This window comes from Pseudomonas sp. GW822-FHT02D10 (assembly GCF_058802345.1).
The window spans coordinates 1-113,985 of record NZ_JBXAOB010000014.1 but is presented as its reverse complement, the minus strand read 5'-3'; the positions used below and the strand labels follow the sequence as shown (position 1 = coordinate 113,985).

General features: G+C 57.8%; 108 protein-coding genes and 4 pseudogenes (1 of these 112 only partly in view). 56 read left to right on the top strand and 56 right to left on the bottom strand.

The genetic code is table 11. From position 1 onward, the window contains the following. Together AC1RPZ_RS21005 and AC1RPZ_RS21000 are read left to right on the top strand one after the other, a co-directional pair. Positions 1–533 (top strand): annotated as a pseudogene (locus AC1RPZ_RS21005) (tyrosine-type recombinase/integrase); it begins 88 nt to the left of the window's first position. A gap of 126 nt (positions 534–659) precedes the next feature. Beyond that, positions 660–1,283 (top strand): glutathione S-transferase family protein, encoded by a 624-nt coding sequence (locus AC1RPZ_RS21000; protein ID WP_493139057.1) that lies wholly within the window; start codon positions 660–662, stop codon positions 1,281–1,283. Positions 1,284–1,382: 99 nt separating this feature from the next. Here AC1RPZ_RS21000 and AC1RPZ_RS20995 read toward each other — a convergent pair whose 3' ends face one another. Beyond that, a complete protein-coding gene (locus tag AC1RPZ_RS20995; RefSeq protein WP_493139055.1) occupies positions 1,383–1,865 on the bottom strand; it encodes a DUF2867 domain-containing protein in 483 nt (160 codons plus the stop codon). 482 nt (positions 1,866–2,347) lie between these two features. Between AC1RPZ_RS20995 and AC1RPZ_RS20990 the strand changes: the two genes are divergently transcribed. Beyond that, on the top strand, positions 2,348–2,839 hold the full coding sequence (locus AC1RPZ_RS20990; protein ID WP_493139053.1) for a GNAT family N-acetyltransferase: 492 nt from the start codon (positions 2,348–2,350) through the stop codon (positions 2,837–2,839). Between the two features lie 9 nt (positions 2,840–2,848). Here the strand turns inward: AC1RPZ_RS20990 and AC1RPZ_RS20985 are convergent, their stop codons facing one another. Further along, positions 2,849–3,139: a hypothetical protein gene (locus AC1RPZ_RS20985; RefSeq protein WP_493139051.1), complete on the bottom strand. Its 291-nt coding sequence runs from the start codon at positions 3,137–3,139 to the stop codon at positions 2,849–2,851. 195 nt (positions 3,140–3,334) lie between these two features. On the opposite strand from AC1RPZ_RS20985, the gene AC1RPZ_RS20980 reads away from it, so the two are divergent. The 5 genes from AC1RPZ_RS20980 to AC1RPZ_RS20960 all read left to right on the top strand — a co-directional run bounded on the left by AC1RPZ_RS20980 (position 3,335) and on the right by AC1RPZ_RS20960 (position 8,052). Beyond that, positions 3,335–4,624, top strand: a complete 1,290-nt coding sequence (locus AC1RPZ_RS20980) for a hypothetical protein (protein WP_493139049.1) — start codon at positions 3,335–3,337, stop codon at positions 4,622–4,624. A gap of 220 nt (positions 4,625–4,844) precedes the next feature. After that, a complete protein-coding gene (locus AC1RPZ_RS20975; protein ID WP_493139047.1) occupies positions 4,845–5,270 on the top strand; it encodes a DUF1810 domain-containing protein in 426 nt (141 codons plus the stop codon). Between the two features lie 192 nt (positions 5,271–5,462). Next, positions 5,463–6,467 (top strand): ArsJ-associated glyceraldehyde-3-phosphate dehydrogenase, encoded by a 1,005-nt coding sequence (locus AC1RPZ_RS20970; protein ID WP_493139046.1) that lies wholly within the window; start codon positions 5,463–5,465, stop codon positions 6,465–6,467. Between the two features lie 11 nt (positions 6,468–6,478). Beyond that, positions 6,479–7,708 (top strand): organoarsenical effux MFS transporter ArsJ, encoded by a 1,230-nt coding sequence (gene arsJ, locus AC1RPZ_RS20965; protein WP_493139044.1) that lies wholly within the window; start codon positions 6,479–6,481, stop codon positions 7,706–7,708. 56 nt (positions 7,709–7,764) lie between these two features. Further along, on the top strand, positions 7,765–8,052 hold the full coding sequence (locus AC1RPZ_RS20960) for a hypothetical protein (RefSeq protein WP_493139042.1): 288 nt from the start codon (positions 7,765–7,767) through the stop codon (positions 8,050–8,052). A 164-nt stretch (positions 8,053–8,216) separates the two neighbouring features. On the opposite strand, the gene AC1RPZ_RS20955 is transcribed toward AC1RPZ_RS20960, so the two are convergent. From AC1RPZ_RS20955 to AC1RPZ_RS20940, 4 genes are read right to left on the bottom strand one after another with little or no spacing between them, the layout of a single operon-like run. Further along, on the bottom strand, positions 8,217–9,341 hold the full coding sequence (locus AC1RPZ_RS20955) for an agmatine deiminase family protein (protein WP_493139040.1): 1,125 nt from the start codon (positions 9,339–9,341) through the stop codon (positions 8,217–8,219). Between the two features lie 14 nt (positions 9,342–9,355). After that, complete coding sequence (locus AC1RPZ_RS20950; RefSeq protein ID WP_493139038.1) at positions 9,356–10,459, bottom strand: extracellular solute-binding protein; 1,104 nt, start codon at positions 10,457–10,459, stop codon at positions 9,356–9,358. A gap of 1 nt (position 10,460) precedes the next feature. Next, positions 10,461–11,369, bottom strand: a complete 909-nt coding sequence (aguB, locus tag AC1RPZ_RS20945; protein WP_493139037.1) for an N-carbamoylputrescine amidase — start codon at positions 11,367–11,369, stop codon at positions 10,461–10,463. Between the two features lie 4 nt (positions 11,370–11,373). Beyond that, on the bottom strand, positions 11,374–12,426 hold the full coding sequence (locus tag AC1RPZ_RS20940) for an agmatine deiminase family protein (RefSeq protein ID WP_493139035.1): 1,053 nt from the start codon (positions 12,424–12,426) through the stop codon (positions 11,374–11,376). 134 nt (positions 12,427–12,560) lie between these two features. On the opposite strand from AC1RPZ_RS20940, the gene AC1RPZ_RS20935 reads away from it, so the two are divergent. Together AC1RPZ_RS20935 and AC1RPZ_RS20930 are read left to right on the top strand one after the other, a co-directional pair. Continuing rightward, a complete protein-coding gene (locus tag AC1RPZ_RS20935) occupies positions 12,561–13,433 on the top strand; it encodes a LysR substrate-binding domain-containing protein (protein ID WP_493139033.1) in 873 nt (290 codons plus the stop codon). A 241-nt stretch (positions 13,434–13,674) separates the two neighbouring features. Further along, positions 13,675–14,052 carry a c-type cytochrome gene (locus AC1RPZ_RS20930; RefSeq protein WP_493139129.1) on the top strand — a complete coding sequence of 126 codons (378 nt, stop codon included), beginning with the start codon at positions 13,675–13,677 and terminating at the stop codon, positions 14,050–14,052. 172 nt (positions 14,053–14,224) lie between these two features. Here AC1RPZ_RS20930 and blaOXA read toward each other — a convergent pair whose 3' ends face one another. Further along, the gene (blaOXA, locus tag AC1RPZ_RS20925; RefSeq protein ID WP_493139031.1) at positions 14,225–15,043 is read right to left on the bottom strand and encodes a class D beta-lactamase; all 819 of its coding nucleotides are present in this window, start codon (positions 15,041–15,043) and stop codon (positions 14,225–14,227) included. A 476-nt stretch (positions 15,044–15,519) separates the two neighbouring features. Here blaOXA and AC1RPZ_RS20920 point away from each other — a divergent pair, with 476 nt between their 5' ends. The 8 genes from AC1RPZ_RS20920 (at position 15,520) to AC1RPZ_RS20885 (ending at position 25,003) form a co-directional block, all read left to right on the top strand. After that, positions 15,520–16,542, top strand: coding sequence for a hypothetical protein (locus tag AC1RPZ_RS20920; RefSeq protein WP_493139029.1), 1,023 nt, complete (start codon positions 15,520–15,522; stop codon positions 16,540–16,542). A gap of 195 nt (positions 16,543–16,737) precedes the next feature. Then, on the top strand, positions 16,738–17,961 hold the full coding sequence (locus AC1RPZ_RS20915) for a hypothetical protein (protein ID WP_493139027.1): 1,224 nt from the start codon (positions 16,738–16,740) through the stop codon (positions 17,959–17,961). Positions 17,962–18,003: 42 nt separating this feature from the next. Further along, a complete protein-coding gene (locus tag AC1RPZ_RS20910; RefSeq protein ID WP_493139025.1) occupies positions 18,004–19,092 on the top strand; it encodes a hypothetical protein in 1,089 nt (362 codons plus the stop codon). A gap of 61 nt (positions 19,093–19,153) precedes the next feature. Next, positions 19,154–19,858, top strand: coding sequence for a hypothetical protein (locus AC1RPZ_RS20905; RefSeq protein WP_493139023.1), 705 nt, complete (start codon positions 19,154–19,156; stop codon positions 19,856–19,858). Between the two features lie 56 nt (positions 19,859–19,914). Then, entirely contained in the window at positions 19,915–21,141 is a 1,227-nt protein-coding gene (locus AC1RPZ_RS20900) for a hypothetical protein (RefSeq protein ID WP_493139021.1), read from the top strand. Between the two features lie 34 nt (positions 21,142–21,175). Then, a complete protein-coding gene (locus tag AC1RPZ_RS20895) occupies positions 21,176–22,510 on the top strand; it encodes a hypothetical protein (RefSeq protein WP_493139019.1) in 1,335 nt (444 codons plus the stop codon). Beyond that, on the top strand, positions 22,500–23,339 hold the full coding sequence (locus AC1RPZ_RS20890) for a hypothetical protein (RefSeq protein ID WP_493139017.1): 840 nt from the start codon (positions 22,500–22,502) through the stop codon (positions 23,337–23,339). The genes AC1RPZ_RS20895 and AC1RPZ_RS20890 overlap by 11 nt, the downstream gene beginning before the upstream one ends. Before the next feature lie 290 nt (positions 23,340–23,629). After that, positions 23,630–25,003: a transposase gene (locus AC1RPZ_RS20885; RefSeq protein WP_493139015.1), complete on the top strand. Its 1,374-nt coding sequence runs from the start codon at positions 23,630–23,632 to the stop codon at positions 25,001–25,003. Between the two features lie 373 nt (positions 25,004–25,376). Here AC1RPZ_RS20885 and AC1RPZ_RS20880 read toward each other — a convergent pair whose 3' ends face one another. Next, positions 25,377–25,649 (bottom strand): hypothetical protein, encoded by a 273-nt coding sequence (locus tag AC1RPZ_RS20880; RefSeq protein WP_493139013.1) that lies wholly within the window; start codon positions 25,647–25,649, stop codon positions 25,377–25,379. Positions 25,650–26,185: 536 nt separating this feature from the next. On the opposite strand from AC1RPZ_RS20880, the gene kdpF reads away from it, so the two are divergent. Genes kdpF through kdpE form a run of 6 tightly spaced genes read left to right on the top strand, consistent with a single transcriptional unit; the run spans position 26,186 to position 34,129 of the window. After that, on the top strand, positions 26,186–26,278 hold the full coding sequence (gene kdpF / locus AC1RPZ_RS20875) for a K(+)-transporting ATPase subunit F (RefSeq protein WP_019689681.1): 93 nt from the start codon (positions 26,186–26,188) through the stop codon (positions 26,276–26,278). Continuing rightward, entirely contained in the window at positions 26,275–28,047 is a 1,773-nt protein-coding gene (gene kdpA / locus AC1RPZ_RS20870) for a potassium-transporting ATPase subunit KdpA (protein ID WP_493139011.1), read from the top strand. Before kdpF ends, kdpA begins: the two co-directional genes overlap by 4 nt. A gap of 10 nt (positions 28,048–28,057) precedes the next feature. Further along, positions 28,058–30,136 (top strand): potassium-transporting ATPase subunit KdpB, encoded by a 2,079-nt coding sequence (gene kdpB, locus AC1RPZ_RS20865; protein WP_493139009.1) that lies wholly within the window; start codon positions 28,058–28,060, stop codon positions 30,134–30,136. Positions 30,137–30,148: 12 nt separating this feature from the next. Then, positions 30,149–30,721 (top strand): potassium-transporting ATPase subunit KdpC, encoded by a 573-nt coding sequence (gene kdpC / locus AC1RPZ_RS20860; protein WP_493139008.1) that lies wholly within the window; start codon positions 30,149–30,151, stop codon positions 30,719–30,721. 22 nt (positions 30,722–30,743) lie between these two features. Beyond that, positions 30,744–33,443, top strand: coding sequence for a two-component system sensor histidine kinase KdpD (gene kdpD / locus AC1RPZ_RS20855; protein ID WP_493139006.1), 2,700 nt, complete (start codon positions 30,744–30,746; stop codon positions 33,441–33,443). After that, positions 33,440–34,129 (top strand): two-component system response regulator KdpE, encoded by a 690-nt coding sequence (gene kdpE / locus AC1RPZ_RS20850; protein WP_493139004.1) that lies wholly within the window; start codon positions 33,440–33,442, stop codon positions 34,127–34,129. The genes kdpD and kdpE overlap by 4 nt, the downstream gene beginning before the upstream one ends. A 40-nt stretch (positions 34,130–34,169) precedes the next feature. On the opposite strand, the gene AC1RPZ_RS20845 is transcribed toward kdpE, so the two are convergent. The 8 genes from AC1RPZ_RS20845 to AC1RPZ_RS20810 all read right to left on the bottom strand — a co-directional run bounded on the left by AC1RPZ_RS20845 (position 34,170) and on the right by AC1RPZ_RS20810 (position 41,363). Next, the gene (locus AC1RPZ_RS20845) at positions 34,170–35,045 is read right to left on the bottom strand and encodes a DNA/RNA non-specific endonuclease (protein ID WP_493139002.1); all 876 of its coding nucleotides are present in this window, start codon (positions 35,043–35,045) and stop codon (positions 34,170–34,172) included. Between the two features lie 126 nt (positions 35,046–35,171). After that, positions 35,172–35,501 carry a hypothetical protein gene (locus AC1RPZ_RS20840; RefSeq protein WP_493139000.1) on the bottom strand — a complete coding sequence of 110 codons (330 nt, stop codon included), beginning with the start codon at positions 35,499–35,501 and terminating at the stop codon, positions 35,172–35,174. Between the two features lie 162 nt (positions 35,502–35,663). Further along, positions 35,664–36,752, bottom strand: coding sequence for a sugar phosphate isomerase/epimerase family protein (locus tag AC1RPZ_RS20835; protein WP_493138998.1), 1,089 nt, complete (start codon positions 36,750–36,752; stop codon positions 35,664–35,666). After that, the gene (locus tag AC1RPZ_RS20830) at positions 36,743–37,450 is read right to left on the bottom strand and encodes an HAD family hydrolase (protein ID WP_493138996.1); all 708 of its coding nucleotides are present in this window, start codon (positions 37,448–37,450) and stop codon (positions 36,743–36,745) included. Before AC1RPZ_RS20830 ends, AC1RPZ_RS20835 begins: the two co-directional genes overlap by 10 nt. Next, the gene (locus tag AC1RPZ_RS20825) at positions 37,447–38,475 is read right to left on the bottom strand and encodes an ABC transporter ATP-binding protein (protein ID WP_493138994.1); all 1,029 of its coding nucleotides are present in this window, start codon (positions 38,473–38,475) and stop codon (positions 37,447–37,449) included. The genes AC1RPZ_RS20830 and AC1RPZ_RS20825 overlap by 4 nt, the downstream gene beginning before the upstream one ends. A 9-nt stretch (positions 38,476–38,484) precedes the next feature. Next, positions 38,485–39,255: an ABC transporter permease gene (locus AC1RPZ_RS20820; RefSeq protein WP_493138993.1), complete on the bottom strand. Its 771-nt coding sequence runs from the start codon at positions 39,253–39,255 to the stop codon at positions 38,485–38,487. Then, positions 39,245–40,105, bottom strand: a complete 861-nt coding sequence (locus tag AC1RPZ_RS20815) for an ABC transporter permease (RefSeq protein ID WP_493139127.1) — start codon at positions 40,103–40,105, stop codon at positions 39,245–39,247. The genes AC1RPZ_RS20820 and AC1RPZ_RS20815 overlap by 11 nt, the downstream gene beginning before the upstream one ends. A gap of 202 nt (positions 40,106–40,307) precedes the next feature. Then, positions 40,308–41,363 carry an ABC transporter substrate-binding protein gene (locus AC1RPZ_RS20810; RefSeq protein ID WP_493138991.1) on the bottom strand — a complete coding sequence of 352 codons (1,056 nt, stop codon included), beginning with the start codon at positions 41,361–41,363 and terminating at the stop codon, positions 40,308–40,310. Positions 41,364–41,679: 316 nt separating this feature from the next. Here AC1RPZ_RS20810 and AC1RPZ_RS20805 point away from each other — a divergent pair, with 316 nt between their 5' ends. Beyond that, positions 41,680–42,417 (top strand): UTRA domain-containing protein, encoded by a 738-nt coding sequence (locus AC1RPZ_RS20805; RefSeq protein WP_493138989.1) that lies wholly within the window; start codon positions 41,680–41,682, stop codon positions 42,415–42,417. Positions 42,418–42,636: 219 nt separating this feature from the next. Here AC1RPZ_RS20805 and AC1RPZ_RS20800 read toward each other — a convergent pair whose 3' ends face one another. The 8 genes from AC1RPZ_RS20800 to AC1RPZ_RS20765 form a co-directional block, all read right to left on the bottom strand. Further along, positions 42,637–43,137 carry a GNAT family N-acetyltransferase gene (locus AC1RPZ_RS20800; protein WP_493138987.1) on the bottom strand — a complete coding sequence of 167 codons (501 nt, stop codon included), beginning with the start codon at positions 43,135–43,137 and terminating at the stop codon, positions 42,637–42,639. Between the two features lie 240 nt (positions 43,138–43,377). Continuing rightward, positions 43,378–44,073: a tRNA (adenine(22)-N(1))-methyltransferase gene (locus tag AC1RPZ_RS20795; RefSeq protein WP_493139125.1), complete on the bottom strand. Its 696-nt coding sequence runs from the start codon at positions 44,071–44,073 to the stop codon at positions 43,378–43,380. 48 nt (positions 44,074–44,121) lie between these two features. Continuing rightward, positions 44,122–44,304: a DUF1289 domain-containing protein gene (locus tag AC1RPZ_RS20790; RefSeq protein ID WP_493138985.1), complete on the bottom strand. Its 183-nt coding sequence runs from the start codon at positions 44,302–44,304 to the stop codon at positions 44,122–44,124. Positions 44,305–44,307: 3 nt separating this feature from the next. After that, a complete protein-coding gene (locus AC1RPZ_RS20785) occupies positions 44,308–44,679 on the bottom strand; it encodes a hypothetical protein (protein WP_493138983.1) in 372 nt (123 codons plus the stop codon). 82 nt (positions 44,680–44,761) lie between these two features. Further along, positions 44,762–46,147 carry an ATP-binding protein gene (locus AC1RPZ_RS20780; protein ID WP_493138981.1) on the bottom strand — a complete coding sequence of 462 codons (1,386 nt, stop codon included), beginning with the start codon at positions 46,145–46,147 and terminating at the stop codon, positions 44,762–44,764. Continuing rightward, entirely contained in the window at positions 46,123–46,788 is a 666-nt protein-coding gene (locus tag AC1RPZ_RS20775) for a response regulator transcription factor (protein WP_493138980.1), read from the bottom strand. The genes AC1RPZ_RS20780 and AC1RPZ_RS20775 overlap by 25 nt, the downstream gene beginning before the upstream one ends. A gap of 124 nt (positions 46,789–46,912) precedes the next feature. Continuing rightward, positions 46,913–47,350, bottom strand: coding sequence for a hypothetical protein (locus tag AC1RPZ_RS20770; protein WP_493138978.1), 438 nt, complete (start codon positions 47,348–47,350; stop codon positions 46,913–46,915). Between the two features lie 29 nt (positions 47,351–47,379). Further along, positions 47,380–48,147, bottom strand: coding sequence for a COG4705 family protein (locus AC1RPZ_RS20765; protein WP_493138976.1), 768 nt, complete (start codon positions 48,145–48,147; stop codon positions 47,380–47,382). 341 nt (positions 48,148–48,488) lie between these two features. Here AC1RPZ_RS20765 and AC1RPZ_RS20760 point away from each other — a divergent pair, with 341 nt between their 5' ends. Next, positions 48,489–49,361 carry an undecaprenyl-diphosphate phosphatase gene (locus tag AC1RPZ_RS20760; protein WP_493138975.1) on the top strand — a complete coding sequence of 291 codons (873 nt, stop codon included), beginning with the start codon at positions 48,489–48,491 and terminating at the stop codon, positions 49,359–49,361. 249 nt (positions 49,362–49,610) lie between these two features. Further along, entirely contained in the window at positions 49,611–50,984 is a 1,374-nt protein-coding gene (gene ppnN / locus AC1RPZ_RS20755) for a nucleotide 5'-monophosphate nucleosidase PpnN (RefSeq protein WP_493138973.1), read from the top strand. A 62-nt stretch (positions 50,985–51,046) separates the two neighbouring features. Here the strand turns inward: ppnN and AC1RPZ_RS20750 are convergent, their stop codons facing one another. Both AC1RPZ_RS20750 and AC1RPZ_RS20745 read right to left on the bottom strand, forming a co-directional pair. Then, positions 51,047–51,958, bottom strand: coding sequence for a pyridoxal-phosphate dependent enzyme (locus AC1RPZ_RS20750; protein WP_493138972.1), 912 nt, complete (start codon positions 51,956–51,958; stop codon positions 51,047–51,049). Positions 51,959–52,123: 165 nt separating this feature from the next. Further along, entirely contained in the window at positions 52,124–52,465 is a 342-nt protein-coding gene (locus AC1RPZ_RS20745) for a DUF190 domain-containing protein (protein ID WP_493138970.1), read from the bottom strand. Positions 52,466–52,704: 239 nt separating this feature from the next. Here AC1RPZ_RS20745 and AC1RPZ_RS20740 point away from each other — a divergent pair, with 239 nt between their 5' ends. Next, positions 52,705–52,983, top strand: coding sequence for a DUF3303 domain-containing protein (locus tag AC1RPZ_RS20740; RefSeq protein ID WP_123425555.1), 279 nt, complete (start codon positions 52,705–52,707; stop codon positions 52,981–52,983). A 175-nt stretch (positions 52,984–53,158) separates the two neighbouring features. Here the strand turns inward: AC1RPZ_RS20740 and AC1RPZ_RS20735 are convergent, their stop codons facing one another. Beyond that, positions 53,159–53,947: an ABC transporter substrate-binding protein gene (locus AC1RPZ_RS20735; RefSeq protein ID WP_493138969.1), complete on the bottom strand. Its 789-nt coding sequence runs from the start codon at positions 53,945–53,947 to the stop codon at positions 53,159–53,161. Between the two features lie 96 nt (positions 53,948–54,043). Continuing rightward, the gene (locus AC1RPZ_RS20730; protein WP_493138967.1) at positions 54,044–55,213 is read right to left on the bottom strand and encodes a M20 aminoacylase family protein; all 1,170 of its coding nucleotides are present in this window, start codon (positions 55,211–55,213) and stop codon (positions 54,044–54,046) included. Positions 55,214–55,318: 105 nt separating this feature from the next. Between AC1RPZ_RS20730 and AC1RPZ_RS20725 the strand changes: the two genes are divergently transcribed. Then, positions 55,319–56,308 (top strand): LysR family transcriptional regulator, encoded by a 990-nt coding sequence (locus tag AC1RPZ_RS20725; RefSeq protein ID WP_493138965.1) that lies wholly within the window; start codon positions 55,319–55,321, stop codon positions 56,306–56,308. Positions 56,309–56,342: 34 nt separating this feature from the next. Here AC1RPZ_RS20725 and AC1RPZ_RS20720 read toward each other — a convergent pair whose 3' ends face one another. Then, positions 56,343–57,053: a FadR/GntR family transcriptional regulator gene (locus AC1RPZ_RS20720; RefSeq protein WP_493138963.1), complete on the bottom strand. Its 711-nt coding sequence runs from the start codon at positions 57,051–57,053 to the stop codon at positions 56,343–56,345. 402 nt (positions 57,054–57,455) lie between these two features. Here AC1RPZ_RS20720 and AC1RPZ_RS20715 point away from each other — a divergent pair, with 402 nt between their 5' ends. From AC1RPZ_RS20715 to AC1RPZ_RS20705, 3 genes and pseudogenes are all read left to right on the top strand, one after another. Further along, the gene (locus AC1RPZ_RS20715; protein ID WP_493138961.1) at positions 57,456–58,814 is read left to right on the top strand and encodes an MFS transporter; all 1,359 of its coding nucleotides are present in this window, start codon (positions 57,456–57,458) and stop codon (positions 58,812–58,814) included. A gap of 39 nt (positions 58,815–58,853) precedes the next feature. Further along, the gene (gudD, locus tag AC1RPZ_RS20710; RefSeq protein WP_493138959.1) at positions 58,854–60,203 is read left to right on the top strand and encodes a glucarate dehydratase; all 1,350 of its coding nucleotides are present in this window, start codon (positions 58,854–58,856) and stop codon (positions 60,201–60,203) included. A gap of 233 nt (positions 60,204–60,436) precedes the next feature. Continuing rightward, a pseudogene (locus AC1RPZ_RS20705) lies at positions 60,437–61,235 on the top strand (glycosyltransferase family protein). On the opposite strand, the gene thpR reads toward AC1RPZ_RS20705, so the two are convergent. Next, positions 61,224–61,787 (bottom strand): RNA 2',3'-cyclic phosphodiesterase, encoded by a 564-nt coding sequence (gene thpR, locus AC1RPZ_RS20700; RefSeq protein WP_493138957.1) that lies wholly within the window; start codon positions 61,785–61,787, stop codon positions 61,224–61,226. The pseudogene AC1RPZ_RS20705 and the gene thpR overlap by 12 nt on opposite strands. Positions 61,788–61,801: 14 nt before the next feature. Continuing rightward, complete coding sequence (locus AC1RPZ_RS20695; RefSeq protein ID WP_493138955.1) at positions 61,802–63,373, bottom strand: L,D-transpeptidase family protein; 1,572 nt, start codon at positions 63,371–63,373, stop codon at positions 61,802–61,804. A 144-nt stretch (positions 63,374–63,517) separates the two neighbouring features. On the opposite strand from AC1RPZ_RS20695, the gene AC1RPZ_RS20690 reads away from it, so the two are divergent. Together AC1RPZ_RS20690 and AC1RPZ_RS20685 are read left to right on the top strand one after the other, a co-directional pair. Beyond that, on the top strand, positions 63,518–64,216 hold the full coding sequence (locus tag AC1RPZ_RS20690) for a murein L,D-transpeptidase catalytic domain family protein (RefSeq protein ID WP_493138953.1): 699 nt from the start codon (positions 63,518–63,520) through the stop codon (positions 64,214–64,216). A gap of 53 nt (positions 64,217–64,269) precedes the next feature. After that, on the top strand, positions 64,270–65,184 hold the full coding sequence (locus AC1RPZ_RS20685; RefSeq protein ID WP_493138951.1) for a LysR family transcriptional regulator: 915 nt from the start codon (positions 64,270–64,272) through the stop codon (positions 65,182–65,184). Between the two features lie 140 nt (positions 65,185–65,324). On the opposite strand, the gene madM is transcribed toward AC1RPZ_RS20685, so the two are convergent. The 10 genes from madM to AC1RPZ_RS20635 all read right to left on the bottom strand — a co-directional run bounded on the left by madM (position 65,325) and on the right by AC1RPZ_RS20635 (position 74,205). After that, positions 65,325–66,089: a malonate transporter subunit MadM gene (madM, locus tag AC1RPZ_RS20680; RefSeq protein WP_493138949.1), complete on the bottom strand. Its 765-nt coding sequence runs from the start codon at positions 66,087–66,089 to the stop codon at positions 65,325–65,327. Between the two features lies 1 nt (position 66,090). Continuing rightward, positions 66,091–66,507, bottom strand: coding sequence for a malonate transporter subunit MadL (madL, locus tag AC1RPZ_RS20675; RefSeq protein WP_493138948.1), 417 nt, complete (start codon positions 66,505–66,507; stop codon positions 66,091–66,093). 64 nt (positions 66,508–66,571) lie between these two features. Continuing rightward, on the bottom strand, positions 66,572–67,492 hold the full coding sequence (mdcH, locus tag AC1RPZ_RS20670) for a malonate decarboxylase subunit epsilon (RefSeq protein WP_493138946.1): 921 nt from the start codon (positions 67,490–67,492) through the stop codon (positions 66,572–66,574). Then, positions 67,489–68,109, bottom strand: a complete 621-nt coding sequence (locus AC1RPZ_RS20665) for a malonate decarboxylase holo-ACP synthase (protein ID WP_493138944.1) — start codon at positions 68,107–68,109, stop codon at positions 67,489–67,491. The genes mdcH and AC1RPZ_RS20665 overlap by 4 nt, the downstream gene beginning before the upstream one ends. Continuing rightward, positions 68,103–68,906, bottom strand: coding sequence for a biotin-independent malonate decarboxylase subunit gamma (gene mdcE, locus AC1RPZ_RS20660; RefSeq protein ID WP_493138942.1), 804 nt, complete (start codon positions 68,904–68,906; stop codon positions 68,103–68,105). Before mdcE ends, AC1RPZ_RS20665 begins: the two co-directional genes overlap by 7 nt. Further along, positions 68,903–69,754, bottom strand: coding sequence for a biotin-independent malonate decarboxylase subunit beta (locus AC1RPZ_RS20655; protein WP_493138940.1), 852 nt, complete (start codon positions 69,752–69,754; stop codon positions 68,903–68,905). Before AC1RPZ_RS20655 ends, mdcE begins: the two co-directional genes overlap by 4 nt. Continuing rightward, positions 69,747–70,046, bottom strand: coding sequence for a malonate decarboxylase subunit delta (locus AC1RPZ_RS20650; RefSeq protein WP_493138938.1), 300 nt, complete (start codon positions 70,044–70,046; stop codon positions 69,747–69,749). Before AC1RPZ_RS20650 ends, AC1RPZ_RS20655 begins: the two co-directional genes overlap by 8 nt. Then, positions 70,046–70,939 carry a triphosphoribosyl-dephospho-CoA synthase gene (locus tag AC1RPZ_RS20645; protein WP_493138936.1) on the bottom strand — a complete coding sequence of 298 codons (894 nt, stop codon included), beginning with the start codon at positions 70,937–70,939 and terminating at the stop codon, positions 70,046–70,048. Before AC1RPZ_RS20645 ends, AC1RPZ_RS20650 begins: the two co-directional genes overlap by 1 nt. After that, positions 70,939–72,609, bottom strand: coding sequence for a malonate decarboxylase subunit alpha (mdcA, locus tag AC1RPZ_RS20640; RefSeq protein ID WP_493138934.1), 1,671 nt, complete (start codon positions 72,607–72,609; stop codon positions 70,939–70,941). Before mdcA ends, AC1RPZ_RS20645 begins: the two co-directional genes overlap by 1 nt. A 264-nt stretch (positions 72,610–72,873) precedes the next feature. Beyond that, positions 72,874–74,205, bottom strand: coding sequence for an aminotransferase-like domain-containing protein (locus tag AC1RPZ_RS20635; protein ID WP_493138933.1), 1,332 nt, complete (start codon positions 74,203–74,205; stop codon positions 72,874–72,876). Between the two features lie 89 nt (positions 74,206–74,294). On the opposite strand from AC1RPZ_RS20635, the gene AC1RPZ_RS20630 reads away from it, so the two are divergent. Continuing rightward, complete coding sequence (locus AC1RPZ_RS20630) at positions 74,295–75,191, top strand: DMT family transporter (RefSeq protein ID WP_493138931.1); 897 nt, start codon at positions 74,295–74,297, stop codon at positions 75,189–75,191. Positions 75,192–75,218: 27 nt separating this feature from the next. Here the strand turns inward: AC1RPZ_RS20630 and AC1RPZ_RS20625 are convergent, their stop codons facing one another. Both AC1RPZ_RS20625 and AC1RPZ_RS20620 read right to left on the bottom strand, forming a co-directional pair. Beyond that, entirely contained in the window at positions 75,219–75,791 is a 573-nt protein-coding gene (locus AC1RPZ_RS20625; protein ID WP_493138929.1) for a YceI family protein, read from the bottom strand. A 17-nt stretch (positions 75,792–75,808) separates the two neighbouring features. Next, a complete protein-coding gene (locus AC1RPZ_RS20620; protein ID WP_493138927.1) occupies positions 75,809–76,342 on the bottom strand; it encodes a cytochrome b in 534 nt (177 codons plus the stop codon). A 269-nt stretch (positions 76,343–76,611) separates the two neighbouring features. Here AC1RPZ_RS20620 and AC1RPZ_RS20615 point away from each other — a divergent pair, with 269 nt between their 5' ends. The 7 genes and pseudogenes from AC1RPZ_RS20615 (at position 76,612) to AC1RPZ_RS20585 (ending at position 84,700) form a co-directional block, all read left to right on the top strand. Next, positions 76,612–77,550 (top strand): LysR family transcriptional regulator, encoded by a 939-nt coding sequence (locus tag AC1RPZ_RS20615; protein ID WP_493138925.1) that lies wholly within the window; start codon positions 76,612–76,614, stop codon positions 77,548–77,550. Positions 77,551–77,853: 303 nt separating this feature from the next. After that, positions 77,854–79,164, top strand: a complete 1,311-nt coding sequence (locus AC1RPZ_RS20610; RefSeq protein ID WP_493138924.1) for an MFS transporter — start codon at positions 77,854–77,856, stop codon at positions 79,162–79,164. Positions 79,165–79,261: 97 nt separating this feature from the next. Beyond that, positions 79,262–80,278 (top strand): M14 family metallopeptidase, encoded by a 1,017-nt coding sequence (locus AC1RPZ_RS20605; protein ID WP_493138922.1) that lies wholly within the window; start codon positions 79,262–79,264, stop codon positions 80,276–80,278. A 36-nt stretch (positions 80,279–80,314) separates the two neighbouring features. After that, complete coding sequence (locus AC1RPZ_RS20600; protein ID WP_493138920.1) at positions 80,315–81,661, top strand: OprD family porin; 1,347 nt, start codon at positions 80,315–80,317, stop codon at positions 81,659–81,661. Positions 81,662–81,760: 99 nt separating this feature from the next. Then, positions 81,761–82,780, top strand: a pseudogene (locus AC1RPZ_RS20595) (HAMP domain-containing protein); the annotation flags it as partial. Between the two features lie 102 nt (positions 82,781–82,882). Beyond that, positions 82,883–83,647 (top strand): methyl-accepting chemotaxis protein, encoded by a 765-nt coding sequence (locus AC1RPZ_RS20590; protein WP_493139123.1) that lies wholly within the window; start codon positions 82,883–82,885, stop codon positions 83,645–83,647. A gap of 111 nt (positions 83,648–83,758) precedes the next feature. Continuing rightward, on the top strand, positions 83,759–84,700 hold the full coding sequence (locus AC1RPZ_RS20585) for a class I SAM-dependent methyltransferase (protein WP_493138918.1): 942 nt from the start codon (positions 83,759–83,761) through the stop codon (positions 84,698–84,700). Positions 84,701–84,786: 86 nt separating this feature from the next. Here AC1RPZ_RS20585 and AC1RPZ_RS20580 read toward each other — a convergent pair whose 3' ends face one another. After that, complete coding sequence (locus tag AC1RPZ_RS20580; RefSeq protein ID WP_493138916.1) at positions 84,787–85,467, bottom strand: GNAT family N-acetyltransferase; 681 nt, start codon at positions 85,465–85,467, stop codon at positions 84,787–84,789. 5 nt (positions 85,468–85,472) lie between these two features. Continuing rightward, positions 85,473–86,000, bottom strand: a complete 528-nt coding sequence (locus tag AC1RPZ_RS20575) for a DUF3087 family protein (RefSeq protein ID WP_493138914.1) — start codon at positions 85,998–86,000, stop codon at positions 85,473–85,475. A gap of 99 nt (positions 86,001–86,099) precedes the next feature. Between AC1RPZ_RS20575 and AC1RPZ_RS20570 the strand changes: the two genes are divergently transcribed. Both AC1RPZ_RS20570 and AC1RPZ_RS20565 read left to right on the top strand, forming a co-directional pair. Continuing rightward, positions 86,100–86,444, top strand: coding sequence for a hypothetical protein (locus AC1RPZ_RS20570; RefSeq protein ID WP_493138913.1), 345 nt, complete (start codon positions 86,100–86,102; stop codon positions 86,442–86,444). Positions 86,445–86,629: 185 nt separating this feature from the next. Continuing rightward, positions 86,630–87,013 carry a hypothetical protein gene (locus AC1RPZ_RS20565; RefSeq protein ID WP_493138911.1) on the top strand — a complete coding sequence of 128 codons (384 nt, stop codon included), beginning with the start codon at positions 86,630–86,632 and terminating at the stop codon, positions 87,011–87,013. Positions 87,014–87,207: 194 nt separating this feature from the next. Here AC1RPZ_RS20565 and AC1RPZ_RS20560 read toward each other — a convergent pair whose 3' ends face one another. Next, positions 87,208–87,429, bottom strand: coding sequence for a LysR substrate-binding domain-containing protein (locus AC1RPZ_RS20560; protein ID WP_493138909.1), 222 nt, complete (start codon positions 87,427–87,429; stop codon positions 87,208–87,210). A gap of 281 nt (positions 87,430–87,710) precedes the next feature. On the opposite strand from AC1RPZ_RS20560, the gene AC1RPZ_RS20555 reads away from it, so the two are divergent. From AC1RPZ_RS20555 to AC1RPZ_RS20545, 3 genes are all read left to right on the top strand, one after another. Further along, entirely contained in the window at positions 87,711–88,238 is a 528-nt protein-coding gene (locus AC1RPZ_RS20555) for a zinc-binding dehydrogenase (RefSeq protein ID WP_493138907.1), read from the top strand. A gap of 195 nt (positions 88,239–88,433) precedes the next feature. Further along, positions 88,434–89,342 (top strand): alpha/beta fold hydrolase, encoded by a 909-nt coding sequence (locus AC1RPZ_RS20550; protein ID WP_493138905.1) that lies wholly within the window; start codon positions 88,434–88,436, stop codon positions 89,340–89,342. Positions 89,343–89,930: 588 nt separating this feature from the next. After that, on the top strand, positions 89,931–90,221 hold the full coding sequence (locus tag AC1RPZ_RS20545) for a fructose-bisphosphate aldolase (protein ID WP_493138904.1): 291 nt from the start codon (positions 89,931–89,933) through the stop codon (positions 90,219–90,221). A 173-nt stretch (positions 90,222–90,394) separates the two neighbouring features. Here AC1RPZ_RS20545 and AC1RPZ_RS20540 read toward each other — a convergent pair whose 3' ends face one another. From AC1RPZ_RS20540 to AC1RPZ_RS20510, 7 genes are all read right to left on the bottom strand, one after another. Further along, the gene (locus tag AC1RPZ_RS20540) at positions 90,395–90,631 is read right to left on the bottom strand and encodes a DUF7336 domain-containing protein (RefSeq protein WP_493138902.1); all 237 of its coding nucleotides are present in this window, start codon (positions 90,629–90,631) and stop codon (positions 90,395–90,397) included. A 24-nt stretch (positions 90,632–90,655) separates the two neighbouring features. After that, on the bottom strand, positions 90,656–93,373 hold the full coding sequence (locus tag AC1RPZ_RS20535; RefSeq protein ID WP_493138900.1) for an RHS repeat-associated core domain-containing protein: 2,718 nt from the start codon (positions 93,371–93,373) through the stop codon (positions 90,656–90,658). A gap of 17 nt (positions 93,374–93,390) precedes the next feature. After that, the gene (locus AC1RPZ_RS20530; protein WP_493138898.1) at positions 93,391–94,878 is read right to left on the bottom strand and encodes an RHS repeat domain-containing protein; all 1,488 of its coding nucleotides are present in this window, start codon (positions 94,876–94,878) and stop codon (positions 93,391–93,393) included. A 172-nt stretch (positions 94,879–95,050) separates the two neighbouring features. Further along, positions 95,051–95,599 (bottom strand): cupin domain-containing protein, encoded by a 549-nt coding sequence (locus AC1RPZ_RS20525; RefSeq protein WP_054598121.1) that lies wholly within the window; start codon positions 95,597–95,599, stop codon positions 95,051–95,053. A 340-nt stretch (positions 95,600–95,939) separates the two neighbouring features. Next, the gene (locus tag AC1RPZ_RS20520; RefSeq protein ID WP_493138896.1) at positions 95,940–97,238 is read right to left on the bottom strand and encodes an NAD(P)/FAD-dependent oxidoreductase; all 1,299 of its coding nucleotides are present in this window, start codon (positions 97,236–97,238) and stop codon (positions 95,940–95,942) included. Positions 97,239–97,290: 52 nt separating this feature from the next. Beyond that, a complete protein-coding gene (locus tag AC1RPZ_RS20515; protein WP_493138895.1) occupies positions 97,291–98,781 on the bottom strand; it encodes an aldehyde dehydrogenase in 1,491 nt (496 codons plus the stop codon). Positions 98,782–99,041: 260 nt separating this feature from the next. Continuing rightward, on the bottom strand, positions 99,042–100,418 hold the full coding sequence (locus AC1RPZ_RS20510) for a glutamine synthetase family protein (RefSeq protein ID WP_262116820.1): 1,377 nt from the start codon (positions 100,416–100,418) through the stop codon (positions 99,042–99,044). Positions 100,419–100,698: 280 nt separating this feature from the next. Between AC1RPZ_RS20510 and AC1RPZ_RS20505 the strand changes: the two genes are divergently transcribed. The 5 genes and pseudogenes from AC1RPZ_RS20505 (at position 100,699) to ltrA (ending at position 106,721) form a co-directional block, all read left to right on the top strand. After that, a complete protein-coding gene (locus AC1RPZ_RS20505; protein ID WP_493138892.1) occupies positions 100,699–101,475 on the top strand; it encodes a gamma-glutamyl-gamma-aminobutyrate hydrolase family protein in 777 nt (258 codons plus the stop codon). A gap of 224 nt (positions 101,476–101,699) precedes the next feature. Then, positions 101,700–102,842 carry a polyamine ABC transporter ATP-binding protein gene (gene potA / locus AC1RPZ_RS20500; RefSeq protein ID WP_493138890.1) on the top strand — a complete coding sequence of 381 codons (1,143 nt, stop codon included), beginning with the start codon at positions 101,700–101,702 and terminating at the stop codon, positions 102,840–102,842. A 29-nt stretch (positions 102,843–102,871) separates the two neighbouring features. Next, positions 102,872–103,753: an ABC transporter permease subunit gene (locus AC1RPZ_RS20495; protein WP_493139121.1), complete on the top strand. Its 882-nt coding sequence runs from the start codon at positions 102,872–102,874 to the stop codon at positions 103,751–103,753. Next, the gene (locus AC1RPZ_RS20490) at positions 103,750–104,649 is read left to right on the top strand and encodes an ABC transporter permease subunit (protein WP_493138889.1); all 900 of its coding nucleotides are present in this window, start codon (positions 103,750–103,752) and stop codon (positions 104,647–104,649) included. Before AC1RPZ_RS20495 ends, AC1RPZ_RS20490 begins: the two co-directional genes overlap by 4 nt. A gap of 613 nt (positions 104,650–105,262) precedes the next feature. After that, positions 105,263–106,721: pseudogene (gene ltrA / locus AC1RPZ_RS20485) on the top strand (group II intron reverse transcriptase/maturase). A 92-nt stretch (positions 106,722–106,813) separates the two neighbouring features. On the opposite strand, the gene AC1RPZ_RS20480 reads toward ltrA, so the two are convergent. Then, on the bottom strand, positions 106,814–107,029 hold the full coding sequence (locus AC1RPZ_RS20480) for a TOBE domain-containing protein (protein WP_054598130.1): 216 nt from the start codon (positions 107,027–107,029) through the stop codon (positions 106,814–106,816). Between the two features lie 206 nt (positions 107,030–107,235). Here AC1RPZ_RS20480 and AC1RPZ_RS20475 point away from each other — a divergent pair, with 206 nt between their 5' ends. Then, positions 107,236–108,057: an aldo/keto reductase gene (locus tag AC1RPZ_RS20475; RefSeq protein ID WP_493138887.1), complete on the top strand. Its 822-nt coding sequence runs from the start codon at positions 107,236–107,238 to the stop codon at positions 108,055–108,057. Positions 108,058–108,060: 3 nt separating this feature from the next. Here the strand turns inward: AC1RPZ_RS20475 and AC1RPZ_RS20470 are convergent, their stop codons facing one another. Beyond that, positions 108,061–110,424, bottom strand: coding sequence for a DNA polymerase II (locus AC1RPZ_RS20470; RefSeq protein WP_493138886.1), 2,364 nt, complete (start codon positions 110,422–110,424; stop codon positions 108,061–108,063). A 602-nt stretch (positions 110,425–111,026) separates the two neighbouring features. Between AC1RPZ_RS20470 and AC1RPZ_RS20465 the strand changes: the two genes are divergently transcribed. Further along, positions 111,027–111,356 carry a hypothetical protein gene (locus AC1RPZ_RS20465; protein WP_493138884.1) on the top strand — a complete coding sequence of 110 codons (330 nt, stop codon included), beginning with the start codon at positions 111,027–111,029 and terminating at the stop codon, positions 111,354–111,356. 213 nt (positions 111,357–111,569) lie between these two features. Next, the gene (locus AC1RPZ_RS20460; RefSeq protein WP_493138882.1) at positions 111,570–112,010 is read left to right on the top strand and encodes a CBS domain-containing protein; all 441 of its coding nucleotides are present in this window, start codon (positions 111,570–111,572) and stop codon (positions 112,008–112,010) included. 228 nt (positions 112,011–112,238) lie between these two features. Here the strand turns inward: AC1RPZ_RS20460 and AC1RPZ_RS20455 are convergent, their stop codons facing one another. Beyond that, complete coding sequence (locus tag AC1RPZ_RS20455) at positions 112,239–113,288, bottom strand: hypothetical protein (protein WP_493138880.1); 1,050 nt, start codon at positions 113,286–113,288, stop codon at positions 112,239–112,241. A 217-nt stretch (positions 113,289–113,505) separates the two neighbouring features. Between AC1RPZ_RS20455 and AC1RPZ_RS20450 the strand changes: the two genes are divergently transcribed. Further along, positions 113,506–113,880 (top strand): DUF2784 domain-containing protein, encoded by a 375-nt coding sequence (locus tag AC1RPZ_RS20450; RefSeq protein WP_493138878.1) that lies wholly within the window; start codon positions 113,506–113,508, stop codon positions 113,878–113,880. Positions 113,881–113,985: the final 105 nt, after the last annotated feature.

Sequence of the window (113,985 nt, the reverse complement as noted above, 5' to 3'; positions counted from 1 at the left end):
GGGGCATCAGGATCAGACTAGAGCTTGCCCACAATGTGAGAGATCTAGCGCTTTTCGATTTAGCAATCGACAGCAAACTTCGCGCATGTGATCTGACGAAATTACGTGTTCGTGATGTAGCCCATGGAAATCACGTATCAGCGCGGGCCATCGTAATGCAGCAAAAGACTCAACGCCCCGTACAATTTTAGATCACCGCACAGACCCGGACCGCCGTGGAGGTATGGGTGCAACATGCTCGACTCAAAAATGAGGACTTTCTCTTTCCAAGTCGGATACGAACATCAGATCATCCGTCCACACGGCAATATTCACGCATCGTTAAAGCGTGGGTAAGCGCCATTGGCCTTGATCCTGTGCCGTATGGCACCCACACGATGCGCCGCACCAAGGCCTCACTGATTTATCGAAGAACGAAAAACATCAGAGCAGTACAGATACTGCTCGGCCACACCAAACTCGAAAGTACCGTTAGATACCTTGGCATCGAAGTGGACGATGCGATTGAGATGGCTGAACAAACAGAGGTTTAAGTCGGGCTCAGCGACGGGGTGGGTCACACCGTCGCTTTCGGCCAACAGCAGACTCTGGACAACCCGCTCCACAAGACGATAGTGTCAGTAGATCAGACCAACCACCCCGAACGATAAGGACATGGAGTGTTGCGCATATTGGGTAAAGCATCGTCGATCAATGTACGAAAGGTACTCTGGGCCTGCATCGAGATTGAAATCCCCTTTGAGCGGGAGGATTGGGGGTCTGGTTTCAGGACGACGCACGCACCTGAATTCCTGGCGCTGAATCCCAATGCCATGGTGCCGGTCATCCAGGACGATGACTTCATTCTTTGGGAGTCAAACTCGATCATTCGCTACCTGGCGTCTCGCTACAACGGCGCTCACCTTTATCCGATTGAAGCGAGAGCCAAAGCGCGGGTGGATCAATGGATCGATTGGCAAGCGTCGGATCTCAACAAGTCGTGGAGTTATGCCTTCATGTCGCTGGTCAGGCATTCGCCTGAGCATCAGGACAGCCACGCGTTGGCAGCCGCGTGCAGCAACTGGTCGAGGCACATGGAGATCCTCGATCGACAGCTCGATTCAACAGGGGCCTATGTCAGTGGCGATGAGTTTTCTCTCGCAGACATACCGATCGGCCTGTCAGTTAATCGGTGGTTTCAAACACAGCTTGCTCATCCGAACTTTCCTGCCGTGAGCGACTATTACGAGCGCTTGAGTCGTCGACCAGGCTACCGACTGTACGGAAGAAACGGTACGCCATGACGTAGTCTCAGGGGAGCCGCATTCTGTCGATTTCGGTCAGTCGTAACAGGCAGAGAACGGCCAGGAGCGGTCGCTGGGATAAAGCTGAAACAACCAAATCTACTTCCCTTCAAGCTTTCGTTTCAGTCGCCTGAGATCACTATTGACGATCAGCTTATGGGCTAGACCTACCGGCAACATGTAGATGCGCCCAAAGACGTTATGCGTTACGACAGATGATGTGATCGTGAACACACGATCTGTTATCGAAAGGCAAATCATGACATCCAGATGCCGGTCACGTTCGGTCAGAACCAGCATGTCGGGGGCACTATGCTCCACCAGAAAGAAATCCAGCTGTTCGCCAGCGTGTACTGTCTCCCGCCTAGCGCCGGAGAACCCGCCGATCCGCTTCACGCCGAATAACGAGGAAATCGCATCCCTCGTTCGGAAAGCTAGCCGCATGAGCAGTCCCGGTTCGGCCGTCATGATGTTCCAAGCGTCAAGAGTGGTGATTTCAACAGGGAGCGGAACCGACCTGCTGTCATAGTAATCAAGATCGGACAGTACACGCAGAGTGTGAGCAGGTGATGTGGTAGCCAAACATTATCCCTTTCAGTGGCCCGACTGCCATTCCCGATAAAATCGGAAGCTGATCATCATGTAGCCATGCTACGTCATAATTACCGCCAAATATCCCTTAGCTGTTCGCTGGGTGAATATCTGCCGGCTAACCATGCAGCAAGTTCTCAGTACCGAGCGCCTGCCTTGGATCTGCCAATTTTGGTCACCTGCCAACGACAACTTGGGTCGATTCCGGCCGGGTGTGACTGGTAAAAATCGCACGCGACCGGCCAAAAGCGGTCAAAAACAATCATCCAACAATGTCGTCCCGGTCAACAGCCTCGGAGTGGTTAGCTGCGCTCTAGGGCGTATATGCCATGACCCGCGTTGAAGTCGTAGCGCATCCGTTGAAGAGCAGATGCGTGCGCCGCGGTCGCTGTATGGCGCGCTTTTATTCAATCTGTGTCTAACATTCTCCGATTGACCGCCCTAGCATCGGCCACTCCATCCAGGTGCATACGATGCAAGAGATTCCCGGCAACATCAACTTTTCAGGCTTGACGCCCCGTCGGCTAGAGCCAAATGACCGTGAGATCATTTGTGTGCACCGCGAAACGATGTTCCTTGAGGCGGGAGGAGACCCATCGGAGTTGCGGGTGATGACTGAGCACTTCCGGCCCTGGTTGCACCAGCGCCTATCCGATGGCCGCTACTACGGTTTTGCGCTGCTGGACACAGGGCAGCCTGTGGCGGCGATAGGTCTGATGAATATTGACTGGCCACCTCATCCGTCCCATCCGACCTTAGACCTGCGCGGCTATGTGCTAAACGTTTTCGTCGAACCCGCTTACCGGCGCCGGGGCCTGGCTTCAGCCCTGATGAAGTTGGCTGAAGCCGAGTTTGCCCAACGCGGAATGAGTTTTGCCGTGCTACACGCGACCAAGGCCGGCAAGCCGGTGTATGAAGGACTGGGCTGGGCGGCCACCTCTGAGATGGCGAAAACCGTTTCGTGATTTGACGGTCTATCTCAGGAGCCCGGTCGCCGTTTCCAGCCGTTGATGAAAGGCTGCTGCGGGTCGATTTTGGTCAGTCGTGACAGGCAGATAACGGCCGATTCTGTTGAAAAAGTCGCGCTGCCCAAACTGCCTGATCATTGACTGGTGAAAACGTCGTTTTTGCACGCTGCTACGTGAAATCCGAGTCTGGAAGACTCTGCCAAAAGTAAAGATTTCAATCTCGGACGCGTACTTTTCTGATGCGCAAACCATGGCCGACTTTTTCAACAGAATCGGCCAATAGCCGTCATTCGGCATGCCGACATCGTAGGGGCAATTCAATCGCTATGTCGCAATTCAAAATCACGGCAGTTGTTGACAGCCGGGAGATAGGCAGAGCTAACGGAAAGTACCATTTAATCAGTCCATGATTGGCTGGTTCATAGGGCTGATCGACGGCGATGGATCAAGCTTTAGTAGCCCGGCTCCCCCCGGCAAATCCGCGAGCTGCATATGCAAACCGGATTTGTCAGCAGGCCGCTAAACTCAAGGTGCCTTCATCGTGGCATTTCACTATCATGCAGCGTCTGGGCCAGTCTCACAGCGCGTCCCAGGCAAACCACATTTGATAATGACCAGGGACAGGCAATGCCGCCATTCAAAACACTGCTCGCCGCCAGCCTGCTGCTGATTTCGTTTATGCCTGGCGCCGCCAGTGCCGGGCTCTACAGTTCTGATAAAAATAATTTCGGCACCCTGAAAACCAACCTGACCGACTTCAGCAAGTACCGCTACGCGGCGCTTGTGTCTGCCGATATTGGTGGCGACAACTTTGAAACGCTCCACCGCCTTGCACGCATCTACGCCGATATCCTGGAAAAGGACATGGGCGTACACGTCAACCTGTACGAAACCGATGCCCTGCAGCTTAAAAATATCGAAAACTTCCGGACCTCGGCCATCGAGCAGATACAACGGAAAAACTTTGCCGCCACGGGTGATACCTGCGCGGTTGCCAGCACCTTCCTGTACCCGTCCACGGTCTCGAACTTGTTGCGCATCATGGCCCCCGACTTGCTCATCGCCCGTAACGACCCGGCCCTGCATGCCGAAGTCGTCGATGTCTCCAAGCACTTTTTGGCGCAAGACCTGGGTGTGCTGATGAAGATGTGCGATGCCTCGGCCTCGCGAAAGCAGACCGCCGCGTTCAAGGAGTTTTTGGAGGCACTGCAAAAAGAGCAGCCTTATATCGCTAGCAACGCACGCCTCAGCCAGAATCGTGCGCAGGCTATCGCGGCATCGACCGCCGAAGACGCTGCGCGGGAAGATATCTCGAAGAAGGCGCTGGCGCGCAAGGCCGAGCGCGACAAGGCCTATCAGGATGCCGAGGACGCGCGCGATGCGAAGATCCTCGCTGACCGTGCCGCCGCCCGTGAAGAAAAGATACGCCTGGCTCAACGCCAGGAAGAAGCCCGCCAACAAGCCCTGGCCGCGCGTACGCCCGAGCAGGTACAACGGGATGAACAGCGCGACGAAGACGTGCAGCAATGCTACAAATTCGCGGCCATGAACAAATTGGCCACCGACGCCAACAATCAGGGGTTTTCCATCGAGAAAGCCGAGCAGTATCTGGTCGACGCCAAGGGACTCAAAGGTGACGACGCCCGGATCATGAGGGATACGATCCGGGTCGTGCGTTATACCCACGCCAACGACACGCCGATGCAGGCGTTTACGTACGAATATGACCACTGCCTGGCGTACCTAGCCAAGAAACGCGCGTCGTCGGCTTCGGCGAACTGATCGAGGCACACCACGCGCCAGCTTCGGCTGGCGCAGTGCAGTACAACCGTGAGGGGGTAACCGGCTGCTTTCGATGAAACGGCTGCCTTCACCGATGTGTCATACCATTGCAGGCTGAATCATTCGGCGTGACCTACCGCGGCGTTGCGTTTCTGCGTCCTGGTTCAAACGGCCCGTGCCGCCAGGCTTTGCAGTATCCGTCAACTCAGGGAGCACAAGCATGCACGACCCCTTCAATCTTCGCCGTTTCGTCGAGGCCCAGCGTCCGGTTTTTACCCGAGCTATGGAAGAGTTGCGTGCCGGGCACAAGACCAGTCACTGGATGTGGTTCATCTTCCCGCAATTGCATGGCCTCGGGCACAGTGAGATAGCCAAACGCTTTTCCATTTCCAGTGCTGCCGAAGCCAGGGCCTATCTGCTGCATGATGTGCTGGGTCCACGGCTGGAGGAAAGCGTAAGTACCCTCCTGCAACACAGCGGTAAGAGTGCACTGGAAATCCTTGGACACCCTGATGACCTGAAGTTGCGCTCCTGCCTCACACTGTTCGCCAGCATTAAGCCCGAACACCCCCTGTTCCAGCTGGCCCTCGATCAGTTTTTCGCCGGCGAGCCAGACGCCAAGACCCTGTTCCTACTTGGAGAATAAGGTCAACGCGAGCTATGTCGCCCGCACCACGTCGAACCTCTTCGACGCCGTGATCGGCCGGCTTGGGTGAGTGCAACTGACCATTCGCGGGGGGGGGGGGGACTTTCTCAATTCAATAATATCTATACATTTGAATATTCGATCAGGCCAGCCCTGCCCCTCCGAAGACAGCATACGAAAGAGAACAACGCCATGAGCATCAAAGTAGGTATCAACGGTTTCGGTCGAATCGGTCGTCTTGCCTTGCGCGCGGCCTGGCACTGGCCCGAGTTTGAATTCGTGCAAATCAATGACCCTGCTGGCGACGCTATCACCCATGCGCACCTGATCAATTTCGACTCAGTGCACGGCCGTTGGCACAACGAAGCCAGCGCCGATGGCGATTGCGTGGTCATTGACGGCCGACGCATTCGGGTGACAGCCAACAAATCCATCGCCGACACTGACTGGTCCGGCTGCGATCTGGTCATCGAAGCCAGTGGAAAAATGAAGACCGTTGACGTGCTTCAGGCGTATCTGGAACAAGGTGTGAAACGCGTGGTGGTCTGTGCACCGGTGAAAGAACAAGGGGCGCTGAACATCGTCATGGGCGTCAATCAGCACCTGTTCGATCCGGCTCAGCACCGTATTGTGACCGCCGCCTCCTGCACCACCAATTGTCTGGCTCCAGTGGTCAAAGTGATTCACGAAAACCTGGGTATCCGCCATGGCTCGATCACCACGATCCACGACCTGACCAATACCCAAAGCATTCTCGATCAGCCGCACAAGGACCTGCGTCGTGCCCGTGCTTCGGGCATGAGTCTGATCCCAACCAGTACGGGGTCGGCGACAGCGATTGCGGAAATTTTTCCAGAGTTGCGTGGCCGCCTGAACGGCCATGCCGTGCGCGTACCGCTGGCCAATGCGTCGCTTACCGACTGCGTGTTCGAGGTGGAGCGTGAGACCTCGGTGGATGAGGTCAATGCCCTGCTCAAAGCGGCGGCCGCTGGCCCGCTGAAAAATATCCTCGGCTATGAGGAGCGTCCGCTGGTTTCGATCGACTACCGCACCGATCCGCGCTCCTCGATCATCGATGCGCTCTCGACCATGGTGGTGAACGGTACCCAAGTGAAAATCTACGCCTGGTACGACAACGAGTGGGGTTACGCCAACCGTGTTGTCGAACTGGCCAAGCTGGCCGGCTTGGCCGGTTAACAGGAGCGAGCATGAAGGCGTTGTCAGCCCTTTCCCCGAAAGTTCGGCAGTATCTGCTGGTCACCGGTAACTACTGGGCCTTCACCCTCACCGATGGCGCGCTGCGCATGCTGGTGGTGCTGCATTTCCACAGATTGGGCTACTCGCCGCTGCAAATTGCCGCGCTGTTCCTGTTCTACGAGATCTTCGGCGTCATCACAAATCTGGTGGGCGGCTACCTGGGCGCTCGCCTGGGCTTGAATCGCACGATGAACATCGGCCTGGGCCTCCAGGTGGCCGCCTTGCTGATGCTCACAGTGCCAGCCGCCTGGCTGACCATCCCCTGGGTGATGGGCGCTCAAGCGTTGTCCGGTATCGCCAAAGACCTCAACAAGATGAGCGCCAAGAGTTCGATCAAGCTCCTGGTGCCCGACCAGCAGCAAGGCACGCTTTATCGGTGGATAGCCATTCTGACCGGCTCAAAAAACGCCCTCAAGGGTGTGGGCTTCTTCCTGGGCGGCGCCTTGCTGACAGGGCTGGCGTTCAGAGGAGCGGTGCTACTGATGGCAGCGGTATTGGCGCTGATCTGGGTCGCGAGCCTGTGCTTGCTGAAAAAGGATCTGGGCAAAGCCAAGGCCAAGCCGAAGTTCCGCGAGATTCTGTCCAAGAGCCGAGCGATCAACCTCCTCTCGGCCGCGCGACTGTTTCTCTTTGGTGCTCGCGATGTGTGGTTTGTCGTCGCCCTGCCGGTGTACCTGAGTGAGGTATTTGGCTGGGACTTTTGGTGGGTGGGTGGGTTTCTGGCGGCCTGGGTCATCGGTTACGGCATCGTCCAGTCTCTTGCCCCGAACATCACAGGGAAGACCCGTGACCATGTCCCGGATGGGCGAACGGCCTTCGTTTGGGCGGCGTTGCTGGCCGGCCTGCCGGCAGCCATCGCCCTCGGCCTCTCGACGGGCTGGTCGCCCCAGCCTGTGCTGCTCGGTGGGTTGATGATCTTCGGTGCGCTGTTTGCGGTGAACTCATCCTTGCACAGCTACCTGATCGTCTCCTACGCTCAAGAGGACGGCGTATCGCTGGACGTGGGTTTCTACTACATGTCCAACGCACTGGGGCGGCTGCTCGGCACCGTGCTGTCCGGCTGGATTTACCAGGCCTATGGACTGGAGGCTTGCCTGTGGGTTTCCACCGCCTTTGTAATGTGGGCCGCTCTGATTTCTATCGCCTTGCCCAGGCATGCCGAAGCGATACCGTCGACATGACAAGGTGAGATTCTGCTGGCTGAATGCGAGTGGAAGAAAGATATAGGGGAAATGAGATGACCGGAAAAACAGCACGCCAATGCTCGTCATGGGTCCTACCCTCCCTGCTCGCCATCAACCTGGCGCTGACAGCGGGATGTACAGGCAATCGCTATTCGGCCTCAAGCACAGGCTCAAACTGCTACGCAAAAGCGCTACCCACTGTCGGCGAGGGCGGCCTGGCTTGGGGCTCCACCTTGAACATGGCTCGCCAAAAATCCCTGGATAATTGCATACGCTATGCCGGCCAGTCCGGTGGTACGCCGAGTACCTGCCGAGTGGTGATGGCGGAGTGCAAAAAATAATAGAGCGGCAGCGAAGCAGGCCGTTCGGTTCGCGGTCAACCCTCTGCCCGAACGCCAGCCGGTCACGACCGAGGGCATCTGATTAACGCACCCATATAAGGCGCCTTTGGCGCCTTATTCGTTTCTGGATCCAGCGTCTGTAGAAGGCAACGAGTTGATCCAGGCTAAACCAAAGGTTGGTGACTGGTCACACAGTGGATGCCGCCACCACCGGCGGCGATTGCGTCGATATTGAGCTGCACCACCTCACGGTCCGGGTAGAGCTCGGACAACAGCTCAAAGGCTTTCGTATCTGCCGCCTTGTCACCGAACTCGGGCGCAATGACCGCTCCATTGATCACGAAGTAGTTGATATAGCCTGGCGCGAAGTCTGGATTGTTTTTGCTGAACCGACTCTTTCGTGGATTGAGCGGAGGCGACACGGTGTGCACGTGCAGCGTGCGGCCATCGGCATCGGTGGCATTTTTGAGAATCTCCAGATGGGCAAGCGTCACTGCGTGGTCATAGGACTCGGGGTCGTTGTCGAGGTTCGCGATCACGACGCCCGGCTTGACGAAGCGGGCGTAGAAGTCGACATGGGCGTCGGTGATGTCCTTGCCTTTGATTCCAGGCAGCCAGATGATTTTGCGCAAGCCAAGCCTGTTCTTCAGCTCTTCCTCTACGTCGGCCTTGCTCCAGCCCGGATTGCGGTTGGTATTGATCCAGCTACTTTCGGTCATGATCCCCGTGCCGTGGCCATCCACTTCGATAGCGCCGCCCTCGCCGACCAGCCGGCTGCGGATGTAGCTGGCGTCAGCTGTCCGGGCGACCGAAGCGGCCAGCTGCGCATCATCGGCATGCTGCTGCTTGTTGCCCCAGCCATTGAAGTTGAAATCCACCGCGCCGAGCCCACCTTCGCCATCGATGACGAAGTTGGCTCCAATATCGCGCATCCAGATATCGTCCAGCTCCGTGACAACAAAGGTGATGTTGCCCGTACCGCATTTTTCTTCAGCCAGATCCCGCTCGCTCTCGCGGCAGAACACGGTCACCGGCTCATGCTTGGCAATGGTGCGGGCAATCCGGCCCAAGGCATCTTGCACGTCAGGCGCGAAGTCCTCGTGGATGGCCTCCTGTGCACCAAAGGCGATAAAGGCCCGCCGATGTTTGTCGCCCTCGTCCGGCATATGCCAGCTGCCCTTGATGGCTGCTTGCACCCGGGGTGGATTCAGACCCAGCCCCATGGACGCCGCTGCGCCCAGACTGGCAACGACCGATACCTGCTTGATGAATTCACGGCGTGTCGACATGCGTACCTCTCTGTTCATTTCGTGGAAGCTGTCTTGAACTTGGTCCACGCCCGCATGCGCGCACGCATATCCGCCTGGGGAATGTCTTTGCCCGGGATCAGTCGTTCGTAAGTGGCGTCATCGAGGTAGATATCCGGGTTGTTACGCATCATTGAATCGACGCTCGGACGTGCCTTGGCGTTGGAGGTGGGGTAACCGGTGAAGTTACTGATGGCGGCCATGTTCTCCGGGCGCATGACGAAGTTGATGAACGCATAGGCGTACTCTGGATGCCTGGCGTCGACGGGGATCGCCATGGTGTCCATCCACACCGTGGTGCCCTCGCGCGGGATGTGATACTGGAACGTGGTTTTCTTGCCGGCGGCATCTGCAGCCCGTTGCGCCTGGGTCATATCCCCGCTGTAACCAAGCGACAGGCACAAGTTGCCGTTCACCAGATCGGTCACCGGTTGCGACTGGAACTTACGGATGTACGGCCGTAGTTTCAGCAAGAGTTCACTGGCCGCTGCCAAGTCCTCCGGCTTGGCGCTGCGCGGCTCACGGCCGAGGTAGTTGAGCGCGACCGCCAACACTTCGTCCGGCGAATCGATCAGGGAGATACCGCAGTCCGCAAACCTGGCGGCCAGTTCCGGCTTGAACAGCATGTCCAGACTATTCACCGGCGCATCCGGCATACGCTTTTTGATTTGCTCGGCGTTGTAGGTCAGGCCGATGGTGCCCCACGTGTAGGGGACGGTGGCCTTGCTCGAGTAGAGATAATGCGTACGCAGTTTCTGCAGACCCGGCTCGATGTCATCCAGGGCGGTGAGCTTTGACTTGTCCAGCGGCTGCAGGCTGCCGGCGCGCATCAGACGTTCGCCAACGGTGTCGCCCGGGAAGATCAGGTCATAACCGCTGCCGCCAGCCATCATCTTGGCTTCTAATGTCTCACTGCCATCCATGACGTCGTAGATCACCTTGATCCCGGTTTCGGCGGTGAATTTGGACAGGGTGTCCTCGGCGAAGTAATCGGCCCAGTTGTACAACCTCAGGGTCTTCTCCTCCGCCTGCACCGACGACAAAACACTGCTTAGAGCCAGCCCCAAGGAGCAGAGCAAAAGCTTGTTGGTCACGTTCATGTCAAACCCCTTGAGTATTCCAGCGAGCATTAATGTGACGACCATCCAGGCTTAACAGCGCCCCGTACATGTCTGGACGGCGGTCGCGGTAGATGCCCCAGGTCAGGCGCTCTTCGCGCATGGCGGACAAGTCCAGGCTGTGTACCAGCACACCCAAGCTGTCGCGGTCAGCCTCGGCGAGGAGCTTGCCCTTGTGGTTGCAGATAAAGGACGAGCCGTAGAAGTTCATCTGCAGGGTCGGATCGGTGGTCGCCACTTCTCGACCGATGCGGTTGGCTGCCACCACCGGCAGGAGGTTTGCGGCGGCATGGCCGCGCATGGTCATCTGCCAGTGGTCACGTGAATCCAGCGCGGCGCAGCCCGGTTCAGAGCCGATGGCGGTGGGAAACAGCAAGACTTCAGCGCCCATCAACGCCAGGCAGCGTGCGGTCTCGGGGAACCACTGATCCCAACAGATCCCCACACCTATGCGCCCAAAAGCAGTGTCCCAGACCCGAAAGCCGGTATCACCGGGGCTGAAGTATTCCTTCTCCTGATAGCCGATGGCGTTGGGTATATGCGTCTTGCGGTACACACCCAGCAATTGCCCATCGGCATCGGCCACGCTCAACGAATTGAAGTAGGCATTGCCCGCCTTCTCGAACCAGCTCAGCGGCAGCACCACACCCAATTCCCTGGCCAGTGCGGCAAAGCGCTTGAGCACGGCGCTGTGCTGATATTCCTCAGCCAGCGCCAGGTGTTTGTGATGTTGCTCGATGCAAAAATAGGGCGAGGCAAACAGCTCCTGCAGCAGGATGACCTGGGCGCCCTTGGCGGCCGCATCACGCACCAACTGCTCGGCCTGATCGAGGTTGTGTTTCAGATCCCAGGTGCAGGGCATCTGGGTTGTGGCAACAGTCAGGATAGTCATGGAATTAACCCTTCAGTGGCCAGGCTGGCTGTTGCTGGGTAATGCAATGCACACCGCCACCGCCATGGGCCAGATGATTGATCCGCACCGGCACCACCTCACGTCCGGGGAACGCCTGCCCCAACACTTCGGCAGCCGCGTTGTCGGCGTCAATGCCATAGGCCGGCATGATGATGGCGTTGTTGGCGATGTAGAAGTTGGTGTAGGAGGCACAAAACACTTCAGCCTCGGTGTCCACGGCATCGGTGGCTTCATACAGTTCGATCAGCTCAAACGGTCGACCGTGGGCATCGGTTGCCAGCTCCAACGCGCGACGGTTTTCTCGTACAACCTCGGCATACACCGAATTCTTGTCGTGAGTGGCGTCCACCAGCAGCACGCCAGGGCGGGCGAACGCGCACACGCCATCGACATGGCCGTCGGTCATGTCACCGGTCACATAGTCTGGATCGCCCGGCAGCCAGACGGTCTTCTTCACGCCTAGCAAGTGAGTGAAAATCTCCTCCATCTCGGCCTTGTTCATGCCCGGATTACGATTGGGGTTGAGCAATACCGACTCAGTGGTGATCAGCGTGCCTTCGCCATCCACATGAATGGCGCCGCCTTCGTTACTCAGCGTGGGAGCAAAGCACTTCACTCCCAGGTGATCGAGTGCGCGGCGGGCCAGGCTTTCGTCCAGGTCAAAGGCCGACTTCCCGCCCCACGCGTTGAAGCGCCAGCTCACTCCGGCCAGCCCCTGTTGCGGGTGGCAGATGAAGCTCGGGCCGGAGTCCCGGCACCAGCTGTCGTTCACCGCCAGCTCGATCAGTTCGATGTTGGGCCCACACAACGCTTTGGCACTCGTGACAGCAGAAGGGTCAACGACCATTTTCACCGGTTCAAAACGGGCAATGGTGTTGGCCACACGAGCGAAGTCCTCTTGCACCAGCGGCAAGGTGACGCCCCAACCCGACTCCCAGAGTGCCTGGTTGTGCGGCCAAACCATCCAGGTCGCTGCGTGCCTGACCCATTCCGCCGGCATCAACCAACCATTGTTTTGAATTTCATTCTGCTGCATGACAAGCACCTTTAAGTTAAGTCATTGTGTTCAATGAAAACTGCCTATGCGGTCTTGGCATGCATGCTACGTCTGCAAAAACGGGCAAACAAACGATGGATTTTGTAGATAAATGATTAGAGGAACTTATCAGCATGCTCAAGCACTGGCCGCCTCTCGGCACCCTTCGCGGCTTTGAAGCCGCCGCCCGGCTGGGCAGCTTCCACAAGGCCGCCGAAGAGCTGCACCTCACCCAATCGGCGATCAGCCAGCAGATTCGCAGCCTCGAGGCGTACCTTGAACAACCCTTGTTCTATCGCAGTGGACGCAGCGTCAGCCTGACCGATGCCGGTCACGACCTGCTCAGCACCACCCAGGCGCTGCTGCAACAACTCGCCGTCGGCATTCGCCGCCTCGGGCAGTACCAAAAACCCAACCAGCTGGTCCTCAACACCACCCCGGCGTTCGCCCGTCACTGGCTGCTGCCACGCCTGGAAGATTTCCGCCGCCAGCACCCGGAAGTTGATCTCTGGATCTTCAGCACCGATGAAGTCCCGGACATGACGAGCCAGACCATCGACCTCGCCGTGCGAGACGACATCAGCTCACAGGCCGAATGCAGCTTCAAGGTGCTGCACGCCGACCGCCTTTACCCGGCGTGCCACCCAAGCCTGTTGGCGGTGCCCAGCGCAGAGCGCACCACCCTCCATGGCGAACGGGAAATGGACTGGAGCCACTGGGCGGTGGAAGCAGGCATCGATGTAGGCCAGAAGGATCAGGGGCTGAACTTCTCCGACCCCGGCCTGCTGCTGGACGCCGCATGTGCAGGGCTCGGTATCGCCCTGGTCAGCCAGTTATTGAGTCAGCCCGCGCGCGCCAATGGGCTGTTGCAACCCTTGGTCGAGGAAACCATTCGCGGCCCCAACTGGGCGCTGCTGACCCATCGTGATAGTGAGAATAATCCGATGGCGCGGAGTTTTAGTGAGTGGTTGCTGAGCAAGCTGGCAGCGGGGAGACAAGTGATGTAGGGGTTTTGGGTCAGGACTGATGGGTGCCGCCCCCAGGGTTCATAGAGTGCACTTTGATTTGCAGATGCATGAAAGGCTGCTTTGGGGGGGTGGATTTCGGTCAGCTGGGACGGGCAAGAATCGGCCAAGAGCTACCGTGCCCAGAACTACTTGCCTATGGCAAAGCAGCTTCGGATAAACTAAAGCTAGCTCAGTAGAGACGCTCTCTAGCATTCACGGACGAGACAAAACCCACATGTTAATGAAAACATCACTCATCGCCTCGCTAGTAACTTTATCGCTAATTCAAACATCACTATCCTACGCGGATAATGTCAATGGGAAAAATCTCTATTTACAGAGATGTGCCATGTGCCACGGAATAGATATCAAAGCAACAGGACCATTGGCTAATAAAAGCAATCCTCCTACACCTGACCTTACAACATCCGCCTTCAAAAAACGACTAAACGATTATCCGGGCGTTATTGTATCATCGATAATACTTCGCCCAAATGGAGACCTGATTCCAAAAACGTTGCAAGAGAATGGTGTAAAGATTCCGCCACACGCTTGGAGCATTAAGGATCTGCGCGATTTAAATCAATACATGATTGGTGTGATTTCAAAAACTCGATGAGTTTGAGATGGGCGGTGGGCACGAAAATCCAAGAACCATTTCAGGGTTGATTACAAACAAATCACTCAGCGAAGAGCTGATGAGATATTAGACATGATGTGAAAAGGAGACAGACTTATTTATCTGCCACAAGCCTCGACAGCAATGAAAAATAAAACTGTCCCCTTTTCATTCATTTGCGTTTCACTAGCGAGTTCGCTAGCTGAGGCCATTGCTCCATCAATACATCGCGCACTCGTAGTCCCGCAGGTATGGATTGCGCATGATCGTCTTGAACTAGACGGGCGAAAACCAGCGAATGCCCATCCTTTGTCGCCCAGCCGACAAACCAGCCGTATCCATGGGCTTCATCGCTGCTCCCGTCCTCCATTCGAGGAAAGGCCGTGCCTGTTTTGCCGTGAACATTCCAACCGTCGGGCCGTTGGGCAATTTGCGAAATCCGACTCGTCATATCAAAGGCATGTGGGCTCACTGGCAATTGGCGATTCACCAGTCTCTTCAAAAAAGTGATTTGTTCGTGAGGGGAAATCTTCAAAGAGGAACTGATCCAGGCACGATCAAGGCCATTGTTTTTTCCGGGATCACCGGACAGGTCGGTATTCCCGTAATCGAATGCCTCGGCATATCGCTTGACCGTTGCCTCTCCCAGCGCATGAGTAACGCGTTGAGAGAACCACACCACAGAATACTGAAACCATCGAACTGCATCTGTAGGCTCCAGCCAGGCAGCGCCTCCCCAATCAGGATCACCGGGATGGTATAGCAAGGTCGGGAAATGTTCGTCTCGCAAAAAAGCCGCGTCGAAACCCATCAGGCTTATCGCGATCTTGAATGTTGAGGCAGGAGTCACGCGACGGTAGCAATCACCCTCTTGCTGCAAAACGTCACCGCTTTTGGCATCTGCCACAATGGTGCAGATAGTCCCGGCCTGTGCTGCTGAAATGCTGAATCCCAGAATCAATAAACCCAATGCAGCGCTGCGCATAAACATGCGTTCTACTCCTTTAGTAGGCGGCCCCATAAGCCTCTCTCAAAAGCCTTGAGCGACCGTAGGGCAAAACTGTTGCCTGCCCGCTGGGGCGGACGCAACTTATCAGTCCGAGCGAATTCTACCGGCAGGCGCTGTATCAATGTCAGCTTCCGGCCGATTCTGTTGAAAAAGTCGCTCTGCCCAAACTGCCTGATCATTGACTGGTGAAAACGTCGTTTTTGCACGCTGCTACGTGAAATCCGAGTCTGGAAGACTCTGCCAAAAGTAAAGATTTCAATCTCGGACGCGTACTTTTCTGATGCGCAAACCATGGCCGACTGTTTTCAACAGAATCGGCCAGAAGCTGCCCCTCACTTACGGGACAGCTGTTTCAGCGTGAGAGCCACTTTTTTACCCAGTGGCTAGGTGGACGGCGCCAATGGGAGCAACTTAGCGCCATCCCGATACGTAAAAAGAGAAAATAATTGTGGCTCGCGATGATCGTAATCTGCCATCATCTGTATGGCGCAGTGGTTCTGCGTGCAGGGCCAAAGCTCTGTAGCTTAGAAGCTGAACCTACTTCTTTTCTTTTTAGAAAAGAAGTAACTATAATAATGCCTTGGGCGAAATTTATGATTGATACGGATGTTTTCAGCACACCATTTCGGCTCATTAAGCATGTTGATGGTTTTTTGTTGAGGCTCAGATCTGTTTTGTCTGAGACCTATTTCGTATCTAACGAAAATGCGTTGTTTAAGTACGGGTACTGCGCTGCCTTGTTTTTTTCGGTCCATGCTCTTTTAGTTGGAATATGGGCTGCTATAAAAACCGACTCATTTTCTTTTTTTGTTGGTGGCATCGGCGTTTCAATTGGATCGCTGCTGATTTTGTATATATCAACGAAATTGATGCCTTCTGTTCTTGCTTTAGTAAAAAACTCACCCTCTACGGTATCCAGTCCTGTTATTTTCGACATCATGGCGTTGCTCTGTTTTATGCTGGGTGCTCTGGTTTTGATTTTAGCGATCTACTCTGGAATAAAGTCATCCTCCAGTAATCTTGTATTTTATGGCGTCGGCACATTTATCTCCCTGTGCTATGCCGCCTCAATTTTTTTCAACCCTTCTTTAATCTCGGTATCTGTATCGGAAAAGACCTCGCCAGCCCTTGAAGGGTTGAGTGTTCTTTCCAGCTTTATCAAGGCGGGCGCTCGAGTCGTTGTTATAAATTTTGGCTCGTGGTTGGTGATTGGAGAATGCTCTCTGATCATTGACACCTTCGGTGCCATTTCTGACAAACACTCTGACAGTGTCTCATTCCTTCTCGAGTCTGCAACGTCTCATCTTTCGTTAATTGGTGCTGGCCTTTTTGTTGCGATCATTACCTATTTCACCTTTATCGGTAGCATGTTTGTATTGCAGATTACGGAAGCAATACTCATCATTCCTGATCGATTCCTGGGGTTAAGTAAGGTGATTGCGATCACGTCAAGATCCAGCTCAAAAACACCAGTCCCATAGTCTATAGCCTCCGCTGTTGATGTCTGAGTTCCTGTCTGGGGTGACGAGGCGTAAACATTCGAATATACTTTAGTGTAATGCCTTATTGCCATCATCTGGGTTAAGTTGAACTCTTGGATGGATAGGCGTGCAGGCGTAATCATTCTAAGCGAGTTGGTGTGAAATCCTGCCAAGAATAGTTAGGGACTGACTTCATTGAACAAGATTGTTTGCGGTATTCTATTTCGCTTCACGGCGCGTCTACTTAAGTTTAAGCCTTCACTGCGTCTTCTGAGTGGATGCCTTCTGCTGATCGCCGCATTCCCTTCGTTTTCCGCTGAGCCCACAAATGTCTATTTTGCAGGGTTTGCTTTGGCCGGTAACGCGGCTGAGTCGGAAAAGGCTTTTCCGATCAGCTCGCGACTGCTTCAGGAAAAGAACAGCAAGGATGGCACATACCTGCTTGAGGGGGAGCTTTGGAAATATGTCCAAGGTAGCAATCATCCCAAACTGACCATCAAGCGAGACCTTGCCTCAGGCCTCGTTCCTGGTGATTCGGTTGCCATGGCGTTTGTTCTTGAGTGGGAGAATGTCTCGAGCGAGACAGTAGCCGGTAGAACAAAACTGGTTGCTGATTTGCACGGGCAGGTGTTGATTTTCGACTTCGAGAGCAAAAAGGTGATTGGCTCTTATCCTGCAGCCGTGCAGTTGCTGGATGTCATCGATGGCCCGGTTAACGACAAGGTCAAAGAGTCACTCATCAGGAGCCTGTATTTCGGAACCTCGGGTAACAGCCTCTTCGCTCAGGCGGCGAAGCGGTTACCTTCGGTCAGCGTCAAACCATCGACTGGTAATTATATCCAGATCGTCTCCGTCGATCTGGAAGCCAAGGCCAGGCAAACCCTCGCTGAGTTTCGTGCAGATCCACAGGTTCTGATTTCTCGTGTCGCAGACGCCTTTGGTGAGCGGCTCTACGAAAATAATCATGTCGCTTATATCCCGTACTCCAAAGGCTCGGCCATCGGTTCCAAGATGGCGGCTAGGTTTGCTAATGGTGATGTTTTCCAACTGGAGCTACCGACCCCTGATTACCGTATTCATTTGGTTGTACGTGGCTATAAGAAACAGCTGCTCGACTCAAATAACGTGGAGGCGGCTTGGGGATACGCCGCTTACATGAATGTTGCGATCAAGAGCTTTGACGACAACACGGTATATCTGGATAGCCCGTTCAAATTTGCCGTTTCGAAGAATGTAGTGTCGGGCACCCACGACCAAGACGATTGGTCGGCGTTCCAAGAAGCAACGTTCTCGCTTATTGACCAGATTACGTTGCAGGTAGCCACTCCGGACAGCGATTGGCTGAAGCAATGGTCGGAGGGTAGTTCGACGAAGGATCAGCTTAAAAAATTGTCCGGGATTTTGGCTCGCGCCCGTTAGCCTCAACGCATAAGTCAGCCATTACGACACAAGGGATGAGTGATGAGAAGTAAGTGGATTGGAACGCTGTTGGCTTCGTGGCTATTGGCTTCAGCGGTACAAGCAGCCGAAGTCCAAGGAAAAGCAGACCTATCGTTTGAGAATGGTTTTTTCTCGAAAGGTCCTGATTCCAAACTGCGACAACAAGGCATCGTCGCCGCCAAGGCCAATGCATGGAACCGTTACACCGCAACCTTCAACCCGGCCCGCATGAAGAGCTACAAAGCAATACAAAAAGACGTTCTTGCGAATATTGATGAGTACATCATCGACTACAGCGTTTTGGACGAATCCGTTAACAAAGAAACCCAGCTTTTTTCAATTGCCATTCGGGCGAACATCAACGAGGCAGCACTTGATGCGCGCCTCAACGCCTCCGGTAGCGGCCCGGCCAGTTCCGGGGGGGGGCAAATGTTTAGCTTCGTTTTTGTGGCGAGAGAGACGGCAACGCTCAAGTCGTTCGATGATCGCAAGACGGCGATCAACATGGACGAGTCAGAGTTAAAGGCCAAGAAGAGCGGTGGGATTAGTGGTGGCGGGGCTTCAGTTGCTGAGTCTTCGACCTCTATGAACAAGACAACTACTGGCGGCAGCACGCTGCGCCAAGCTGACGACCGAACCTACCGTGTCCGCTCTGGTAGTGATGTGGATGCTGCACTGACCGAAACATTGTCAGGCGATGGCTTTGAAGTCGTTGGCTACCCGGATGTTTATTCCAACTGCGGTGGTCCTGCCCCTGATGTTCTGAATAAGGAATTTGCGGCCTCGGACGAAATGACCCCTGGGTCTCGCTCGGCGGCAATTGCCTCTGCTCGTAGCTGCGAGGTGAAGTATTTCTCCGTTGGCACCCTCGACATTGGTCTGAGCGATGTTGATCCGGTAACGGGCAACAAGCGCGTTTTCGTTTCGGTCCGCAGTCAGGTATGGGATATCTCTTCAAAAATGCCGCGTCGAGTGGCCTCGGTTGGCCCAATCCAGTATGCCGGCCTGGGTCCTGACCCAGAGGTGGCATCGCGCAATGCTCTGCGGTTGGCGGCAACGTCGTCGGCCAAGACCATGGTCGATCAGCTGAACTCCAAAGGCGTCCACTGATCCCGCCAGAAAATCCGCACTACTGCCACATACATAACTACCCCCTGATAAGGAACTTCGAATGTACGTTAAGAAAATCGCCGCCCAGTTGGGTTTGACTGGTTTCATGGCTCTTGCCGCTGCCTTTTCAATGCCTGCTGCCCAGGCTTTTGGTTTGGCGGACATCGCCCCTGCTGGCGGAGCAGCCAAAAGCAGTGCGGTTGATGTCGGTTCTCTGCTGACGCAACAGAAAGACCTGATGGGGCGCTTCAAGCAGTCGATGAACAACATGCTTACGGCTCAATCGCTGACCCTTGAGGCCGGCGGTTTGAAGGAAGAGGCTCAGAAGGCAAGCGCTGCTGCGGCTAACTACGGTCAAGGCTCTGTCATCACTAAAGACCAACTGGCACGTGATACCAAGGTCTCCGACAATGCCTCCAAGGCGATCAACGACCTGATCAAGAAGAATGGCACCCTGTCCGCGGCAGGCCAGGAAAAACTGCTGTCGGCCGTACCTCACTATGGCGCGGGTATGTATGAAGGCACCAAGTTGCCGAAATCCTTCCAGTCCTGGACCGACTCGGCCAAGAGCGGCCTGGGCGGCTTGAAGACCGACCCGATGAATGCCAGTAAGCTGACTGGCAGCCTCGATGACGTGACCACTGTGGCCACTAACTTGCCGGCCCTGTTGGGTACCTGGACCACCACATCGAAGGCTTTCCTCAACTACGCCAAATCCAACAAGGTCGACACCAAGGACCTGAGCAGCAAGATGGGTAACCTCTAATCAGGTGATGGAATGAAGGTGGCCTCGGCCACCTTTTTTATGCAAGGTGAGAAGACATGAAGTCCAGGGTGTTGGTCGCGTTGACCGGAATTATCGCCATGCTAGCCGTACCTCTCGCATTGGCTGCAGGCAGTCTTGAACGAGTGACCGTGCAGACCGAAGGCTCCGGCAGTTCCTTCGGGACGGCTACGGCCTCGGCGTTGTCGTCCGCTGTCGCTCAAGTGAATGGTGCTGAATTAGCTTCAAGCACCCTGAGTACGGAGCTGACCCAGACGTTGGATACGAACGCAGGCAGTGACTTTGCAGCGGCCAGCGCAACCGTTGAGGCCATTGCCCAACGAACAAAGGGCTTGGTTCAAAGCTACCGGATTTTATCAAAGGCTGAAAACGCAGGAGTCTGGACAGTATCGGTCGAGGCCACAATTTCAAAATATGCAAGGTCGGAACAAGCCGATCGTCTGCGTATGACGGTTTTACCCTTTCGCACCCAAGGCGCCGATCATGGAAATATCAGCGACCGCTTCGTCATGGACTTGACCACAAACCTCACCAGCAGCCGAAAATTCGCAATGCTGGATCGTGCCTTTGAGGGGGAGCGCCAATCTGAAATGGGTGTGCTTTCCTCAGAAGGAACATCGATGGAGGAAATGGCCAAGCTCGGCAACCGGTTGGGCACGGACTACATGATTGTTGGCGTGATTGATGATGCAAGTATTCATACCCAATCAACAGAATTGGCCGGCAGAACACTGACCGCCAAATCGGCCACCCTGTCCATAAGCTACAGGGTCATCGATGCCCCGACAGGCCAGATCAAGATGGCGGATAGCTGGACTGGCGCCATGCCGGGTGGCTCCGTAGACGGGCTGGCGGCCAAAGCAGCCGAGGCCATTAGCCGGCAGATCGTTGATTCCATCGCGCCAATTAAAGTGGAAAGCGTTTTGGGTGATCAGCTTTTCCTTGGCCAGGGCGGCACGTCGATCAAAGTGGGTCAAAGGTACAGGTTGTTACTCGCGGGTGACGTCATTGTCGATAGCTACACCAAAGAGAGCCTGGGCCGTCAAGAGATAGAAGTTGGGCTGATAGAAATCATCGACGTCCAAAGCAAAATCGCCAAAGCCAAAGTTCTGAAATCGAATGTGAACATCGCGGAGAAGTTCCCGACATCGACGTTCATCGTGCGCCTGCAATCGGAAGCTGCGAAGCCAGTGTCAGCGGGTGCGTCATCCAAAAAATCTGCTCCAGTGACAGCTCTCAAGCAAAAAGTTGAAAGCGACTGGTGAGATGTTGTTAGAGCGTAAGGAAGGAATACTCGCCATGGAATATCCGTTCAAGAATTTGGCTTCATCAATCACCCTTGGTGTTGCGCTGATTGCTGCTGTAAGCGTCGCCCATGCGGCTACGATGTCGCTGGATGATTTTGTTCCACCGGTCAGTGGCGGTACAGACAAGCCGCAAAAGGCCGCCTCGCAGGCCGGCGACGTAGTGACTGCCGAAAACATGCAAGACGGCCTTGGGTATGCGTACCAGCAGCTCATTGCCGATAACGGCCAAGGCATTCTCACCGTCAAGACAAAGACCGGTATGGGGGTCATTTCCGCATCGACAGAAGGTTACACCCGTTACGAAAACCTGAACGCTACTTTGCTTAGTAAACGCGGTGCATACTTCAAGGCGTTTAATAGCGCCCAAGGCCAGATGGTCAAGTACCTTGAGGGCCTTGAGAGCAATTGCAATAGCGCGACTACGTCCAAACAGTTGACGTTGGACACCGGCAAAGAGTCGCTGGCAAACAGCGCGACGGGCGCTGCAGAATCCTGCAAAGAGACCGCCAAGGGAATTCTTGCAGGTTATGTCACTTACAGCGTTAACGATAACGATGCCGACAATCAAGTCACGATCACGCTGGCCAGCAGTACCAAAACCCGTGGTGCGCTCGATCGCATGAATAGTGCGGTTGTCTCGACAGCCGATCCAAAGAAAGCCTTCGAGTACATCGCCAAGGAAATTTCTTTGGGGATCGTCCCTCCCATGGGGGCGAAGCTGATCAATGACCCGGTTACGGGTGAGTCCATTGTGATCGGATTTGGCAGCAGCATCATTCGCCAGAACAAGGACAAGCAAGTCATGGCGACGATGGCCAAGATGGCGAACGAACAGTCCAGGATGCGCGCAAACAATTCCTTGGTGGCCTTCTTGAATGGCAGTGAGGTTTACTGGCAGGGTGGCTTCGACGAAGTTCAGGGCGAATCGGCTCAACAGTTCGATGTGCCTGTGGGGCAGGATAGCAAGCCGCAAACCCCGGTTGCGTTCGACGATACCCGTCATACGTTCTTGAACACTCTAAGCCATTCCGAGGACTTCAAATCAGTCACCGGTGGCAAGCTGCCGGCTGGGGTCATCACCAAAACTTTCTCCAGTGAAGACGGTTATTGGTCCAACACCATCTCCATCTACCGTGCGTCGGCAACCGCTCAGGCCCAGCAAGAGGGCCTTGAGAACCGTCAGGCCGGCGGCAAACTGGGCGTCGGTGGTGTGAGTAGCCAGCAGCAGACTCAGGGCCGCACCATTGAGATTGAAGGCGGCGTATCTCCGGGAAGTGTGAATCCGAAAGGGCCAAGTGGTGCCGTGGTCAGGGACAATGATTTCTGATCGGCTAGCGGTGAAGGTTCTGGTCCTGCTGGGTGCCCTGCTTTCAATGGCAGTTGCACCCACCTTTGCATTTGCCGATGCAAAAAGTGAGCTGCGCCAATTCATTCAGGACACTCCTGAGCTTCGTGCCGTATTTGGTGGTTCGGCGGTGGATGCCATATCGCCTTTGCGTGCCGAAACCAGCACGACAAGGGAGAGTGCCAGGCATGCCGTAGTGCTGTTCGAATCAACCCTGAAAATCGGCATTGGCGAGGCTTTTTGCCATGCAGCCTTAGGTGGGGCGGATCGCATCGCCTGGCTGTCGCAACTTGAGGGCATGCCTAATAGCGATGGTCGGGTGGCAGAGGTGCTGGCAACAGAGCGATCAGTCAAATCAACGATGCGCAATGTTGAGTATCACTCGCTGAACAGTCCTTCCGGCTGGGAGTCTGGTGTTTGCGTGGTCAAACTGTCCGACCTCAATTCAACCTACCCGGAGCTGCCAGATCAAGCGATGGTGCGAGCCGCTACCTATCAACTTGGGAAGCAGTTATTCGCTGCTGGACGTACCGGTGAGGCCTTGGATCGGTTCAAGTCGCTAAAGCTGGATTCGAAAATATACCCCAATGCGCTGCTCTATATCGTTGTGATCCTGGACAAAGAAAACCCGGCGATTGCCGATGCACTGCGCAACGATTATGTGGATCTGTCGAAAGTGACCGACGTGGATGCATTGGGGACTTATGTCCAATTCTCCGTGACACGGAAACTGTTAAAGGAAGCTCGTGCTGGAGAGTTTAGATGTGTTGTGCTTGGGAGTCGGTGTTACGGAGTTCCGGCGGATCGATAGAGTCAGATCAGTTCGCTATTGACTCTAACTATAGGTAGACGACACGAGTGGGTAATTTTTTGCGCTATTTGTGCCTGATAAGGTTCTTTATTCGTGCGTAACTCCTTGTTTGGCTTGAGTGTCGCGAAAGAAAACGGTCTCGGGAGAAAAAACGAGATGACAGACGTGCACATAACGGAGCTAGGGATACCGTGTCCACAGTCTGCTCCTGGCCGATTCTGTTGAAAAAGTAGCTCCCCTGTCTGGCCTGCGGCAAAATCTCTGCATTGGCCAGCAGGGAAGCACGCAGCATGATGGGACAGTTATCGAGTGGGCAGGAGCGGCTGTTTTACTCGTTCAACCTTGAAGATCACATTCCAGCCAATCACCTTCTACGCAGCATTGATCGGTGTCTCGATCTGAGCGACCTGCGCCATTACCTCGCCGATTTCTATAGCCCGATTGGGCGTCCGTCGATTGATCCCGAACTGATGATTCGCATGCTGATCGTCGGCTACTGCTATGGCATCCGCTCCGAACGGCGGTTGTGTGAAGAGGCCCATTTGAACCTGGCGTATCGCTGGTTCTGCCGGTTGAGCCTTGAAGATGAAGTCCCCAACCACTCGACCTTTTCCAAAAATCGACACGGCCGTTTCCGGGACAGCGATCTGTTTCGCTGGTTGTTCAATGAAGTGCTGCGTCGCTGCATGGACGCAGGTCTGGTCAAAGGCGAAGGCTTTGCCGTGGACGCCAGCATCATCAAAGCGGATGCGAGTCGCCAGCGCGGCGTACCGGGTGATGAACCGGTCAACTGGAGCGATCCGGCCCTGAGCACCCGCGCCGTGCGTGAGTACCTTGAAGCCCTCGATGAAGAGGCTTTGGCCGAAACGCTACCGAAGCGCCTGTCGCTGACGGATCCTCAGGCCCGCTGGACCGCTGCTCCAGGCGGCCCAGCTTTCTACGCTTACTCCACGAATTATCTGATCGATACCGAGGACGGCGTGATCATGGATGTGGAACCCACACCGGCTCATCGAACCGCAGAAGTCGAGAGCACCAAGACGATGATCGATCGGGTCGAAGCGCAGTTCGACATCAAGCCAGAGCGCCTCATTGGCGACACCGCTTACGGCACAGCGCCGATGCTGGCCTGGATGGTGGAGGAAAAAGACATCGAACCGCATGTGCCGGTGTGGGACAAAACTGAGCGCAGGAACGACAGCTTTTCGAGTAACGATTTCCACTGGAATGAGGCGGCTGAGGAATACCGCTGCCCAGCCGGCAACGTATTACGCAGCGAATGGCGAGCCTTCAAGAACGAGCGTTCGCACGTCACCAAAGCCAACACCATCATCTTCCGATCCAGACAGACCGACTGCGCGACATGTCCGATGAAAGCCAAGTGCTGCCCGAACACTTCGATTCGCAAGATCGTCCGCAGCGTCCACGAAGCCGCTCGTGATGTGGCTCGACGCATCGCGGCGACGCCGGAGTACGTGCGCTCTCGCCACGAACGTAAGAAGGTCGAAATGTTGTTTGCCCACCTCAAGCGCATCCTGAAACTGGATCGCTTGCGACTACGTGGCATGAGTGGCGCGTCCGATGAGTTCACGCTGGCGGCCGCGGTACAGAACCTGCGACGTCTGGCCAAACTTGCATCTCAAGGGCCACCTTCTACGGGATAGGTGCGCCTGCACGAAGCAAAAAACCTCAAACCAACCCATTAACAGAGCAGCAAAGGTCAACGAAGGGCCGAGAAACCACTCAATGTGGTGAGTAGGTTCTCCGGTGGTGGTCGCGCCTGAGTTCAGGTGAGCTGAAAATCCGACTTTTTCAACAGAATCGGCCGATAGCAGTCATCGGTGGATGTCCCTTTTTGTACAAGGGTGTAGTAAACCGCAGACTTTCAGTGCATGCAGAATAACCAAGATCGCAGCCTGCGGCAGCTCCTACGCCGGGCAGTCGAGTCCCTACGTAAATCCGTAGAAACTGCCGCAGGCTGCGATCTTTCAAACACTTAACGGGCCAGCATTACACCTTCAGAGCGCCCATTTTCATTCACTTCGCCGCCTGTTCCCGCAAGCGTCTACCGATCACATCCATCAAATCACACCCATCGCGCAACGGAATGGCCAGCAGTTTGGCGAAGTCGGCCAGCACCACTGTGTCGCTCTCGATGTCGGCACGAAAGGCGATATTTTCCAGCACCTGAGTGACGGTGCGGATGCGGTAGTCGGCGGTGGCTTGCAGTACGTCGAGTGGGGCTTGGGTGTCGATGAGCAAGGAGGCCGGGATCAGGTCGATTCCGGTGAGCGGCATGTATCGATTCATTTTGAAGATCTCTGTTTGATTGGCTCGAGGCCGTCACACAGTCGTCGCCAAACGATGGGTGGCAGCTGTGCGCAGGTTGGCGAACCGGCAACAGAGAAACCGGCAGACCCGAAGGTCTCCCGCGCACAGCCGCCATGGAAAGCGGCTTTGCGGGTGCGTTGGCCCCTGCAATAAAGCGGATAGCCCTCGCATTCTCTGTGATCAGGTCGCCAAACCTGAATCGCCATGTGGGCGACGAAGCGGACTATAAGCGTCATCCAATCAAGGGGCAAGGTGACGGATTCTTGGGTTTATGTAAGACCTGTATTGATGGGGTCCTGAACCTTTAAACAGCCTGTTGTACCTCAGCAGCATCCTTATCAAATCTTTATTTCCCCGCCCCTAATCCTGTCAACAACTTACCAAGCGTCCATTTAGGCTTTCCTCATTACCGGAGGAAACGCCATGGACTTCATCTTTTTGCTACTCAGTGCGCTGTTTTTCATCAGTCTGGTCGGCCTTGCACTCGGTTGTGCAGCGCTCAACAGGAGACGGTCATGACGGGCTTCTATCTGTTCGGCGGACTGATCGCCGCCGGCTTGCTGGTTTACCTGGTCGCCGCGCTGTTGTTTCCGGAGGACTTCCTGTGACTATTCAAGCCTGGGTTCTACTCGGAGCCTTTCTCCTGGCGCTGGGCATTCTGGCCTGGCCCCTTGGGCGCTGGCTGACCACCGTGATGGAGGGCCGGTTTGCCTTCGGTTCGCGCATCGAGTCGCCGCTGTATCGCCTGGCCGGCGTCAAGCCTGATGTGCAGATGAGCTGGCTTCAGTACGCCCTCGCGCTGATCCTGTTTAACGCGCTTGGGTTGTTGGCGGTGTACGCCTTGCAGCGCTTGCAAGGTGTCCTGCCGTTCAACCCGCAAGGGTTTGCTGCCGTCACGCCCGACTCGTCGTTCAATACCGCCACCAGTTTCGTCACCAATACCGACTGGCAAGGCTACGGCGGCGAATCAACGATGAGTTACCTGACCCAGATGCTCGCGCTGACGGTGCAGAACTTCCTGTCCGCCGCCACCGGCATTGTGGTGGCGATTGCGCTGATCCGCGGGTTCGCACGCCATAGCGCAGACAGCATCGGCAATGCCTGGACCGACCTCACCCGCATCACGTTGTGGGTGTTGTTGCCGCTGTCGCTGATATTGGCGCTGTTCTTCGTCAGCCAGGGCGCGATCCAGAATCTTGCCCCCTATAAGGACGTCACGACGCTGGAGGTCATGCAGTACCAGGCGCCGGTGCTGAATGCCGCCGGCCTCCCAACCCTCGATGCCCAGGGCAATCCGCTGACCAAGGCCGCCAGCACCGACAAGCAGACGATTGCCATGGGGCCGGTGGCCTCGCAAGAAGCGATCAAGATGCTCGGCACCAATGGGGGCGGCTTCTTCAACGCCAACTCGGCACACCCCTACGAGAACCCGACCGCCATCACCAATTTTTTCCAGTTGCTCGCGATCTTCCTGATTCCGACCGCGCTGTGTTTTGTCTTCGGTCACGTTGTGGGTGACATACGCCAAGGCTGGGCGCTGCTGGCGACGATGACGATCATCTTCGTGATCGCAGTAGTTGCCGTCACCCATTACGAACAACTTGGCAATCCACAGTTTTCCGCGCTGGGTATCGATACGGCGGCGGGCAATATGGAAGGCAAGGAGTTGCGCTTTGGTATCAGCGCCTCCAGCCTGTTCGCGGCCGTGACCACGGCGGCTTCATGTGGTGCGGTTAACGCGATGCACGACTCGTTCACCCCACTGGGCGGCGCGGTGCCGCTGGTGCTGATGCAACTCGGTGAGGTGGTGTTCGGCGGCACCGGTTCCGGCCTGTACGGCATGCTGGTGTTCGCCATCCTCGCGGTGTTTATCGCCGGCCTGATGATCGGCCGCACCCCCGAATACCTGGGCAAGAAGATCGAAGCCTTCGAGATGAAGATGGTCGCCATTGCGATTCTGGTGACGCCATTGCTGGTGCTGTTCGGCACCGCCATCGCGGTGATGGCCGAGGCCGGTAGGTTGGGGATCGCCAACCCCGGTGCCCATGGCTTCTCCGAGATCCTCTACGCCTTCACCTCGGCGGCTAACAACAACGGCAGTGCCTTCGCCGGCCTGTCGGCCAACACGCCGTTCTACAACACGATACTGGCCATCGCCAGCTGGTTTGGACGGTTCGGCGTGATCGTACCGGTGCTCGCCGTCGCCGGCAGCCTCGCCGCGAAGAAACGCCTGGCGGTCACCGGCGGCACGATGCCGACCCATGGAATGCTGTTCGTGGTGCTGCTGATCGGCACGGTGTTGCTGGTCGGTTTGCTGAACTATGTGCCGGCGCTCGCGCTGGGCCCCGTCGTCGAACACCTCATCATGATTAAGTGAGACCACGACCATGACACGCAAAGCGTTCTCCTTGTTCGACCCAAAACTGATAACTCCGGCCATGCTCGAGTCGGTGCGCAAACTCAGCCCGAGGATCCAGTGGCGCAATCCGGTGATGTTCGTCGTCTACATCGGCGCGATCATCACCACCGGCCTGTGGGTCCAGGCCCTCAGCGGCAAAGGTGAGGCCAGCACCGGGTTCATCCTCGCGATTGCCTTATGGCTGTGGTTTACCCTGCTGTTCGCCAACTTTGCCGAAGCGCTCGCTGAAGGCCGCAGCAAGGCCCAGGCAGCCTCCCTGCGCGACCTGAAAAAGCAGACCTGGGCCAAGAAACTGCGCGAGCCGCACTACGGCGCCGAGTGGCAGTTGGCTCAGTCGAGCGACTTGTGCAAAGGCGATGTGGTGGTGGTTGAAGCGGGCGATCTAGCGGACTCGGTGATCCCCGCCGACGGCGAAGTGATCGAAGGCGCGGCCTCGGTGGATGAGTCGGCCATTACCGGCGAATCGGCCCCGGTGATCCGCGAATGTGGCGGCGACTTCTCTGCCGTGACCGGTGGCACGCGGGTGCTGTCGGACTGGATCGTCGTCCGCGTAACCACCAACCCTGGCGAAACCTTCGTCGACCGCATGATTGCGATGGTCGAGAACGCCAAACGGCAAAAGACCCCGAATGAAATCGCCTTGTCGATCCTGCTGGTCGCACTGACGATTGTGTTCCTCGGCGTGACGGTGACGCTCCTGCCCTACTCCCTGTTCGGGGTCGCGGCGGCCAAGTCCGGAGCGCCGGTCTCGATCACCGTGCTCATCTCACTGCTGGTCTGCCTGATTCCCACCACCATCGCCGGGCTGCTGTCGGCGGTCGGTGTGGCGGGCATGAGCCGCATGATGGAAGCCAACGTGATCGCCACCTCCGGCCGCGCCGTCGAGGCCGCCGGTGACGTGGACGTGTTGCTGCTCGACAAGACCGGGACCATCACCCTGGGCAACCGTCACGCCTCGGCGTTTTTACCGGCGCCGGGTATCAAGGAGGCGGAACTGGCGGATGTGGCGCAGCTTGCATCACTGGCTGACGAAACCCCTGAAGGGCGCAGCATCGTGGTCCTGGCCAAGCAACGGTTCAACCTGCGCGAACGCGACATCGCGGCGCTGCAGGCGCACTTCGTGCACTTTTCGGCGCAGACCCGCATGAGCGGCGTCGACATGGGCACGCGGCAAGTGCGCAAGGGTGCCGGTGAAGCGATTGTGCGGCATGTCCAGAGTCTGGGCGGGCATTTCCCCGAAGCGGTGCAAACCGTCGTCGAAGAAGTGGCGCGCCGGGGCAGTACGCCGCTGGTGGTCGCCGACGGGGCCAAGGTGCTGGGCGTCATCGAACTCAAGGACATCGTCAAAGGCGGGATCAAGGAGCGCTTCGTCGAATTGCGCCGCATGGGGATCAAGACCGTCATGGTAACGGGCGACAACCGGGTGACCGCCGCCGCCATTGCCGCCGAGGCCGGTGTCGACGATTTTCTGGCCGAAGCGACACCCGAACAAAAGTTGCAGCTGATCCGCAGTTACCAGGCCGAAGGCCGACTGGTGGCCATGACCGGCGACGGCACCAACGACGCGCCGGCACTGGCTCAGGCGGATGTCGCGGTGGCGATGAACTCCGGGACTCAGGCCGCCAAGGAAGCCGGCAATATGGTGGACCTGGACAGCAACCCGACGAAATTGATCGAGGTGGTGGAAACCGGCAAACAGATGCTGATGACCCGTGGCTCGCTGACCACCTTCTCGATTGCCAACGACATCGCCAAGTATTTCGCGATCGTGCCAGCGGCGTTCGTCTCCACCTACCCACCGCTCGCGGCACTCAACATCATGGGCTTGACGAGCCCGAACTCAGCGGTGCTGTCGGCGGTGATTTTCAACGCGCTGATTATCATTTTCCTGATTCCCCTGGCGCTCAAGGGCGTGAAGTACCGCCCGGTCGGTGCCGCCCTGCTGCTGCGTCGCAATCTGTTGATCTACGGGCTGGGTGGGGTGATCGTTCCATTCATTGGCATCAAAGTGATCGACATGGCGCTGGCCGCTGTCGGTCTGGTTTGAGGGAGCACTGTCATGGTATCTCTGCTGCGTCCGGCGTTGACCCTGTTGATTGCACTGTCACTGATCACCGGTCTGGCCTATCCACTGCTGACCACCGGGATCGCCCGGCTGGTCTTTCCCCATCAGGCGGCGGGCAGCCTGATCGAAAGAGACGGCAAAACCGTGGGGTCCTTGCTGATCGGTCAGGGCTTCAGTGATCCGAAGTATTTCTGGAGCCGCCCTTCCGCCACCAGCCCCATGGCCTACAACCCTCTGGCCTCGGGCGGCTCGAACCTGGGCCCGCTGAACCCGGCGCTGGCGGACGCGCTCAAGGGCCGCATCGACGCGTTGCATGCTGCTGACCCTGGCAACACCGCCACGGTGCCCGCCGACCTGGTCTACAGTTCCGCCAGTGGTCTTGATCCGCATATCAGTATTGCCGCAGCGTTGTATCAGGCGGGCCGGGTTTCGCGGGTGCGCAACCTGCCGATCGAGAAGGTTCGAGATCTGATCAACGAACACTCTGATGGCATGCTGCTCGGGTTCCTCGGCGAGCCTCGGGTCAACGTCCTGGCACTGAACCTGGCACTCGACGCCGCACATTAAGCGCTAACACACGGTGAGTTTGATGGCCGAACAACGTCCTGACCCGGACCAGCTACTGGCACAGATTCGCGAAGAAGAAGCGCAAGCCAAACGCGGTCGGCTGAAGATTTTTTTCGGTGCCAGCGCCGGTGTCGGCAAAACCTACGCGATGCTGGCCGCTGCCCAGACGGCGAAACTGCAGAACATCGATGTGCTGACCGGCGTGATCGAGACCCACGGTCGCGCCGAAACCCTGGCCCTGACCGAGGGGCTTGAACACCTGCCGCTCAGGCAGGTCGTCGACAAGAGCCGCACACTGACCGAGTTCGATCTGGACGCCGCTCTTGCGCGCAAACCGGGCTTGATCCTGATCGACGAACTGGCCCATTCCAATGTCGTCGGCTCCCGGCATCCAAAGCGCTGGCAAGATGTGGAGGAGCTGCTCAGTGCCGGGATCGACGTCTGGTCGACGATGAACGTTCAGCACCTCGAAAGCCTGAATGACATTGTCGGCGGCATCACCGGCATTCGCGTCTGGGAGACCGTGCCTGACCATGTTTTCGACACCGCCGACGAAGTGGTCATCGTCGACCTGCCACCCGACGACCTGTTGCAGCGCTTGAAGGAAGGCAAGGTTTACCTGGCGCAACAGGCCGAGCGTGCGGTGCAGAACTTCTTCCGCAAAGGCAACCTGATCGCCCTGCGTGAACTGGCGCTGCGCCGCACCGCCGACCGTGTCGACAGCGACATGTTGCAGTACCGCCAAAGCAGTGCGGTCAAACCGGTCTGGGGAACTCGCGATTCCCTGCTCGCCTGTATCGGCCCCGATGAACAGGCCGAAAAAACCGTACGCTCGACGGCACGCCTGGCCGCTCAGCTCAACGTGCCGTGGCACGCCGTGTATGTCGAAACCCCGGCCTTGCAGCGATTGCCCGAGGCCAAGCGCCGTCGCGTGCTGGCGACCTTGAAACTGGCCCAGGACATGGGCGCGCAGATTTCGACCCTGGCCGGCCAGGACATTGCCGAGACGCTGGTCAAGTACGCACGGCAGCACAATCTTTCAAAAGTCGTGCTGGGCCGTGACGAACGTCCGCGGCGCCGACTCTGGCGGCAGGTGCTTGCGGATCGGATTGCTATGCTGGGCGCCGATCTCGACGTGATTCAAGTCTCGCTGCCGGACAGTCGTCGCCCGCAAACCGAAAGCACCTCCACTGCCGGCAAAAGCCCGTTCATCTGGCGACCTTATATCTGGAGCGCGGTGCTCTGCGCGGTGACGACCCTGCTTGCCCTGCCTCTGGCCGGGCTACTGGAGCAGGCGAACATCGTCATGCTGTTCCTGCTGGCCGTCGTTGCCGTCGCGGTTCGCTTTGGTCGTGGCCCGGCCATCATGGCGGCCTTTGTTTCAGTCGGCGCCTTCGACTTTTTCTTTGTGGAACCGCGTTTTTCATTCGCCATCGCCGATATCCAGTATCTGGTGACCTTTAGCGTCATGCTCGTGGTCGCCCTGGTGATCGGGCAAATGACCGCCAGCCTGACCTATCAGGCACGGGTGGCGCAACGGCGCGAAGACCGCATGCGCGGGTTGTACGACATGTCGCGCCTATTGTCCGCCGCACTGCTGACCGAACAAGTCGCGGAAATCGGCGCGCAGTTCCTGGCGGCCGAATTTGGCGCCCGGTCGGCACTGCTGGTCGCTGACGACAACAATAAACTGCTGGCGCCCATGGTCACGGGGGACGCACCGCACGTCGACGTTGCGATTGCCCAGTGGTCGTTCGACAAAACCGAGCCGGCCGGCTACGGCACCGACACCCTGCCCTCAAGCTCCACGCTCTACCTGCCCTTGTCGGCGCCCATGCGGGTGCGCGGGGTCCTGGCCGTGCAACCGCGAGACACGACCCGGCTGGTGGTGCCAGAACAACGACGCCTGCTCGACACCTGTGCGTCGTTGCTGGCCATCTCGCTCGAACGGATTCACTACATCCATGTGGCTCAGGACACGACGGTTCAGATGGAATCCGAGCGGTTGCGCAACTCGCTGCTTTCGGCCATTTCCCACGACCTGCGGACGCCTCTTTCGGTCATGGTCGGGCTCGCCGAAGCGCTCAAGCTGACCAAGCCGCCCTTGACAGGCGAAGCCGCCGAGATCGCCACGGCGGTGGGGGAATCCGCGCTGCGCATGAATACGCTGGTCAATAACCTGCTGGACATGGCTCGTCTTGAATCCGGCAAAGTGGTGTTGAATCGTCAGTGGCAACCCATCGAAGACGTGGTCGGCAGCGCCCTGAGAGCGATCCATCCAATTCTGGGAGAGCGTTCGGTGCAGGTTGACTTGGAAGATGACTTGCCACCGGTGCGCATCGACGCCGTACTGATCGAGCGCATCCTCATCAACCTGCTCGAAAACGCCGTCAAGTACACCCCGCCCGACACCGCCATCAGCCTAGGCGCCAGCGCCACGCCGGAGAGCATCGAGTTATGGGTCGCCGATGAAGGGCCAGGATTGCCCCACGGTCACGAAGAGGCGATCTTCAACAAGTTCATGCGTGGAAAAAAGGAAAGCTCGATTCCCGGCGTCGGTCTGGGCCTGGCCATCTGCCGAGCCATTGCCCAGGCGCATGGAGGAACGATGCTGGGTATCACCCGCCCGGAAGGCGGTGCGCGCTTCACGTTACGTCTGCCCCGTGAAGAGCCACCGATCATCGAACCGTTTGCGCAGCAGACTGACGAGGACCCACCATGAGCGAACCCGTGCTGCGTGTCCTGCTGATTGAAGACGAGAAGGAAATCCGCCGTTTTGTACGGATGGCCCTGCAAGCCGATGGCCTGGAAGTGCACGAAGCCGAGACCTTTCAGCGCGGCCTGATCGACGCGGGGACGCGTCGGCCAGACTTGATTGTGCTCGACCTCGGACTTCCCGATGGTGATGGCGTTGACCTGATCCGCGACGTACGGAGTTGGTCAGAGGTACCGATCATTGTCTTGTCTGCCCGTGGCGCGGAGTCCGACAAAATTCTGGCCCTGGACACCGGAGCCGACGACTATCTGGTGAAACCCTTCGGCACCGGAGAACTGCTCGCCCGCGTTCGCGCCCTGTTACGCAGGCGCGTGAAAGATGCCGAGAATCGCGCGGTGCTGAGTTTCTCCGACATTCAAATTGATCTGGATCGACGCGTCGTGGAGCGTGCCGGCGCCCCTTTGCACCTCACACCGCTGGAGTACCGTTTGCTGGTTCATCTGTGCTCGCATCCGGACCGAGTGCTGACACACCTGCAACTCCTCAAAGCGGTATGGGGTCCTTCGCACACCGCCGATACCCCGTACCTTCGGGTTTTCATGGGAGGCCTGCGCAAAAAAATCGAAGCCGACCCGTCCCAGCCTCGGCACCTGGTGACCGAAACCGGTATTGGTTACCGATTTATTCCTTGAGCAGACGACCGAGAGGCCAAGGGAAGTGGACGCTCGAAAATCAAGAGCGACCCACCGAACCCGAGACCGGTAGATTTCCCAGCAGTTTGAGTCCCGTGGTCTTCACGAAAGTCTCATAGTCCAGCGGCTTCTCAACGCGGGTTTCCGCATTGGGTAGCACATAGGCCCAGGCGCGCTTGGACGAAGCGTCGTAGACCAGCTTGAACAGGCGGTCAGGTACCCAGACCTTATTGTCGCCAATGGTGGCATGACCCGCGTCAAAGAGCGGGCCGGTAAAGACAAAGACATTGCCATCGGCTCGCATCGCGAACTTTCTGACATCAGACTCGACCTTGCTCCAGATCTTCCGGTTATTGGTCGGGTCTTGCGGCACCATGTTCGACAGCGCAAAGGACTGGGCCATTGCGTGCGGATTCGGTGCATCGGCTGCCGGGGACTGATGGCCACGATCCACCGCCGGATGTTGGCCATGGTAGTCGCTCAACTCTGCCCGCCCGCTCTTGGGAATGCGTGGGTCCGGATAGAACTGATTGGTTCGCTCCTCACCCTTGGCATCCTGTAGCTGGGCTGAATTCAGACGCTCCACCACAACCAGTGGAGTCTTGCTGGTTTGCGAGTACAGCACCGCAAAGTTGTCGGAACACAGGGCCAAGGGCTTCATGGTTGCAGGCACACTGGCCATGTTGATCGGCGTGGCTGCCGGGAACAGGTCTGCGCACCCATCAAACGATGCCTGTTGCTGTTTGCTTGAATAAAGGTCAATCGCCGCGCTCTGGCTGATCGAGCCTGCGCGATGCCCTTGCTCTTCATGCTGGCTGGGCGGTTTGAGGAAGTCCAGCAGGTTGCGAGCTTCTGCCGCACCGGTCGAGAACAAAACAAGGGCCGACAGCCCCACTGCCATTTTGCGTAGGTTCATGCTTAAAATCTTTGAGTTGGATTGAGGGGAGATACGTGCGGCGATGCTCACCGACCTGTAGCGGGTCGTTGATAACCATCGCTCCGTGGGTCATTCAGCCCACGCCAATGCATCCATGTCACATCGTCATTTACGCGCCAACTTATACCTGACGCACTCTTCGTAGAAGCTCTCCCGAACGGCAGCGGGTTTGAACCGCGATTGACTGTCGTAGGTTTGCTCGGTAATGCCCAAAGCCATCATTCGCATCCAGCCCTTGCTGAACTTGTAAGCCTGTATCTTCTGGCGAGCGGCATACAGTGAGACACCCGACAGCTTGAGTTCCTGGGCTTTTGCGGCGGTACCCGCCCCCCAACTGCACATAAACCGATCATTCGGGATCAGCTCCTTGGCCTGGACACAGACTGCAACGCTCGCCAGGGCAAACGAGATCATCGTGACAAATACAGTGCGCAATTGTATTTCACCTAACCATCTGAAAATAAAATGATTTTGGCGATGTTTTTCAGACTTCGGGGCCAGCAAAGTGCCTTATCAGCTCGAAAAGGCATTACGCCTAAGGCCTGTCGCCTTTATGACGAACAAGGCCTGTGCCTGGAAGTGCAACCCCACGGCGGCTCATGGCAAATCCTGGCAGGACGACGCTGACTCCCCCTCCCGCTGAAGCGCAAGTTCTGCCAGCAATCTGAACTCTTGCAGCAGACCGCGGACATAAACGATCTGGTTGATTGCCCAACGCTCCTCCTCGGCCATCATCTGCTCCAGCGTAAAACCTTCGGGCAGTGAGGTTTGACTCATCTCTCGGTAAGGAATAATCGGGTCTTCGTCCTCGTCCACTTGACGGAATGCGGGGGCGATATAGTGGTTTTCCTGCTCCAGGATAAAGGCGATGACCTGGGGGCCACTCTCTCCGAGCATCAACAGCTCGAACAACATACGGGCATTGGGCAGGTCATCCTCGGCACTGCCCTGTAGCACGCCATAGTGACCGACTCCATTTTCCTCGGGAATGACACGCACACCTTTCATGTGCACTTGCCGAATATGCGCAGCCAAGGTTTTCAGAGCCGTTAACGGCTGTTCGGCGGCATTGATCATGTTGCCGAAATCGAACAACGCGTGCAGCCGTGGATGATTGATGCGCTCGAGCAGCGTGACAATTTCGCGACTTTTCAGCTCTTCATGCTGTTCAAAGTCAATGTAGAGGTCATACCGTTCGGCTTGTTTGGCGAGGTAGTGCAAGTCCGATTCGATGGTGTCTAAAACGTCGGAAAGCCGTCCTCCATAGCGCGAGTAGACGCGGATGTTTTGCACCCCCATAACATGCGCCACCTCAACCACCCGATCCACGTCCGCCTTTTGGGTACTACTGATTTCCAGGTGGATGTCCAACCCCAGCGCCTCGGCCCTCTGGCTGACAATGCGTAGCTGATCGTCGCTCATCTGCTGAAGACTACGCTCTTCGCCATCCAGTAGATGAATGCTGATGCCGTCGAGTGCATGACGATAGGCGAAATCCAGCAGGTCAATCGGTCGGTATGTACCATAGGTCAGCTTCATCAGCTGGGGGTAAGCATGGGCGAACAAGCGCATGCTATCGAGTCGTTCAAGCAGCTTGATCGCCAGCGCCGGGGTTAGCTGAGGTACCGGCAGGCCCGCTGCCTTGTGGCGCAATAATGCATCGAAACGCGACTGGATTAACGACATTCCGCCCCCTGGGCCTGCCCCGTAACGCTGCGCTCAGGTTGCGCCAACTGCCAGTCATACTGTCGCCATTGATGCTGGTCGCAGACCTGTTTTAGCGCCGGTGCGGGGTTGACGACACACGCATGCTGGACCGCGTGCAATAGCGGCAAATCATTCACCGAGTCACTGTAGCCATAGCTGCCTTGCAAGCTGTTGCCATGGATCTGCAGCCACGCCTGCAAGCGCTTTACCTTGCCTTCCCGAAAACTGAGGACCCCTTTAGTCGCGCCGGTAAAGCTGCCTGCTACCTGTTCAAGCTCGATGGCGATCACCTCGTCCACGCCCAGCAGGGTGGCGATACGGCGGACGATAAAGTCAGCCGTAGCCGAGATGATTAATAGCGTGTTTCCCTGTTGGCGATGCCACTCAATTTGCCGACGCGCAGCTGGAAAGATGCGCGTGGAAATCATGCTGGCAACAAAGTCATCAGCCCATCGTTCCACTTCGCTGACGGCCACTCCAGACAACGGCTGGAGCGTAAAGTCCATGTACTGCGCCATGGATAGTTCGCCCAGATGATAGGCTTGCATCATTGCCTGTTCGGTGACCAACATGTCGGCTGCTGCCACACCGCGCTGCACCAGATAGCGCAGCCAAAGACTGGAGCTATCGCAATCGATAATGGTGTCGTCCATGTCAAAAATAGCCAAAATCGTCATGCGACCTCCTGCAGTTCTTCACGATTGAACAGCAGGTCAAGCCGCGCGCCTGCCGGCAGCAAGGATCCTGAACTGCGATTGAGCATATCGACCATCAACGAGCAGCCTTGCGCATCGACGTGGTAACGAATGACGTTGCCGAGCAGTTGATGGTGACGTACGGTGGCGCTGCATGGCGCACCCAGATGTGGGCCATAGCTGCGGCCGGCTTGCGCCACATGGATCGCTTCCGGCCGGATTGCCAGTTGGCCTTGTATGTGCAGGCCAAGCAGTTGTTCTGCCTGGCTGGCATCCAGCAGGTTGTAGCTGCCCATGAAGCGCGCTACAAAACCATTGGCTGGACGTGTGTAGATTGTCTCAGCGCTCCCTTCCTGCACGATGCGACCGCCATCCATCACGATGATGCGGTCGGACAGCATCAGCGCTTCTTCCTGATCGTGGGTCACAAAAATGGTCGTCAGTTTCAACTGCGACTGGATCCGTCTGATCTCTTCCTGCAGGTTCTTGCGGATCCGCGCATCCAGTGCCGACAGCGGTTCATCCAGCAGCAAGATGCGTGGCCGCACCACCAATGCCCGCGCCAGGGCGACGCGCTGACGCTGGCCGCCGGAGAGATGACTCACGAATTTGTTCTCGTGCCCCTGCAATTCAACCAGGCGAACCGCGTCGGTCACCCGTTGGAAGGTTTCATCAACAGAGACGCCCTGCATTTTCAGGCCGAAAGCAATATTGCCCATCACCGTCAGATTCGGAAACAACGCGTAACTCTGGAATACCATGCCGATGCCACGTTTTTGCGGAGCAAAACGGGTAATGTTATTTCCTGCCACATGGATCTGGCCGCTATCAACTTCAGTTAAACCGGCGATGCAGCGCAACAAGGTCGACTTGCCGCAACCACTGGGACCGAGCAGGGTCACCAGTTCGCCTTCCTTGATATTGAAATTGATATCGTCAAACACGCGGGTCTTACCCGAGCCTTTGCCGAAGTATTTCGACACGTTGGATACTTCAAGATAATTCATCGCACAGTCCTATCGACTCAAGCGGGTGGCAATCCAGGTCACGACCAGCGTAAATATGAAATAACTCATCACCACGGCACTCACAAAATGGCCGCTGGTGGAGCGCACGGAATAGAGATAGACGTTCAAGGTTTCGTAACGGCTGCCAACCAATATGTTGGCAAACACGAACTCGCCCAGCAGCAAAGAGAACGAGAGAAATAACGCGGCCATCAGGCCCTTGCGGATGTTCGGCAAGATCACCCGCAAAAAAGCCGCGGGAGTGCTTGCCCCTAGCAGATGCGCCGCATCCATCAGGTCACGCACGTTCAGCCCTTGCAGACCGTTGGCGAGTGCCCGGTACATGAACGGCAGGACAATCGTGAAATAGCACCCTATCAGTACCCACGGCGTACCGATCAGCGGTAGCGGGCCGTCGGCATAAATCTGCAACAAGCCCACTGATGAGACCACAGGCGGTACCGCGAACTGGATCAAAATCAGGATGTTCATCCAACGATCCAAGTGCGGAAAATAATAGAACACGACAAATGCCGCAGGCACGATGACCACTGTGCTGAAGACCAATGTGCCCAGTGCAATCAACAGGGAGTGACTAAATGCGCTCAAGAAGCGCGGTTCTTGCCACAACTTGAGATACCAGTCGAACGTCAGCCCGTCGGGTAATATCGTTGCACCCCAGTGCTGGGAAAATGAATAAATCAGGGTCGCCAGAACAGGGGTACTGAGCAGAGCCATCAAGCCATACAGCACGAACTGGTGATGACGGTTAGTGTGCATGGTAGCTTCTCTTCATTAAGAACTGGTTGACCATCGCCACGAACACCAGCATCGCCACCAGAAGCACGGACAGTGCTGCCGCCAGATTCGGTTCCAGAGAAATGTCCCCAGCTACCAGGCTGGAAATGCGGATGGTGACCAGGTTGTAGTTAGAGGTCATCAGTGCGTACGCACTGGCATACGCCCCCATGGCATTAGCCAACAACAAAATGAAAGTACCGAATACCGCCGGCAGCAGCACTGGCAACGCAACCAAGCGCCAGTAACTGGCACGGCTGGCACCCAGTAAAGAGGCGGCCTCTTGCCAATCGTCTTGCAGCGCATCAAAGGCTGGGTAGAGCAACAGTACCGCCAGCGGTATCTGGAAATAGCTGTAAATCAGCGTCAGCCCAGTCTGCGTGTATAGATTAAAATCAGCCAGCCAACCCCATCGCCGCAAGAGCAATGTCACGGCGCCATTGGTTCCCATCACGATAATGAAGGCGAATGCCAATGACACCCCACTTAGATTGCTGGTCATATTGGTGAAAGCCACCGTCATGTCGCGGACAACGCAATCCACCCGTTTCAATGAAGCGGCGGCCACCAGCGCGATGGCTAATCCAATCAGGCTGGAGCAGACGGAAACCCAGAGGCTGTTGCCAAAGGCCTGCCGGTAAAACGGGGAATGCAGGATTTCACTGAAATTCGCCAGCGACCATGCGCCATCAACCTGCACGCTGTTGATCAGCAGCCATGCCGTCGGTGCCAGTGAAAACAGCGCCAATACACATAACAAAGGCAGCAGGACCAGCGCCGCCCGCCAGTGGCGAAAGCGTGGGTAATGCCGGGTGTCGATAGTCACTGGCATTGCCAGCGGTTTCAATGCAGATGTCATACAGCTAGCAATTCCGTGTTACATGGTTTTTGATAAGTGAGCGCGAGAGACGGTCGCAGGAAAACCTAAGTGCGGCCATTGCCCTGCTCTCTGTTCTAATGGTTACCTCTAAAAGCCGTAGCGAACGACCAAGTCGCGCAGTAGCGCTTTTAGAGGTGAACTAACGCGGGTGGAATTACTTGTTATAAATCATGACTTGTTCTTGCCACTGTCGTGGTATGGCCTTGGTAGTCGTCTCCCAAGCCGCGAAATCCTGGATCGGTTTGGCGTTACGATATTGCTCAGCTGACAGCAGCTTGTCCGTTACATCCTTCGGCAGGACGACGTTGCTGCGAATCGGACGCGCATAACCCCGCGCCAGGTTAATCTGGCCGGCATCGCTGAAAATGTATTCACGCGCCAGTTTGGCGGCGTTCGGATGCTGCGCGTATTTGTTGATGAGGGTTGAATAGCCGGCACTCACGCTACCATCCGCGGGAATGGATACCGTGAACTGGGATGGATCGATCTTGTCGCGGTAGCCCAATGACGTGAAGTCCCATAACAGCGCAACTTCCACTTCACCTTTTTCCATGTTGGCGATATTCGCATCGGTCATGGAAAGCCGCCCTTGTTTAGCCAGCTCGGCAAATAACTTGTAGGCAGGCTCCAGATTCTTTTCGTTGCCGCCATTGGCAATCGCCGCTGCCAGCAGAGCGCTATTGGCTTGCGCCGAGACGCCCACTTCGCCTACGGTCACCTTATAGCTGCCTTTGAGCAAATCGCCCCAGGTCTTGGGCGGATTCTTGACCAGCTTGTTGTTGCTGATGAAGGAAATGGTCCCGCTGTAAGCCACCATCCAATGACCGTCAGCGTCCTTGGCCCAAGCCGGAATATCGTCCCAGGTGGTCGGCTTGTAGGCCTGGGTAATGCCCTTCCTGATTGCAATCGGGCCGAAAGACTGGCCAACGTCGCCGATGTCGCCTGATGCATTCGATTTTTCAGCTTCGAATTTTGCGATTTCCTGTCCCGAACTCATGTCGGTGTCCTGATGTACCAGGCCGTATTTTTGCGTGATCTGGGCCCACGTATCTTTCCAGTTCGCCCAGTTATCCGGCATGCCCAAACTATTGACCGCGCCTTCTTTTTTGGCTGCGGAGACTAAAACATCCAGGTCCGGCTGCGCGTACGCACTAGAAACCGCAATCGACAAGGCACTTGCAAGCAAACTCGTAATCAGCATTTTTTTCATGGGATAGCCGTGTGGTATAGACCAGATTGGGGCGGAAACTGGATGCTATCCACAAAAAATGACCGTAATGTGACACCGTGCCAGGTAGGGAGCTGTTGCAGAATGGGGGCGCGTTGAGTGGCCCGGGGGTGGAAGAAGAGCTCTAGGAGCCCACCTGATGCGCCGATTTTCGCGGTTTGCGTTGAGCGCTGTGATCCCCGAAAACGCCACCGTCATGAATTTTCGGCGCTAATAGCGTCAATTGAGTGGGTCGTAAAGGTAATGTAATCATGAACTGGGATAATATCAGCGCTCAAAAATCAACCAGACCATCACCGTGACAGAAAAAACCACCACACAAGCAGCCAACATCCGTCACGCCTTGGCAGCGCAAATCATCAATGGCACGCTGGCATCCGGAAGCAAACTCCCTTCCGAGCGAATACTGAGCGACATGTTTTCCACAACGCGCGTCACGCTCAGGGAAGCACTGCAAAGAATGGAGGCAGAAGGATCGATCTATCGGGAAAGCAGACGCGGTTGGTTTGTGACCCCTCCACGACTGGAGTACAACCCTTTCACAAATTCACTGTTCCACCAGATGGTCGAAAGTCAGGGTCGCAAGGCAGCCACACAGGTGATCTCGACCAGTACGGAATTGGCGCCCCCTGAGTTATGCCTGAAGATGGCACTGCCGCCGTCAAGCATGCTGCACTGCATACGTCGCCTACGTTATGTCGATGGGCGCGTCGTCATGTTTGTAGAACATTATCTGAAACCAGAATTTGTCCCGGATATATTGAAGCTGGATCTGACTCAGTCGCTGACATCCATTTACCGAAAGCATTATGGCATCCAGTGCGGCCGCGCCACTTTTGATATCTACCCCACTGCGGCGCAGGCCAGCGTGGCGAATTATCTCAATCTGCCAGAAGGCAGCCCGCTGTTAATGATCATTCGCATCAACTATGACCAACATGGACAGATTCTTGATTGCGATCGCGAGTTCTGGCGTCATGACGCAGTCCGAATTTCCATGGATAGCCAAGCACTGCATTCTGACAAGGTAGCTTAGCCATACCCTAAAAGCCTTCAATAGAGCCTGGCCGATTACCCGCACTTCGGATCAACGCGCAGCCAATGACATTCCTTGGAGAAGCTGCGGACTACCTGAGTTATACATTTATCAGCACCCCTCCCAACCAGGAATGGCGAAGAATTGAACGCCCCCCCTCCTTCACTGGCCCACTGTTTTGCAGCACAACGGCATTCAGAATCGTTGAAAAACATGTATCTAGATCGAAAGGACGAATCGGCATTCGTCCCCCGTTTTGTCGTTACAAGAGGGTTGTTCAAGCAAGAATCCGCACCGACCCAGTACTTTTCTTGAGCCCACATTTTCCTTATATACATAAGCCACTAGTTGCGTAAGTTCCCAACGCATCTGTGCCTCCTGGATAAGATGTCTCAGCGCCAGTGTTGCCAATCCCTGCCCGCAAGCGCGTTGATCAATCCGATAGCCTACTTCAGCATTACGCTTCGGTGAGTTGATGCTTTTCAAATTTGCTCGACCCACTATTCTTTCACTGGAGTCTTCGATAACAAACGGGTGCCAGGCGCCGATAGCAAAATCGGATAAATAGTATTCAATATGATCGGCGACACCCTGCAATGAGTAAAAAGAAGGGTCCCGCGCATCAATATGAGATTCGAACCATTCGCGGTTATGGATTTCGAATGCCAGCAACGCTTCAGTATCAGTACTTTTTAGCTCGCGAACTCTAAATGATTTCATTAATCACCTCTCCTGTGCCTCAGGCGCGAAAGCGGACATTGCTGCCCCCTCCACCACGTTCCAGTCATCTCATTTCACTAGCGAGTTCGCTAGCTGAGGCCATTGCTCCATCAACGCATCGATGCAACTCATCCGTCCGAGCGAACGCTAACGGCAGGCACTGTATCAATGTCAGCTTTGGGCAAAAAAGCTGTCATTCAGAGGTGTCACGCATTTGAGGGCGATTCACCTGGACCGCGCTCAAGCCAGCAGCTCGGTGATCCACCGGGCCTGCCGGGCGATGTCTTGCACCTTCTCCTCGGGCACGGTCTGCCGCGCCCGGGCGAAGTGGGTCAGGGTCTTCTGCTTCTGGCGCAGCATGCGCTGCCACTTGACCAGGAACGCTGGACTGCGTGCTTGCATCTGCAGCGGGCCGAAGTAAAGCTCCTCGGCGGTGTACATCACCGGCCCGGCGCGCTCGGCGACGATGATTTCGTAGTCGAAGCGGTTTTCCCGCAGCACTTCCTCGCAGAGGATGCGGTAACCATTTTCCATCAACCATTGGCGCAGTGGCTGCTCGCCGCCGTTGGGCTGCAGGATCAGGCGCTCCTGACCGCTCAGGTGCGCCTTGCCGCTGTCGAGGATGTCGCGAATCGTCTCGCCGCCCATGCCGCAGATGCTGATCGCCGTGATCCCGTCTCCCGGCTCGATCGCCGCCAGGCCATTGGCCAGGCGCACGGTGATCCGCTGGTCCAGGCCGTTCTCGCGCACGGTGCGTTCGGCCGAGCGGAACGGCGTCAATGCCACCTCGCCGGCCACCGCCGCCGCGATGGCGCCACGGCGCATCAACGCCACCGGCAAGTAGCCGTGATCCGAGCCGATATCGGCCAGGCGCGCACCTGCTGGCACATGCCCCGCCACGCGCTCCAGGCGCATGGACAATGTCTGTTCGTTCAACTGCAGTTCCTTTTCACCACGAATGTCCGGCACCTTTGGCATGGAGGCTCAGGTGTTGTTTTTTTGCAGACTGTGCAGACGCACGCTCGCTCGTTGCACGGCGGCCATCTTTTCGGGGCGCTTCATGCGCTTCCATTTTCTGATGTCCTCCTTGGTGCGACCACAACTCACACACAACTCACCGCGCAGCTGACAAACGGAGATACACGGGTTTTCGATATCCTTGGCCATGGTTCAACCCCGAGTCGAGCGCGTGCCTGCCAAGCGTTGCTGCCAGTTTCCGGCATTGGCGCGCTGGCACTGTTCTTCAGTGTCAAACTGCACATGGGCCGAGACCGGACTGACGAGAATATCCGCTTCACTTAACGCCACGGCTGTCAGTTCGACCATGCGTTCAGCTTGCCCACTGGCCAGGGCCTGACTCTTGTTGACCAGCGTGTCGAAGACCCAGGTCACCATCAAACTTGCGGGGAACGCCGCGTAATCCACTTCGTGGGTCAGCCAGGAGAACCCTGCAATTTCCGCTTTGGCCGTCTCACACGCCTCGGTCAGGGTAACTACCAGGCGACGCTCGATTCGCGCCTGATCGCGTTTGCTTAACAGCACGGGTTGATCCTTATATGAATATTCAGAGCCGGCCGAGGAATGCATGGCCGGCAATGTGTTTTTTTCGCAAATGAATCTGCGCCTACAGATGGGCGGCAGGGGGAACGCTGCGGGAAATCAATGACGGCAACCATACCGAGACACACAACCCGCTTCTTGCGACCTCATCGCAAAACCCCAGGCGGATCTGTGCCCCGCTACGATCCGCTACCGCCTTGACGATGGACAGCCCCAGCCCGGACCCGACCTCATGGCTCCCGAGGCTGCGATAAAACGGGTCGAACACACGCTCGCGCTCCTCGGCCGCAATCCCGGGGCCGGAGTCCTTGACCTGCAACAGTGCCCCGCCCTCCTCCATGCCCACCGAAAGATCTACCCGCCCGCCCGCAGGCGTATAGCGAATGGCGTTATCGACCAGGTTCTTGACCACCGCATGCAGATCGATCTCGTTGATCAGCACCTGCACATCCTGTTCGTCCTCGACACCGATGTCGATATGCTTGACCTCGGCCAGCGGCAGCAGGTCCTCCAACACGCGACGATAGACGCCATGCACGGAAACCGGGGTTATGGGCAGCGTCGAGTTCGATTGTGCGGTGGCCAGCGCCAACAGTTGATCAATCAGATTTTTGCCGCGTTCGATCCCCCGCCGCAACGCAAACAGACGCTCCCGGGCCAACGTCGACATGTCTGCGACGGCCAGGCGTTCGGCTTGCAGGGACAGGGCCGTCAGGGGCGACCGGAGTTCGTGGGCAGCGTCGGCGACGAATCGGCGCTGGGTTTCCATCGACTGAGCCACACGGTTGAGTAATCGATTGATGGCCAGCACGAAGGGGCGGATTTCGGCGGGCAGATGGTTTTCGTCGATGGGGTGCAGTTCCTGCTCGCCGCGCTGGTCGATTTCAGAAGCCAGTACGGCAATGGGTCGAAACAGCTTGTGCACCAGATCGGCAACCACCAGCAAGAGCACGGGAAACAGGATGAGAAACGGCAGCAGGCCGCGCCAGGCGCTCTCGCGGGCGTCCTTGTCGCGCGCACCGGTTTCCTGCGCGACGGCGATGCGTTCGCCACTGGTCAGCGTTTTGACCAGCACACGAAACGGTTCGCCTCCGACCGTAAGCGTCGCCAGACCATCGGCCAGCGTGGTCGGCAGTGGCAACGGTGCGCCGGCGTCAACATTGCCCGACGCCTTGTTGCCATCGGTCAGGTACTGAACGATGACCCTGGATTCTTCATCATCGCCCTCGACACCCTTGCCTTGCGCCGGATAGACCAGCGTCATCTGCTGACGCTCGAACAGCACGGCCACCTGATGCAGAGTGTTGTCCTGCATTTCCAGGGCTTCGTCGAAGGCCGAGACGAAGGCGAAAATACCCGCCACGATAGCGACGATCAGGATGGCCAGCGACAGAGAAACTGACAGCCTGACCTGGACCGACTCGCTCAGTCGCCTTTTGAAACCATCCATCCCATCCCCCTGACATTCTTGATGACATGGCTACCCAGCTTGCGACGCAGTGCATGGATCAGAAACTCCACCGCATTGCTTTCCACTTCATTGCCCCAGCCATAGATACGGTCTTCGAGCTCGCTGCGCGAAAGAATCGCGCCCGGCCTGATCAACAGCGCCTGCAGCAGCGAGAACTCGCGGCTGGAGAGCTGGACGTCAGGATTTGCTTCGGTGCTGGCTTGTTTCGAAATCGGGTCCAGCGACACCACGCCGTTGCTGAACACAGGCAGCGCGCTGCCCCCTTTGCGGCGCAGAACGGCGCGCATACGGGCCAGCAATTCCGCCATTTCAAAGGGTTTGAGGAGGTAGTCGTCAGCGCCGCCATCGAGACCGCGTAAACGATCGTCGAGGCTGTCGCGGGCCGTGATGATCAGCAACGGAACGCCGTTGTTGCGGGCACGAAGGCTGCTCAGTACCGACAGTCCGTCCTTGCCGGGCAGGCCGAGGTCAAGCAGCACCAGGTCATAATGTTGAGTGTCCAGCGCAGTCAGGGCGGTCAGGCCATCCGTGACCCAGTCGGCGGCGTAACTGGCATCCTTCAATGCGCCCTGGATCGCGTCCCCAATCATGGGGTCGTCTTCGACCAGTAATATCCGCATGTCCCTCTCCGGTGAATAAGTGAGGCTCGACACTCACGCGGGCATACACCTGCGCAGAGTATCGAGCCTGCATTGAATCACCTGTTCAAGCGTGCGCGAAGCGATTTATGGGTATTGAACGCCGTCAGCTTTTTCCTTGCAGCGAGTTGAAGGTTTTCAGCAAATCATCCATGGCCGCCTTGCAGTCGCTCTGTTTCGGGGTACTGGCGCGCAGGGCCTCAAGTGCAATGTCGATGGCCTTGTCCAGTACATGCCAGTCGCTGGCAGCACGCGGCTTAAGACCGGCTTCCGCGGAGTCCCAGGACAATTCCAGGTCCTTGATCCGGGTTTTCGCGCCCGGCAAGTCGTTCTTGTCGACGAGGCCGGCGACGCTGGTTGCGATGCTCTGGAACGCCGACAGGTCGCCCAGTTTCGAGGCCGAGTTCTGCTGAACGCTGGCCGCGCCCGAAGCAGCGCTCGCTTTAGGGGCGTCAGCAGGTTTCGAACATCCGGCGGCCAGGCCAAATACGACGATGGCTGAAAGGATGGCGACTTTACGAATGGCGGTTTGAACGTAGACCATGATGATTCCTTGATGTGCTTTTAAACGACTTATTCAGTGACGAGGTTGCGATTGCCGACGTTCATCTGCGCGGCGGCTACCAGGATCAGGATGACGCTGAGGAAAATCGCGCTGGTCCACATGGCGCCCATGCCGAGGCCGCCATAAGTCTTGGCTTGCGTCAGCAAGTCGCCCAGGGAGGCGCCGAAAGGACGGGTCAGGATGTAGGCGATCCAGAAGGTCAGGACCGCATTGCCACCCAGGCGCCAGGCGGCGAAAGCCACGGCGATCAGCGCGCCGAAAATCACCGCGCCCAGTGTGAAGCCAAGGCCCAGCGCCTCGGTGGCCAGATCACCGGCTGCCGTACCCAGCGCAAACGTGCAGAGCACCGTCGTCCAATAGAACAACTCCCGGCGCGGCGTAACGATTTCATTGATCGACAGGCTGCGCTCCGACCTGTACCAGACCATGAAGTTGATCGCCAGCAGTACGGAAAACACCGCCGTGCTGGCATACAGACTGACGCCCAGCTTGTCGGTGAGCACATCGGTAATCTGCGTTCCGACGACACTCACCAGCACCACCGTCAGCCAGTAAATCCAGGGGGTGTAGGCGCGAGTGCGAAGCTGGCCGAACAGTGCGATCGCCAACAGCACGGCCATGCCGATACTGGTGACACTCTGCCCCAGACCTGCATCGACGGCGAGAAAGTCGGCACCGGTTTCACCCACGGTGGTGGACATGATCTTGATGACCCAGAACGACAGTGTCACTTCGGGGACTTTGTTGAGCCAGTCAGCTTTCGTAAGCGGCTTCATGTGGGTGCTTCTCCTTAACGGCGCGGCAATTGGCGTAAGGAGAGACTACGCAGGCAAACTTAGCTGGGACTGAGGAACGTCGACAGTCGTCCATGAACCGACCATAAAATCCCGACGAGACCTGTACACATGGGCTTGGCGGATGCTCCTTGTTAAAAAAATGACGTCAATAGCTGGTAGCAAACCGTTACAAATAAGGCGATCATTCCGCTCGCAGTCACCATGAACAACCGTCCGATAGAGCGGTTCAGTCCAGGATCATTCGTCCACTGCCGAGACTTTCCGAGCTTCGCTTTGTGTCTTCAGGCTAGTGGAGAAGCCTTATTCTTAAGGAAAGTATTTTGACAAACGTCTGTTCCAGCGGCCTTGATATTGGCTTTGCCTCTCTGGATTACCTGCAAATTGGCATCCTGGGCATCATTCAAGGCATCACCGAGCTACTCCCCATTTCATCCACCGCGCACATGCGAGTCGTACCCGCCCTTCTCGGCTGGCCCGATCCCGGCTCGGCGTTTTCCGCGGCCATGCAACTGGCCGCACTGGCCGCGGTCGTCAGCTATTTCTGGCGTGACGTACGGGAAGTCGTCACGGGAAGCATCGGCGCCGTACGACAGCGTGACTTCAACAACCAGTCGTTCAAGCTGGCGGTTGCCATTGTGCTGGCGACCATCCCGATCGGCATCGCGGGCCTGGCCTTGTCCTCGCTGCTCAATACGTGCAACTCACCCTTAAGAGGTCTGATGGTAATTGGTATCTCATGCGTGGTGATGGCCGTTCTGCTGGCTGCGGCCGAACTCAGCTGCCGCCATCAGCGCGTCGTGGGAGAGATGCGCCTGCGGGATGCATTGATCGTCGGCATTGCGCAGATTGGCGCGCTGATACCGGGTGTTTCCCGCTCCGGCTCAACACTCACCGCAGCGCTCTTTCTTAACTTCAAACGCGAAGAAGCCGCGCGCTTCTCGTTCCTGCTGGGGCTGCCCGCTATCGCGTTGGCCGGCCTGAAAGAGCTGTGGGTGTTGTTTCAGGCACACATCCCGGCCGAAGCGTGGTCGCACCTGATTTTCGGGCTGGTGATCGCCAGCGTGTCGGCATTTTGCGCCATCTGGGGCCTGATGAAATTCCTGGAAAAATTTTCCACCTGGCCCTTCGTTATTTACCGGGCGGCACTGGGTATTTTCCTGATTGTCGCAGTCAGTACCGGGCTTCTGAGCTAAACAACGTTCAAACGCTAATCGAGCCCGGCCCAGTGCCGGGCTTTTACATTATTGCCCCCCTGCCAGGAATCCTGTTTGATGTCCGTCCGGTGCATCATGAAACGATTGATCTGGCTCGCACCGGCCCGCGATGTTTGCATTCTCGCCCGGTCGCCGGAGAAGATGGCGCAGCACGATCGCGCTAGCACTGACTATCCTGATGTAACCGAGCCTGTCGGACTCGATAACATCGCTCTCAGGGAATATCGAATGACCGCAAGACAAGTAATCAATGCTTCGGTGAGCCCAAAGGGCAGCCTGGAGACGCTGTCCCAACGCGAAGTTCAGCAACTGAGCGCCGCCGGATCGGGCAGCATCTACTCACTCTTCCGCCAGTGCGCCCTGGCCATCCTCAACACCGGCGCCCATGTCGACAACGCCAAGACCATCCTTGAAGCCTATCGGGACTTCGAGATCCGCATTCATCAGCAAGATCGCGGTGTACGCCTGGAGCTGCTCAACGCCCCCGCGGACGCCTTCGTCGACGGCGAGATGATCGCCAGCACCCGCGAGATGTTGTTCAGCGCCCTGCGCGACATCGTTTATACCGAGAACGAGCTGGACAGCCAGCGCATCGACCTGAGCTCTTCGCAAGGCATCAGCGACTACGTCTTCCACCTGCTGCGCAACGCCCGCACTCTGCGTCCCGGCGTCGAGCCGAAGATAGTGGTGTGCTGGGGTGGTCATTCGATCAGCACCGAGGAATATCAGTACACCAAGAAGGTCGGCCATGAACTCGGCCTGCGCAGTCTTGATGTGTGCACCGGCTGCGGGCCTGGGGTGATGAAAGGCCCGATGAAGGGCGCCACCATTTCCCACGCCAAGCAACGGATCACCCACGGCCGCTACCTGGGCCTGACGGAGCCTGGAATCATCGCGGCCGAGGCACCTAACCCGATCGTCAATGAACTGGTGATTCTGCCCGACATCGAGAAACGCCTGGAAGCCTTCGTGCGCGTTGGTCACGGCATTATCATTTTCCCGGGCGGTGCCGGTACCGCCGAAGAGTTCCTCTACCTGCTCGGAATCCTGATGCACCCGGACAACCGCGATCTGCCCTTCCCGGTGATTCTGACCGGACCGAAGAGCGCGGAACCGTACTTGCAGCAGCTGCATGCGTTCGTCGGCTCGACACTGGGCAAAGACGCGCAAAGTCACTACGAGATCATCATCGACGACCCGGCCCAGGTGGCCCGGCAAATGACTCAAGGGCTCAAGGACGTCAAGCAGTTCCGTCGCGAGCGTAACGATGCGTTCCATTTCAACTGGCTGCTGAAGATCGACGAAGGCTTCCAGCGCCCGTTCGATCCAACCCACGAAAACATGGCCAGCCTGCAACTACGCCACGACCTGCCACCGCACGAACTGGCAGCGAACCTGCGCCGCGCGTTTTCCGGCATCGTTGCCGGTAACGTCAAGGACAAGGGCATCCGCCTGATCGAAAAACACGGTCCTTACAAGATCCACGGCGACGTAGCGGTCATGCAACCGCTGGACAAACTGCTGCAAGCGTTTGTCGCACAACACCGCATGAAACTGCCAGGTGGCGCGGAGTATGTGCCCTGTTATCAGGTCATCAGCTAAAAGCACCCTCGCTCAAAAGGCTCGGGACCGTCCGGTTCCGAGCCTTTCCCCCAGGCGTCACGTCAAGACTTCGCCCATTCGGCAACCTTCTGCGCGCTGATGCTGATCCCGCCACACACGACAATCACCACATCATGGGCACCGGCAATCGCCGGGTGATCCAGATACGCGACGGCCAACGAGACACCGCACGCCGGTTCCACTAGTTGGCGCAGGTCATCGGCATACCGAACGACACCCATGATGGCCTCGGCATCCGTCAGCACGACACTCGCGTGCTGAAAGCGCTGGATGTGCTCAACCGGCCACTGCGCAACTTGCAGCGCCCCGAGTGAGCTGGCAACGGTGTTGATTTCAGAGAGCTTGACCGGATGTCCGGCCTTGAGCGCGGCGGCGAATGAGGCTGCGCCCTCGGTTTCACAAGCAATGATCCGGCAATCCAGCCGAGCGTGGCGTTCCAGACCGGTCAGAATCCCGGCCAGCAAACCACCCCCGCCCACCGACGCCACAAGCGTGTCGACCTGAGGGCAGTCCTGCAGGATTTCATCGATCATCGTGCTGTGCCCTTCCCACAGCGTCGGGTGGTCGAAAGCAGGCACATATTCGGTATCAGGCGCCTTGGCGAGTTCTAGCGCCAACTGGTTGGCCTCGTCCCACACCTGACCGTGCACGATCACTTGCGCCCCGGTTTTGGCAATTCGCGCCCGAGTGCTTTCAGGGGTGGTGTGCGGCACGATGATGCTGGCTTCCAGACCCAACGCCGCAGCGGCCACTGCCGTTGCATATCCGGCATTGCCGCCGGAAGGACAGACCACTTTCTTCATGCCCTGCTCGGCCGCGCGGGTACAGAGCAGGCCCATGCCGCGCAGCTTGAATGAACCGCTGGGTTGCAGGTTTTCCAGCTTGAGCCAGATACGCCTGCTCGGCGTCGAGAGCCCTGGATGGAGCACCAAGGGTGTTCTGATATGCAGCATCACGGGCTTCCTGATAAAAATCGGATGAATGAAAACCCGGCGCAGTTACACATTCGATCAAGCAAAGACACTACGAATAATGTCCCTTGGACCGGGCTGTACACCTGAGTCTAGACGCAGGTGTCTTCAGCCACCCTCGCGCTGGTTCGGCTTCGACCAGGGATATCAAGGCTGGTGACCGGACTGCTCGGTCCTTTTGCCGATGGTTCCGAACTCAACCGGAGCCTTGATGTAAAACAAAGCGATGTCTTCGGCCTCGAGTCGCTCAAACAGGCGCGTGCACTCTTCTTCGGTAATCGCCAGACGGATTTCGGCGGGCTGGTCGGCCATCTCGAAAAAGTGCGCAGAATGCAGTTTCCCGGAATGCCCGAAGCCTTCGATACCGGTGGCCAGTGTGGCCCCGTGCAGGCCCATTTCTTTCGCCAGGTCAATCAGCCAGTCACCTAGCATTTTTCCGTGGTGGCGGCGGTTCTGCTGGGTAAAGAAAATCACCAGAAAACCTTGCATGACGGATCTCCTCTTTAATGGCTTCAATCACTCAACATAAACCGGGGATTTGTTCTAGCGGTGGGAAAGAAGATCAGCGGTCATACGCAGCATCCGGGGGGCTGCTATGCCTTCTCATGGGAGCTGTCGGTCAAGTCAGCCAACGGACGAGCTGAAAACAGATGCGTGGCCAGGGTCGCGGCACCCACCTCGTGCGCGCAGAGAAAAAACCGGTGCCAACCCCTGACAGGAGGTGGCAGATGCTCTACATCGTCAGTTGGTCAATCACTCCGGAACGTCGCAATAGCGCGATCGAACGTTTTCTCAAGACAGGTGGGGCTCCACCCGCAGGCGTCACGATGCTGGGACGCTGGCATGCCGTAGGACGCATGACCGGTTTTGGTGTTGCAGAGGCCAGTGATGTCACGCTGATACAGAAATGGGTGCTCGAATGGAGTGATCTCCTGGCCATGGAGATTCTCCCCGCTCTGACGGATGAGCAGGCGGCTCCGTTACTGGCAGCGGCGCTGGGCAAGTAATAGTCGGCGCCCTGTGGCGAGGGGGTTTGCCCTAATGCCGATCAGTTAAGCAAAATCCATGTGGGAGCGGGCTTGCTCGCTCCCACATTTGATCTTTGCTGTTTCGAACCGAGCGTTCGCTTAACTAACTGGCATTAGCCCGGGCGACTGCTCCGTTCAAGATGCCGAGCTGAGTTTACTTCGCGCCGTAGATGTCGAAGTCGAAGTACTTTTTGTTGATCTTCGCATACGTGCCGTTGGCAAGAATTGTCGCCAGGGCCTTGTTCAGGTCTTCACGCAGTTCAACATCATTCTTGCGCACGCCGATACCGTCGCCGACGCCAAAGAATTCCGGGTTGTCCAGCGTGCCGCCGGCAAACTCGTAGTCCTTGCCCGCCGGTTTATTCAGAAACCCGTAACTGGCCTGAATCGAGCCCTGCAACGACGCATCGAGCCGCCCGACCACGAGGTCGGCGTAGACCTGGTCCTGATTCTGATAAGACAGAATCTCTACACCCTGCTTGCCCCAGACGGCTTTCGCAAACGCTTCCTGGGTCGAGCCCTGCTCCACGCCTATGCGCTTGCCTTTGAGCGACTCGAGGGTCGGCTGCAGGTTCGCTCCGCGCTTGATGACCAGGCGGGCCGGCGCGTTGGAGACCTTGTCGCTGAACGCAATCTGCTCCTGACGCTTGGGGGTGACGGTCATCGACGAAGCGATAGCGTCGAACTTGCGCGCCAGCAGCCCTGGAATCATCCCGTCCCAGCTGCTTTCAACCCAGACGCATTTGGCGTGCAACTCTGCACACAGCGCGTCGGCGATGTCGACGCCAAAGCCGGTCAGCGTGCCATCCTGATTCTTGTACTCAAGCGGTGGGTACGTCGGGTCAATACCCAGTCTCAACACTTTGCCGGACCAGTCGGCCGCACCGGCCAGGCCGGATGCCGTCATGAAAACCAGTGAAACCGCCGCGATCATCTTATTCATTGTTATTGTCCTCCAGGGGTTCGCCGAGTCGGGTTACCGACAGCTTTTTGTACAACCGTGATGTTTGAAAATATTGATGTTCAAAAACTGTGCGCCTCAACGCAGAAAACCCTCGGCCAACTTCACCCAATAGCTTGCGCCCACTGGCAGGCAGGCATCATTGAAGTCGTAACCGGGATTGTGCAGCAAACAGCTGCCATCGCCATGGCCATTGCCGATCACCAGATAACTGCCGGGGCATTTTTCCAGGATGAACGCGAAGTCCTCGCTGGCGGTGAAGGGCCGCAGGTCTTCGATCAGTTGCCCTTCTCCCAGCCACTCCCGCGCTACCTGACGGGCAAATGCGGTTTGCTCGGGATCGTTGATCAACACCGGATGGCAGTGGAAATAATCGATTTCGGCCCGCGCGCCGAAACTCGCCGCCTGTCCGTTGACCAGCTCGGTAATTCTGCGTTCGAGCAATTGGCGAACCTCAGGCGTCAACGCGCGCACGCTCAGGATCATTTCGGCGGACGCGGGAATCACATTCGAAACGTTCCCGGCATGAATCGAACCCACCGTGATGATCGCCGTTTCTTGTGGGTTGACGTTACGCGAGACAATGCTTTGCAGGGCGATCACTATCGACGCGCAGACCACCACCGGGTCGACCGCCTTATGCGGCACCGCGCCATGGCCGCCAGTGCCGATGATTTTGATCGTGACGGTATCGGCAGAGGCCATGAACGGCCCGCTGTAAAACCCCAACTGCCCGGCGGGATAGCCCGGTATGTTGTGCATGGCAAAGATCGCATCGCACGGGAAACGCTCGAACAGCCCGTCCTCAAGCATCTTCTGCGCACCGCCCAGGCCTTCTTCGGCCGGCTGGAAAACCAGATTCAGCGTGCCGTTGAAATCTCGCGTTTGTGCCAGGTATTTAGCCGCCGCCAGCAGGGTTGCCGTATGACCGTCGTGGCCGCAGGCATGCATCACGCCGTCGATCCGGCTGGCATAAGGCAACCCGGTGGCTTCCTGAATCGGCAACGCATCCATGTCGGCGCGCAGTCCGAGGGACCGGCCTTGACCATTTTTCAGGGTCCCGACCACGCCGGTCTTGCCCACCCCTTTGCTGACTTCATACCCCCACTGCGTCAAACACCGCGCCACCAGCTCACCGGTGGTGAACTCTTCAAATCCCAACTCAGGGTGCGCGTGAATACGCTGACGCAGGGTGATCATTTCATCCTGCAGCGCTGCAATTCCGGGCAGGACATGGCCAGCATTCATGGGGGTACTCCTCGATAAGATCATTCAGCTGCCCGCGATTCAACCCAGGCGCTGTTGAGTCGATCTTAGGGAATGGGTCGTAGGCTGGGGAGGCTCAGTTTGGTTATGATGACAACCCATAGTTGTCGCTACGGTGAGCAGATGAAACTGCATCAATTACAAGCCCTGATCGCCAGCGCCGAGACCGGCAGCATCCGCGCCGCTGCGCGCTCGCTGGGCATGTCCCAGGCCGCCGTGACCAAAGCCCTGCGCGAGCTGGAAACCGCACAGCAGTTACCGCTGTTCGTCAGAACCCCCAGTGGCCTGAATTTCACCGAATACGGCAAGGTCCTGCTGACCCACGCCCGGCTGGTGCTCAAGCAACTGGAACATGCGCAGACCGAACTCGATCACCTGCGCGGAAAGGCCCAGGGGCGACTCTGCGTCGGGGTCACGCCATGGGTCGCGTTAACCTTCTTGCCCGAAGTGGTATTGGCCTTTCGAGCACGTATGCCGGAAATCCAGCTGGAACTGTTCGAAAGCCTGATGGCGGTTGCCCAGCCGCTGCTGCGCGACGGCAGCATGGATTTCGCCATCGGCCAGCTTCACCCGGCACAAGCGACCCCGGAATTTGCCTGCGAAACCCTACTGGATTACCAAACCTCGGTGCTGGTTCGCCAGGGTCATCCGCGACAGAACGCACGGTCGATTCACGAATTGCTCGATCAGGACTGGACCCTGAACTACGCGCCAGACGGCCACGATGCGCTGATGCAGGAGCTGTTCTGGAGGCACAACGCGCAGATTGATGAAAAACGCATCGTGCGCGCCCATTCACTGGCGATTCTGCAAATGATGCTCGAGCGGGCCGACATGTGCACCTGGGGCCCGACCATCCTGAGCACGGCCCCGCCCTTCCTCGGCCGATTGGTTTCCCTGAACTTGAGCGAGCAGTTCGAACCGAGACAACTGAGCATCGTCACCCGGCGCAACGGCTCGCTGAGCAATCCGGCGCTGTGTTTTACCGATTGCCTGTTGCAGGTGATTCGGCGCCATGCGCGTTCGGCGAAGAAGGAAGATCGGCAGCTGTTTGAAACGCTGCGGTTGTTGGTTTGAGGCGGATGGACCATGTGGCTGGTCTCACATTGCCTCACTCAACCGCCATACGCTCCAGGCTATTGCTCAAATGCAGCAGCATCGCCGCTCTGGCCGCGTCGGGATCCTGCCGGCGAATCGCATTGAAGATCGCTTCGTGCTCCAGATTGGCGGCCTGGCCCAGCTTCATCAGATCGGTGCCGCCACGCTCCTGCGCATTGATCCGCGTGCGCGGTATGACCGAGTTACCCAGCTGATAGATGATGTCGGTGAAATACGTATTCCCGGTGGCTTCGGCAATGAGCCGATGAAAACGCACGTCGGGTTCAACGCTGCTGTCGTTATTGGCCAACGAACGCTGGTAATCGTCCAGCGCCTGGCGCATCCGGGCGAGTTGATCGTCGGTTCGGCGCTTCGCGGCCAGGGCGGCGGCTTGCGTCTCCAGCCCCATGCGAAGTTCGAGAATCCCCCGCACGCTGATCGCCGTGTCACTGCTCAGGCGAAATCCCTGATGCGGGTCACGCTCCAGGGCAAACGTTCCCACACCATGCCGGGTTTCAACCAGACCCGAAGCCTGCAACTTGGAGATGGCCTCGCGAACCACGGTACGACTGACACCGTGCTCACGAACAATCGTCGACTCCGAGGGCAGTTTTTCACCGGGCGCGATCTGCCCAAGCAGAATGCGTTGAGTCAGCTCGGCGACAATATCGTGCGCCAGACCCGGTGCACGCTTGCGGCTTGAACCATTGGATTGGTTTTGCATGTGGTCCGACCCGTTCAAATGAGGCTCCAGAATACTACTACCTTCACTCTGCAGGCTGTCCTTGCCTCTTCCAAGTGCTGATGTTGCACCTCAACACGTCAGACAACATAGCTGTTTCAGCGGTTTCATTCGACTCCCTCGCCTGCATGACGACTAAAACACCCCCCTCAAGAACTGAAAAGCCGAGTCAAAATCGGGCTTAAACCGCTGAAAACCGGTCAAAAGCACAAATTAAAATCTTAAAAAACCAGTTTTTATAGCTATTTGGTCGCAAGACTCGTATTGCGACTCAAAAACCTCACTTGTATGATGACTGGCAACTTAAGTCGCAAAACAACACAGCAACACAGCAACACAGCAACACCACACCCGCATAACAATAATCAGTGGGAGTCATGAACCGTGAGCAACTCAAGCAACGCACCTGCCGTCTCGCCGGACAATCCTGTCCTGGCGCGCGCCATTTCGAAAGTGAAGAGCCATGTGCTCCCGCTCTTCGTCATCATGTTCATCGTCAATTACATCGACCGCGTCAACATTGGCTTCGTCCGCACCCACATGGAACACGACCTGGGCATCGGTGCCGCGGCTTACGGGCTCGGTGCAGGTTTGTTCTTCATTGGTTATGCGTTGTTCGAAGTACCCTCGAACATGCTGCTGCAAAAGGTCGGTGCGCGTTTCTGGCTGACCCGGATCATGTTCACCTGGGGCATTACCGCCACCCTGATGGCCTTCATCCAGAACGAAACCCACTTCTATATTTTGCGGTTTCTATTGGGCGTGGCCGAAGCCGGTTTCTTCCCGGGCGTCATCTACTACTTCACTCGGTGGTTGCCCGGCGTCGAGCGCGGCAAAGCCATCGCGATCTTCCTCAGCGGCTCGGCATTCGCCTCGCTGATCTCGGGCCCGTTGTCCGGCATGCTGCTGCAAATCAACGGCCTGGGCATGCATGGCTGGCAGTGGATGTACATCATTGAAGGCATGGCTTCGGTGTTCCTGTGCTTCTTCGTCTGGTTCTGGCTCGACTCCAAACCGCATGACGCCAAGTGGCTGAGCCGTGAAGAGCAGGACGTACTCGTCGACGAAATCGATCGCGAACAACGTGAGCGCGACGCAGCTCACACGATCAAGCCAACCTTGGGCAAGTTGCTCAAGGATCGTCAGATCATGTTGTTTTGCGCGCTCTACTTCTGCATTCAGCTGACGATCTATGCCGCCACTTTCTGGCTCCCCAGCATCATCAAAAAGATGGGCGACCTGAGCGACATGCAGGTGGGTTTCTACAACTCGATTCCCTGGCTGATTTCGATTGTGGCCATGTATGCCTTCGCCGCACTGTCGGGCAAGTTCAAGTTTCAGCAGGCCTGGGTCGCCGCCGCGCTGCTGATCGCCGCCACGGGTATGTTCCTGTCCACCACCGGCGGGCCGATCTTCGCCTTTGTCGCCATCTGCTTCGCGGCGATCGGGTTCAAGTCGGCGTCTTCGCTGTTCTGGCCGATTCCCCAGGGCTACCTCGATGCCCGGATCGCTGCCGCGGTCATTGCCTTGATCAACTCCATCGGCAACCTCGGCGGGTTCGTCGCCCCTACGACCTTCGGCTTTCTGGAACAAACCACCGGTTCCATTCAGGGCGGACTGTATGGCTTGGCGGGCACCTCGATCATCGCTGCGCTGCTGGTGTTTTTCGCCAAGACCAGACCCACGGTGACGGACGCAGCCGACACGGACATTCACCAACCCGCGCTCGGTAAATCGCACTGATCGGCGATTGGGTCGAACTGACAAAAACAGGAAATGAACATGAATACCGAACACCTTTACCACGCCGGCAAAGCCCCGCTGATCACCAGCCTTCAGGTCATTCCTGTTGCTGGCCATGACAGCATGCTGATGAACCTCAGCGGCGCCCACGGCCCATTCTTCACCCGTAACATCGTCATTCTCAAGGACAGCTCCGGCAACATCGGCGTAGGTGAAGTCCCCGGTGGCGAGCGCATTCGTGAAACGCTGGAAGACGCCCGCAGCCTGGTGGTCGGGCAGCCAATCGGCAAATACCAAAGCATCCTGAACGCCATGCGCAGCGCTTTCGCTGCCCGCGATTCGGCCGGCCGTGGCCTGCAAACCTTTGACTTGCGCATCACCATCCACGCGGTGACCGCCATCGAAGCGGCACTGCTGGATTTGCTCGGCCAGTTCCTCGAAGTCCCGGTGGCGGCCTTGCTCGGCGAAGGCCAGCAACGTGATGCGGTGAAGATGCTCGGCTATCTGTTCTACATTGGCGACCGCCAGCAGACCGATCTGGCCTACCGCAGCGAACCCGACGCGGATGACTGGTTCCGCTTGCGTCACGAACAGGCGATGACGCCTGAAGCCATCGTGCGTCTGGCCGAGGCGGCCAAGGCCAAATACGGCTTCAACGACTTCAAGCTCAAGGGCGGTGTACTGCGCGGCGAGGAGGAAATCCAGGCGGTCAGCGCCTTGGCCGAGCGCTTCCCTGATGCGCGCATCACCCTTGACCCGAACGGCGCCTGGTCGTTGAAGGAAGCCGTTGCACTGTGCCGCGACCAGCATCATGTGCTGGCCTATGCCGAAGACCCGTGTGGCGCTGAAAACGGTTATTCCGGCCGTGAGGTCATGGCCGAATTTCGTCGCGCCACCGGTCTGCCGACGGCGACCAACATGATTGCCACCGACTGGCGCGAAATGGGCCATGCCATCCAGTTGCAATCGGTGGACATTCCATTGGCCGATCCGCACTTCTGGACGATGCAAGGCTCGGTACGCGTGGCGCAGATGTGTCATGAGTGGGGGCTGACCTGGGGTTCTCATTCCAACAACCACTTCGACATTTCACTGGCGATGTTCACCCAGGTCGCGGCAGCCGCACCCGGCGAGATCACCGCAATCGACACCCACTGGATTTGGCAGGACGGGCAACGCCTGACCAAGCAGCCACTGCAAATCGTCGACGGTCACATCGAGGTTCCAGCCAGACCCGGTCTGGGCGTCGATATCGACATGGACGCCGTCGCCAAGGCTCACGAACTCTACAAAGGCATGGGGCTGGGCGCGCGCAACGACAGCGTGGCGATGCAGTTCTTGATTCCCGGCTGGACGTTCGATAACAAAAAGCCCTGCCTGGTGCGCTGAGTCCCGGCTGCTACGCAGAGTGATGCCTTGAAGCAAGCGAGGACAGGTTCATTCCCCTGTAAGAACCTGTCCTCGTCCTCTCTCGAATAGATCTATCCTCCCGCCTCCCCGTTCATCGGGGTCAGAAACAATCCTGTCAAAAAATTTATCCACGTGGGAAAAGGCCGAAAGGTTGCCCTCTTTAGGATGAGCCCAAGCCTGAAGTTCAGGCAGCAATCGAGGCTCATCCACTTATGACGCATCCACTGATGACCCAGGCCAACTACAGCATTGTGTTGGTCAACTATAAATCGCTTGAACTGACCAGAACCTGCCTGGAACTGCTGCGCGAGAATGTGCAGGCGGCTGGCGTGCCGGTGTTTGTAGTGGACAACTATTCGAACGATGCGAGCAGCGAATACCTGCGCACGCTCGACTGGATCAACCTGATCGAGCGTAAAAGTGCCACCCCTGAAGCGGGGAGTGTTGCTCACGGAAAAGCCCTGGATCTGGCCCTGGAGCAGGTTGAAACCGAGTACCTGTTTTTGTTGCACACGGATACGTTCATTTACGACCCGGCAGTGTTCAGCCTGATGCTCAGCCAGTGCGCTGGCCCACGGGAAGTGGCGGCTGGCGGCTGTCGGCTGCCTGGAGCAATTGAATCGAGGCGTGGTCCGATCGGCCTGGCGCCTGACTTCACGGTTTTTCAAACACTACACACGGCGTAGTCTGCTGGCGTTGGGGATGAATGCACGGGCGCCGAAGCCGTTCAAGGAAGTTCACTTGAAGAGCTTCTGTACCCTGTGGAATGTGCGCCTGATTAAAAAACACGGGCTGCGCTTTCAAATGGATGGGCGCAATCCCGGTTACGAATTGCAAGATCGAATGGCGGCGCTGGACTACAAGATCGGCTTTATTTCGCCACGCACGATATTCCGTTATCTGGACCATATTCAAAGCGGGACGGTTTCAGCGATGGGCGGTTATGCGCGCAACCACCGAAGGGTCAAGGTGTACAACCAACTGACCGGAGCGAGCCCGCTATTGTCCTGACTCTGTCATTGATAACAGAGGCCATTCGGCCAGTGACCGATAGCGACCTTTATGCGATTCGAACAAGGCGAAGTGCCTGGCACTCAGATGAAAGTCGGGGGGCGTATCGGATTCCGGGACAGGTTCGCGAAAGTCCCGCATCAAGGTCAAATGAGGACGATATTCCCGGGGCTCGTCCACAAACCCGAGCGGTAACATCGCCTGTTGCAAGGCGTAAACCAGCTGACGCAAAGGCAGCGGTGTCTGCTTTGGCGCGATTAACAAAACGCCGGCTCGACGCCATGCATCCAGATGGTCGAGCGATACATTCAAGGGCTCGCCTGGCGTTCGCACTTGCGCGGCAGCCGCGCAGATACCCGGAATCTGCGTCACGGCCACAGACCCGAGAAACATCAGCGTCAGATGAAAGTTTTCCGCTGGCACCGGGCGCCCGCTATTGAGCCCCAGAGCGCTTCGCCATTGGGCGATGGCTCGGCGTTGCGCAGTGGCGCAGGGCAGCGCGAAAAACAGACGCTTGAACGGTTCGCCCTGCTCACGCGGCTCATTATTCATGTTTTGTACCTCCCTCAGGACTTGCTGCCCAGCGCGGCCGACAAGGCTGCATCACGCCCATAAATATCCGGCGCATAGAGCAACTGGCCATGGCTGTCGGCTTGCACCGTCCAGTAGCTGAGCAGGATCGGCACCGGTTTAGCCAGCCTGAATTCGTGGGTCAGCCCTGTCGCCAGCAACTCGTTGGTACGTGCCCGTTCAGCCGGACTCAACAACAGATCACGCAACTGCATCGCTTGCTCGACCCGCACACAGCCCGAGCTGAAGGCCCGCAGCCCCTTGTTGAACAGCGCCTGGCTGGGGGTGTCGTGCAAATACACGGAGAACGGATTGGGAAAGCGGATTGCCATCTGTCCCAGCGGGTTCTTCGGTCCCGCATCCTGGCGCAAGATGATGTTGCCGGGGTTATCCCAGTCGATATCGTCCGCTACCAACGGATGGCCGTCGCGATCCAGTACCTGCAGGTTTTGTTTGCTCAAGAACGTCTGATCCCGGCGAATTTCCGGCAGCTTGTCTTCACGCATGATAGTCGGCGGTACCGTCCAGGTCGGGTTCAGAGTCAGCCGCGTGACCGACGATTTCAGCAGCGGTGTCTGCCGCTCGGCACGCCCCACCTGGGTCCGCGTCTGCCAGACCGGCACACCGGCCTGATAGACGGTCAACTGCGCCGCGGCCACATTGATCAGCAGGCCATTGGGCTCCAGATCCTGCGCCAGCCAGCGAAAGCGTTCGAGGTTGATGCGCAGTTGCTCGCGCCGCGTCGCCGGACTGACGTTCAACTCAAGCACAGTGTCCGATCCAACCATGCCATCCGCTTGCAGCGAATGGCTTAGCTGGAAGTTTTTCACCGCACTCACCAGTTCCGTGTTGTAGGCGGTGCCAAGACTCGCGGAAACGCTGGCCAGATAGCCCTCACTGAACAACCGCCGCGCCAACTCGGGTATTCGCGCGTCATGCGCGCCTGGGCGCAACAAGGGTCCGCTGGCGACTGCTGGCCAATGGGGCAACGCCTGCTGGCGCTGGCGGGCATAAACGCGGCGCAAACTCTGATAGAGCTCAAGGCTTGGACGGGCCTGCTGAAAAGCCGCCGCAATGTCCTGCAAACCCGGCCCCGCGATGGCCAGCACCTCGGCGTGTCGATCCTGCGGCAACGCCTGCGCATGCCACAGCGGCTCGAAACGCGATTGCAGCAATCGACCGTAGTGCAGGTCCTGCAAGGCTTGCAGGTAATGCGCACTGATGCCGATGTCGACGCACAACGCGTCACCCTCGGTATTGCCCGTGGGTAGGCTATAACGGCTTGGGTCCAGCCCGTCATCGGCCAACTGCCGCAACTGGGCCTGCAATGCCGACAAGCGCCCGCTGACAGACCAGATCAGGAGGTAATTTTGCTGCTGATAAAAAGCCTGCAACAGCATTTGCGCTGGCGCGCTCAGGTGCACGGCCAGACCTGGGCAATCGACCGGTAATTGAGTGAGCGCCAATTGTAGTGGACTGTCGTGATCGGCCAGCTCGTTCTGGGCAGTCGCGACCAATGGCGCAGCGAGCAGGCAAAGGCTCAAGTAACATGCGAGCTTTTTGATCAACGGCTTTACTCCACTCCACGACCGTCACGTAGACGGTCAACCTCTGCAGCAGGTGCGGCAAGCAATAAGGCCAGCGTATCAACAGGCCTGCCGGGGAAATGACAGGACGTCGGGAGCCAACAATAACAATGAGACTCTCAACGCATGCTGACCTTTCTGCGCCGACTCTGTCTGGCAGCGACGACCCTGGGCGCGATTTGCACTCCGGCGCTCGCCGCGAGCACCCACAACCAAGCGTTGTATAACAGCCTCGCGCAGGTCGCTCCGGAACTCAATCCCCAAGCACTACAAAGTGCCCTGAGCGCCATGCAATGCGCCGTCAACAGTGGCGCCAGACAAGCCGAACGCCTGGCTGTGATCGACTATTCACAACCTTCCACGGCACGTCGCCTGTGGATCTTCGATCTGCGCAAGAAGTCCCTGGTGCTGCGCGATCTGGTCGCCCACGGACAAAAGTCCGGGGAAAATTTCGCCACGCAGTTCTCCAATCGCGTCGGCAGCTATCAGTCCAGTCTGGGCCTGTTTCGCACCCAGGAAAGCTATCAGGGCAGCCACGGCTACTCGTTGCGCATGGACGGTCTGGAGCCGGGTTTCAATGACCGCGCACGTGATCGTGACATTGTGATTCACGCAGCCGATTACGTGACCCCCCTGTGGAGCGAGCGCCAGGGCCGCATCGGACGCAGTCAGGGCTGCCCGGCAGTGCGGCCGCAAGTGGCGCGTCAGGTGATCGACACACTCAAGGACGGCCAGTTCATGTTTTCCTGGTACCCCGACCAGCGCTGGCTGAAATCCTCGGCGTACCTCAATTGCCGGCCACACCAGGTGGCCATAAACCCTTAAGCCAAAGGTCGACTGGTAGTGCACAATCAGGCTAATAAAAAAGAGTCTGCGCCATGTTGATCGACGAAGAACTGACCTTGAAAAAACTGGAGGTGTTTCTGGCCTTCATGCGCACCGGCAACCTGGCTCGTGCGGCGGCCGAACTGCAGACCAGCAACGTCAGCGTGCACCGGGCCATTCACTCGCTGGAAAGCGCACTGCGCTGCCCGCTGTTCAAGCATGAAGGGCGTAACCTGACGCCACTGGAAAGTGCCTATGTGCTCGAAGAGCGGGCGCAGAAACTGATTCAGGATGTGCTCGAGACCGTACGTTTGACCCGCGAAGCCGCTGGTTTTTCGGCCGAACGCTTCAAGCTCGGCTCGCTGTATTCACTCACGGTGAAAACGGTGCCGCAACTGATCATGGGCCTGAAGCTTCGCCGCAGTGAACTGAACATCGACCTGATCCTCGGCTCCAACATCGACTTGCTGTACAAGCTCAAAAACATGGAGGTCGATGCGATCCTGGTGTCCCTGGACGACAGCGTCAACGACCCGGACTGCGAGCAGATCCCGCTGTTTTCCGACGACATCTTCCTCGCCACGCCAGCCGATTCACCGTTTGCCCAACGGAGCGAAGTCGACCTCGCCGAGGTGCGTAACGAGACCTTCATTACCCTGACCCAGGGCTTCGCTACGCACCGGGACAGCATTCGGGTGTTCAAGCAGGCGGGGTTCGAGCCGAAGGTGGCGATGCAGGTCAACGACATCTTCACCCTGCTGAGCATGGTCAGCTCCGGGGTCGGTTATGCACTGCTGCCAGGGCGGATTGCGGCGGTCTACGAGAACCGGGTGAAGCTGGTCCCATTGCAGGAGCGCTATCGGTTGCAGCAGCACATTGGGGTGGTGTTTCTGAAGTCCAAGGAACGCGACCCGAATCTGCTGGCGTTGTTGGCGGAGTGTCGGATGTATGCCCATCGGCATGCCTGAAACCAAGGCGCCCCCATCGCGAGCAAGCTCGCTCCCACATTAGATTTGTGAGCTGCCACAGATTGCAGCAACACTATCAATCCACTGTGGGAGCGAGCTTGCTCGCGATGGCGTCAGAATAGGCGAGGAAAATCTTGAACCTAGCCGACAATCCCCCGAACGATGAAATACAGCAGCGATGGCCCAAGCAAGCACCCAAGCCCGGTATGAAAGGTCGCCGTCAGCGCGCCATAAGGCACCAACCGCCGATCCGTCGCCGCAAGGCCCGCCGTCACACCGCTGACGGTGCCGGCCAACCCACCGAAGACCATCGCTGAACGCGGGTTATCAAGCCCCATCCAGCGTGCGGCCATCGGCGTGCCGACCATCACCAGAATGGCCTTGATCAACCCCGTGGCAATCGACAGCGCCACCACATCCGAGCTGGCGCCAATCGCCGCGCCAGTCACCGGGCCAACGATGTAGGTCACCGCCCCGGCGCCAATAGTGGTGATGCTCACTGCATCGCGATAGCCGAATGCCCAGGCGATGCACGCCCCGACGATAAACGGCAGCACGGTACCCAGCAGCAGCGCGAGCGCCCCGATCAACCCGGCCTTGCGCGCTTCGGTGGCCTGCACTTCGAAGGCCGTGGCGACGATCGCAAAGTCCCGCAGCATGGCGCCACCCATCAGGCCGATGCCGGAAAACACCGTGATGTCCGCCAGGCCTTTCTGCCCGCCGGTGATGGTGCCGCCGACCCAGGCCAGCACCAATCCGATGACGATGGCAATTGCCGAGCCATGAATCCGCCCGAACGTCAGGCGTTTCGACAGCACCACGGAGATCCACATGATCACGCCGACGAATGCGAACGCTGTGACCAGATCGTTATGTTTGAGACCCGCTTCCATAAGATTCCACATATCAGTGTCTCCCGATCGAGGCAGCGACCGAGGTTATGTCCTCAGGCTCATCCGGCAAGGGCTCGCCCTTGTGGACCCGGCTGATCAAGGCAATGGTGCAGCCGCAGGTCACTACCGAACCGATGGCGGCCAGCACAGCCACCGGGCCACCGTGCAAGGCGGCGACGACGTTCTGTTGCGCGGCCATGGCTACCACCACCGGAATGTACATGGCGCCCCAGAAGCCAACGCCCAACTCGCATTCCATGGTCATGCCGCCGCGCTTGTGCGTCCACAACTTCGCGAGAATAAGCAGGATCATCGCGATACCGACCCCGCCGACGTTGGACTTGACGCCCAACAACACGCCGAGCATGTCACCCACAAACACCCCTGCCAGCGTACAGATCGCCAGCAGTGCTACACCGTAAATAATCATTGTTGTCGTCCTCAAAGTGCATCGTCGAAGTTATTGTTTTTGTCCTTCGTAGCCTGAGCGGTGTCTAGGGTTGGCGACTTCCCTCCTCACGCAGCAGCGCTTGCAACGTATCCAGGCGCGCGCCATCGAAGGCGATGACCGTGCCCTGATCGAACACCCGTCGCGCCAATCCGGTGAGCACCGCACCGGGCGGCAGTTCGATGTGCAACCGCACGCCACGCTCGTAGGCGCTTTGTACGGTGCCGCGCCAGTCCACCACCCGGCACATGTTGAACGCCAGGTCATCGCGCAACGCCTCGACCGAACGGATCGGCCGGGCGCGACTGCCACTCAAGTAGCCCACTGTCGGTACCTGCAACGGCACCTTGGCAAACGCCTCGGCCAGCACCTGCGCGGGTGCATCGAGCAGCGGGCAATGCGACGGCACGCTGACCGCCAGCCGTTTGGCCAACCCCGCGCCACGCCCTCGGGCCAACTCGGCGACGGCGTTCATCGCCGAGTCGCTGCCGGCGATAACCACCTGGTTATCCGCATTGATGTTGGCCAGGTAAACCGGCGTCTCGATGCTGTGAATCTGAGACAGCAAGCCTTCCACCGTCGCCAGATCCAGACCGATGATCGCGGTCATGCCGTAGCCCTGGGGCCAGGCTTGTTGCATCAGCTCACCGCGCAGGCTGACCAGATGCAACGCATCGCTGAAGCGCAACGCACCCGCCACCACCGCTGCGGGGTAGGCGCCGATGGACAGCCCGGCCACGTAATCCACTGCCTGTCCGTGCTGCAACAACAAACGCGCCGCAGCGACGCCTGCGATCAGCAGGCACAACTGAACCGCTCGGGTTGACTTCAGCGCCTGGGCAGAATCGAGTTGCAGAACATCCTCGCCCAGTACTTCGCTCGCCTCGATCACGCACGCCTCGGGCAAACGATGGAGCATGCCCGGCTGCTGCGCGCCCTGGCCCGGGAACACCAACAGGCTGCTCACGCTGTGTGCTCCAGTGGATGCCAAGGGTCGATCACCAGCCGTGCTTCGCGGACGTTTTTGAGCAACACCCGCTTTGCCGGACCGGCCCATTCGCGCAAGGCAACCGCGCCCAGCGGTGTTTGCAATTGCATGTCCACCGGGCACGCAGCGGCGTCCAGCCACGTCAGCAGTTCCCGCGCCTGAACTCGGTCTAACGGTTGCGGCGTGCGCAGGATCAAATCGAGATCGCTGCGCTCATGCAACGCCGTCACACCGCTGGCCAACTCAAACCCGGCGCTGCCACTGACGCCCCAGACCCAACCGCAGGTATCGAGCATCGGCCGCAGTTGCGCCAGGGCCCGCAAGGCCGGCAAGTCGCGGTCACTTTCGACATGGCAAAGGTCTTCCGGCCGTACCCGGCGCAGGATCGCCTCGACCGCCATCAGCGTTGCATAACGCTGCTCGCGCAACGGTCCACGCACACCCACTGCAATCTGATCTGCAGCACTCAAGGCGCGTCGAACCACAACTGGCTGACCTTCGCTCATGACCTCGACCACCCACAGCGGCGCGTCCGCCGGCAACTGCTCCGGGGTCAGCCCCCAGAGCAGATCATGGGCCAGAAACCCGTTCACCATTGCTCACGCAACAGTTGGCGAACCTTGCTCGATGCCGCACGGTTGGTCGCGCGCAGACGGGAGCTCAAATCGGCCCCGGTGGCTTCGACGTCGCTAATGGCGTGGAGCAAGCGGTCGCTGACCCGAGCCAGATCGTTCGGGGTCGGCTGCTCGACCTGCTCCACCGTCAGGTTTTCCCAGAGCAGGCCGAGGCTGGCATAGCTGTCGATGTCATAGGCCATCGGCGGCACGCTGGCGGCCAGGGCTTCGAGTTCTTCAACGCTGCGCAGGGTGACCCGCGCGGCCGAGACCTTACCCATAGCGTGAACCATCACCCCGGGGTCACGCAGGGCAATCAACCGGTTGGCCTGATAACCGTGGGCCAGAAACGCCCCGGACATTGCCTTGCCCACCAACAAACCGATCACCGCATGCCCCGCCAGTCGTGCTCGAGCGTAACTGTCCGCAGCTCCGGCCAGGGCCTGATGGATGCCCAGGGCTTCTTCGCGGCGACCGTAAGCCTGGCTCGGCACATCGACGATGGCGATCAGCGCACGCTTCTGTGGTTTGTTGCGATCCGCTTCAATCACCTCATCCACCGCTTTCGCCAGCCCCCAGCCCTCCAACAAACCGACCTCACCGTTACGGGCGCGGACAAAGCGGTTCTGCGGATCGGCCACCACCGCGATAAATCGCACGGGCCGTTCACCCAGCAGGCCGTCGGCGACTTTCAACGAAGCGGGTAAGCCGTCCACGAGGGTGGAGCCGGCACTCAAGGCTTGAAACCAGTGCAAACCTCTCAGGGAATAACCGCTCATGAGTGCTCTCCTTGATACAGATCGCGAACCGTCGCCGGCTCGATTTGTGGCATCACGTCCAGACGGGCGAGGCGTTGCAGGAACAGATCCGCCTGGCGACTGCGCTGTTCAGTGGGCAGTCCCTGTTGCAGCAGCTCGCTGACCTGTTGCTGAATCTGCGCCACGTCGTCGGCCACATACCGATCCACCAGCCCACTGGCGAACCGTTGCTCGCCGCCGGTCAGGCTCCAGATGAACGGACGGTCGCGCGAGTCGTATTCTTCAATCCCGGCTTCCTGTTCGATCACTTGCGGACCATTGAGGCCAAGTCGCGCTTCCTGAGTGACCAGCAGATAGCTGCACAACCCGGCAGCAATCGACATACCGCCAAAACAACCGACGCTGCCGGCCACCACACCGACCACCGGCTGGTACTGGCGCAGATCGACAATCGCTGCGTGAATATCGGCAATCGCCGCCAGCCCGAGGTTGGCTTCCTGCAAACGCACACCACCGGTTTCCAGCAACAGCACGGCGCGGGTGGCGATACCCTTGCGGTTGTCCTCGGCGGCCAGTTCCAGCGCGCCGGCAATTTTCGCCCCGCCGACCTCCCCCAGGCTGCCACCCTGAAATGCGCCTTCGATGGCGGCGATCACCACCGGCAAACCGCCGATGCTGCCCTTGGCGATCACCACACCGTCATCGGCTTGCGGCACCACGCCCTGACGCGATAGCCACGGCGACATGACCCGCTGAAACGGGTCGAGCAATTCACGGAAGGTCCCGGCGTCGAGCAAGGCTTTGGCGCGTTGCCGGGCCCCCAGTTCGACGAAGCTGCATTTGTTGAGCAACGCTGCGTAGTCACTCATGGCCGATCTCCTCGAAGCCCTGTTCCAGACGCAGGCGCACCACGCCTGGCGTGGCCCCGAAGTCATGAATATCGATCGCCAGTGCCGGCGGTGTCTGGCCCTCGAACATCCGTGCGAACAAATGCTGCCAGCGCTGTTGACTGCCATTGACCGAGGTCTGCACCTGGATCGTCAGCGTGCCGGCCTGTCCCGGTTCAAGTAGCACTTCGAGATCGCCCGAGCCGACACAGCCGACCAGTGCCCTGCCCCGCGCCGGCTGCCCGGCGGGGAATTCAAAGGATAAGATTTCCATCAGAAAGCTCCCTGGATGACGCCGTCGCAGGACCCGATGCGGTCGATAAACAGGCAGGCTGCGAGCAAATCCGCAGCGCCGCCGGGCGAGGCATTCAACGCCATTAATTGTTGGTCGAGCAGATGTAGTTGACGGCGACCGGCCAGGCTGGCTGTACCGCCCGCCTCCAACACCGCCTTGGCGCCGAGTTGCATGGTTTGCAACCCCTGCTCGCCTGCGCGGTAAAGCACGCAGGTATCGGCGAGCGTGCTCATGATCGCCAGCAAGGCATCGAGCCTGGCGTTCTGTTCGCCGCTGCCATCGGCGCGGCTACGTTGGAGTTGCGGCAGGCCGAATTGCATCACGGCCGGAAAGCCCAATTGAGCCTCTTCCCGAGCGCCCCGAGCCCCGTAACGTTGTGCCACTTGGGCGCCGTGACTGAACGGACGCGGCGCATCACGATCCTCAAGTAGCGCCAGACGTGCGGCGCGCACAGTGACCGCGCTGGCGCCACTGGATTCAGGTTCCAGAGCGGCGGCGGCGACCAACAGGCCCAAGGCCCAGATCGCCCCGCGATGGGTATTCACACCGTTGGTGGTCGCGAGCATCGCCTGTTCACCGTCCCGACCGATCCGCCCGAGGGCTTCGCGCAGCGGCAGACCGACTTCGCCAAACTCGATGGCCGCTTCAGCCATGTCCTTGAAGGCTGGCCACAGCGACAGTGCCGAAGCGTGCATCAGCCCCAGGTGCAAATCGCTGTGAGCACCGCTGCCGCGACGGTCCACCAGCGCCGGTTTTGGCGACAGGTCAGCTTCGTCGATCAATGCGTCTACTGCCAGGTCCGCCAGCCGTTCGGCCAGGGTCAGGTTCTTGGGTTGCAGGTTGAGAATGGGTTGCAGATTGAGTGCGTGCATTACCAACTCCTGAACTTGGCAGGCGGGTTGTACAAGCCACCCGACCACTCCACCAGATCGGCGACGCTTTTCGCGGCCAGCAATTCGCGGGTGGCGTCGGTGCGACGGATGCCGAGGTCTTCGGGCAACGCGATCAACCCTTCACGGCGCATGCGCGCGGTGTCTTTGGGGTTATGGCGCAGGCCGATGGCGGTGACTCCGGCCACGGCCGCGATCATGGCCTGACGCTCCTCCAGGGAACGCGCCTTGTACAAATAGGCGATGCCTTCTTCGGTGAGTAAGTGAGTGACGTCGTCGCCGTAGATCATGATCGGCGCCAGGGGCATGCCGCTTTTCTTCGCCACATCAACCGCATCGAGGGTTTCAACGAAGGTCGGTTTACCGCCCTCCTGGAAGGTCTCGACCATTTGCACCACAAGTTTTTTGCCACGTTCGAGCAAGGCTTCGGGCGCATCGCCGTGACGCATGTCGAGCCAGGCCGGGGTGCCATGGCGGCGACCGCGCGGGTCGTGGCCCATGTTCGGCGCGCCACCGAAACCGGCCAGGCGCCCACGGGTCACGGTGGAAGAATGGCCGTCGCCATCCACCTGCAAAGTCGCACCGATAAACAGGTCCACTGCGTATTGGCCGGCCAGTTGACAGAACATTCGGTTGGAACGCAGGGAACCGTCGCGACCGGTGAAAAACACGTCCGGGCGCGCGGCAATGTAGTTCTCCATGCCCAGTTCGGTGCCGAAGCAGTGCACGCTTTCAACCCAGCCACTTTCGATGGCCGGAATCAGGGTCGGGTGCGGATTGAGGGTCCAGTTGCGGCAGATCTTGCCTTTGAGCCCAAGCGATTCGCCATAGGTCGGCAGGATCAGTTCGATGGCTGCGGTGTTGAAACCGATACCGTGGTTGAGCGACTGCACGTTGTGCTTTTCGTAGATCCCGCGGATTGCCATCATCGCCATCAGCACATGCACGGGTTTGATGTGCCGGGGGTCGCGGGTGAACAACGGTTCGATGTAGAACGGTTTGTCGGCCACCACCACGAAATCCACCCAGGACGCGGGAATGTCCACGCGCGGCAACTCGCTGACATTGTCCACCAACTGGTTGACCTGGACGATCACGATGCCGTCGCTGAAGGCCGCCGGCTCGATCAGCGCCGGGGTGTCTTCGGTGCTCGGCCCGGTGTAGATATTGCCGGCACGGTCGGCCATGAAACCGGCCGAGAGCACCACGTTGGGAATCAGGTCCACCACCAGCCGGGCGTAGAGTTCGATGTAAGTGTGGATCGCGCCGATTTCCAGCAGGCCATCTTCCAGCAACTGGCTGATGCGCAGGCTCTGGGTGCCAGCGAAGGAAAAGTCGAGCTTGCGGGCGATGCCGCGCTCGAACAGGTCCAGATGCTCCGAGCGACCGACGCTGGGCATGATCATGTGCAGGTCATGCAGCCTGGCCGGATCGGCCTTGGCCAGAGAGCGGGAAAGAAAGTCCGCCTGCTTCTGGTTGTTGCCCTCCAGCACCACGCGGTCGCCAGGCAGAATCAAGGCTTCCAGTGCCGCGACGATCTTGTCGGTGGGCAACACCACACCATCGGCGAGACCTCGCACCTGCTCGAGGCGCCGCAGCTTTTCACTGCGCCGCCGCGTCCAGCGCGAGTCGGGGGATATTGTTGTTGTCATGCTCACTCCACGGGTTCGCTTTCGTGGAGTTACCTTAGGAGCTAATGGTAGAGGCATCAATCAAGATGAGCGGCGAACTGTTACGCTCAGGGTAATGTTTTCCCAGCTTTCATTGAACGATCCGTCTGTTCAACGCTTTCAGCCGTGCCTCAATCGCTAAACTCGTGTCCCAACTCCGCCGTTAGCCATTGGATAAACCACGCAACACTGACTTGGCCCACCCAATGCTTTCGCGGTTTGATGTCAGACATAGCCCTGTTGCGGCTATGAATAAGCACCAATAATCCATTTCACTTTTTCAAGCGCCTCCCGAAGTGCACCCATTTGCGCAGAGCCCAGCGCCAAGCGGATCGCATGCGGTACATTGGCGGAGGTCGCAAAAGGTTCGGCGGTTGAAACCGAAATGTCTTCATCCAGCAACGCCTTGGCGATCTGGTCAGCCCGTGCATCCTCCGACAACGGCAGCCAAAGAAAATAGGACGATGGGTGGCGAACGCACGCAAGCCCCGCCAGCACCTCACTGGCCATGGCTTGCCTGGCCTGCGCATCCCGGCGCTTTTCAGCTTCCAACTGCATCACGGTGCCATCGTCGAGCCACGCGCTCGCGATCGCCGTCAACACTCCCGGAGTATTCCATGTGGTCGCCCTGATCGCTCGCTCCAACGCGAAGACTTTTTGCGCGGGGGCTGCGACGAAGCCTACGCGCAATCCGGTGGCGACACTCTTGGAGAGCCCTGAAACGTAAACGGTTCTCTCTGGTGCGAGTTCCGCTAACGGTGCAGGTGGATCCTCGGCAAGGAACGCGTAAGCGGCATCCTCAATGATGAGCAGCCCATGCCTGCGCGCAATCGTCACCAAGTACTCGCGTTGCTCGGCACTCATCACCCACCCCAGCGGATTGTGCAGCGTCGGCATCGTATACACGGCCCGGACGTGTCGGCTGCGGCACAGGCTATCCAATGCATCCAGATCAGGCCCATGATCGAGCGCGGGAATGGGCACGACTTCAAGGTGCAGTGTTTCGGCCAGCACCTTGAATCCCGGATAGGTCAACGCATCCGCTGCAATCACATCACCGGGTTGCAGCAGCGCCATCATCGTCACGGCCAGCCCCTGTTGAGCGCCATTGACGATTAACACCTGCTCCGCCTCAACCGTCAGCCCTCTGGCACGCAGATGGCGCGCCACAGAGGCGCGTTCATGCAGACGCCCGGCGTGTGGCTGGTAGCGCAACAGGGACTCCAGGTCGCCGGCCGACGCGAGCTGACGCAGCGCACTTCGCAACAGTTCTGCCTGTCCTGGAAGCGATGGATAGTTGAAGTTGAGATCGGTCATTCCAGCGACAACATCCTGCTGGTCGATACCCAGGCCAGGAGGTAACGAAGTCTCCCTGACGAAAGTGCCTCGCCCCGTCTCCCCACTGACCAGCCCCATGGCTTCGAGCTCTGCGTAGACCCGAGTGGCAGTCACCAGAGCCAGTCCTTCTGTCGCCGCCAGCTGGCGGTGCGTCGGCAAGCGCGTGCCCGGCAACAATCGTCCTGAGCGAATATCCGCCGCAAAAACATCAACCAATGACTTGTAGCGTGAACGCGGCATGCCGAGATGTATCCATGACAATATTTTGATTGTATTGATTTTCGATCATACGATGCCGTTCGTGCAAACAGCATTGAGTGTGACCCCGAATGGAACGTACATCGAACCTGCAAAACCAAACGACGGAAAAGACCACGAGCGGATGGCTCAATGGGTTCATCGGCGTACTCATCTTCAGCGGCTCGCTGCCAGCAACACGGGTGGCCGTTCTGGAGTTTGATCCGGTCTTCCTGACTGTTGCCCGAGCAACCATTGCTGGTGTTCTAGCGCTTTGCGTTCTCTTGCTTTTTAAAGAAAAGCGTCCCGCCAAGCGTCAGCTTCCAGCCTTGGCTATCGTGGCCATGGGCGTTGTATTAGGGTTTCCTCTGCTGACGGCGCTGGCTCTACAGTATGTGACGTCTGCGCATTCCATCGTCTTCCTTGGCCTGTTGCCGCTCGCCACCGCTGTGTTCGGTGTTTTGCGCGGTGGCGAACGTCCCCGGCCGGTTTTCTGGTTGTTCTCAGTCCTGGGAAGCGTGCTGGTTGTCGGGTTTGCTGTCTCCCAAGGCCTGACCGCAAATCCTGCGGGAGACATTCTGATGTTGCTGGCAATCCTCGCCTGCGGACTTGGCTATGCCGAAGGTGCGAAGCTTTCAAGGACACTCGGAGGCTGGCAGGTGATCTCTTGGGCACTGGTGCTGTCGCTGCCCGTTATGGCCCCGCTGACCTGGTTCATGGCCCCGCCGGCGTTCTCGGGCATTACTTCGTCCGCGTGGCTCAGCCTGGCTTACGTATCGATCTTCAGCATGCTGATCGGTTTCGTATTCTGGTATCGCGGGCTTGCCCAGGGTGGCATTGCCGCCGTCGGCCAGCTTCAGCTTCTACAGCCGTTTTTTGGATTGGCGCTGGCCGCCACGCTGCTTCACGAGCAGGTCAGCATGGGCATGCTGGGTGTTACCGTTGCGGTGATCCTTTGCGTCGCCGGAGCGAGAAAGTTTTCGAAGTAGACGCTCATGGTGGGTGCCTCAGGAACATCACTGCTCAGGAGCAACCACCCGAAACTTGATATTGATCTCGTTGGAGATAACCCCGAAATCGGCCCACTCGCCTTCACCGATCTTGAAGTCGCCGCGCTTGAGAATGAACTCGCCATCGAAGACGCCGATGGCGCTCTGCGGTTTCAAGGTGATTTGTGCACCGACCTCGCGGGTAAGGCCCTTGAGCGTGAGCTTGCCCTTGACCTCGTAGCGGTTGTTACCGAGCGCCGTCACGCTGCTCGATACAAACTTCGCTTCTGGATAGGCTGCCGTGTTGAACCAGGCGGGCTTTTGCAGCTCGATGTTAGCGTCACTGTTACCGGCGTCGATGCTGCTGAGCTGGATGGTGAGTGCGGCGCGGGCCGCCGAGGGGTTCGCCGAGTTGAAATCGATGCTGGCCTCGAACTTGCCGAACGTGCCATATACCCTCGCCCCCATCTGGTTATAGGTGAAGCTGATCTGGCTGGCGCTCGCGTTCACTTTCTTGTATTCGACAGCGTCGGCGCAGGTCAGCGTGCCGAGTGCAAGGACGGCAGCCAATGCGGTAGCGCGCGGGAATCGATAGTTCATAAAGTTATCCGGTCAGGCTAGTGCTTTGACGGCAGTATGCGCGTCAGCACGTCGTCGCGATCGATGAAGTGGTGCTTGAGCGCCGCGCCCGTATGGACGATAACCAGCGTCAGCAACGTGTAGTTGAGGACCTTGTGCACATCGCTGAGACGGTCGCCCAATGACGCGTCCTTGGGCAGCAGATCCGGCAGCGGCAAGACACCAAACCATGACGTCTGAAAGCCCTTTGCCGAACTCATCAGCCAGCCGCTGAGCGGAATGGCGATCATCAGTGCGTACATCAACCCATGCGAGACATGGGATGCGAATCGCGACAGGGCCGATACCGTCGACGGCAAGGGCGGTGCGGGATGCGCCAGGCGCCAGCCGAGTCGCAGCAGCACCAGGAAAAACAGGGTCACCCCGGCCCACTTGTGCCATGAGTACAGCTTCAGCTTGGTCGGCGAAAGCGCAAGTTCTGGCATGTAGAAACCCAGTGCAAAGGTACCGATCAGCCCAAGCGCCACCAGCCAGTGCAGGTAAATCGCCGTGCGGGTGTAATGATCATTCATGAGCGCTCCGTGTCGACCTGCGACGTGACCGGGTGAATACCTCGCGGCCTGACTGCCGGTACATTGTTGATCTGGACCTGTGCTTGTGCAAATGCTTTGACTGCGGCTTAAGTGCTTCCCTCTGTGCCATTCTCAGTGCCGGTCCCCCTTGGGAAAAGCTCTACAAAAATGATCGGAGTTGGCCTGATTACTGCTCCCTGATAAGTAGCGGCACACCCAATCCGCTAATATTTCTATGAACTCGCCTCATCGCATAGCAGGAAATCACAATGCAACTCGAATGGCTCGAAGACTTTATCGAACTGGCCCGCACTCGCAGCCTGTCTCGTGCCGCGGAGATCCGTTGCGTGACACATCCCGCCTTCGGTCGGCGTATTCGGGCGTTGGAGGAATGGGTCGGCACTCCGCTGATCGAGCGCAAGCAACCGCTGTCTTTGACGCCCGGCGGCCTGCTGTTTCTAGACGCGGCAACGCAATCGGTGGAGTTGCTGGCAGCGGTGCGGGCGCAGTTTCAGGGGGGAAGATTGAGCCGTGACGAGCCGGTGCGCATTGCGACGGGACGAACCCTGGCCAGTGATTTCTTCCCTGACTGGTACGAGTCTCTGAACCAACAGTTCGGCTGCTTCCCGGTGTCACTGGTGACCAGTGGTGCGCAGGAGGCGATCATGAAGTTGTCTGCCGGTGACGTGGACTTGCTGTTGAGTTTTTCCAGCCCGCTGACCCAGGTCCTGATTGATCCAGAGCGTTACGACTCGTTGGTGCTCGCCAATGAAGAGTTGCTGCCGGTCAGTGCACCGGACGATCATGGCCAACCCCTGTTCCATATTTCCGCCAGCAGCAGCGCGTTGACCATCCCCTGGCTGGCGTTCTCGCCGACACTCGCACTGCGCGGGGTGCTAGCCCAGCACTTGGCACGACTGCCTCAGCGCTTGGCGTTACGCATGATTTATCAAGCGGACTCCTACGAGGCTATTCTGGAAATGGCCAAGCGAGGCAATGGCCTCGCCTGGCTGCCACGAATGGTCGCCAAAAGTGCCCTGGCGTCGAGCGAGTTGGTGATCGCGGGCGGTCCCGAGTTTCAGATCAACTTCGACGTGTCCTTGCATCGCCTGCGTTCCAATCAAAGCGAACTGGTAATGAAGATCTGGCAGGGGCTGCTCTTGCGTCATGCGGAGCACGGATCGAGTCGCGGCAAAAATCTGGCATGACCGCCTGCTCAACAGTGCACTGATTACGGGCACACGAAAAAAAGATCAGCACTTCGGTAGTCCTGAAAAGACTGTGCTGACGGGCGTGTGCGGAATCAGCTCAAGGATGTGCCGAAACAGCAATTGCCATTACACAACGCCTGATTCAATTTTGATTCCGGGCCGGACAGCCATGAAGGCGCAGATCTTCAGCAGGTATCCGGTTGTTTTCACCCATAACAATGACTGCCATCGATGTCGTCGAGCCGCGTTGCTGCTCGGTGAATACGATCGACAACTGTGAAACAGACCCGGGACTAACTCATGACCGTTCAATCATCAATCGTGCATTCGGCACAGGCTTCCACCCAGCGAGGCCCTTGGAAGGAAATCGTCGCCGCCAGTATCGGCAATGCTCTGGAGTTCTATGACTTGCTGATCTATGGCTATTTCGCGGTGGTGATCGGGAAGCTGTTTTTCCCGTCCGACAACGAAACCACTTCACTATTACTCAGCGTCGGCTCCTTCGGCATTTCCTTTTTGATGCGTCCGCTGGGCGCCATCGTGCTGGGCTCATATGCCGACCGGTCGGGGCGCAAGGCCTCGCTGACGATGTCGATCATGATCATGATGCTCGGCACCGCGCTGATCACCTTCACCCCATCCTATGAACAGATCGGCCTGGCCGCGCCGCTGCTGATTATTGTTGCTCGCATGCTGCAAGGCTTTTCCACAGGTGGGGAGTTCGGCGCCGCGACCGCATTCATGGTCGAGCACGCTGATGCCAAACGACGTGGTTTCTTCGCCAGCTGGCAGTTGTCGACCCAGGGCCTGGCGACTGTATTGGCGGCCGGGGTCAGTGCTTTGCTCAGCTATGGGTTGTCGGATGTGCAATTGAATGATTGGGGCTGGCGTGTCGCTTTCGGCGTGGGCCTGCTGATCGGGCCGGTGGGTTTTTACATCCGCAGCCAGATCGATGAAACCCCGGATTTCCAGAAGACCGTCGCGAACGTGCCGCATAAAACCCCACTGCGTGATGTGTTGATCAAAGGTCATGTCAGCCTGCTGCTGGCCATCGGGGTGGTCGCTGGTGCAACGGCGTTCAACTACGTGCACAAGCTTTACATGCCGATCTATGCCTTGAAGCAATTGCACATCGCGGCCACGTCCTCGTACCTTGGAGCGCTGGTGACCGGAGCGACCTTGATGATCATGGCGCCGGTGTTCGGTGGCCTCTCGGATCGCCATGGGCGGTTTCGGGTGCTGACCATCGCACTGCTGATGACAGGGTTTTCGTCCTACCCGATGTTTCTGCTGCTCAACACCTTTCCCAGCGTATGGGTGTTGCTGTTGGTGCAAGCCATCGTTGGCGTCTTGATCGCCGCGTGCCTGGGGCCGATCCCGGCGATGCTGGCCGACATATTCCCCACCCGTATTCGTGGTACCGGCCTGGCGCTCAGCTACAACTTTTCGGTCACCCTGTTTGGCGGTTTTGCCCCGCTGATCGTGACCTGGATGATCGATGCCACCGGCAACAAGCTGGCACCCAGCTTCTACGTCATGGCGACGGCCCTGATCAGTGTCATCGCCGTGGTCAGCCTTGGCCGTCGTATGCGCCACAACACCTCGAACTGACCTTAAGCCGCTCCATTCCTTTCCAGTAAAACCCAACGTATATGCCGCGCCTACAGGTTGCACGGCAAGCGGAAGCTATTGTCTGTCGGAGACCGAAATGAAGACCCTTGAACAAGTTCGTGCGTCCCTGAAACCGTACCCGGTGGAGGTTGAATTCCCCGATATCCGCCAATGGAAAACCGGTAACTGCGGGGTCGACTACGTCCACAGCTTCGACAGTGGAATACCAGGGCCGCACGTGATGATCATGGCGCTGACCCATGGCAACGAAGTCAGCGGCGCTATTGCGGTGGACGCGTTCCTGCGAAGTGGCTTGCGCCCTCGCCAGGGCCGTTTGAGCCTGGGCTTCGGCAACGTCGAGGCATACCACCGCTTCGATCCACAGAACATCGACGCGACCCGTTATCTGGACGAAGACATGAACCGGGTCTGGCTACCCTCGAAGCTCGACAGTGAGCAGAACTCCATCGAACTGCGCCGGGCCCGCGAGTTGCGCCCCGTCATTGACAGCGTCGACCTGCTGCTGGACATCCACTCGATGCATGAAGAGTCCGCACCGCTGATGATGTGTGGTGCACGCACTAAAGGCCTGGAGTTCGCCGCAACCCTGGGTGTGCCGGCAACGGTCATCGTCGATGCGGGTCACGCCAACGGTCGTCGCATGCGTGATTACGATGATTTCAACAATGCCGCCAGCAAGAAGAACGCACTGCTGATCGAGACCGGTCAGCATTTTTCGCAACACAGCCGGCAGGTCGCACTGGATGTGGCTGCGCGCTTTCTGATCACCACCCAGGCGGTGCGTGAAGAAGACGTCGCACAGTTTCTCAGCACCAGCAAACCCGGGCCTCAGCGCTTCCTCCAGGTCACCGAGCCGATTGTCGCCAACAGTATGGATTTCAACTTTGTCGAGGACTTTCGCGGCCTGGAGCTGATCGCGCGTTCTGGAACGGTCATCGCTCGGGATGGCGATCAGGAAATCGTCACGCCTTATGACAACTGCGTGTTGGTCCAGCCGTCGCTCAGGCATCTCAGCCCAGGCGTCACCGTCGTAAGACTGGCCAGAGTGCTCGACCTCCCGCACTACCACCCGTCCTCGCACATCTCGCTCTAACACCCCTTGCCCTTATTACGACTGGAGACGCGTTGAATGAAAAAGATGCCATGGATCATCATGATGGGCGCTGGTACCGTCAGTCCGCTCATGAGCGGATGGGTGCAAGCCGCTGGGTTCATCGAGGACAGTAAGGCCAACCTGACCTTGCGTAACTTTTACATCAGTAACGATACCCGCAACAGTACTACGCCGAACATCAAGGAGTGGGCGCAGGGCTTCATGCTCAATTATCAGTCTGGTTTCACCCAAGGCACGGTCGGCTTTGGCGTCGATGCGCTTGGTTTGTTGGGCATGAAACTGGATTCGGGTGGTGCTGCGACCAAGGCCGACCGCGATCGTACTCCGGGTGTATTGGAGCCTCTGGACAACGGTAGGCCGGTCGATGAATACAGTAGCCTCGGGCTGGCGGCCAAGATGAAACTTTCCAAAACCGAATTTCGCTACGGAACTCTGCAGCCGAAACTGCCGGTCATGTATGCCAACGACGGTCGTTTGCTGCCACAAACTTTTGAGGGCGGCCAGGTCACCAGCAATGAAATCGAGCATCTCACGCTGGTCGGCGGTCGGCTGGAACACGCCAAGGGCCGGGCATCCACCGATAATCAGGCGCTGTCGATCGGTGGCGCGGGCAATGTGCGTGGCACCAGCAACCTGCAACGCAGCAACGCCTTCTATTACGCCGGTGGCGATTACCAGGTCAGCAAAAACCTGCTCACCCAGTACTACTACGGCGAACTCGAGGACTTTTACCAACAACACTTTTTTGGCCTCACCCACACGCTACCGCTGCCGGTAGGCTCGTTCAAATCGGATCTGCGCTATTTCGTGAGTGATTCGAACGGCAAGAACGGCAGTGCTGCTGGCCGCGCCGAGGGTTACACCAGCACCGGCTACTACGGCAACGGAGTCACTCGCGGCGAGGTTGATAACAACCTGTTCAGCTCATTGTTCACCTACAGCCTGGCCGGTCACGCGTTCAGCCTCGGTTACCAAAAATCCTCGGGGGATAGCGCCATGCCGTTCATCAACCAAGGCGATGGTGCCAGCGTTTATCTCAACACCGATCGCCTGGTGGGCAACTTCACTCGTGCTGGAGAACGAACCTGGATCGGCCAGTACGCTTATGACTTTGCCGCCCTCGGAGTGCCGGGGCTGACCAGTACGGTGTCCTACTACAAGGGCGATCAGATCGCTTCGGCGGTCGGTGGACTCAAAGAGTGGGAACGTGACCTGATCGTCGCCTACGTACTGCCCGACGGCCCGCTCAAGGGATTGGGCGTGACCTGGCGCAACGGCACTTATCGCAGCCAGGCGGCGACCGGCACCGCCGATGCCGACCATAACCGACTGATGCTCAGCTATAGCTTGCCGCTGTTCTGATTCCTCTGATTTGAAAACACCCAATGCCTGCGGGGGCACTCGGCTGCCCGCAGGTTTTACTCGGCTCGTTCATAGTCGACTTATCGAGGAAGTGTGCCGATGAAAGGCCTGGGTTTCAGTCACAAAATATTGATCGCCGCCGCCCTGATCGTCATCTTGGCATTCAGCGCTTTCATCTACGTCAGCGACTATCGGCAGCGGCAAACCTTGCGCGGCGATGTTGACGCGAAGTTACAGCAGTTGGGCATGCTGACCGCCCACGATATTCAGGCATGGCTGGAAAGTCGCATGCAGTTGATCCAGACGCTGGGTCAACGGCTCAACGTTGAGGGGACGGATAAGGCCAGCCTCCTCAAGGCCATCGACTTGCCGGTCTATGCAGAAAACTTTCAGCTGATTTCATACGGTGGCAGCGACGGCTCGATGTTTTCATTGCCGCAAAGCGTGCGTGCTGCCGACTACGACCCCAGGGTGCGTAGTTGGTACAAGGCGGCGCAAGACAGGCAACAAACCGTGTTTACCGAACCCTATGTCGCGGCGTCTTCGGGAAAACTGGTGATGACCGTGGCGACGCCCGTGAAGTATCAAGACCGTTCCGGTGTGGCCTGTGCCAACCTGTCCCTCGACGCCTTGAGCAAGATGATCAACACCCTGGATTTTGGGGGGCATGGTTACGCCTTCATCGTCAGCGCCGACGGCAAGGTGCTGGTCCATCCGGACAGCCAGTTCATCCTCAAGGACCTCAAGGAAGTCTTCCCACAGAGTACGCTTTCGCCCACTCCGGGCGTCCGCGAAATCCAGACCGGCGGCGGCTCGCAGTTCATCTCATTCACCCATGTCGATGGTGTGGCTTCGGCCGATTGGTACGTGGTGATGGTCATCGACCAACAGGCTGCGTTCTCGATGCTGGGTGAGTTGCGTACCCTGGCGATCACCACCACGTTGATTACGGTCGCCATCATCATCCTGTTGCTCGGCGTGTTGATCCGTTGGCTGATGCGGCCGTTGCACGCCATGGGACGAGCATTGGAAGACATCGCAAAGGGTGAGGGCGACCTGACTCAGCGCCTGCCAATCCATTCCAGTGATGAGTTCGGTGCACTGGCACAGTCGTTCAACCGTTTTTTAGAATTCATTCAAGGATCAATTCGCGACGTGGCGGGCACCAGTGCTCGTCTCAATCAAGTCGCGACGTTGGTGACCCGGGTGTCGAGCACTTCGATGAGCAATTCAGATGAGCAAGCGGCACGCACCGAGAGCGTGGTATCAGCCATCCATCAACTGGGCGCGGCGTCTGCTGAAATCGCCCGCAATGCAGCGCTGGCGTCGCGGAGTTCCAGCGACGCCCGGCAGCTGGCCGATGACGGTCAAAACGTCGTCGAAACGACCATCGAGGCGATCAATCGACTGTCGAGAAATATCGACAAGTCGCGTATCACCATCGAGAACCTCGCCACCCAGACTGCCGGCATCGGGCAGATTCTTGAGGTCATCACCAGCATATCGCAACAAACCAATCTGCTGGCGTTGAACGCCGCCATTGAGGCTGCACGCGCAGGGGACGCAGGCAGAGGCTTTGCCGTGGTTGCCGATGAAGTGCGCAACCTGGCGCACCGCACTCAGGACTCGGCGCAACAAGTGCACACCCTGATCGAGCAGCTGCAAGTCGGCGCGCAAGCCGCCGTGGTGACCATGACCGAGAGCCAGCGCGAGAGCGAAACCAGCGTTACGGTAGCCAACCAGGCGGGGGAACGTTTGGGCCGGGTTGCCCTGCGCATCGGTGAAATAGACGCGATGAACCAGTCTGTCGCGGCGGCCACAGAGGAGCAAACGGCGGTGGTGATTTCGATCAATGACGACATAGCGCAGATCGATGCTTTGAACCGTCACGGCGTGGCGAACTTGCATTCGACGTTCGAGGCCTGTGCTGATCTTGAGCGTGAGGCAGTCAGGCTGCAGCACTTGGTGACGCATTTCAAAATATGACGGTTTGCGGCGTCGGGGCCTGACGTATTGCTTAAACGCTCTGCCGTGTAGAGCCACTGGCGCCACAATTGTGGTTAAAATGCCACCCCTTCAAATTGCCGGCCCTGCCCGATGAACCCTGACGCCCTCTCCACCCTGCACCTCCATTTGCTGACGGCTCTGGCAGCTGTGCCCGACGAAACCCGTCGGCTGTTCCACGGCCGTGGTCGGTGCTGGCCGGGTCTGGAACAACTGACCGTCGACTGGCTGCAGGGCGTGGTGCTGGTCTCGCTGTTCAAAGACCCTGACCCGACGCAACTGGAGGCATTGAAGCAGCTGCTGATGGAAATCACGCAGTCGCCTGCATGGGAAAAGTCCGGCGCTCATACGCTATTGCTGCAACACCGCTATCTGCCGCAAAGCACCACCGAGTGGCTACTGGGGGAAATGATCGAGGCATTGACGATCACCGAGGGCGGCCTGCGTTATCGCGTGGACCTGGGTCAGAAGCAGAACAACGGTCTGTTTCTCGACATGCGCTACGGTCGCAATTGGGTGCGGGACAATGCCCACGGCAAGCGCGTCTTGAACCTGTTTGCCTACACCTGCGGGTTTTCGGTGGCCGCCATCGAGGGTGGCGCAGAGCATGTCGTCAACCTGGACATGTCCCGCGCGGCCCTGAGCCGTGGCCGCGACAATCACCGGCTGAATGGACATGACCTGAGCAAGGTGAGCTTTCTCGGCCATGACCTGTTCAAGTCCTGGGGCAAGGTGATCAACGGCGGGCCTTACGATCTGGTGATCATCGACCCGCCGTCTTTCCAGAAAGGCAGCTTTCTGCTGACCAAGGATTATCAGCGCGTGTTACGCCGCCTGCCGGAACTGCTCAGCAGCCATGGCGTCGTACTGGCCTGCATGAACGACCCGGCCTTTGGCTCGGACTTCCTGATCGACGGCGTCACCCGCGAAGCCCCGAGCCTGCGCTTCGAACAACGCCTGGAAAACCCACCGGAATTTCCCGATGTCGACGCTGAGAGCGGCTTGAAGGCGTTGGTGTTCAGGCAGGCTGATTGACTGCTGATTGCTGGCCCCTCTGCCGCGCCATCCAGTCAGTCATTTGATTTTGAGGAGCAACCGGGTGAAGCCGTATGCACTGCGGTCTATCCAAGACGCTCGCGCACAAAAGCCTTGGCTTTGCCCGTCATCTGATCCAGATGCCGATCACGCTGTTTTTCGGCATCGAGCATCGCCCGCTTTCCATGTCTTTGCAGCAGATAGGTATGGATCTGCCGCACTTCTGTCGAGCTGTAGATCGGCGCGGTGTCCAGCACGCCCATCAAGCCGCCGGTGCTGTGGTCACGGGTATTCATCAGCACCTGAGGACCACGCGCACCCAACACCTGAAACCCCAACGATTCGAACCAGGCAACCTTGCCGACAGCGCACGTCAGCTCGACATGCGGGTATCGGCCAACCATTTCCTGCACCATCGCCCGTGCGACACCCCGACGCCGATGACTGGCTTGCACCGCCATATAGGCTACGCCACACGCCTCGGGATCGTCCTTGACCGGCAGATACAGCAAAAAGCCGATGACCTTCGAAGGGTCCTCGTCGTCCATTGCGACGATCAGTTCGACAGCAATCCCTTTCGACCCACCGAGAGCCTCCAGGTAGAGATGAACCTCGTAACCGATAGCGTATTGATACACGCTATACAGAGGGTTGCTCGGCGCGATAGCCACCGTGCTGATATCGGTTAAATAGTCGACGACCATCTGCAGGATCTGGTCGTTAATAGTCTCGGAGCACGGGGTTTCAAAGTGGGTGATCGTGAACATCGAACTCATGCCTCCTTCGTCTTCACTGCCGCCAGCCATTCAGGATTCAACTGATTCTGCTCAGTCTCGATCCCCAGCGCTTCCAGGCTCGCCTTGTGCTGATCGATCTCGCGAGTCATTTGGCTGAGGCTGCTGGTGTTGCCGTCCAGTTGGTGCATCTGCGTGAGTCCCAGGTGATAAAAGCGCAGCAACTTCATCGCGCTCGGGTTACCGGCCTGCACCGCATCAGTAACGTGATGCATGACGTTGGTGATGCTCATCAGGCTACGCTTGAGCTGCCAACCGTAAACCGCCGCCGCCATCCACGGTTGGGACCAGCCTTTGATTTTCATCAGCGCTGCGCTGACGACGACGGCGGCGATGACACCGCCCAGGTTGAAGCGAAAATTGTCGCCGCCGGGTTCGCCGAACAGCATCACGGCCAGGGTGGACAGCGTCATCGCCAGCAGGATGAAGGTCACGGCAATAATCACGGTGCTGCGGCGCGTCTGCTGTCGAAAGACTTCGGGGTTCCACGGCTTGATCTCGAACATCACGGCAGCGCTCTTTTGCTAAGTTGATTACAGGATTACGCGGCATTATCGCCCGTAGAGCCCGATACAGACACGCTTAATGAACAGGATGATTCAACCATGCGCGCACTGATGACGACGTTCGGCCGTTTACTGGATCAGGGTTTCAACAAGGAAGTCTTCGATAACCTCAGAAATCTGCTGATGTGCGCCCTGCTGCTGGCGGTCGGCACCGACGCACTTCACTCGCCGCCTTCGCCGATTTTCCACCTGTTTGGCAGCTGGCTCGCAGGCTGGGGCCTGATCGGACTGGCGGTGATCCTGATGCTGCTGAACATGTGCGATGGCCTGAGAAAACTTGCCAACACCCGCTACCACTTGAGCCTGCAAATCGTGATTTGCCTGCTCTATGTGGTGCTGGCGTTCAGGATTGTAGAGATTGTCTGGAACTACCGGGCGACCTGAGTCAACGGAAACGCAAAGGGGCCGAACACTGAGGCCGTTGGCTATTTAAGCAGCGGCTCCCTAGAACTTTTCCCTATTTATCGGTCTATGTGGATACGCACATCCGCTCGGTAAGCACGAACCCGCAGGTTTCCCGCAGCCAGATGGCCACACGTCCAATTGTCAATCAGAGGGTGTCTTCGCTTATGAAATTCCATGACCCACGGATGGTGCTCTTCGGCCTGTTCGCGTTCGCGGCAGTGGGCTCGGCATCAGCAACACAGATGAAGACCTCAACCCCTGTTTTCGCAACTGAAGTCGCAGCCGTTCAGGCTCCGGTCCAGACTGCCGGCAACCCTTGGCCGACCTTGGCCAGTATGGCCGGCAAGCAGCCAGGGCCATTGCTTGCCCATGACGACCGATACTGGCATGACGGCCGTTGGCACGATCGTAGAGACGATTGGCGCCGAGACAACTGGCGTAGAGAGCAAGCCCGCCGAGAAGCCGAACGCCATCGTGATTGGGAGCGCCACCATGATCGGGACATGCGGCACCGCTACGAGGACGATCACCGCTACTATCGTCGCTAGCGTGAAATACCGGGACAGACCACGATTTCAAAAACCGCTGAAATTGTGGTCTATCTCCAAATCAAACTCATGGCCCCGCCTCGTGCTGCCGGGAAGGTGGCTCCGATGATGACCTGCATGCCCGGCGCTGGTGACACGCTGTCGAAGATTACTTGAAACGCGACACGCAGCAGCCGCAGCCAAGTCAGGCGCAACTATTTTGTGTGGGTTGCGTGATCTTCGAACGCGCAGACGATGCCATCAATCATTGCGGCGATGCGCGCGGTATGCCGAAGGTCTTGATGCGTGACGAGCCAGACTTCGTAGACCGCCCCACGTGCGGGTTCCGGCCATATCTGTACGAGGCCGTCGTGTTCAGCCAGATGTATCGGAAGCTCACCGATGCCGAGGCCGGCCTTTACCGCAGTACGCAGCATCAGGCTGGAATTGAAGGTCGATACGATGCGCCCCGCGTGTATGGGTTCGCCTGCAAGCGTCGGTGATCGATTACCGGTCCTCCAGATCGGCGAGCTGGTGTGCGCACTGATTCCCGGCGGTGGCTACGCAGAATATGCAGTCGCGGACGCCTGCAACACGATGCCTATCCCCAAAGGCCTGACGTTGGTGGAAGCGGGGGCCATGCCCGAAACGTTGATGACGGTATGGCTGAACGTTTTCCAGCGCGGCAAGCTGGTTACTGGTGAATCGGTGTTGATCCATGGCGGCGCGTCAGGTATCGGTACCACGGCGACCCTGCTGGCGAAGGCATTCGGCGCTTCGGGAGGCCAGCCTGGCGCTAGGCGCGGACCTCGCGATCAATTACCTCGAGGAAGATTTCGTCGCCGAAACCAAGCAGGCCACCGATGGAAAAGGCGTCGATGTGATCCTCGACATCATTGCCGGCGACTACGTGCAGAAAAACTATGACGTCGCCGCCATGGACGGCCGGATCCTTCAGGTGGGTGTGATCAAGGGCCCGGCGAAGGACCTCGACGTCGTACCGATGATGATGAAACGTCTAACGCATATGGGCTCAACCTTGCGATCGCGCACCTCCGCGGAAAAGGCGACCATCATGAGTGAACTCGAACAGCAGGTCTGGCCGCACATCGAGATCGGCAAGATCAAGCCGGTTATCTACAAGACCTTTGCGCTTGCCGACGCTCGCGGCGCGCACGAGCTGATCGATTCCGGCACACACTTTGGAAAAATTGTCCTGACGACAGGTGCCGATCTCATTGGCTAAAACCCGGCTTGCCGCGAAAGCGGCAAGCCGCTTGCCGGTTTCGTGGTGGACTTGACGTACAAGCGTTACTTTTAAAGGTCGTTGGTGGATGGGGCATGTCGATTATGTGCACCTTGCTCCGTGGTCAATTCTCACCGCCAAGCTACCCTTCCATTAGCTCGAACACCTTCCACGCGCCCCTCTGGAGACACCGTCATGATCCGTGTCCTGTTGACCGCTTTTATGCTACTTGCTCTCAGCATCCCGGCACATGCTCAGGTGACGCCATTTCCTGCCTCCTTTCGTATTCAGAACATCCCTGTAGAAGGCTTCACACTCTATGTTCGGGTCGGCGGCAAGGGGCCGGCCGTGGTGCTTCTGCATGGTTTTGGCGATACCGGCGACATGTGGGCGCCCCTGGCTGCCGATCTGGCCCAGGATCACACGGTCGTGGTGCCGGACCTTCGCGGCATGGGCTTGTCGTCGATCCCGAACAGCGGCTATGACAAAAAGACCCAGGCGGGCGACATCCGTACAGTGCTGGCAGCGCTGGGTATCGAACATTCGGTGGTCATCGGCCACGATATCGGCACCATGGTCGCCTACGCCTACGCCGCGCGTTATCCGCAGCTTACGGATCGTCTGGTAGTGATGGATGCGCCCGTGCCGGGCATTCCGCCCTGGAACGACATTGTCCGCTCACCGATGCTTTGGCACTTCGACTTCGGCGGCCCGGATGCTGAACGCCTGGTGGCCGGTCGTGAACGAATCTACCTGGACCGGTTCTGGAACGAATTCGCGGGCGATCCCGCCAAGGTGGATGAAGAAACCCGTCAGCATTACGCCACGCTTTATGCCCGCCCGCGTGCCATGCGGGCAGCCTTCGCCCAGTTCCGCAGCATTCGTCAGGATGAGGTCGACAACAAAGCGTCGATGGCGACACGACTGACCATGCCCGTGTTGGCTATCGGTGGTGAAAAATCCTTCGGAGCCAATGAAGCAATCGTGATGCGCAACGCAGCGGACAAGGTCACCGAAGTGGTGATTCCGGGGGCAGGACATTGGCTGATGGAAGAGGCGCCGACGCAGACCATTGCGGCGATTCGCGACTTCATCGCACAGTGACGGGGCGCAGCGCATAAAAAATCCGATGCCCGTTCAGGCATCGGATTTTGATTGGCTGCGATCAGGACGCTGGGGTCGCCTGGCGAGCCGTTCAATTAGGGAAATACCGGGACAGAGCACGATTTCAAAAACTACTGAAGTCGCAGGCTGTCCCAAATCCATAACGCCCACGCTATCGGCAAGGAGCTGCCGAAGGCTCGGGCCGCGTTCGGACGATCTTTTGATTTTCAGCTCCGAAACTCTTGTAGGAATCCACCCACCGTGGCGAGGGAGCTTGCTCCCGCTGAGCTGCGAAGCGGCCCCAAACCCTGCAACCAATCTCCTCAGACACTCCGCAGCGCCCGGTTTACGACGAGTACGCCGCCGAACGGGGGCAAAATCCCTCACCACAATGGCCACGTGGGCGTCCTACAGCTCGGTTGCGAGCGCCAAAGTGGGCGCTTATATTCGACCCGTCGCTGACATTGTCGACGACAGGGGTTCGCAGCCCTAAAGAGAAAAGCACCAGTATCGTCAGGCACGACACAGCCGGTTTCCGTCTGTGAATGGGTTATGACGGTTGTGATTTATCTTTTTAGGATTAACACCATGACGACTCAACACCCGCCCCACCGCTTCACCCCCTGCTCCCAATTCGCCACCGACCATCCCGTGCTGTACATCGACAGCGACGCCCCGCTACGCGACCTCCACGCCTGCGTCAGCGAACGCCTCAACGCCGTCCTCAAATACCTCAACCTCATGGCCTGCACCAGCCTCCCCGACTACGCCGAGAACGACATCAACACCGTCACCAACATCGCTCGGATCCTGGTTCAGGATATTGCTGACGTGTTTGGGGTGATTGAGCGGCGTGGACTTGATAAACCTAAGAGCTAGTAATCTGCTTTCAGCCGTAAAAAAACCGCATTGCTGCGGTTTTTTTGATCCGGCGGTTGCAGAAACTGAGTGCAACACCGCTATTGAATTGAAGCGAGAGCGGCATGATGGATTCCCATCGCCTCTGTAATCACTTCAATTGGGCATTTAGACTTTTCCTAGAGTAGCTTCAATTATTCATGATCTTCGCCCGGAGTATAGGTGAAAAAGCCTTCAGTCCAATGGTCTTTTCCCAACTGATATTCCTCAATGAAAAAGCCTTCTTTAGTCTCAAAGAACCCAGCTTTAAGACTTGCTCTTTCTACCGCTTTTTCAGCCGACTCTTTAGAGTCATAGACACCTATAAATTTAATATCTTCTTGCCCGCCGGGTAACTCATGCGTGTGCGTAACTATATAAACAACAGCCATATGGCTATCTCCGTTATTTTGGGGTCACTCGAATGAACGATCACCCCATTTCCTTATTTTGCTATGTTCGGAAGCCGGCCCTTTGTCGTAGCCACCTTCACCATATTTGCTGCCCAAAAGTCGATCTGCAAAGTCCTTTCCAGACTCACCTTTGAACGGCCTTTCCCCTTTTGCCCAGCTAGGTACGTCTTTGGCGCCATCTTTTCCTGAAACACCAGCTTTAGGTTTTTTTTCCTCTTTGGCATCGGCCGCAGATTCATTGAATAGCCTGTCCCCGAGATACCAACCCAACCCGGCGCCCAGGCCTGCACCAATTGCGCCACCAATAACAGTCCCTACACCTGGGCATACAAATGTGCCAGCTGCAGCGCCCGCTTCGGCACCGGGGATCAAAAGTGCGCTTTGCCCTGTGGGGTCAACGTACTTAAGGGGATTGCCTTCCACGTAGGTATAGGTGTTGAGGCCGCCATTCAGCCCAATCGGATCACTTTCGACATAGCGCCCCGTTTCCGGATCGTAATCCCGGAAATAGTTATAGTACAGCCCACTCTCAGCATCGTAATACTGGCCAGGAAAACGGAGGTTCAAGGTCAGACTGCCGCTGGCTTCTCCAAAACCAAAGGCGTCGGATTTCCATTGCCATACGGTGTGCTGACTGGCGTTGGTGACGATACGCGGCGTGTTGAGATGGTCACTGTGGATATAAAACGGGCTGCGGTTGGCGAGTGCACCTGTCGCATCGTAAATAACGCTTACTCCACCTAATGGCAGGCCATCGAGCCAGACATAGTATTGACTCGTCAGCTTTTTGCCGTCGCTGCCAAACAGGGTTTCGCCCAGCAATTGCCCATCAGGCCCGTAGAGGAATGCAGTTACACCTTGTGGGGTGATTTTCTGGATGCGTTGGCCCAGAGCGTTGTAGCGAAACTCGGCCAGGGTCAGGTCGCCGCTTTTCACGCGGGTCAGGCGATTTTGTTCATCGTAGGTCAATTGACGATCAGCGCGGTCCTGGGTCAGATTGCCTGCCGCATCAGCGATTACCACTTGGTCGTCGATTTGGGTCAACCGGTTATTGCTGGCGCCATACCGGTACGTCGTGACGGCACTGTCTTGCACCTTGCCTTCGATTAGAGGCGTGAGGGTTTTGTCGGTGCGGTTGCCCACAGCATCATAGCTGAAGGTTTGCTGCTGACTGGCATTTGCATCTTCTGTCAGACGATCCAGCGCGTCGTAGCGGTAGTTCAACTCGCCGAGCAGGCTACTTTGTATTTGGGTGATGTTGCCGTTGGCATCGTAGTCATACAGGTTGCTCCAGCCGGCGACGGTTTGCGCTGTCAACTGATAGTCCTGGTCATAGCTGCGCTGAAGCGTGGCGCCGTTGGCCCAAGTCAGGCTTTGAAGCGGGCCAAAGGGGAGATAAGCAAGGTCGCTGGCGAAGCCGATCGGCTCATCTGCGCCAACTCGCATTTGCACCTGGCTGACTTGCCCGGCGGAGTTGCGCAGATAGTCGATGCTGAAGCCTGTCGGGTATTCGATACGACTCAGTCGATTGGCTCCGTCGTACCCATAGCCGAGGATATCGGGCCGAGTGACTTCCTCCGCAGGCAGAATATGACGTTGTACTGTGAGGTTGCGTTGCTCGTCGTAGGTGTAACTCAGCACGCCACTGCTGTCTTCTATCCCAGTCAATCGGCCGATGCCTTTGTTGCCTTCGGCAATGCCGTCGTAGTGAAACCAGGTATCCAATTCTGGGTTCGCCGGATAACGGCGAGCGGTCAAACGATTGAGGGCATCGTACGTGAACGACGTGACTACGCTGCGAGCATCGGTCTTTTGTGTGATGTTGCCAGCGGCATCATATTGGTAGGTGTTGGTGCCACTGTCGGGGCTGATCAGATGAGTCAGATTGCCGAGGCCGTCATATTGATATCGAGTGATCACTCCGCGCGGGTCGTTGACTTGTGTGAGGTTGTCTTGGGCGTCGTATTCAAAACGAGTGGTACCGTTTAATGGGTCAGTGTCCTTCACCAACCGGTCGAGCGGGTCATAGGCTCTGCTATTGCTGTCATTGCGAGGATTGGTAGCGACGGTGGGATTATCGTTCAGGTCGTATTGCAGGCGACGGGTTTGGCCAGCAGCCCCCACTGAGTGCAGCAATCGGCCCAGTTCGTCATACACCCATCGATGCTGTTTTGTCAGATTACCCGCACTGTCTTTCAGTCGTGTCGCGGTGCGATTACCCATGGGATCAAGATCAAACTCAGCTTGCTCCCCCAGGTTATTGGCGATACGCGTGAGCCGCCTGGCGTCGTCCCAAGTGTAGGCTAGCCAGCTATCGTCACCACGGATCAGCTTTGTAATGTCACCGACAGCATTGTGCTCGAACCGTGTGGTGTTATTGGCCGTACTTATTGATGTTAACCAGCCTTGCGGTGCATGGGTCAGGGTGGTGGCGACACCATTGGGATCGACAAGGGTTTGTGGGTTACCCATAAAATCGAAATTCGAAAGCTCAGTGATGTGCCCAAGCGCGTTAATGACGCGTGTCAGATGTCCTTTCGCGTTGTATTCGTAGCGAGTGATGTCATTTACATCGGTTCGGGGTCCATCCGAGGACTCGATCAGGCCTTTAGCGTTGTAGGTGAAAGACCAACTGCGCTCTGCAGCTTGCGAAAATGGTGCGACAAAAGTTGTGCTCAGGGCGAGCGCTAACAGACTGGCCCGAAATATCGGCTTTTGCATGATCAGATCCTTCTGAATCAGCGTGAAGTTACGGTTTGACTGAGTTGTCGTCCTTGAGCGTCGTAGGTGTATTGGATGAGCCGGTCCGGTTCGGTGATGCGGACGGGAGAAAATAAAGTCGGGTGCCATTCGGTGACAATAGTTCTGGAGTCGGGCGTTCCACTGGCTTCTGTGCGGGAGGTTTCCAGGCCACGATCATTGTGGGTATAGATTGTTACGTTGCCGTTGTTGTCTGTTTTTGTTTCGAGGTGGCCGCGATCATCGTAAGTAAAGTTCGAATTGCTATCAGGGCAGTTAGCGGAAGGCATACCTTCGATGGACTTAACACGCTTGACGCCCTCAACCAACTCAAATGTATAACGGGTCTTTCCGCCCAGTTCATTAGTGACCGTTGACGAGCCGTCCGCGTTATAGCTGACCGAGATTTTTTCTGCGCCTCCGGAGTGCTCACTTGAAATAGCGCGCCCTCGTTCATCGTAAGTCCATGTGGCATAACGTACCCCACGTTCATCGGCAATTCCGGTCAGGAGCCTGCTGTCTTTGGGGTCTTGATAAAAGTATTGTTTCTTCTCCGTGTGATTCGGATAAGTCTTGATCATTGAAATAAATTGTTTGTAATCATTGTAATAATAGCGAACTTTAACCCTTTCCGTCGTCACACTGAGCGGCTGCTTTTTCGTATCTTCAGTAAATTGTAATGTGGCACCAAATGCATCCGTGACGGTTGCAAACTTATCTGCATAGGTAATGTTTAGGGTGCTGCCTGATTTTAGAAGCTTGATTAATCTTCCGTCCTCATCAAATTCTAGCAAGCGACTATTGGGCGATTGATAGCTCCAGCGATTTGACAGATTAATGAGCTTTCCTGTCTCTGGTGATTTAGGTTCGTAGGACTCCCCTTTTTTTTCAAAAAAAGACCGATTTCCATCGTTATGGATAAGGGTGATCAAATTTTCTTCAACGCTGAGTCTGGATGAATAGCTATGCGTCCACAGCCCATCAACACTTTTATAAAACCTTAAGAATTCAAGTGGGTTTGTACTGGAATTTAGAGTCGAGACAGAAACGTCCTTTTCGGTTTGTAGCTTATAGCCTGTTGCAAAATTTATTGGGTTTCCCGCGATACTGGAGGGGCAACTATTATCAATGCCTTGGTGTTCGCACTGCCCAGATGACGTGTTGAATATTCGATCATCCGTGCAAATCTTTCCAAGGCGGACAATCGAAACGGCTCCGTAAGAGTCATCTATGGGGTCGCGACCAAATATCATATGGCAGTGCCAAGTGTTTTCGTACTCTGTTGCTACTGGTGAGGTGTAGTTCCATGCCCTGTCATTTTCTTGATATAGCCATCTGCAAGCCAATTCGGGAGAGGGTTGCTTTTCTTGAAGGTGGTATGGAACATCACCTTCGTAAATTTTCCAATAGTATTCTTCTGCGAATGATTCACGACTTGCAATCAGCGTCAAAAATAAAAATAGGGCGCAGTATCTTGTGATTAACATATAGACCTTCCTTGGTCATTATTGATGTTGCTGGGTACTCATTACTTTTATAGCAGGCCGAAGGGCTACCTGTGCTGCTTAGAAATAAAATGTCAATATTAAACTTTTGCTGACATCTGCCCCGCCAACACCCGTAACAGATCCAAAAAGCCCACCAAAGCCGCTTTCGCCATCAAAAATTCGCCGGCGTATTCGCACTAATAATCTCAGCCTCATCCGCCCCAATATTCCGAAACCGATGCGGCAGCGTCGTCGGAAAGTAGTACCCATCACCGGCATTCAGCACACTGATCTGCCCATCCACGGTCAACTCAACCGTGCCCCGGGTAACGAGCCCGCATTCCTCACCCTCTACGTGCACAATCGGCTCTTCGCCAGAGCTGGCACCTGGCGCGTATTGCTCGCGCAACAGCCGCATCTGCCGACTCGGCACCGAAGCGCCAATCAGCAACAACCGCAGGCCATCACGGCCCAGGTCGGGCTGCTCGTTGGCGCGGAAGACGTATTTGTGCTCTTGGGGCGGCTGATCGAAGGTGAAGAAGTCCGCCAAAGACATGGGAATGCTTTCGAGGAGTTTTTTCAGGGAACTGACGGAGGGACTGACGCGATTCTGTTCGATCAGGGAGATGGTGGCATTGGTGACGCCGCTACGCCGGGCCAGCTCGCGCTGGGACAGTTTGTAGCTTTCGCGTACTAATTTGAGTCGTGAGCCCGTGTCCATGACAGCCTTATGCGAGAAATACTTAAGGGTTATGGGGGTGGATGGCGGGCGACTTTTGGCCGCGAAAAACACCGCTTCCCTGTCCCAGAAACGTGAAAGGCGGCTATTAAATCACGTTTGTTGGTGTTGCTCAGCAGGTTCGATAAATGGTCGGGTAAAAAGGCCTTTGGGCCTGATACCAATCGATTCAGAGCCGTAAATTGTGGGAGCGAGCCTGCTCGCGATAGCGGTGTGTCAGGCGACATCGATGGCGACTGGTATGGCCTCATCGCGAGCAAGCTCGCTCCCACATGGACTGCGCCAGCGGCACCTCTTTGGGGTGGCCGCCGGGAATGTTTCGCTAGATACCGAAACGGTCACGCATGGCGTAGTACGCGGCGCCCATGGCGGTGAGCGGTGCCTGGAAGGTGCGGCCGCCGAACATGGGCATGTGCGGCAACGAGGCGAAGGCGTCGAAGCGTTCGGCGTCGCCGCGGATCATTTCCGAGATCAGTTTGCCGGCCAGGTGCGAACAGGTGACGCCGTGGCCGCTGTAGCCTTGCATGTAGTAGGCGTTTTTCTCGATACGGCCGAATTGCGGCATGCGTGACATGGTCAGCAGGAAGTTGCCGGTCCAGCGGTAGTCGATCTTCACGTCCTTCAGTTGCGGGAAGGTCTTGAGGATTTTTGGCTTGATCAGTTGCTCGATGTCGTCCGGTTCGCGCGCACCGTAGACCACGCCGCCGCCGTACAGCAGGCGGTTGTCGGCGGTCAGGCGGTAGTAGTCGAGCAGGTAGTTGCAGTCTTCGACGCAGTAGTTGTGGGTGATCAGGCTCTTGGCGACTTTGGCCGACAAGGGTTCGGTGACCACGATTTGTGAACCGCACGGCATGCTTTTGCGCGTGACGCGGTTGTCGAGGTCTTGAGGCAGGTAGGCGTTGCCGGCGATCAGCAGGTACTTGGCCCGCACCACGCCTTTGGCGGTGCGCACGGTGATCGGCTCGCCGTAGGTGATTTCCACCGCTGCCGATTGCTCGTAGATCTTGCCGCCCAGGCCAATGATCGCCGAGGCTTCACCGAGTGCCAGGTTCAGCGGGTGGATGTGGCCGCCCTGCATGTCCAGCAGGCCGCCGACGTAGTTGTCGCAACCCACTTCGCGAGCGATGTCTTTGGCGTCGAGCATTTGCAGGTTCTGGTTGCCATAGCGCTCCCAGCTGCTTTTCTGCTCGGCCAGGCCTTTGAGCTGCTTCTTGTTCAGCGCCGCGAAAATACCGCCGGGCTTGTAGTCGCACTTGATGTCGTATTGCTTGATGCGCGAACGGATGATGTCTGCGCCTTCGAAGATCATGCTGCCCAGTACTTCGGCAGTCTTGTCGCCATAACGCTGTTCGATGACATCGACGTCGCGGCTGTAGGAGTTGACCAGTTGACCGCCGTTGCGACCGCTGGCGCCGTAGCCGACCTTGGCGGCTTCCAGCACGGTGACGCTGTAGCCCGCCTCACTGAGGAACAGGGCCGACGACAAACCGGTGTAGCCCGCGCCGATGACGCAGACATCGCACTCGACCAGTTCTTCGAGCACCGGAAAATCGATAGTCTCGTTGCGGGTCGCGGCGTAGTAGCTGTTTACATGATTTTGTTTAACAGAGCTTTGCTTCATAAATTTCTCCGATGGCCGCAGGCACACGCCTGCGACCGCCGTTGTCGATGTGTTAGAGCTTGATCCAGGTCGCTTTGAGTTCGGTGTACTTGTCGAACGCATGCAGCGATTTGTCCCGACCGTTACCCGACTGCTTGAACCCGCCGAACGGCGCGGTCATGTCGCCACCGTCGTACTGGTTCACCCAGACACTGCCGGCGCGCAAGCCGCGAGCGAAGGTGTGGGCCTTGCTCAGGTTGCTGGTCCAGACCCCGGCCGCCAGACCGAAGAGGCTGTCGTTGGCGATCTGCAGCGCTTCTTCAGCCGTGTCGAAGGTGATGAGCGACAGCACCGGGCCGAAGATTTCTTCCCGAGCGATGGTCATGGCGTTGGTCACGCCGTCGAAAATCGCCGGTTCCACGTACAGGCCGCCGGTGTCTTCGAGGGTGCGATTGCCTCCCGCGATCAGCTGAGCGCCCTGCTGTTTGCCGATTTCGATGTAGCGCAGCACATTGTCCAGTTGGCGCTGATCGACCACTGCACCAACGGTGGTGGCTGGATCGAGGGCATGCCCCGGCTTCCAGGCTTGCAGTGCTTCCACCAGCAGCGGAATGAACGGCTCGCGAATCGAGCGCTCGACCAGCAAACGCGAGCCCGCGGTGCAGACTTCGCCCTGGTTGAAGGCAATCGCACTGGCCGCAGCTTGAGCTGCCGCACGCAAATCCGGCGCGTCGGCAAACACCACGTTCGGGCTTTTGCCACCAGCTTCCAGCCAGACACGTTTCATGTTGCTTTGCCCGGCGTAGATCAGCAGTTGCTTGGCAATCGCCGTCGAGCCGGTGAAGGCCAGCACGTCGACGTCCATGTGCAACGCCAGCGCCTTGCCGACGGTGTGGCCGAAGCCCGGCAGGACGTTGAACACGCCTTTCGGGATGCCCGCGTCCAGCGCCAGTTGAGCAATACGGATCGCCGTCAGCGGTGACTTTTCCGAAGGCTTGAGGATGAACGAGTTACCCGCTGCCAGGGCCGGGGCGAACTTCCAGCTGGCCATGATCAACGGGAAGTTCCACGGCACGATGGCCGCGACCACGCCCGACGGTTCACGGGTGATTAAGCCCAACTGATCGTGCGGTGTCGGCGCGACTTCGTCGTAGAGTTTGTCGATCGCCTCGGCGCTCCAGCGGATCGCGTTGGCGGTCGCTGGAATATCGATGGCCATGGAGTCGCTGATCGGCTTGCCCATATCGAGGGTTTCCAGCAGCGCCAGTTCTTCCTGGTTCGCCAGAATCAGATCGGCGAAACGAATCAGGATCCGCTTGCGCTCGGCCGGGGCCAGTTTGGCCCAGACGCCGGACTCGAACACGCGGCGCGCAACCAACACCGCCGCATTCGCGTCGGCTTCGTCGGTGCTGGCGACGTTCGCCAGAAAGCGACCGTCCACCGGGCTCATGCATTCAAACGTGTCGCGGCTGAGTGCCGAGCAGTATTGGCCGTCAATGAATGCCCGACCTTCTATTGATAAGGACTGAAAGCGTTGCTCCCAGTCGCTGCGAGTAATTGCCATTGAAGTGACTCAACGCAGAGAGATAAGTAGTCGTCGGACTAAGGCCTGTCGGTTAAGGATCAGAAAACTGCGGTCACTGTGGGAGCGAGCTTGCTCGCGATGGGGCCATCACCTTCAGCATTGATGGCGACTGATCCACCGCTATCGCGAGCAATCGAGCGTCGACCGGCTGCTCCCACAGGGGATTGGCGGTGGACACATGCTCTGTGTACATCACTAATCTCGCAGGTTTTTCACCTTAAATGACGGGCTTTAGCCAATCAGACCGTGTGCAAGTACCAGTTGTACTCAAGGTCCGAGATGGAGTTCTCGAACTCGGCCAGCTCGCTTTCCTTACACGCCACGAACACGTCGATGTACAGCGGGTCGATGTACTTGGCCATGACTTCGCTGTCGTCCAGCTCGCGCAGTGCATCGCGCAGGTTGTTCGGCAGGCTCTGTTCGTTCTGCTCGTAGCTGTTGCCTTCGACCGGTGGGCCAGGCTCGATCTCGTTGGTCAGGCCGTGGTGAATACCGGCCAGCACCGAGGCCATCAGCAGGTATGGGTTGGCATCGGCGCCGGCAACGCGGTGTTCGATGCGCACGGAGTCAGCGGAACCGGTTGGCACACGGACCGCCACGGTGCGGTTATCGATGCCCCAGCTCGGCGAGTTCGGCACATAGAACTGTGCGCCGAAACGACGGTACGAGTTGACGTTCGGGCAGAGGAAGGCCATCTGCGCCGGCAGGGTCTCGAGCACACCGCCGATCGCGTGACGCAGTGCGGCGTTCTGCTCGGGATCCTCGCTGGCAAAGATGTTGTTGCCTTCTTTATCGAGGATCGAAATGTGCACGTGCAGACCGTTACCCGCCTGGCCCGGATACGGCTTGGCCATGAAGGTGGTGTCCATCTCATGGTCGTAGGCGATGTTCTTCACCAGACGCTTGAGCAGTACTGCGTAATCGCAGGCCTTGATCGGGTCGGAGACGTGATGCAGGTTGACTTCGAACTGCGCCGGCGCACTTTCCTTGACGATCGCGTCGGCCGGAATGCCCTGCTCTTTCGCGCCTTCGAGAATGTCTTGCAGGCAGTCGACGTATTCGTCGAGGTCGTCGATCAGGTACACCTGGGTCGACATCGGACGCTTGCCGGAGACCGGCGAGCGTGGCGACTGCGGACGACCGTTCACGTTGTCCTGGTCGATCAGGTAGAACTCCAGTTCGAACGCGGCGCAGATGGTCAGGCCCATGTCGTCGAACTTGCGCACCACATTGGCCAGCACTTCACGCGGGTCGGCGAAGAACGGCTGGCCTTCGAGTTCGTGCATGGTCATCAACAGTTGCGCGGTGGGGCGCTTCTGCCAAGGCTCGATGCTCAGGGTGCCGGGAATCGGGTAGCAGATTCGGTCAGAGTCACCGATATCCAGGCCCAGGCCTGTGCTTTCCACTGTTGAGCCGTTGATATCCAGGGCAAACAGCGAGGCTGGGAGGTTAATGCCTTTTTCGTAAACCTTATGAAGACTGGTGCGCTCGATGCGCTTGCCGCGCACCACACCGTTCATATCCGCAATCAGAAGGTCGACGTACAAAACCTCAGGATATTTCTTAAGGAATGCGTTTGCTTCGTTGAGTTGAACGGTACGCAGAGGGACCGACATGATGCACCTATTAGCTGTTAATTATTATGTTCACTGCACTTTCACGAGCCCAGTCAATCCGAAAGGCAAAGTGAAGTCAATAGCGAACACTTGACCTTTCAGCGTTATTTTTAGGGCCTTTTTAGGGCGCATGAGTGCCACATCAGCTTTTTAGCGAGCAAAAATCCTGAACATCGGACGTACGGCGTTTAGAATTTTTTACATGAGAGTTGTTAATTAAAATCAACGAGGCTAAGCTCCGGAAAAGCTCGTTCAAGTGTGAAACTTCGAGGTGATAAAAATGGCACTCAAGCCATTGATCGGCGTTACTGCGTGCGTCAAACAGATTGGCCTGCACCCCTACCACGTCAGCGGCAACAAGTACTTGCGTGCTGTCAGCGTCGCGGCGTTGGGGCTGCCGGTGGTCATTCCTTCCTTGGGCGATCTGACCGAGATCGATGAGCTGCTCGCGCATCTCGACGGTTTGCTGCTGACCGGCTCGCCTTCGAATGTGGAACCCTTCCACTATCAAGGCCCCGCCAGCGCACCCGGCACGGCTCACGATCCTGCCCGGGACAGCACCACCCTTCCCTTATTGCGTGCAGCGATTGCCGCCGGCGTTCCGGTGCTCGGTATCTGTCGCGGCTTTCAGGAAATGAACGTGGCGCTCGGTGGCAGCCTGCATCAGAAGGTCCACGAACTGCCCGGCATGCTCGATCACCGGGAAGCGGATCATCCGGATCTGGCGGTGCAGTACGCACCGGCTCATGCGGTCACCGTGCAACCGGGTGGCGTGTTCGAAGCGCTAAATCTGCCTCCGGTGTTCCAGGTCAATTCGATTCACAGTCAAGGCATCGACAGACTTGCCCCCGGCCTGCGCGCCGAAGCCATCGCTCCCGATGGCCTGATCGAAGCCTTCTCTGTTGATAGAGAGACGGTCGAGCACAGCAAGGCCTTCGCCCTCGGCGTGCAATGGCACCCGGAATGGCAGGTCCTGACCAACCCTCCCTACTTGAGTATTTTCCAGGCGTTCGGCGATGCGTGCCGGCAACGGGCGGCGCGGCGTAATACGCGCTGACTGACGACCTCAAACAGCACTCAACGATTTAACTGCCCCCGTGAGCCCGGCGGGTGCGCCCGTGCGCGCCAGCCATTCACGAATACAACACAACGCTAGAACAAAAAGCACCACCCGGCAGCCAGGAAGGCGGCGCCGAATCAGGCCTGCTCAGTGCGGGTTCGCAATCAACTATTACGTCAGGCCGCATTGGCCCGACGACTGACACCTGTTGGGAGTTTCACATGGCAATCGCCTCCAGCATTTACAGGAAGGCTCTAGAAGGTAATCAGCAACCGAAAAAGGTTCTGGTGAGAGTCGACCGCGTAACCAAGAAGTTTGACGAAACCGTTGCCGTAGACGATGTGTCCCTGGACATCTACCAAGGCGAAATCTTCGCCATGCTGGGCGGTTCGGGTTCCGGCAAATCGACACTCCTGCGCATGCTGGCAGGCTTTGAGCGACCGACCGAAGGGCGGATCTACCTCGATGGCGTAGACATCACCGATATGCCGCCCTATGAGCGGCCGATCAACATGATGTTCCAGTCTTACGCGCTGTTCCCGCACATGACCGTGGCGCAGAACATCGCCTTTGGCCTGAAGCAGGACCGTCTGCCCGCCAGCGAAATCGAAGCCCGCGTCGAAGAAATGCTCAAGCTGGTGCACATGACCCAGTACGCCAAACGCAAGCCGCACCAGCTCTCCGGCGGTCAGCGCCAGCGTGTTGCGCTGGCCCGCTCGCTGGCCAAACGGCCGAAGCTGCTGCTGCTCGACGAACCGATGGGCGCACTGGATAAAAAGCTGCGTTCACAGATGCAGCTCGAGCTGGTGGAAATCATCGAGCGCGTCGGCGTGACCTGCGTGATGGTGACCCACGATCAGGAAGAGGCCATGACCATGGCCCAACGCATCGCGATCATGCACCTGGGCTGGATCGCCCAGATCGGTAGCCCGGTCGACATCTATGAAGCACCGGTCAGCCGCATGGTCTGCGAGTTCATCGGTAACGTGAACGCCTTCGACGGCACCGTTGTGGAAGACCTGGAAGGTCACGCGATCATTCACAGCCCGGATCTTGAGCAGAAGATCTACGTCGGCCACGGCGTGAGTACGTCGGTGCAGGACAAGTCGATCACCTACGCCATCCGCCCGGAAAAAATGCTGGTCAGCACCCTCAAACCCAAGACCCGTTACAACTGGTCCCAGGGCAAAGTGCATGACATTGCTTACCTCGGCGGGCACTCGGTGTTTTACGTGGAGCTGCCTGGCGGCAAGATCGTGCAGTCGTTCATGGCCAACGCCGAACGCCGTGGCACACGCCCGACCTGGGACGACCACGTCTACGTCTGGTGGGAAGACGACAGCGGCGTGGTACTGCGCGCATGAACACGCTCACTCAGCAGTTTCAGCGGTTTTTGCCGAGCGGCCGTAAAGTCGTGATCGGTATTCCATTCCTGTGGCTGTGCCTGTTCTTCATGCTGCCGTTTTTCCTGGTGATGAAGATCAGTTTTTCCGAAGCAGCCCTGGCCATTCCACCCTATTCCGAGATCTACAGCTTCGCTGAACAGAAATTCCAGCTGCTGTTGAACCTCGGCAACTACGCCATGCTGGGTGACGATGAGCTGTACATCTCGGCTTATCTGGGCTCCTTGAAAATGGCCTTCCTCAGCACGGCCATGTGCCTGGTGATCGGTTTCCCGATGGCCTACGCCATTTCCAAGGCCAGCAAGGAAGCGCAGAACGTCTTGCTGCTGCTGATCATGATGCCGACCTGGACGGCGATTCTGATCCGCGTTTACGCCTGGATGGGTATCCTCAGCAACAACGGCTTGCTGAACGCTTTCCTGCTCTGGACCGGGCTGATTTCGCAGCCAATAGAAGTCCTCAACACCAACACCGCGGTCTACATCGGCGTGGTGTATGCGTACCTGCCGTTCATGGTGCTGCCGCTGTACGCCAACCTGGTCAAGCATGACCAGAGCCTGCTGGAAGCCGCATCGGACCTGGGTTCAAGCAACTTCAACAACTTCTGGAAAATCACTGTACCGCTGGCCAAGAACGGCATCATCGCAGGCTGCATGCTGGTGTTCATTCCGGTGGTGGGTGAGTTCGTGATTCCGGAACTGCTCGGTGGCCCGGAAACCCTGATGATCGGCCGCGTGCTGTGGCAGGAATTCTTCAACAACCGCGACTGGCCGGTGGCGTCTGCCTTGGCGGTGGTGATGCTGGCGATCCTGATTGTGCCAATCATCCTGTTCAACCGCAGCCAAGCCAAAGAGATGGAGGGACGGGCATGAACCGTTTCGGATTTTCAAGAATGATGCTGGTGCTCGGCCTGACGTTCATCTACATGCCGATGCTGATTCTGGTGATCTACTCGTTCAACGCCTCGAAACTGGTGACGGTCTGGGGCGGCTGGTCGGTGAAGTGGTATGTCGGCCTACTGGACAATACTCAACTGATGGGCTCGGTGGTGCGCTCGCTGGAAATCGCCTGCTACACCTCGATTGCCGCAGTGGCGCTGGGTACCCTCGCCGCCTTCGTGCTGACCCGCGTGACCCGCTTCAAGGGCCGCACGCTGTTCGGCGGCCTGGTCACCGCGCCGTTGGTGATGCCGGAAGTGATCACCGGTCTGTCGCTGTTGCTGCTGTTCGTGGCCATGGCGCAGATGATTGGCTGGCCGCAGGAACGTGGCATCGTCACCATCTGGATCGCCCACACCACCTTCTGCGCCGCCTATGTGGCGGTGGTCGTTTCGGCGCGCTTGCGTGAGCTGGACCTGTCCATCGAAGAGGCGGCCATGGACCTCGGTGCTCGGCCATTGAAGGTGTTCTTCCTGATCACCATCCCGATGATCGCGCCATCGCTGGCCGCGGGCGGCATGATGTCGTTCGCCCTGTCGCTGGACGATCTGGTGCTGGCGAGCTTCGTCTCCGGCCCGGGTTCGACCACCCTGCCGATGGAAGTGTTCTCGGCCGTGCGTCTGGGCGTGAAGCCCGAGATCAATGCCGTGGCCAGCCTGATTCTGTTGGCCGTTTCGATCGTCACGTTCATGGTCTGGTACTTCAGCCGCAAAGCCGAAGCCAATCGCAAACGCGCGATTCAGGAAGCCATGGATCAGACCGCGAGCGAATCCTGGAAACAGCCTGCTTCACAACGACCTGTTACCCAACAGATCGGGGCGACGGCTTAACGCCGTCGCGTTTCACCGCGACTGAACCCGGGTAAAACTCGGCAAATAAACAACGGCGCGCCCTTGCCGGGCGCACCACGCCATTCCGTTCACGCAGCGCCTTACCACCGCTGCAGTTACACGAACGGCCTCACCTGGCTCCTCGGTTAAGGTGATTTTGGGCGCCCTCGGGCGCCCTTTTTGCTTGTGCGCCAGGCATGGCGCGTTGCGCGTTAGCGCAACCAGCTTGGCTGTGGTGGCCTCGCTGGTGACTTGGAGGTGAAAGTCCTCTACACACCCGGCAAGGGGAAGTGTTAGCCAGAGGCAAGGGTGTCGCGGGCGACTGCGAATCTGAAGGAAGCCCGAGGCAAAATGCTGGCCTGACGAACAGGAAGCGGATAGAGGCGGCGCAGCGGGGTCAGGGGGCAAACTTCCTCGAAGCCCAATACTTGCACGGAACGCTGCGACGTAGATCCGACAGGCATAAGCAGGAAGGTCGCGCGAATTACCCTGGGAGATCTGCACATTTGCCATTGTGCTACCGAGCGTCGTGAGGCGACGGGATGAACGAGCAGAAGTCAGCCGAGGCCGTAGTAAGTGGCAAATAACCCTGCCACCAAGGGCCGAACAGGTTATGCCGCCAGTAGGCGTCAGAGTCTCGTTGAATGTCGAAAAAGCAGAAATTTCTCCGCAGGAGAACTGTGACCCCAAGTTCCGGACGGTATCCGAGGATGACGGCTGGCAGTGCGCAGACATCGACGGCGTCTGTGATGTGGACGAACGCGGAGCCGGACACGCTGATGGCGCGGGTGCTCGCACCGGCCAACCTCAAGCGTGCGTATCACCGCGTGGTCAGCAATAAGGGGGCGCCGGGTGCCGATGGCATGACGGTCGACGACTTGGCAGGCTACGTGAAACAGTATTGGCCAACCCTCAAGGCGAGGCTGCTGGCTGGCGAGTATCACCCGCAAGGTGTACGCACCGTCAACATCCCCAAGCCCAAAGGCGGCACCCGTCAGCTGGGCATCCCCAGCGTCGTGGATCGCTTGATCCAGCAGGCGTTGCTGCAACAGCTCACGCCAATCTTCGATCCGCTGTTCTCGAACTATAGCTATGGTTTTCGTCCGGGCAGAAGTGCTCACCAAGCCGTCGAAACCGCCCGTGCCCATGTGGCTGCGGGTCACCGTTGGTGTGTGGAACTTGATCTGGAGAAGTTCTTTGATCGGGTCAACCACGATGTCCTGATGGCTTACGTGGCGCGTCAGATCGAAGACAAGCGGGTGCTCACGCTGATCCGCCGTTATCTCGAGGCGGGAACGATGTCAGGTGGACTCGTCAGCCGACGGCAGGAAGGGACGCCGCAAGGCGGCCCGCTCTCGCCGTTGCTCTCGAACATCCTGCTCAACGAACTCGACCACGAACTGGAACGGCGGGGCCATCGTTTCGTGCGTTATGCCGACGACGCGAATATTTATGTGCGCAGTCGTCGCGCCGGCGAACGAGTGATGGCTGGCGTCGAGCGTTTCCTGAGTCAGCGCCTGAAACTGACGCTGAACCGGGAAAAGAGCCGAGTAGCCGGGTCGTGGATGTGTGATTACTTGGGCTATGGAATGAGTTGGCATCAACAGCCGAGACTAAGAGTGGCAACGATGAGTCTGGATCGCTTGCGCGACCGACTTCGAAGCCTGCTGCGCACAATGCGAAGCCACAAGATGGCGAGCGTCATCGAGCGGATAAACCCCGTGCTGCGCGGCTGGGCTGGCTACTTCAAGTTGAGTCAGAGCAAGCGGCCACTTGAGGATCTTGATGGCTGGGTGCGTCACAAACTTCGCTGTATCATCTGGCGCCAATGGAAGCAGCCCTCTACGAGGGCGCGCAACTTAATGCGTCTAGGGCTCAACGAAGCTCGTGCTTGTCACTCAGCATTCAACGGTCGAGGCCCTTGGTGGAATTCGGGAGCACCCCATATGAATCAGGCGCTGCCGAAGAAACTCTGGGATCGACTCGGGCTGGTCTCGATACTGGACACGATAACCCGGCTTAGCCGCTTAACCCGAACCGCCGTATACGGAACCGTACGTACGGTGGTGTGAGAGGACGGCGGCTGCGAAGCCGCCTCCTACTCGATTTCAGATTGCCCCCATGATTTGCCCGGCGCACGGAACATCGAGCTGTTACACCCGTGTCAGAGCTTGGCGATCGACACCTCGGTGGATTTGACGAATGCGATGACTTCGCTGCCCACCACCAATTCGAGATCGCGAATCGAGCGCGTGGTAATCACGGAAGTGACAATACCGGAGGCGGTTTGTACATCGACTTCAGAGACCACCGGCCCTTCCAGGATTTCCTTGACGATGCCTTTGAACTGATTGCGGACGTTGATCGCTTTGATGGTCATGACTACGCTTCCTGTCGAATTGGGCTACGTGAGCACTGCTGTGCGAGCCCCTAAAATGCACCTGATCGAACAGCAAAAAAAGGAATAAATAACTAGATATTTATTCATTTTAAATATAAATAATGGATTGCGTCGAGTGTGCGATAGAACCTCCTGGCTTCGCTGCGGCCCAATTTCTATTCATCAAGTCTCGTCTGGAGGTTGTCATGCGAACGCTCGAACTGGCCGGCGTACCCGTCCCTGTGATTGGTCAGGGAACCTGGCGCATGGGTGAAGCCCCACAACAACGAACCCGTGAAATCGCCGCATTGCGCACCGGCATCGAGTTGGGAATGACGCTGATCGACACCGCAGAGATGTATGCCGAGGGTGGTGCAGAGGAAGTGGTTGGCGAAGCCATTGCCGGTGTTCGTGATCAGGTGTTTCTGGTCAGCAAGGTCTATCCGCACAACGCCAGCCATCGGGGTATTCCCCAAGCCTGCGAACGCAGTTTGCGCCGTTTGGGCACCGACTACATCGATCTGTATTTACTGCACTGGCGTGGGCAATTTCCGCTGGAAGAAACCGTCGAAGCCTTCGAACGCCTGCGCGACGACGGCAAGATTGGCCGTTGGGGCGTGTCCAATTTCGATGTGGCGGACCTGCACGAATTGGCCTCTGAGGCCTGCGCGACCAATCAGGTGCTCTACAACCTCGAGGAGCGCGGCATCGAATTCGACCTGCTGCCCTGGTGCCAGCAACAGCGCATGCCGTTGATGGCTTATTGTCCGATTGCCCAGGCCGGGGGCCTTCTGGTCGAGCCGACACTGAAGCAGATCGCCGCACGCCATAACGTCACTGCGGCCCAGGTGTCACTGGCCTGGCTGCTGCGTCAGGACGGCGTGATTGCCATCCCCAAAGCCGTACATCAGGAGCACGTGCGGTTGAACGCCGCCGCTGGCGAATTGAAGCTCGACGCTGAAGATCTTCAGTCGCTTGATCGAGCGTTTCGCGCCCCCACCCGCAAGCATCGACTGGCGATGGTCTGAGGCTTAGAACAAACCCAATTGCCCGCCAATCAGCGTGCTGAAGTCGTCGTCGACAAACGGCAGGATCGCGTCCGCCACCGGCTGAAGCTGGCGACTGACGTAATGGTCGTAGTCAATCGGCGCGCTGCGGGTTTCCAGCGGTTCGGGCCCCGCCACCGTGATCACGTAACTGATCCAGCCACCGCTCTGATACTGGCGTGGCCGGCCTTGTTGATCGTTGTATTCGTCGGCGAGGCGCGCGGCGCGCACATGGGGCGGTACGTTGCGTTGATAGTCGTCCAATGGACGGCGCAGGCGCTTGCGATAGATCAGCAAGTCATCGTGCTCACCGGCCAATGTCGCGCGCACGAACTCGCGAACATAATCCTGATAAGGCCGACGGTGAAAGATCCGCAGGTAGAGCTCCTGTTGAAATTGCCGGGCCAGCGGCGACCAGTCGGTGCGCACGGTTTCCAGGCCTTTGTAGACCATTTCGTCAGTACCGTCGGCGCGCGTCACCAGTCCGGCATAGCGCTTCTTGCTGCCCTCTTCTGCACCGCGAATAGTCGGCATCAGAAAGCGCCGGAAGTGCGTTTCGAATTGCAGTTCGAGCACGCTGTGCAAACCGAACTCCCACAACAAATGATCGCGCCACCACTGGTTGACGTGCTCCACCAGCGCTCGGCCGATCTGCGCCGCTTCTTCCTGACCATGGGCACGCCGCAGCCAGACGAAAGTCGAGTCGGTGTCACCGTAAATCACCGCATGCCCTTGGGCCTCGATCAGCTGGCGAGTCCTGAGCATGATCTCGTGCCCGCGCAAGGTGATCGATGATGCCAGGCGCGTATCGAAAAACCGGCAGCCGCTGGAACCGAGCACACCATAAAACGCGTTCATGATGATCTTCAAGGCCTGGGAAAGCGGCGCGTTGTGCTCGCGCTTGGCGACTTCCCGGCCTTCCGATACACGCGCAACAATCGCCGGCAGGCAATGCCGCGTCCGGGAGAACCGCGCACCGCGAAAGCCCGGCACCGACTCACTGTCGTCGGGGTGGCGCAAGCCCTCCACCAACCCCACCGGGTCGATCAAAAAGGTACGGATGATCGACGGGTACAGACTTTTGTAGTCGAGCACCAGCACCGATTCGTACAACCCCGGTTGCGAGTCCATGACAAACCCGCCGGGACTGGCCTGCGGAGGACGCTCGCCGAGGTTCGGCGCAACAAAGCCCTGACGGTGCATCAACGGCATGTAGAGGTGAGTGAATGCCGCTACCGAACCGCCGCTGCGATCTGCCGGCAAACCGGTGACGCTGGCGCGCTCCAGCAAGAAGGTCAGCAGTTCGGTCTTGTGAAAGATCCGCGTCACCAACTCGCAGTCCTTGAGGTTGTAGCGCGCCAGTGCGGGTTTGTCCTCGGCGAACATGCGGTTGATTTCGTCCATGCGCTGATACGGGTTATCGATCGACTTGCCTTCGCCCAGCAGCGTCTGCGCGACGTTTTCCAGGCTGAACGAAGGAAAGCTCCAGGTCGCCGAACGCAGCGACTCGATGCCATCAATGATCAGCCGGCCAGCGGCGGCAGCAAAGAAGTGATTGTTGCCCGAGCCGTGTTCGCGCCACTGCATTTCCTCGCCACCACGCCCCAGACGCAACGGCACCGCCAGACGCCGGGCATGCTCGTGCAGCACGCGCAGGTCAAACTGCACCAGGTTCCAGCCGATGATTGCATCGGGGTCGTGTAGCGCAAACCACTCGTTGAGTTTTTTCAGCAACAGGGTCCGGGAGTCGCAGTACTCAAGCGCAAAATCCACCAGCGAGTCATCACCATTCGGCGCTCCAAGCATGTAGACCTGGCGCTGACCACAGCCTTCCAGTGCTATCGAATACAACTCGCCCTGCTCGGTGGTTTCGATATCCAGCGAAACCAGTTTCAGGTGCGGGCGATAGTCTGGTGCAGGCTTGAGATGAGCGTCGAGCAGCGTACCGGAGTCGTCTGCCGTTCCAGTGAACGACACGGGCGCAGTGATGAAGCGCTCCATCAGGTAGCGTTCCGGCGGACGAATATCCGCCTCGAAGACATCGACACCGGCCCTGCGCAATAGCGTGTCGAGGTGCATCAACTGGCGATGCTGTTGGCAATACAGCCCGAACACTGGCCGATGTTGAAAATCCTGCAACCCCAGTGGGCGAAGCTCGACGCCCTGCTCGCCGCGCAACAGCAACTCGGCCTGCTCGCGCTGCTGCTCGGGAACGAACGCCACTGACGGCTGAACCGGCAGCCGGACAAGTCTCGGGCCTTGATCGGTCGCCAACCAGAACTCGACTTGCGTGCCGGCCGGGGTGTCGCGCCAATGCCGGGTCAAGACGAAGCCCCGCTGTAAATCCACCACTGCAACCTCGAAGACTATTTCACAGGGTGATTCTACGCGTCATCGATGCTCAAGGCTGCCTTTGCGTTTGTCCCGCAAGTGATTGTAGGACAAGGCTCTAGGCCGACCTGCAGACGTCAAAGCGCTTTATGTAGTGATCGAAAATATTCACTACAAAACCGTTGACGAGTTGTTTTTCCCCTTGCATGATGCGGACGTCTCCCCGATCGGGAGCGTTGGCAAAAGTGTTGTGAAACGGCTCGACTGACCGCCGAGCTGCTCCCGGATGTGTACTGCCCACAAGGCAGATTGATGAAGCTGACCCGGCATGCGCGTCCAGTACAAGGACGAGAAACGCTGGCGATCAATCCTCAAGGTGCTTGTGGCCGAACTGAATAATATCGGTAGCAACGTCCAGGTAATCGCTGTTTCTCCCCGCTGTGCCGCCAGTGCGTAGCAGTTTCTCGGCAAGACTACATGCATCCTGCTCAAGGCCCTGCCGATATTCGGCAGACACCCACTGTCGCCCTGGTTTCGGTACCAGATATCAACTTACCGACGTAGAGAAGTGAATTAGCGAACCAACTAGACAGATCAAATACTGGTCAAGGGGCTTACACATGAATCTGAACAATCAACCGACTATTGATGAACTGGCTCGGATGTTCGCGGCACACAAAGACAGCCATGACAGCCATATCCTGTGGATTGCCGAGTCTGGCCAGGTGCACATCGACTGCCTGTCGCCCCACGCCCATGAAGATGAGTTCGAAAAGAACAAACGTGACTTGCGTGCCCGACTGAAGATGTACCGTCGTGGCCAGGGTTATGTTGGCAAGAAAGCCGCCGCTGACAAAGACTATGTCGGGCGTGTTCTTGAAACTCTGAATCAGGTGTGGAAGAGCGCACAGAATCAATCCGACGTGTGCGTGATCGATCGCTACTGCTAAGTGAGCGTGCCAGGACGCTGATAACCCGCCCGGGTTATCAGCGACTGCCAAGAGCACGAAACAGCGCTGCTGATAGCAGAAACACTCTCCCATGACGCTTTAGAACCCCTGAATGCCGCTTTGCCCTCTTGCTCTGTTGGCGTGCGTCTATGATTCTGTATAAGCGTCAGCGCGCTTGGTGACGCCTAATAAATACAACACCGGAGAGGCCCCATGAAGACCGTCGCGCAACTGCTCAAGCTAAAGGCCGAACAGAATCAGCAGGTTCATACCATCAACTCGCATCAGATGGTGCTCGAAGCCCTGATGGTGATGGCCGCGAAAAACGTCGGTGCATTGCCGGTGCTCAAAGAGGGTCGAATAGTTGGCGTGATCAGTGAACGCGACTATGCGCGCAAACTGGTGCTCAAAGGTCGTTCCTCGGTCGGTACACCCGTCAGCGACATCATGAACTCGCCGGTGATTACAGTGGACTCCCATCAATCCGTGCAAACCTGCATGAACATCATGACCGACAAGCACCTGCGTCATTTGCCCGTGGTGGAAAATGGCCAGCTGCTGGGCTTGCTGTCCATCGGCGACCTCGTCAAGGAAGCCATTGCCGAGCAAGCCGAGCTGATCCAGCAATTGGAGCAGTACATTCGCGGCGAATAGCGTCTCTCGCCCATCAATCGAACCACTGACTGCGTGTTCTTGATCCTCAAGCACGCGCAGTTTTTGATGGCGCCCGCCGCGCCGGACAGTTGATCGACCATCGATGATCTGGTGGCGGCTCATCAGAACAACGTAAAACGACTGGCCAGCCTGATCAATAAAATGGCCAGCGCGCCCCTCAACGGATGTCCTCCTGCTGAGTAGCGGGTGTGCAGGCTATTCATGTTGTTACTGAAGAGTCTGATCGCTTTGCAGAGGAGTCTCTAATGGCACAGGTCCGGGCACGACCGGCAGGTTTTTGGCGAGATTGCCTTCGATTTGTCCCGAAATATAGTAAACCCCCGCCATCACCCCGTTGGCCTCATTCTCCATCAACCCAAGCCACGCTTTGTCGAACGCGTCACCCAGGCTTTTGCGCAGCTGCACCTCTGTCTCCGGTCGATCATTCTCGTTCGAGAAGGCGCCGATACCCGCCGTCACAACGGAAATCACTGTGCCTGCTACTCGACCAACTGCCGCAGCAACAGCACTGGCGACACTTTGGGTGGCGATCTGGCCCTCGAGTTTTTCACTGGCTCGCTTGGCCACCGACGATATACCTGCGTCCGACAACCCGGCTCCCGCACCGCTGTTAGCGCTGCGGACTCGTTCGATCAAGGCCTGATAGGCTGGCAGCTTGGTAACCGGTTCTGCGTGAGCAATTTGATAGAGCGAAGCGTTGCGTGCAGGGGGAGGTGCCAGCGCGATTGCTGGAATGTCGCTCAGTCGACGGTCGAATTGATCTTGAGGTGCGCTGTAATGCTGCTGGATCTCGACGAGATGCGCGCCGAGGGTCTGTAAATAGAGGGTAATTGCGTCGGCCATGATCACGTTGGGATCGGTGACCTTGGCGACAGGGTCCAGCACGCGCTCATGGTATTGCTCCTGTAGGTAGACCGTTAACCGGTTTGCCACAGGATCGACCTCTCCCCCGCTGCTCATCTTGTACCAGCCCACCTTCATGGAGAGCCATTGCTGGGTCCAATAATCAGTAAACCAAGGGATGAAGTTTGTTTCGGTGCGCTGATAGACCTGCTCCCTCCAGCGTTCCATGGCGCTGCGCGTGTAGCGTTTGACTACCCCTTTGGAGGCCAACGAAGCGGTGTCTATGTCTTTATCAATCTGCTGCCAGGTCGCTTCCGAGATCACAACCGGCGCAGTCGGCTCGGAGGCGCGATGCACTGTGACACATCCTGCCAACACCACTAGCAAGACAACGAGCAGGAAACGCAGATTCAAGATCGCAGTCCCCTAAAAATGACACGACAGCGCTAACCTATCCGCTGTCCGAACGGAACAGCCAGCGTTTCCAACCACTGTATTTTGAGTATAGGTGGCGAAAGGAAGGACAAAGAATCACGATGAGAACGTAAGGTTTTGGTGACGTCGAACAGTCTCACTTCAATAAAACCGCATACCCGGATGCTATGGAAGTACGTTAGAGGACGGAGTCGTCATGGTTTACCGAATCGCCGCCGACGGATTGGTGCTGTTTCATCTGTTGTTCATTCTGTTCATGCTCTTCGGCGGCCTACTGACGCTCAAATGGCGGCATGTGATCTGGTGGCACCTGCCCGCAGCCGTGTGGGGTGTAGCAGTCGAAGTCTTCCAGCTCATCTGTCCGCTGACTCGTTGGGAAAACTTTTTGCGCCAAACCGCCGGACAGGACGGTTACGGCGACAGTTTCATCGAGCACTATGTGTGGCCGTTGATATACCCGGCCGGGCTGACCCCAATGATTCAGCTAGGGCTGGGTAGCCTGGTATTGCTGATCAACGTGATTGTCTATGTGCGTCTGGCCAAGCAGTGGAAACGAGCGCGGACAACCTAGTCAGGTTGCTCACGTACTTTCTCGCAGACAAAACAAAACCCCTACCTGCATACGCAGATAGGGGTTTCGGAATTTAATCTTGACGATGACCTACTCTCACATGGG

Coding starts and splice junctions, on each gene's coding strand:
- AC1RPZ_RS20635 (WP_493138933.1), bottom strand. CDS start 74,205: ATGCCGCGTTCACGCTACAAGTCATTGGTTGATGTTTTTGCGGCGGAT.
- AC1RPZ_RS20770 (WP_493138978.1), bottom strand. CDS start 47,350: ATGGTCTACGTTCAAACCGCCATTCGTAAAGTCGCCATCCTTTCAGCC.
- AC1RPZ_RS20885 (WP_493139015.1), top strand. CDS start 23,630: ATGATGGGACAGTTATCGAGTGGGCAGGAGCGGCTGTTTTACTCGTTC.
- AC1RPZ_RS20980 (WP_493139049.1), top strand. CDS start 3,335: ATGCAAACCGGATTTGTCAGCAGGCCGCTAAACTCAAGGTGCCTTCAT.
- AC1RPZ_RS20730 (WP_493138967.1), bottom strand. CDS start 55,213: ATGAATGCTGGCCATGTCCTGCCCGGAATTGCAGCGCTGCAGGATGAA.
- AC1RPZ_RS20575 (WP_493138914.1), bottom strand. CDS start 86,000: ATGTTCGAGATCAAGCCGTGGAACCCCGAAGTCTTTCGACAGCAGACG.
- AC1RPZ_RS20540 (WP_493138902.1), bottom strand. CDS start 90,631: ATGGCTGTTGTTTATATAGTTACGCACACGCATGAGTTACCCGGCGGG.
- AC1RPZ_RS20845 (WP_493139002.1), bottom strand. CDS start 35,045: ATGAACCTACGCAAAATGGCAGTGGGGCTGTCGGCCCTTGTTTTGTTC.
- AC1RPZ_RS20510 (WP_262116820.1), bottom strand. CDS start 100,418: ATGTCGGTCCCTCTGCGTACCGTTCAACTCAACGAAGCAAACGCATTC.
- AC1RPZ_RS20820 (WP_493138993.1), bottom strand. CDS start 39,255: ATGCACACTAACCGTCATCACCAGTTCGTGCTGTATGGCTTGATGGCT.
- AC1RPZ_RS20930 (WP_493139129.1), top strand. CDS start 13,675: ATGAAAACATCACTCATCGCCTCGCTAGTAACTTTATCGCTAATTCAA.
- AC1RPZ_RS20825 (WP_493138994.1), bottom strand. CDS start 38,475: ATGAATTATCTTGAAGTATCCAACGTGTCGAAATACTTCGGCAAAGGC.
- blaOXA (WP_493139031.1), bottom strand. CDS start 15,043: ATGTTTATGCGCAGCGCTGCATTGGGTTTATTGATTCTGGGATTCAGC.
- AC1RPZ_RS20800 (WP_493138987.1), bottom strand. CDS start 43,137: ATGAAATCATTTAGAGTTCGCGAGCTAAAAAGTACTGATACTGAAGCG.
- AC1RPZ_RS20465 (WP_493138884.1), top strand. CDS start 111,027: ATGAATCTGAACAATCAACCGACTATTGATGAACTGGCTCGGATGTTC.
- AC1RPZ_RS20555 (WP_493138907.1), top strand. CDS start 87,711: ATGGCGGCGCGTCAGGTATCGGTACCACGGCGACCCTGCTGGCGAAGG.
- AC1RPZ_RS20780 (WP_493138981.1), bottom strand. CDS start 46,147: ATGGATGGTTTCAAAAGGCGACTGAGCGAGTCGGTCCAGGTCAGGCTG.
- AC1RPZ_RS20765 (WP_493138976.1), bottom strand. CDS start 48,147: ATGAAGCCGCTTACGAAAGCTGACTGGCTCAACAAAGTCCCCGAAGTG.
- madL (WP_493138948.1), bottom strand. CDS start 66,507: ATGATTATTTACGGTGTAGCACTGCTGGCGATCTGTACGCTGGCAGGG.
- mdcE (WP_493138942.1), bottom strand. CDS start 68,906: ATGAGCGGTTATTCCCTGAGAGGTTTGCACTGGTTTCAAGCCTTGAGT.
- AC1RPZ_RS20960 (WP_493139042.1), top strand. CDS start 7,765: ATGACCGGAAAAACAGCACGCCAATGCTCGTCATGGGTCCTACCCTCC.
- AC1RPZ_RS20560 (WP_493138909.1), bottom strand. CDS start 87,429: ATGCTGCGTACTGCGGTAAAGGCCGGCCTCGGCATCGGTGAGCTTCCG.
- AC1RPZ_RS20550 (WP_493138905.1), top strand. CDS start 88,434: ATGATCCGTGTCCTGTTGACCGCTTTTATGCTACTTGCTCTCAGCATC.
- AC1RPZ_RS20570 (WP_493138913.1), top strand. CDS start 86,100: ATGCGCGCACTGATGACGACGTTCGGCCGTTTACTGGATCAGGGTTTC.
- AC1RPZ_RS20665 (WP_493138944.1), bottom strand. CDS start 68,109: ATGGTGAACGGGTTTCTGGCCCATGATCTGCTCTGGGGGCTGACCCCG.
- AC1RPZ_RS20935 (WP_493139033.1), top strand. CDS start 12,561: ATGCTCAAGCACTGGCCGCCTCTCGGCACCCTTCGCGGCTTTGAAGCC.
- AC1RPZ_RS20525 (WP_054598121.1), bottom strand. CDS start 95,599: ATGGACACGGGCTCACGACTCAAATTAGTACGCGAAAGCTACAAACTG.
- AC1RPZ_RS20610 (WP_493138924.1), top strand. CDS start 77,854: ATGACCGTTCAATCATCAATCGTGCATTCGGCACAGGCTTCCACCCAG.
- AC1RPZ_RS20535 (WP_493138900.1), bottom strand. CDS start 93,373: ATGCAAAAGCCGATATTTCGGGCCAGTCTGTTAGCGCTCGCCCTGAGC.
- AC1RPZ_RS20950 (WP_493139038.1), bottom strand. CDS start 10,459: ATGAACGTGACCAACAAGCTTTTGCTCTGCTCCTTGGGGCTGGCTCTA.
- AC1RPZ_RS20460 (WP_493138882.1), top strand. CDS start 111,570: ATGAAGACCGTCGCGCAACTGCTCAAGCTAAAGGCCGAACAGAATCAG.
- AC1RPZ_RS20810 (WP_493138991.1), bottom strand. CDS start 41,363: ATGAAAAAAATGCTGATTACGAGTTTGCTTGCAAGTGCCTTGTCGATT.
- AC1RPZ_RS20970 (WP_493139046.1), top strand. CDS start 5,463: ATGAGCATCAAAGTAGGTATCAACGGTTTCGGTCGAATCGGTCGTCTT.
- AC1RPZ_RS20480 (WP_054598130.1), bottom strand. CDS start 107,029: ATGACCATCAAAGCGATCAACGTCCGCAATCAGTTCAAAGGCATCGTC.
- mdcA (WP_493138934.1), bottom strand. CDS start 72,609: ATGACAACAACAATATCCCCCGACTCGCGCTGGACGCGGCGGCGCAGT.
- AC1RPZ_RS20690 (WP_493138953.1), top strand. CDS start 63,518: ATGCTGACCTTTCTGCGCCGACTCTGTCTGGCAGCGACGACCCTGGGC.
- AC1RPZ_RS20475 (WP_493138887.1), top strand. CDS start 107,236: ATGCGAACGCTCGAACTGGCCGGCGTACCCGTCCCTGTGATTGGTCAG.
- gudD (WP_493138959.1), top strand. CDS start 58,854: ATGAATACCGAACACCTTTACCACGCCGGCAAAGCCCCGCTGATCACC.
- AC1RPZ_RS20515 (WP_493138895.1), bottom strand. CDS start 98,781: ATGGCAATTACTCGCAGCGACTGGGAGCAACGCTTTCAGTCCTTATCA.
- AC1RPZ_RS20735 (WP_493138969.1), bottom strand. CDS start 53,947: ATGAATAAGATGATCGCGGCGGTTTCACTGGTTTTCATGACGGCATCC.
- AC1RPZ_RS20745 (WP_493138970.1), bottom strand. CDS start 52,465: ATGCAAGGTTTTCTGGTGATTTTCTTTACCCAGCAGAACCGCCGCCAC.
- AC1RPZ_RS20835 (WP_493138998.1), bottom strand. CDS start 36,752: ATGTCGTTAATCCAGTCGCGTTTCGATGCATTATTGCGCCACAAGGCA.
- kdpF (WP_019689681.1), top strand. CDS start 26,186: ATGACGGGCTTCTATCTGTTCGGCGGACTGATCGCCGCCGGCTTGCTG.
- AC1RPZ_RS20880 (WP_493139013.1), bottom strand. CDS start 25,649: ATGAATCGATACATGCCGCTCACCGGAATCGACCTGATCCCGGCCTCC.
- AC1RPZ_RS20565 (WP_493138911.1), top strand. CDS start 86,630: ATGAAATTCCATGACCCACGGATGGTGCTCTTCGGCCTGTTCGCGTTC.
- AC1RPZ_RS20645 (WP_493138936.1), bottom strand. CDS start 70,939: ATGCACGCACTCAATCTGCAACCCATTCTCAACCTGCAACCCAAGAAC.
- AC1RPZ_RS20955 (WP_493139040.1), bottom strand. CDS start 9,341: ATGTCGACACGCCGTGAATTCATCAAGCAGGTATCGGTCGTTGCCAGT.
- AC1RPZ_RS20580 (WP_493138916.1), bottom strand. CDS start 85,467: ATGTTCACGATCACCCACTTTGAAACCCCGTGCTCCGAGACTATTAAC.
- madM (WP_493138949.1), bottom strand. CDS start 66,089: ATGTGGAATCTTATGGAAGCGGGTCTCAAACATAACGATCTGGTCACA.
- AC1RPZ_RS20905 (WP_493139023.1), top strand. CDS start 19,154: ATGTACGTTAAGAAAATCGCCGCCCAGTTGGGTTTGACTGGTTTCATG.
- AC1RPZ_RS20725 (WP_493138965.1), top strand. CDS start 55,319: ATGATGACAACCCATAGTTGTCGCTACGGTGAGCAGATGAAACTGCAT.
- AC1RPZ_RS20605 (WP_493138922.1), top strand. CDS start 79,262: ATGAAGACCCTTGAACAAGTTCGTGCGTCCCTGAAACCGTACCCGGTG.
- arsJ (WP_493139044.1), top strand. CDS start 6,479: ATGAAGGCGTTGTCAGCCCTTTCCCCGAAAGTTCGGCAGTATCTGCTG.
- AC1RPZ_RS20775 (WP_493138980.1), bottom strand. CDS start 46,788: ATGCGGATATTACTGGTCGAAGACGACCCCATGATTGGGGACGCGATC.
- AC1RPZ_RS20890 (WP_493139017.1), top strand. CDS start 22,500: ATGATTTCTGATCGGCTAGCGGTGAAGGTTCTGGTCCTGCTGGGTGCC.
- kdpE (WP_493139004.1), top strand. CDS start 33,440: ATGAGCGAACCCGTGCTGCGTGTCCTGCTGATTGAAGACGAGAAGGAA.
- AC1RPZ_RS20720 (WP_493138963.1), bottom strand. CDS start 57,053: ATGCAAAACCAATCCAATGGTTCAAGCCGCAAGCGTGCACCGGGTCTG.
- aguB (WP_493139037.1), bottom strand. CDS start 11,369: ATGACTATCCTGACTGTTGCCACAACCCAGATGCCCTGCACCTGGGAT.
- AC1RPZ_RS20990 (WP_493139053.1), top strand. CDS start 2,348: ATGCAAGAGATTCCCGGCAACATCAACTTTTCAGGCTTGACGCCCCGT.
- AC1RPZ_RS20750 (WP_493138972.1), bottom strand. CDS start 51,958: ATGCTGCATATCAGAACACCCTTGGTGCTCCATCCAGGGCTCTCGACG.
- ppnN (WP_493138973.1), top strand. CDS start 49,611: ATGACCGCAAGACAAGTAATCAATGCTTCGGTGAGCCCAAAGGGCAGC.
- potA (WP_493138890.1), top strand. CDS start 101,700: ATGGCAATCGCCTCCAGCATTTACAGGAAGGCTCTAGAAGGTAATCAG.
- AC1RPZ_RS20815 (WP_493139127.1), bottom strand. CDS start 40,105: ATGCCAGTGACTATCGACACCCGGCATTACCCACGCTTTCGCCACTGG.
- AC1RPZ_RS20650 (WP_493138938.1), bottom strand. CDS start 70,046: ATGGAAATCTTATCCTTTGAATTCCCCGCCGGGCAGCCGGCGCGGGGC.
- AC1RPZ_RS20490 (WP_493138889.1), top strand. CDS start 103,750: ATGAACCGTTTCGGATTTTCAAGAATGATGCTGGTGCTCGGCCTGACG.
- AC1RPZ_RS20530 (WP_493138898.1), bottom strand. CDS start 94,878: ATGTTAATCACAAGATACTGCGCCCTATTTTTATTTTTGACGCTGATT.
- AC1RPZ_RS20655 (WP_493138940.1), bottom strand. CDS start 69,754: ATGAGTGACTACGCAGCGTTGCTCAACAAATGCAGCTTCGTCGAACTG.
- AC1RPZ_RS20985 (WP_493139051.1), bottom strand. CDS start 3,139: ATGCCGAATGACGGCTATTGGCCGATTCTGTTGAAAAAGTCGGCCATG.
- AC1RPZ_RS20830 (WP_493138996.1), bottom strand. CDS start 37,450: ATGACGATTTTGGCTATTTTTGACATGGACGACACCATTATCGATTGC.
- kdpC (WP_493139008.1), top strand. CDS start 30,149: ATGGTATCTCTGCTGCGTCCGGCGTTGACCCTGTTGATTGCACTGTCA.
- AC1RPZ_RS20895 (WP_493139019.1), top strand. CDS start 21,176: ATGGAATATCCGTTCAAGAATTTGGCTTCATCAATCACCCTTGGTGTT.
- AC1RPZ_RS20600 (WP_493138920.1), top strand. CDS start 80,315: ATGAAAAAGATGCCATGGATCATCATGATGGGCGCTGGTACCGTCAGT.
- kdpB (WP_493139009.1), top strand. CDS start 28,058: ATGACACGCAAAGCGTTCTCCTTGTTCGACCCAAAACTGATAACTCCG.
- AC1RPZ_RS20920 (WP_493139029.1), top strand. CDS start 15,520: ATGATCGTAATCTGCCATCATCTGTATGGCGCAGTGGTTCTGCGTGCA.
- AC1RPZ_RS20900 (WP_493139021.1), top strand. CDS start 19,915: ATGAAGTCCAGGGTGTTGGTCGCGTTGACCGGAATTATCGCCATGCTA.
- AC1RPZ_RS20975 (WP_493139047.1), top strand. CDS start 4,845: ATGCACGACCCCTTCAATCTTCGCCGTTTCGTCGAGGCCCAGCGTCCG.
- AC1RPZ_RS20620 (WP_493138927.1), bottom strand. CDS start 76,342: ATGAATGATCATTACACCCGCACGGCGATTTACCTGCACTGGCTGGTG.
- AC1RPZ_RS20615 (WP_493138925.1), top strand. CDS start 76,612: ATGCAACTCGAATGGCTCGAAGACTTTATCGAACTGGCCCGCACTCGC.
- AC1RPZ_RS20740 (WP_123425555.1), top strand. CDS start 52,705: ATGCTCTACATCGTCAGTTGGTCAATCACTCCGGAACGTCGCAATAGC.
- thpR (WP_493138957.1), bottom strand. CDS start 61,787: ATGAATAATGAGCCGCGTGAGCAGGGCGAACCGTTCAAGCGTCTGTTT.
- AC1RPZ_RS20910 (WP_493139025.1), top strand. CDS start 18,004: ATGAGAAGTAAGTGGATTGGAACGCTGTTGGCTTCGTGGCTATTGGCT.
- AC1RPZ_RS20685 (WP_493138951.1), top strand. CDS start 64,270: ATGTTGATCGACGAAGAACTGACCTTGAAAAAACTGGAGGTGTTTCTG.
- AC1RPZ_RS20545 (WP_493138904.1), top strand. CDS start 89,931: ATGACGACTCAACACCCGCCCCACCGCTTCACCCCCTGCTCCCAATTC.
- AC1RPZ_RS20630 (WP_493138931.1), top strand. CDS start 74,295: ATGGAACGTACATCGAACCTGCAAAACCAAACGACGGAAAAGACCACG.
- AC1RPZ_RS20625 (WP_493138929.1), bottom strand. CDS start 75,791: ATGAACTATCGATTCCCGCGCGCTACCGCATTGGCTGCCGTCCTTGCA.
- AC1RPZ_RS20520 (WP_493138896.1), bottom strand. CDS start 97,238: ATGAAGCAAAGCTCTGTTAAACAAAATCATGTAAACAGCTACTACGCC.
- AC1RPZ_RS20940 (WP_493139035.1), bottom strand. CDS start 12,426: ATGCAGCAGAATGAAATTCAAAACAATGGTTGGTTGATGCCGGCGGAA.
- AC1RPZ_RS20585 (WP_493138918.1), top strand. CDS start 83,759: ATGAACCCTGACGCCCTCTCCACCCTGCACCTCCATTTGCTGACGGCT.
- AC1RPZ_RS20505 (WP_493138892.1), top strand. CDS start 100,699: ATGGCACTCAAGCCATTGATCGGCGTTACTGCGTGCGTCAAACAGATT.
- AC1RPZ_RS20450 (WP_493138878.1), top strand. CDS start 113,506: ATGGTTTACCGAATCGCCGCCGACGGATTGGTGCTGTTTCATCTGTTG.
- kdpD (WP_493139006.1), top strand. CDS start 30,744: ATGGCCGAACAACGTCCTGACCCGGACCAGCTACTGGCACAGATTCGC.
- AC1RPZ_RS20590 (WP_493139123.1), top strand. CDS start 82,883: ATGAGCAATTCAGATGAGCAAGCGGCACGCACCGAGAGCGTGGTATCA.
- AC1RPZ_RS20790 (WP_493138985.1), bottom strand. CDS start 44,304: ATGGCCAAGGATATCGAAAACCCGTGTATCTCCGTTTGTCAGCTGCGC.